Source organism: Motilimonas thetidivivens, from assembly GCF_046452435.1.
In the GTDB taxonomy this organism is placed as follows: Bacteria; Pseudomonadota; Gammaproteobacteria; order Enterobacterales; family CBDFNC01; genus Motilimonas.
Genome location: NZ_JBKFDK010000007.1, coordinates 1 through 115,343, shown reverse-complemented (window position 1 = coordinate 115,343; position 115,343 = coordinate 1). Strand labels below are relative to the sequence as shown.

The following is a 115,343-nucleotide window of genomic DNA, read 5'->3' as shown; positions in this document are numbered from 1 at the left end:
ATAAATAACCACATTTTTGGCCGCTTCTTTGGGCCTACCTATGGCTTCCCACTGAGCTCGCGTTAAAGAAACACCGGTGGCAAAGCCGCCTGCGACCCCTTCCACGCTGGCATTTTTAGCCTCTTCGGTCACATCTAAAAATCGTGGCAGCGCCGTCACAGCTAGAATACCCAGCACGACAACCACTATCACCAACTCGATAAGAGAAAAACCTGAATGTCGCCTCATTAGCACCTCAAGTTACAACCAAACTTAAATACAGCAGTGTATTATATCAGTAAAGTTTAATTTCTATAGTGTTTTATCCACCTGAACTAAACTTATTTGTCCCGTTTTGCTCCAGTATTCAAAACCACTTTGCTGGGCAAGGTAATACAGGCAGCCGCTATCGTGACCTAAATTATCACCCAGCACCTTCACCCTAACCTGTTGATTATTTAACAGCATATCCGCATCGAGCAGACCTTGCCATAATAATGCACAATTTAGCCCATTTTTGTTAGCTGTAACCGATTCTGGCCAACCATAGGGGTTTAGCATGACGGTTTTATTGCGCCACATCAGTTGTTTGGGCTTACCTTGGCGCAACCACAATAAGTGGATTTCACCACTGGACTGAGCAAATTGATTAGCACTTAAAGCCAAACTGGTGTCGCTGATCACGCCTTGTTGATTCTGATAAAGATAAACAAAGTAACCAAGTAAACAAACCACAATGATCAGCGCGATTTGTTTTAAACCAAAGCCACGTAAGGTTTGAGCTAACACTTCTTTATCTTTCATTAACCGCCTTTAAATGCGCGCATCATATCCCACATAGGCGTAAAGATACCTAGGGCTAATACCAACACCATACCCGCCACAATCGCGATTAGAATTGGTTCAATTTTGGCGGTTAGACTTTTTAAATCATAGTCGACTTCGCGCTCATAAAATTCCGCCGCCTCTTGCAACAATTCATCTACCTGACCGGTTTCTTCACCTACTGCTATCATTTGCAGCACTAATGGCGTAAACAAGCCGCTGGCATTGGATGTGCGCAACAAACTTTCACCGCGTTCAATACCCGCACGCATGCCCAATACCTGCTGCTCCATATAAGCATTATCGGTTGCCTTAGCAACAAAGCTTAATGCCGAGTTTAAGGGCACGCCAGCGGTAAGCATCATAGAAAAACTGCGGGCATACCTTGCCAACAAGGTGCGGTTGATAATGTCACCGATAATTGGCAGGCGTAATTTGTAACGATCCCAAGTTAACCGCCCCGAGGGGGTTTTGTACCAAGCTTTAATGGCAAAATAGCATGCGACCAAGGCAACCAGCATGTGCGGCCAATAATTGACGAAAAAAGCCGATGTTCCCATTAAGACCTTGGTTGACCAAGGCAAATCAACGCCAAATTTACCAAACATGCCGGCAAAGGTTGGGATCACAAAAATATTTAAGATCACCATGGCGGCGGCCAGTGCCATCAATACAAAACTGGGGTAGCGCATCGCGGCTTTTACCCGCTTTTGGGTTTCTTGCTCTAGCTCCATATACTCGGAAAGCTGTAAAAAAGCCTTATCGAGTTGGCCGGTATTTTCACCAACATTAACAATAGACAGAAACAACGAGTTGAACACCTTAGGATGCGCCTGCATGGCCACCGACATGGGCCGACCATTGCGCATTTGCTCAGAAATATCTTGTAAGGTTCGTTGCAATAACTTGCTATGAGTCGAATCCGCTAAGCCATTAATGGCACGAATAATCGGGATCCCCGCCTTGGTGAGTGAATACATTTGCCGAGTGAAGATCACCATTTGATCAAGGGGAATAGAGCGCTCAAGCCATAGGCTTAAATCAAAATCCGATTCGGCTTTGGCTGGGGTAATATTGATAGGCATCACGCCGCGGCGCAATAAGGTATCGGCCGCCGCCGACTCATCGGCCGCATCAAGGCGACCTTGCACCGCATTGCCTTGGGCATCACGGCCTTTGTATTCAAACCTTGCCATTAGGATTCACCTTGCCAAAGATCCACCTGCTCGACTAAACGCAGCACTTCGTCCAGTGAGGTAATACCTTGCATTGCATAATCAAGCGCCGAAAAAGCTAGCGGGCGATAATGTTTGCTTTGTTTCGCCGCTTGGGCAAAGCCTTCGGGATCGTCACGGCGCAGCGCTTCCATCATAGGCTCATCTAATTCAAGCATCTCAAACACACCGATTCGGCCTTTGTAACCGGTAAAGTTACAGTTTTGACAGCCCGAGCCCTGATAGAACTGGGTATCGGTTAATGATGTTTGGGAAAGGTTTTCCAGCCAGACGCGCTCTCTTGGCTCAACCTGATGAGGCTGCTTACAGTTAAAGCACAATTTTCGGATCAAACGCTGAGCCACGATGGCCCGCAATGAGCTGGCCACCAAGTACCCCGGCGCCCCCATATCAATCAAACGTAGCGCACTGGTAATGGCATCATTGGTGTGCAAGGTAGACAACACCAAGTGACCGGTTAAGGCGCCTCGTAAGCCTATTTCCACGGTTTCGTGGTCACGCATCTCCCCCACCAATAAGATGTCGGGGTCTTGTCGTAAAGTGGTGCGTAGTACGTTAGAAAAATCCAAGCCAATCTTAGGATTAACCTGAACTTGGTTGATCCGGGGTAAGCGATATTCGACCGGATCCTCTACCGTAATGATTTTTTTGCCCGGTGCATTTAACTCGGTCAAGGCGCCATACAAACTCGTGGTTTTACCGCTACCGGTTGGGCCTGTCACCAAAATCATACCGTGAGGGCGCTGTAGCTGACGGCGAAATCGTGGCAATAACTCGGCCGGCATCCCCGTTTCTTCAAGGGATAAAATACCCGCACTTTGATCTAATAAACGCATTACCACGGATTCACCGTATTGCACCGGCATGGTCGACACCCGCACATCTATGCTATGGCCACGAATAGACATATTAAAGCGGCCATCTTGGGGCAAGCGTTTTTCCGAAATATCCATGCCCGCCATCAGCTTTAAGCGCAATACTAACGCACCGACAATACTCACTTCGTTGAGTACGTTTTCTTGCAGCACACCATCAACCCGCTGGCGAATTCGCAGTAATTTTTCTTCCGGCTCGATATGAACGTCCGACGCGCCGACTTGCACCGCATCTTCAAATAAGGATTGCAGTAATTTGACCACGGTGGCTTCAGAGCCTTCCGCCTCCAGCCCAGACAAACCAAGATCTAGCTCGGCTGTTTCGCCGTGTTCTTCTTGTAGTTGCTCGGCAAAGGATGCGATTTCTTTGGTGCGACGATAAAGGCGATCAAACGATTCAATAAGCTGAGATTCACGGGCCACCGCCAGCTTGACGGTGCGATCCGACAATAGCCCGGTGATGGTATCTAAGGCGCGTAAATCGGCAGGATCAGACATGGCCACGGTGACGCTTTGGCCATCATCATGCACCACCAGGGCACGTAATCGACGGGCATGTACCTCAGGTAATTTCGCCACCACCTGTTCATTAATGCGCAGTTGGTTGATATCAACCAAGGGAATGCCCAGTTGGCGAGACAAGAAGCCCAGCATGTCATCTTCGCTGATAAAGCCCAAGCTTTGTAAGGTTGCCCCTAGTTTACGGCCATTTTTCCGTTGCTCGGCCAAGGCTTGCATTAGCTGATCTTCGGTGATGATGCCGTCTTCAACCAGCAAATCCCCTAAGCGTTTTTTTAATTTGGGTTGAGCCATAAAATTACCACTCCTGTATCAGCAGTTTTGCGGTTATTGCAACCCAGCGATACGGCCTTTGACATAATCCATCGAGGCTAACGACAAGCCTCCCACGAGTTCCGCTTGTTGATAGCTGCGCAGTGCTTGCTCTGTTTGGCCTAGTTTCTCTTGACTGATGGCCAAACCTAACCACCATTTACCTTGCTTGGGCTGCGTACGGGCAAGGGCAAGATAGGCAGCTAAGGCTTTTTCATCTTGATTTAATTGCTGCGCTAGTGCGGCCTTGGTTGCATAAAAATCTTGATTACTGCTGACATTGGGGGATATCGCATCTAACACTTGTAGCGCTTGTGACTGCTGTTTCCCCGCAAGATAAATGCGCGCTTGCATTAAGCGAAAGTCCGCATTACTCGGCACTAAGCTTACGCCTTGATCGAGCACCGCCATGGCCTGTGAATATTCACCGCGCCCGTAATGCAGCGCCGCTAATTCTTTGCGCACCTCAATATGACGAGGATCTATCGCTAATGCCTTTTGTAAACGACTTTGGGCACTGGCTAAATCCCCTTTAGACTTAGCTGCACGAGCTTGCTTTTGGTATAAGGCAATCAGCTCGGGGTCACTCAACTCAGAAGGCTTAATGGTTAAACTACTTGGCCCTGATGGGGTCGGTTTTACCTTAACTTGAACACTTTCCTGCTGCGCGGGGCTGGCACTTTCAGCACTATTCACGCTTGATTGCTCGGTTGGCTTGACCTTATTTACAGCAACAATAGCGATAGGCTCAGGCTCAGAAACTTGCTTAGTCTCAGTTAAGCCCGGCTCTTGCTCTGATGAAAGCTCGGGTGAAAGCTCGGGTGAAAGCTCGGCTGAAGCCTGCGTCTTAGATTCAGCTAGAGCGACTTTAGGGGCTTGCGTTAGCGCCGTTGATGGCTCAGATGACTCAGATGATGCAACGGTTGCTTTTGACTCAGCTGTTGGCTTAACTGTTGGTTCAGTTGTTGGCTCAACTGATGCTAGCGCGGCGATAAGCGCTTCATCTTGCTGTTTAGGCGACTCTGCAACTTGTTCTAAACTAACCGCTGTCACGGGCTCGTTACTGTCGGAAATAAACACGACTTTTGCATCAAGTACTTTAATCCGGCTGTCACTGCTTAGCGTCACTGCCGCTAGCATGGCTTGGGATTGCGCTTCTAAGGCTTGCTCCGATGTTTGAGCTTCACTAACCTGAGGTAATTCAACCGCTAAGTTATCTTGGGTTGGTATCGGCTTAGCTTTCGATATCGCTTTTGGCGATAGCTCGGCTTGCTCAACAGAAGTCACCTCCGGCTGCTGTTCTAATGCCGTACTTGTTGGCGCCTGCACCACAGCTGTCGGAGCCAATGGTTTAGCAAACCAAAGTAAATATCCACTCACTAAGGTCAAGCCCACCACCACCAAAACAGCAATGCTTTTATACAAGGCGGACGAATGCCACCAAGGCAGATTAGTCAACACCGGCGCGAGTTGCTTATCCGTGGCTGCATCGCGTCGCTTTAGATCGCGATTCATCTGATTTATCACGCTCATGGCTCACCTCGCAGCCAAGATACGATGATATAACACTCAAATATCACCAAAGGGATCAAGACTAATATCCAAGTAGGTACGCGAGGTAAACCGGAAACATTTTCGGTGTCGGCAATCGCATCTTTTACCGCACTGTCTGCAACTTTAAACCCGCCTTGGCCATAAGTAACAATCAAGGCTTTATGGCATAGAATATTCAGTAGCCGAGGGATCCCCCGGCTGGCACGCCAAATTAACTTGGCCGTACGGGCATCAAACAATGGCTCGCCTTGGTAACCCGAAATCTTCAAACGATGCTGAATATATAATTTAGCCTCCGCTAGGCTCAGCGCTCTGAGCTTGTAACTAAACACCACGCGCTGTTGGAATTGACGAAACTTGCCTTGCTTGAGGCGTAAATCCAACTCAGGCTGGCCAAATAACACCACTTGGATCAGCTTGTGTTGCTCGGTTTCAATATTGGTAAACAAACGAATCGCTTCTAGGGTCTCATCCGGCAGCGCCTGAGCCTCATCAATAAACAGCACCAATTTTTTGCCATTTTGATGCAGTAAGGCCAAACGGCGCTCGATGGCTGAAGTCAGATTGGCCGGATTGTCATGCTGGCGCAAATCGATTTTCAATCGAGAAGCAATGGCTTGACGTATTTCATGGGCGCTCACATAAGGATTAGGCAAAAATAAACGAACATAACGGTTATCGAGTTGCTTCATCACCCTACGGCACAATAGGGTTTTTCCGGTGCCTACTTCCCCAACCACCTTAATCAGACACTCGCCGCTATTGAGTGCCGCCATTAACACCTCAAGAGCTTCGGCATGAGGTGTTAGCTCATAAAAATAGTCCGTGTCTGGGGTTAAGGTAAAAGGCAAAGATGCCATACCAAAATGCTCTAAATACATATTATTGCGCTGGATACCACTTCTCTAACAAGGTTGAAGAGCGCTCTAATTCTTGCTCCCAAGTGCCGTCGATCACAACGGTCGGTTTTAGCAAGATCACCAATTCGGTTTTAAATGATTCTTTAGAGCGATTGGTAAACAGCTCACCCAGCCAAGGTATATCGCCCAACAGCGGCGTTTTTGAAACCAAGTCTTTGGTCAAGGTTTTCATTAACCCACCAATGACAATCACATCGTTAGATTGTGCTTTCACTATGGTATCGGATTCACGAACTTCACTTTTAGCAACAGGGATCACTAAGCCATCCTCTGAGCCAATGGAGGCATCTGTTGAGCCAGATGAACGAAAGCTGATTTTTTTCTGCTGCTCTTCAATGGTGATAATGGAAGGGTGGACGTGCAATAGCACACCGCCTTGCTCGTCAATCTGCGGCGTTACATCTAACGAAATCCCCGAGAAGAAAGGCGTTAGCTCAACATTCGGGGTCGATGTGGTGGCATTGCCCGTTACCGTTGTGGTTGAGACATCGGTGACAAAGTACTCATCATTACCAACTTTAATCACGGCTTTTTGGTTATTGGTGGCGGTGATCCTTGGTTTCGACAAAACATTTACATCACCTTGGGTTTCGAGCAGTGACACCACGGCTTTAAAGTCACCATTGCTGATGGTAAGCGCCCCGCCTCCACCTATGGTATTGCGGATCACGTTCTCTGCAATTTTCGAGGCGCTGTCATACAAGATATCGGTGGTTTGCGCTGTACCGCCAGCATTTTCCCACGAAATCCCTTGCTGATAGTTGTCATCAAGCACCACCTCAATGATTTGGGTTTCTAAAATAACCTGACGGTGTAAACGCGACTCCGCTTGCTTAATAAAGTCAGCCACCATTTTCAGCTCATCGGGATAGGCTTTTACTGTCACTAGGCCAGCCATGGGGTTGGTCACCACGGCGCGCCCGTCCCCTGTGCCTATCAATCCAATTAAGGCTTTTTCCAATGATTGCCAATAAGTCGTATTAGTGCGCGTGATAATGCGCGTACCATTAGTATTGCCATCTGAGCTTGATGAGCCGATTTCACTACCATTGTTATTACTGCTGTTATTGCTGCCGTTGTCAGAGCTAAAGTTATTGGAATTATTATTTTGATCGGCTAGATGGCCGGTGGCGACCGTCGTTCTCGTCGCACCATCGCGGTCCATCAACAAATAGTTCATGGTAAAGGTTTCAACCCGCAATCCTGAAGGATAGACATGGTAAATCCGTCCCTTGCGCTGCACATCATAGCCATACATATCTTTAGTCACGGCAAGCACTTCATCTAAGGTGACGTCTTTGAGATCTAAACTGATATAGCCTTCTACGCCGGGATGAATAGCCATGCTAAATGGCGTGCCTTGCACTAGAGAGCCGAAAAACTGCGTTGCTTCGACATTGTTAGCCGACACCTGAAAGCGCTTTTCATAAACACGCTGCTGATTGCTGGCAAAATCAGACTCAGGCAACAATTCATTTAGTACGGTTTCGGGAACGGGCACAGGTGCGACCGCAGCAACGGGCTGACGCTGGTTATTTTCAAGCGAATTTGCCAAAGCTTCTTTTTGTTCTTTGGCATCTAAGGTTTCGGTGGTTTTACACCCTACTAATACTAATACGCACAACAATAAAGCGGTATTTTTCATTATTTACTTCCCTGACCCAATACTCAGCTGCTACTTAATAAAGTCAGCATTGAATAGTGATAGCCTAATGGTTCCACCCTTGCCCTGCAGCAAGACATATTTAGCCGTAATTTGCGTGACACGATAGCCGTCGACTCGGTCGCCAACGCGCACATTTTGATTATTGATAACGGCACTGCGATGATCGTTTTGCACTAAAATACTTTGTAACTTAGGTTTGGCCACAACCACTTGTTTTCTTGACTCCAGCTTAGTGCTTTGTTCCTTTGGCGCGGTTGGATCATGCAAGGTTTGCGCACTTACCGTCGCCCCCACTAAGATGGCAAAAAAACAAACAAATACATTAACCACGAATAAAGTCCTTATTGGTACTTAAGGTATAAAGTTGCAATTCCACGGTGGCATTGGGATGCTGTTTAACTTGATAGCGCATCGATTGCCAATAAAACTTGTCCGGCAATTGTTCTAACTTAGCCAAAAAACTCTGCACCGCAAAATAGCTACCGCTGAAAGTTAAACTTAAACCGTGCTGGAACAAATTGATATCTTGAGTAAATTCACCTTCCACGGGTAATAATGGCACCGGCGCGATAGATTCAACACTGACCAAGGTCAACGCTTGGCTATTGGCTAACATGGTTTCCAATAAACCCGCCATTTTTTGCGCCGAAATCAGATCTAGCGTGCCAGCGGCCAATTGCCTATCAAGCTCAGCAACACTTTGCTGCAATACATCTATTTCCTGCTTCACTGCGGCGTCGGGATCGCGCGCCAACAAGATATTCGCTATTTCAACTTCGCCTTGAGCAAGCTTGAGCTGATGTAAATTCTGTTGATGTTGCTGCTCTGCAGCTTGCTTGCTTTGCCATAATGGGTCGAGTAAATAGCTATACGCCGGAAAACAAACTAGCACTAAACCTGTAATAAATATCATTGCCCGCTCACGCAATGACAAGGCCATTAATTTGCTATCAAGACGCTGCCAGCTTGTTGTTATGCTCATGGCTGCTCCTGTTTTTTAGCCGCGGCGACAAGTTCAAACGCCATTTCTTGCTTTTCATTGCGCACCACTTTAAGCACCGCAAATTCTTGACCGGCTAAGGTTTCACTGGTCTTAAAGGTTTTGATCCAACGCGGCACAGCATGATTGCTGTAAGTGATTCCAGACAAGCTAATTTGGCCAGATTCAACCCGAATGTCGGTTAAACGGATATCTTTATCGTTCAACCTTGCCAAATCCGTTAATACGCCAGCAAAGCCCGCATTTTTAAAGGTTTCATTTTGCCCGACTGCGGCCAACAATTTTTGCTTGACGCTGAATTCGGCTTGTAACTGATTTAGTTGACGCGCGAGGTTGGCCGATGCGACCCGTTGCTGCAATTTCGCCTGCAACACAGCCAAGGTTTGTTGTTGTTCGGCTAATGCCCGATTACTTTGCTGTAACTGAGCTTGGCTGAGTTTATGTTGGCCACTAAGCCAGAAGTTAGCAGCCAATACCATCACCAATGCCGCGCCCCACACAATACACATTTGACGCAGGGAAAACCAAACTCGCTTGGGAATGAATTCTTGAGTGTAGAGGTTAACGCGTGTTTTCATGACGAGGCCTCTGGGTTTAGACTGGCAAACAGATTCAATTCCGCCACCTTAGGTAAGGCGGCAATAGCGGGTAATACATCACAATCCTGTGGCTGCTCACTGAGACAAACCCCATGGATATGACGACCTAAGCTGTCACCAATTTGGCTGGCTATGGCAGTGATATTCTCACTCGGCAAAGCCAATTTAATCTGATTAACATCTGCAATTTTCAGTTGGGCGACCACGTAATCCAAAGAGCGTTGCAACTCTAACCCGAGCCCTTCCAATAAAAAGGTATCCATGACTTGGGTTTGCTGATAAAGCGATTGAAACCCTCGCAAGTGACGGGAAAAATACAATGAGCCATTACGCACCACGGAAATCAAAACATCATCCGCGCTGTGTTGGTAAATTAGCATTTGGGTTTCATCTTTCGCCGTCATCAAGTTGGCTAAGGTAAGCTCTTCAACACCGATGTGTTGCAACGTCAATCCCGCCTCGGTCACGGCGGTGACCACACGTTGAATAACGGATTTCGGGCTATAGATAACATTCAGTCGCTCTGCCATCATAGGTACAGAGGGCACATTAACATAGTCAAACACTAAATCGCGCAAAGGCTCTGAGACTAACTCTTTAATTGCAAAAGGTAAGCTGGCCAATAATTCATCATCGGGCACGTTAGGACGTTCGATTTGTACTTGTTGATAAAAATGCTGCGACAGCACAACAAAAGCAGGCCGCTTTTTGCAGCCATACTTAGCCACTAGCTCAGGTATGGCCTTGAGCCATTGTTCTGAAGACGAAACCGGCAAGGTAGCCAATTGTTTTATTTGAGTTTTATCAACAATAGCTAGAGCAACACTATCGGGACGTAGATAAACCCCCAATGCTTGACTTGATTGACGCCGCCAAAGTTGACTAAACATTATAACTACCTGTAATTAAAGGTTATCTATATGCTAGATGAAAGCACCATGATTAAAACTAAATTATGACTTCAATGGCTCAAAAATGTGACGGTCATTACAATCAAATCATCCAACATCACTTCAAACAACATGATCAGTCGAACTAGCGAAATGGCAGAGCTGAGTATTATATCACTTGCTTTGGTGGAGCAAAATAATATCCCTGCCCCGCATTAACACCTATTCGTTTGAGATAATCCCATTCAGCAGCATTTTCCACCCCAACTGCAATCAATTCCACCTCGCTGTCGGAATACCCCCCCATCAAACTGCGGATAGCAACTTGATTCATTTGTTGACTATCAATCTCACGCACTAAGCTTGGATGTAACTTCAAAATATCAATATCACAATCTTTGATGTATTGGGTGTTGACCACATTTTGTCCCGCGTGATCCACTGCAAGTTTACATCCCATCCCTTTGAGCGCCCGCAGTGCTGGCAGCAAGCGCTCTTGATGCTTGGCAATGTCTTCTTCGGGTAATTCCACCACTAATTTTTGCAGTAACTGCTTGGGCAATTGCATCAACTCAAACCTCAGCCATTGCCGAAAACTCTTATCGGTAATCGTATTGGCGCACAAATTGAGACTCAAAGGTGAACTTAATTCACCTCGTTGACGCAATAAACCTAAAGTTTTTTCTGTCATGGCTCGGTCGATGTCTAACGTCATCCCAACCTTTTCTGCCATAGGTAGAAACTCGCCTGCGTTAACGATGCGGCCTTTTTCATCACGTAGCCTAGCCATCACTTCATGGCCCACTTCACGGCCATCTACAGCACTGTATATTGGCTGTAAAAACAATAACAAACTTTTGTTTTGCAGTGTTTTTTCTAGGATTGCTCGCCAACGAACACTGCCTTTTGCGAGTTCCGGAGTAGGTTGTGAAGGCTCAAACATATACCAACCACTGTTGCCTTCTAACCTTGCGGCACGAACTGCTTTATCGACTTCATCCATCACCGCAGAAGACTTATTGCCAACCAGATAACTGCTTACCCCGACATAATAAAAGTCATCTTCATCAATATCGTGTGGTAAAGGTACCTTGTTAAGCACCTTACAAAGTTGGTTAGCGATATCTTGGGTTTCTTTTAGGGAGACCTGTGGAAACAGCAGCGCAAACTGCGCCCCCGCGTAACGTGAATAAAAAGCACCGGTATATTTTTGACCGAAGTTTTTAATCACATTGGCCACCTCGATTAACACATCATCGCCTTGGCTGGCGCCAATAATATGGTTAATTTCACTTAAGCCCGCCAACTCAACGAGCATCACCGCGCCAGTTGAGATACTGTCATCGCGCACCGCGGATTGTAAGCGGTTATCAAACGCTAAACGGTTAGAAAGGCCAGTTTTATCGTCAACAAAAGCATTGGCCCGAATATAGGTATCAAACCGGCTTCGCTCTTGTTGGGCATCATTTAAGCGCACCAAAAGAGAGTCGATAACCTTGGCCGCACTACTAGGCCATTCATCCAGATCACGGTGGGCATTGTTTTTCACCTCCCCTATCTCGATAAGTTTCGCTCGGCGCTCTAACTTTTCCGCTCCAGCAAATTGACGCTTTAACCAACGAATCGAAATGATGCAGCCAATCAGCACCATAAATAGCGCCAAGAAAAGGCCAAGATACGATGTAATACCATAATCCAATAAACGAAATGGCTGCTGTACCGAGATGGCGACGTAAAAGCGAGGGTGAGCCTGCAGATAATACTTGTAATAAATAAGATCGACCGGGCTGGCATCATGAACACTGTTAAAGCGGTAAACCACCCCTTCGTCATTGCCAACCTCAACTTTGGCAATTCCATGGGCTCGTAACAGATTCGGTAACCAAGCGGCAAATTCCGGCGTTCCTTGCCTTGAGCCCAGTTGCTTATCAATGACTTCAACAACGGCACCAATCTGAATTTGCTGGTGTTTGTAAACAATATCTCGAAAGCTGACTGCACCACCAATCACCACGCAAAGTGCCGACGCTGAAATACAAAAGCAGATAAAGAAGATGTATCGATTGGTAAACTTCATACGTCTTTGGTAACCGTCCTTGACAACCATTTACAAATGATTCGTCAGGCACATAAACGCCCCACGAATCTTCTCTAATGTACCACGCAACCAAGACAGGGCTGTTCACAAATATATAAAAAATGCGCTGCGGATCGAGAATCCCTCAAGCAAGCTAACTCATATCAAGCAATAAAACCCAAAGAGTCGTAGCACCAAATCACGCATAAGAAAAAGGGCGATGTTGTCACATCGCCCTTTGTCTAACGGTCATAGTGATCATCCATGGAAACTTAGCTCCTTGCGACTCCCTGACCCTTACCCTTATCCCTAAGGTAATTTGCTTAATAGCTTCGATATTTTTTAACTTTGCGAGTTAAGCTAATCGCATTAACCCCAAAAGCGAAAAGCCATTATAACGACCTAACTATACACTTGAATCGACATCAAAAAAATATAACAAAACAGAGATAGCAAAGGTTCGACTGTTACATCTTGATTACACACGCCTAGAATACTAGTAATACTAGCGTATTAGGATTTTTAAAATGTAAAGCATCAGTAAAAATACGATAAAAGCCATATTTACAATGGCAAATATCTCACAAAAACAAAAGCTAAAAACTTACAATTCAAGCATCAAATAGAGCCGTACTTAACCTCCATATTGCTCGTCTTGCATTTATAGCCTCGTCATCTTGCTGTCACATTGAGCCGACAATATAGGGTTATTTAGTTAAGCATAGGGATGAACATGGACAACCAATTTGGCTACATAGCCACTGAGTCTTTAGCCCCAAGTCAGACTAACCCATTTTCTGCGGCAAACATTATTTCTCATTTAGAGCCAAATCATAAAAAGTTTAACTACTTCGATTTACATGCCCATCAACTAATCGAGCCCTTAGATATTTTAACCGCGCCAGCGCATTAGCTTATATAACCTCAGTTCTGGTTAATGGAGCCAGCCAATAAATATCGTATAAATAAGTAGCAAAACTTCGTTTACAGGGATGAAAACGCAGAGCGTATAGGGACATATTCACCGCGTTTTTGCGGATTATTCATACGATATAGCTTATCCAAAACTCAGGTTATATACCCAATCAGTTTAACTAGCACGGTTAGTCACCAACAAGGCTTTAAACTGGCATGAAAAGCAGCTAATCTTGCGATTTAATAGGGGGAGGTTAGTATGATTTACCACGTGTTAGATAAGGCAGTGCTTGAGCTTAAATTAAATCATCCGGCACTGCGGATTGCCTTGCTGCAGGATTACTTAAGCCACGCCAACAGTGATTTAACCCTACTCCAAACAGCCTTTGAGCAGCAAGATGAGCAACGCCTGAAACAGCTGCTAATTACCTTGCAGGGAACCACCAGCTTAGTCTGTGCCAAACCATTAGAAATAGCGTTAAACACATTTAAACAACAACCCATTCAGCAGCACTGGGAGTCAGTGGCCACACTTCAAGCGCAGCTGATTGATGAGCTTGAGCATTACTTATCTGAACAAGCTTGAGCCAAACCAATAATAAAAGCGTATTCCATCGCAATATCATGATATTGCTGATAACGGCCGGATTTACCACCATGGCCCGCGGCGAGATCCGTATGCAATAGCAGCACTTGTTCGCCTATATGGTATTGTCGTAACTTAGCTATCCATTTTGCCGGTTCCCAATATTGCACCTGAGAATCATGTAACCCCGTCATCACCAGTAAGTTTGGATAAGCTTGTTGGCGAACCTGATCATACGGGCTATAAGATTTTATATACTCATAGTCGGGTTGCTGATTAGGGTTGCCCCACTCCTCATATTCACCCGTCGTCAAAGGCAATGACTCATCTAGCATAGTGGTTAATACATCAACGAAGGGCACCTGAGCCACTATGCCATGAAACAAACTGGGGGCTTGGTTCGCAATCACCCCCATCAACAGGCCACCCGCACTGCCGCCAACGGCATATACTCTTTGGCTATCGCCATAGCCCAACGCAATCAAGCCTCGCGTAACATCAATAAAGTCATTAAAGGTATTGTGCTTAGCTGCTAACTTACCCATTTCATACCAGTGTCGACCTAATTCTTCTCCGCCTCGAACATGGGCAATCACATAGATAAAGCCGCGATCCAGTAACGATAAAACATCGCTGCGAAACACGGCGTCTTCACTTAAACCATAAGCCCCATAGCCGCTAATAAGCATAGGCCGAGTAACCAGAGGTTGTCCTTGACGATAAACCAAAGACACGGGGACTTGAGTTCCATCACGCGCCGTTATCCACACCCGTTCACTATGATAATTCGCTATTTCAAAGTCGCCCAATACGGGTTGTTGTTTCAATAGCGTTTGTTGGCCATTGCTTAAATCAATCTGTATGGTACTGGTTGGGGTGGTTAAGCTCGAATAACCAAAGCGCATTAGCGTTGAGCTTGGCTCGGGGTTATGGCCAAGCCAAGCACTGTAGCAGGGATCATGAAAGTTCACTAAGCTAAAATGATTGTCATGCCAACCACGATAATTCAAATGCACCAAACCATTACTGCGCTGCTGCACCACTAAGTAGTCATCAAATAACTGGTAATCTTCTAGCAACACGTCCTCTTGTGCGGCGCACAATATCGACCAATCAGCAAAAGCTAATTCAGAGGACTCGCTCAAATTATCGGACGCCGCCAGTAAGCAAAAATTTTTACCTAAGGCGTTAGTTCTGACAAAAAACCGCCCAGCAAAATGGTCGAGATCATATTCGATACCTTGCTGTCGCGATTGCAACAACTTGGTATCGGCATTCACATCAGTCAGATCAACTAAGTGCGACTCACTCGTCGTACTGGCATAACAGCCAATAATCAAATAGTGCTCGGAGCGAGAAGCGTGAATACCAAGGTAGTAACTGTCGTCAGGCTCTTGGTAGATAAGCTTATCTGCACTGAAATCTTGGCCAACAAGATGACGCCATACCTGAAAAGGTACTAAGGTTTGCGGATGCTTTTTAACATAGTAATAATGCTGACTGTCTTTGCCCCATACCAGATCGCCAGACGTACCTTGCGGCCCCTGCTCTAACACCTGACCCGTGGCGATATCTTGTAGCCAAACTTGATACAAGCGCCCACCCAAAACGTCCTCACAAAATAGCAAACGCTGTTGATCTGGACTGACGCGAGCATCACCCAGCTCATAAAAATCATGACCTTGACTACGCTGGTTTAAATCCAGCAAACATTCTTGCTCAGCGTCAAGTGACTTGGCATAACGCACTAATTTGGGGTAGTCACACTCACTAACAAACAGCTGCTGATACCAATATCCGCGCTTAAAGTAAGGCACGCTAGCGTCATCGGGCTGCAGGCGAGCCGTCATTTCCTCAAACAAGGCCTGCTGCAGTGGCGCATGAGCCGCCATCTTGGCTTCACAATAGGCATTTTCGGCTTCTAAATAGGCCAGTACATCAAGGTCACTGCGGCTGTCATCGCGCAACCAATAGTAATCATCTTGGCGAATATCTTGATGATGTTTAATAAAAAAGGGGCGTTTTTCAGCCAGAGGAGGACGCATATATAAACCTTGTTTTATCAACTGAACCTACTGCTATCGTTACTTTGTTAGCAAGCCTTTTTATTGATTACAGGCATGCGCTCAACGAATCAAAAAACCTTAACTAACCCGAGCTTTGGATAAGCAAGCAAATAAAAAAGCCGATACTCGTAAATATCGGCTCTTCTCCATACACGATTATTTGCGAGCTATTTTTTAACCCACTTGCCGGCGCCGTTCATAATATATTGGCCCGAAGGCGTCTTTTGCAGCGCTTTTTCACCCGCTAAGATAGCAACTTGCTCCGTGGTCATACCGTTTTTCGCGGCAATTTTTTTATACGCATCTAAGCGCTGGGCATTAATGGATGCCACGATACTGTTAACTTCGGCCGATGCTTGCACCGCGCCAACCATACCATCAGGTCGCTCACCAATTAATCCTTGGTCTTTAGCAGACTGTAAGTCTAACGCCAATACGTTAAAGCTTAAGGCTGTTAGTAAAATCAGTAGCCATTTTTTCATCCTAAACTCCTTAAAATAATCCGCTTTCGTCACTGAAAATCTGTTCAAGATCTTTATCCACTTTAACGCGGATTTCATGATCTATTTTAACATTCAAATTGACAGTAATCGGCTTATCAGGCATCGCGACTTCCACCCTTGGCGTACAAGCGAGCAACGCAACGCTTAAACTCAAAGGCACTAGGATCCTTATCATAAATATTTGTCCTCAATTTTTCGTTCCAACTCATTGGAAAAACGCAAACTACGTAATAATTGTATCAGGTTTTCTTGATGGGAATAATTAAACTCTATCGGCCGCGTTTTACTGATATGCGGACTTTGTCCTTTGATTTTCGCCTCGATTTGCATTTCACCATTAGGCTGATAGTTTAACTTACCCACCAAGTCAGAATAGCGAAGGTCTTCAAGGATCTTAAAAATAAACTCTACGCCCATGTTGGTGCTAGCAATACTTTTAACCACGTCAGAATCGGGGATCGCGATATGGCCGCCTGGGGCACGCGCGGCAATTTCACCTTGGTAAATATGAAAGCCATCGGTCTCTTTGAGCAAAGGAATGTTGGCATCCAACACGCCAGTAGCTGTCGCGCCGGGTAATTGGCCATAAGCCAATAGACCCGCCAATTGCACTCCTTTGAGGCTCACATCGGTACGCCCTAATGCCAGAGGTTTAAAGCGTTTGATGCGCAGCTCGCCACCTAACACATATGCACTTAAATCCCTTATTTCAGGCTGGTTTATGTCGGCTTTAAAGTCCAAATTAATGGCGCTTAAAGGCACCCCGACATCGAGCATATCGATACTTAAATGATTGTCATCTAGCCTAGAGCGCCATTGCATTTGCTCTATATCATAGCCTTGGGCCAAATCTAGCTTTGCGTTTTGCACTACAACATCTTGCACCAAGCCACTGATATTGTCAGCGTTAATGGCTAGATCCACAGCACCAGTCTGACGTTTTAAATGATAATTCACGCGGCCCTGATAGCCTATTTGACCGCTATCAATCTGGGTCTTATCAAGCCAACGCAATCCGCTTGCCGCCTTGCTTGCCTCGGCTAGATTGAGCGCGCCAGGGGTTAGCTCAACACTCAATTGCGCCCTCGCTAACGTCAGTTTAGCTTCAACTAACTGATGTAAACTCGACAGGGAAATAGCCGCCTCCAAGCGCGAACGAGCGACTTGATAGCGGGTATCACTGCTCAGTCGAATATCGGGCAGATTGTGCTTACCCCATTTGGCTTTTTGTAACACCAGTTCAAGGTTAATGTTCGCTTGCGTTAAATCCACCACAGCGGGTTCAGCCAGCATTAATTGCCCTTTACTCACTTTTAATTGCTGCCAACGCAACATGGATAACAGATTAAATTCTGTTAACAACACGCGCTGTTTAGCCAAATCTAATTGTGCCTTGGCGTTTAATTGCCCTTGTTCTAGCCAAGGCATCATAGTTAAAGGCGAGGAAACCTGTAACCCTATCATTAATGGCTTAAGTAAATGACCACTGACTTTGATTTGCGGCTGCAGCTTAATGGGAACCGGTAATGGCAAATTGAGTTGTTCTAACAACGCTGCGCTTAAATTAGCGTCCAACTGCCATTGTGATGATGGCCTGTCTAAGCCCAAGGTGAATTGATTCGCTTTCTGCTGCAAACTGACATCGATCCGCTTAGGGCTAATTTTGGCTTGTAATTGCCAAGGCTCAAGCCAAGGTTTTTGTTCTTGATACAAGCGAATCCGCTTAACTTCTAGCCTTGCATTGGGTAATTGTGCAACTTGCCCCACTAGATCTAATTGGCTGAGTAAATCCGCTACATTGCTCAGCATTTGTTGCGGTGTCACTTGCGGACTCGGCTCATTGCTGCGTGCCTGCGGCTTATTAACCGATGTGCAAGTGAGCGACCAATGGACTTCATCAATGAAAATGACAGGATCTGCATTTAAGTCTTTGGCTATAACGATGCCTTGGGCATAACGTTTCGGACAGGCATCGGCTAGATTGATACGATTCAACTCCATCTCACCTGCAGCCAGCCAAGATAAATCCATGGCCGTGGCAAAAAAGGAGCACAAACAAATCCAGCACAATAGCCAATCACGCCAAGCTCGACGCAAAATACAGTAACAAGGCCAAAGAAAACCCTTGCGTTGGTTCATCAACAATACCTTATCGGCAGCGGCAAACAGCCAAGATCAAATAAATTGGACAAAGCAAGCATTCACCCTAGATAGAAACTGACAAAAATATGATGATTTTGTAGAATTCACCAGCAATCGCATTTTTGCATCCCATGTGTAATTTCAAGGACGAAGTACAAATACATGCCAAAAACCATCCCGATTAAATCCGCTGTGAAAAAACTGGATAACTCAGATCTTATAAAGACAGGGTTCTGGGTCGGTCAAGTCTTCATGTTAATCGCCACCATGCTAGGTGTCTACCTTGCCTCACAAGAAGGTATGTCGCAAGCCATGACCTTTAATGACATTAACAACTTAACCGATAATTATCATCTTAGACGCTCCCTCAAAGATGAGCTAAATGACAACCTAGTCAAACTAGACAGCACCATAGACTACTTACGCCAAGGCCATAGTTATCATGCCGAAAAAGACCGACCCAAGTTCGACACTTATATTTGGCAGGCCATGCGTTTCTCGCCGCGCACCATGGAAACACCCGCCCCGATACTCACCGGAGTTAGGCGCTTTCATAACGAGGTAGATGATCTCTTGATGCGATTAGATAAACGATATCTAGGACGCAACGTCATTATCGAGCGATTAGAAAACCTGTCTCAACAAACCAAGCAGCAAACCCTTGCTTATATGGAAGCCGATCTAGCACAGATCAAAAGCGTTTTGAGCCAGCATGATGTCAATGCTGATCAACTTTTGTCGTACCAAGCTAAATAAGAACAAGCCTTATGCATTATTCGAACAACTACAAATTATGTCCATGTTGCTATAAACAGCCGCTAAAACAAACCCAATACCAAAACCAAGAAGTCGACCTGTGCACCGAATGCGGCGGCTTATGGTTTGAAGGTGGCGAACTAGAAGCCAGCTATGCTCATCAGCAGCAACAACATAGTTTAAAGGACAATATTGGCGCCTATGTAAATACCAGTGACAAAGCCTGCCCGGATTGTTCGAAATCACTGGACACATTTAAAATCATTGACAATTTCGATGTTGAGATTGACTTGTGTACCAGCTGCAACGGGGTCTGGATCGATAAACACGAATTAGAGCAAGTTGAACACACTCCCAGCTTACGCCAAGCCATGTTGGCACTAAATAAAACCAACAACTTTGCTAGCTACATCTTTCAGTTTATTACCCAAATGCCAGTTGAGTACAATCTAAAACCGAAACATTTTCCGGTCGTCACCGTATCCCTTATCGTGATTAATTTTCTCGTCTTCATCCTCACCTTGACTGGCTTAGTACCTGAGCCCTTGCTGAGTCAGGCATTGGTGATGGATCCTATCTATTTCAGTAATGCACCATGGACACTATTAACCTACCAATTTTTGCATGGCAGCTGGTTACATATACTAGGCAATATGTACTTCCTCTACGTGATTGGCGACAACCTTGAGGATGCGCTAGGTAAGGTGCCTTATTTGCTCTTATATTTGGGCTTCGGTGTCATTGGAGGGCTTGCTTTCTATGGCGTCCACCTTGGTGAAATGGCTCCTATGGTTGGTGCCAGCGGTGCCGTGGCGGGGCTATTTGGCGCTTATATCGTACTCTTTAGAAAGGCCAAGCTCAGCTATATGTTTGTTATCTATCAAGCGCGTTTGCCGGCTTGGGCTTACTTTATGATTTGGCTTGGGCTCAATATTTATGGCTTTGTACAAAGCTCTGCCGGTGTTGCTTGGTCGGCGCACATTGGCGGCTTTATTGCTGGCCTTATCGCAGGCAAGCTTTATTACAATAAAGTGTTATCTCGCAACCCAGTTATAGCTTTTGTAAATAACAATGACATCAAGCTAGAAACGAGCAAATAGCTATCTCTAACACTAAGATCACAAAATACCAAATTATCCTTCACAGATAGCCACTTCAATCAGGTTAACCATCTGTTTTAGAAGTGGCTTTTCTAATATATTGCTAGCCTACAACAAATTCTAGAGATTTGCTTTGTCAAACTCGCTTTTGGAAGGTTCAGCCAATGAAAATTAAACAAAAAATGCTGATTAACACGCTACTCACAGGACTTGGACTGCTGGCGCTGTTGTTACTGCTGCTACAAGAATCAAACACCCTTAAAGAGCTTGGCGTTAAGGTGGGGCAAGCCGAACAACTTAATAACCATGTGTTAGTGTTGCGTAAACACGAGAAAGATTTTTTGGCGCGCTTAGACCTCAAATACCACGACAAATTTAACCAAGAAATCACTCGTACCCAAGAGAAAATAGCCCTGCTAAATGCCTTTTATTTATCGACAGGCAAGCAAAGTCCATTACTAAGCCAATTAGCTCATTCGGTTACCACCTATCAATCAGAATTCAATCAATTAGTGTCGCTGCAACAACAACTAGGTCTAGATCATAAATCGGGGCTACACGGCGAACTGCGCCAAGCGGCTCACCAATTAGAACAACATATTAAACAAAACAATAATGATAAGTTATTAGCCGATTACTTAATGATCAGACGCAACGAAAAAGATTTTATGCAGCGCCATGACCTGAAATACGCTGAGCGCCTTAATCAGCAAGTCAGCGCCATGTTGCCGCAGCTATCCAGTCAAGACCAGGAGGTACTTAAAACCTTCGATAGCGCATTCAATCAATACGTTAAAACCTTGTCTGAACTCGGATTAGACCATAATCTAGGTTTACTTGGACAAATGCGCACAACCATCAAGAACACTGAAGATGAGTTAACGCAAGTAGCCCAAGATCTGCAAAAACTCATCGATCAACGGATCGATGAAATGACCCAACAAGCGTTAATCCTGTTTGTGATTATTATCGTCACATTAATCGTAGTGAATATTTATATCAGCCGCATCGTCCTCAAACCTATTGATGCCTTGGTTAGTATTATCGAACGAGTTGAGCAACAAAACGATCTGAGTTTACGCGCCGATGCCCAAGGTAAAGATGAGCTAAGCCAGCTAGGACGCAGCTTCAATAATATGCTGATGAATTTCCAACACATCATTGATGATGTTAATAAGGTTGTCAGTCAACTATCCGCTTCATCTGAACAGCTATCTCTTAACGCCAACCGCAATAAATCCGAAATTAGTAAGCAACTAGATGAAACCGACCAAGTGGCTGCTGCGGTGACCGAAATGGGCTCTACTATCGAAGAAATTGCGCAAAACACCGAAAATGCAGCCCAAGTCGCTGAAGCCACCAATAACAGTGCTCTAGAGGGCAAACAAAGCGTTGAAGATACACTAGTTAAAATTACCCAACTTTCCCAAAAGTTACGCGAATCTTCGCAGGCTGTCGCCATACTCGAACAAGAAAGCCAAACCATAGATCAAGTGCTTGAAGTGATTAAGAGTATCGCCGAGCAAACCAATTTATTAGCCCTCAATGCAGCGATTGAGGCCGCTCGAGCGGGTGAACAAGGGCGAGGCTTTGCCGTTGTTGCAGACGAGGTAAGGAGCTTAGCCTTAAGAACTCAAGAGTCGACCCATAAGATCAGTGAAATCATCGAGTCACTACAACAACGCACACGAAGCATCGTTGGTTTAATTGCGGCCTGTGACCAACAAGGCAAAGAAAGCAGCCATCAAGCCGAACTGGCCGGCCAATTACTTAACGAAATAACCCAAAACGTCAGCCTTATTTCAGACATGAGCATCCAAGTTGCCGCCGCCATTGAAGAGCAGAGCTTGGTCTCTAACGAAGTGAATCGCAATATCGTCAACATTAAAGACAGTGCGCAAACTAGCCAACACACGGCAGATGCTAGCGTCACAGCCAGTGAAAAAGTACTTGAACAGGCCACCAAACTACATCAGGCGGTAAAAATATTTAAAATATAAATCAAACAAATAAACATCAATTCAAGGCTATTTTTTTAGCCTTGAATTCCCCCTCTTAAAAAATCCCGTCTAAACTTAACGCAAGCATAACTGACGCAATGGGACTTGCATGCTAATCAAACATAAGTTTATCGCCAACAGCGTGGTCATTACCGCGGGTCTATTACTGCTGTTTTTCTTGTTAATCGGCAAAACCAATGAACTCGAAAAACTGTCCAACACCCTACTCGTCGCAGAGTCTATTAAAACGGACATGCTGACCCTGCGCCGTAATGAAAAAGACTTCCTTACGCGAAATGAGCTTAAATATCAAGACCAATTTAATGAAACCATCGAGCTCGCCAACAAACATCTCGCCCAACTAAAATCTTTTTATATTGAAAATGACTTACCTATGGCCGACTTAGATCTGACCATCCAAGCCATGAAAGACTATCATCAACTCTTCAATCGGCTGGTCACCTTGCAAGTTGCGGCAGGCTTAGATCATGAAACAGGGCTAAACGGCGCCCTTAGGCAAAGTGCTCACGCCACCGAACAAGTGTATAAAGATAGCAGCGATTACAAAGCCTTGGCTGATTACTTGATGCTAAGACGCTTTGAAAAAGATTTTATGCTGCGCTTTGAAATTAAATACCTTGAGCGCTTTAACAAATTGATTGATGAGGTGATCAGCACCAATCAAGGTCAAACAAAAACAACGCTAACTAATTACAAACAGCGCTTTAATGATTATGTAAACAAAATGGTTGAAATTGGTCTCACCCCTGAAGAAGGCCTTATGGGCGAGCTAAGAAGCACCATCCAACAAACCGAATCGGCTTTAGACACGGTAGAAAGTCAAATTCGCACCATCATTGAAGACGCTAGCGCGAATGCCAAACTGCAAGGCATCATCATTTTCGCTGCCATTATTGGTGCCATCATTTTATTTAGCATCTTGCTTTCACGCAGCATTATCATCCCACTGAACCATATCACATCAACCATTAGAAAAATTAATTTGGACAAAGACCTAGGTAAAAGAGCAAATGTTATCGGCCACGATGAAATTGCCGATGTCGGGCAAAACTTTGATGAGATGCTAAGTACGTTCCAAGAGCTTATCAAGGATGTAAACCATGCTGTCGACACCTTATCCAGCGCATCCGAAGAGCTATCACTCAATGCAGCAGAAACCCAAAGAGGGATGAGAAGCCAGCTTGATGAAACCGACATGGTCGCAACCGCTGTCACCGAAATGGGCAGTACCATAGAAGAAATTTCTAATAACACTGAAGCCGCTGCCAGCCGGGCTGAAAACACCAACCAGAACGCCATAAAAGGGCGCCAGAGCGTTGAGCAAACCATCAAAAAAATTAATATCTTGGCAGACAGCTTAACCCGCTCATCGGGCGCAGTAGAAGAGCTAGAGCAAGAGAGTCAAACTATAGGTCAAGTACTAGAAGTTATTCGCGGCATCGCCGAACAAACCAACCTATTAGCCTTAAACGCGGCGATTGAAGCCGCCCGTGCTGGCGAACAAGGTCGTGGTTTTGCCGTGGTTGCCGATGAGGTCAGAAGCTTAGCACAGCGCACCCAAAACTCTACGCAAGAGATCAGCAATATCATTTCTTCCCTACAAGAAAAAACCGGCAGCATAGTGGCGCTGATCCGCGATTGCCATATTCAAGGGCAAGAGAGTACCGAGCAAGCCAAACTAGCAGGTGAGTTGCTCGAACAAATCACTCAAGATGTCACCGATATCTCCGAAACCAGCACCCAAATCGCAGCCGCAATCGAAGAACAAAGCACCGTAGCCGCCGAAGTGAACAAGAATATCGTTAACATACGCGATATTGCCGAAGCGTCTAATTTGGCTGCCACTCAAACCTCACAAGCCAGTGACGATATATTGCAACAAGCTAGCATACTGACTAAGTCGGTGCGCCGCTTTAAGTTGTAAGCTCGAACCAATAAAAATATCGAAAGGCGAAAAGCATAAGGCCGAACATCTAGTTCGGCCTTATGCTATTTGAAACACTAAAAAGCGTTATTGGCTCCACTCTAAAATACCGGTCACTTGCTGAGCTTCATCAACCACCACTAGCCACTTAATGTGCTTCTCGCGCATTAACTCTTCTGCTTGTGCCAACATACAAGACTGCTGAACCGTTCTGGGTGATCGCGTCATCATGTCTTGCGCTACACCGCTCGCTACTTGATGGCCGGCTAATAGATACCGACGTACATCGCCATCGGTTATCACTCCAGCCAACTCTCCGTCTTGCATCACGAGGGCTAACCCTGTGCGGGTTTCGGTCATTACCATAAGGGCATCGGTAATCGGCGTAGTGGGCGCAACTTTTGGCAAATTGTCGCTGCGCATCACGTCTTTGACGCGAGTTAATAGGCGTCGGCCTAAGCTGCCGCCGGGATGATATTTAGCAAAATCCATCGGACTAAATTGGGTTTCAAGGGCTAAGGTTGCAGCCAAGGCATCACCAATGGCCAAAGCAACCGTGGTTGAAGTCGTCGGCGCGAGGTTATTGGGGCAAGCCTCTTTTTCTATACTGGCATCGAGTACTATGTCGGCGTTGGTGGCAAGGCTGGAATTTAAGCCACCGGTTATGGCGATGATTTTATTACCAAAGTGCTTAATCGAAGGGATGATTTTAAGCACTTCATCGGTCTCTCCGCTATAAGATAACAGCAGCATCACATCATCAGGTTGCACCATGCCAAGATCGCCATGAAACGCTTCCCCAGGATGCAAGAAAAATGCGGGCTGACCTAATGAAGCAAAACTGGCAGCAATTTTTTTACCAATTAAGCCGGATTTTCCCATACCACAAACGATCAAACGTCCCTGACAATGTTTAATCAAGCGTATGGCTTCGATAAAGCTGGCATCCGCCGTAGTCGCAAGGCGCTTAAGGGCATCCGACTCTACCTGAAAAACCTCACGAACCGCTTCTAAAATACGTTGATCCGACAAATGTAACTGCGCAGACATATGTTTCGCCCTTGTTTAAAATATTTCGCCATTCTACTTAAAGCCAAGCAAGCTGTAAAAACAAACCCTAAAGGCCACGCAGCAACTGACGTAATGCCTCAATGCTTGCCTGCTTTTGTTGATCACTCAAAGGCGCATACTTTAAGGCATTATAAATATGCGCAAACTGCTGCAGATCGTTTCGTTTACGCTGCGCTTGTGCAGAGTCAAATTCTGCGTTTTCACTCAATCGCTGACAATAATCCGTCACAGTTTCACCTTGCTGGCGATCGCCAACGTCGGCCCTAAATCGTTTTTGTAATCGCAGTAAAAGCTTGTCTTCTTTACTTAAACGGGCACGTTGCCATGGTTTTAAATTCCATAACAACATCAATGTGATAGTGGCGACAAACAAACCGATGAACAGCCAAATCTGGCCAAAGAAATCCAACTCCCCAAACCAACGTTTGATCAACTCAAACTGCTTTTGGTTATCGTAATTTAACACCCAAACCGCCCACAAATAATCAAACTGAGCCATAGCCAGGTAAAGCTGGTTTAACATGGGGTTACTGCGAAGCTTTAGCAAGCTCAAGGTATCATCGGCTAAAAACTCGTTAGGTAAGGCGAGCTCAAGTCCTTGCTCTACACGCTCTGGAGCCACAAAAGCGGTCGGGTCAAATCGCTGCCAATGGCCATCGAGGTACACTTCGGCCCAAGCATGAGCATCGTATTGACGTACGGTGAGAAAGCCTCCTTCAGGATCCCATTCCCCGCCCTGATATCCAGTCACCATTCGTGCAGGCAATCCTAGCAATCGCATGATGTAAACAAAGCTGCCTGCATAATGAACACAAAAACCCGCTTGGGTATTAAACAAAAAATCATCCATCTGCTGCGCCCCTAGAGGCGGTGGCTTTAAGGTGTAGCTAAAACGTTCTCCTGCAAAGCGTTGCAAAACAAGATTGATTTTTTGCTGCGCCGAACTTGGCTGCGCCGCAAGCTGAGCGGCCCAAGCGCGGGTTTGCTCATTACCACTATCGGGCAACAGCGTGTTTTGCCGCGCCATGGTTAAATCCATGTAATGCATCTTGGTATCGGCAAACTGCAGCAGCCTTAACATGGTGCGTTGACTAATAGGGATTTCATTACGCAAGGTATAGTTAGCCATTAGGTTCGCCCGATTTGCACGCCCTTGGCTAACCGCCAAACTTGGCACCCAAGTTTGAAAACTGGGCTCAAGGATCAGTTCATATGACTGCATCGTTCCCATTAGCTCTACATTGAATTGACCGCCTCGTTGCGCTACATCGATGGCATTTTTGATTGAGTCACTTTGTGACCATTGGTTTGCTTGATACTGATCTAGGGTCATCACGCGCCAATATCTTTCATTTGGGGCGGGTACCTCCCCCTCAAAACTCACCCTAAATGCCAGCTCACTGGAGCGACTTAGCTCAGCAATATCGCCCGGATTAACCGTGTCAGAAAGCCCAGTAGTGGCTTGATTTTGCAAAGGCAACTTCCACATTGGCGGCAATCGAGGGAGCAGTAAAAACAGCAATAGGGCTAAAGGTAAACTCACCAACACCAAGCAGCCTATATATTTAGCTTGGCTTGTCTGGCTAAGGTGCGCGCCATATAAGCTGATTGCCAAGGCCAAATGAAACACCACTAACACTATGCCCCATAGGGCCATTAAAATAGACGTTTCAAAGACATAAAACACCGCCACCAATACCAAACCGGTGCAAATAAAGACGTTGATATCGCGCCGCGCACTGAGCTCCAAAAACTTCAAGGTATAGCCCAGCACAATCAGGTGCATCATGGCGCTGAATAACCCTTGGCTAAATACCACGCTCATCAACAAGGCCGCGCCTAAAACCGCAGCAAAGCGATTCACCAATACCGAAGGCGCTGCTAAGCGACCAAAATAAATGCCTAATCGCCAGCCGATACAAAATAAGGCCAGAACAAAGATAAGCCAATGAATTTGCGCCGATAAAGAAAAGGTCGTGGTGAAATAGCAAAGTAGAATCAACAGTAAATGATGGCGTTTAAGAAACTGCTCCATTAGTTAGCCCCAATTGTTGTTCGCGTCGAAAGGCCAAAAGTGGCTAAAGCAGCTAAGCATTGAAGTTTATGGCTTGGGCCTTGCGCTGGAACAATTTCTTGCCCAGCCAAACGTAACCCATACAGAGCATTTTGCTCATCGAGTTGTAACACTTGCGACGTTAATTGGCCTAGCTTGGTTTCTAAATCTCGCCCTGTTTGTTCATTTAAGGTTAGCCACACCGGTGCACCTTGCGCTTGCTCAAAAGCCTTACTGTGCCAACCCCGCCCTTGGGCTAATTGCTTCCATGCCACGGATTTAAGCGATTCGCCGACTTGATAGGTCTTTAATCCTGCAAACTCATCAAAGCCCGGCTTAGTTCGACTGCGTCCTAAATCCGCTTGCTGATCACCCGCGTCACTATCAAGTAACAATTTGGCGTCGATCGGCTTTGGGTAAACCAGCCCTTGCCAGCCTAAATCGACATGGCTCCAAACGCGAAATAGCCCCAGCGGAAACAAGCTGTAAACGGTCAATCGACCGGGCTCAAAATAGCCTCGCTGCGACGTTTGCGCATAAACCACCACCTGCTGCGACTTAATCACAGCATCGAGCACATGCACTTGTTTTTGAAAACTAAAATAGAACTGACCTTGCTCTGATCTGTGGCTAATTTTTACTGGAAAAGCCATCACCTGTTCGGAAAATTGCGGCTCGGGGTCGGCAGCATCTAAAACCAGCCCAGACATATTTTTGTGGCTTAGCAATAAACAACTAACAAACACGCTGGAGAGCAGAAAAGATAAAAACAGAATTAAGTTATTCTGGTAGTTAGTCCCCAGTAAAAATAAGGTAAAACATGTCACTAAATAAATCACACCGAACCAAGTCGGCAAGATAAACAAGTTTTTCCGACTAAGCACAATACGCGAGCTTGAAGGCACATTTTTCTTCAGCCATTTATCAAAGCGCGAGCTAACCCATTGATGAACCTGCAATGATTCCCCCTTAGACCAAAGGGTCCACCGCATGCAACAAGGTTTCACTTAACGCCGCCCCGCCGGCTTGAGGGCCGCCAAGCAGACCTAAACGGTGATCCGCCACTGCAGGAAACACAGCTTGGATATCATCGGGTAAGAGGTAATCGCGCCCCGCTACCCAAGCCTTTGCCTTAGCCGCTTGCAATAAGGTTTTACTGCAACGCGGTGATAATGGGTTAGGATAGGTGGCGTTATAGCGGCTATGACCAATCAAACGCAATAAATAATTGAGTACAGATTCACTGGCGGTCACCGCCTTCACTTGCTGTTGCATTTCAAGCAGCTGCGCCACATCAATCACCTTACTCACTTGACTAAACTGCTTACCTTGCAACATCGCCAGCTCGGCCTTGGCATCCGGAAAGCCAAGCTCAATCCGCATCATAAAGCGGTCTAGCTGTGACTCAGGCAAAGGAAAGGTCCCTGCTTGATCGAGGGGGTTTTGCGTGGCGATGACAAAAAATGGCGTGGGTAAAGGGTAGGTTTCACTGTCGATACTAATTTGCTGCTCGGCCATGGCCTCAAGCAGTGCGCTTTGAGTTTTTGGGCTAGCGCGGTTGATTTCATCGGCCAATAACACTTGGTTAAAGATAGGTCCTTTGTGAAAATGGAATGCTTGCTGTTGTGGGTCAAAGATAGAAACCCCCAAAATGTCCGCTGGCAGCATATCACTGGTAAACTGCACCCTGTGATAACTCAACCCCAAAGTGGTGGCCAAACCTTGCGCTAAGGTGGTTTTACCCATACCTGGCAAGTCTTCAATCAATAAATGTCCACCCGCTAAGATACACACCAAGGCTAATTCTACTTGCTGCTCTTTGCCTAGAACCACCTGATTTAACTGAGATAAAATGGGAGCTACGGTATTTCTCATAAACAATTATCCAAAACAAGGAGCATCAACCATAGCAATAGCGGCAAAAAAAGACACCTTTAAGCGCTAAGCTACTGGATCCAAAAGTACTATTTGTGACTTGTCGCAGCTAACAAGGTGCCAGCACCAATAAAAAGCCCACCAAAAATACGGTTTTGTAAGCGCATGTGCTTGTCGCTTTTTATCAACACAGTTAAGCGTGTCGCCAACAGTGCATATCCCAACATCACCCAAGTATCGATAACGACCGATGTGCTAGCTAAGATCAAAAACTGTGGCGCTTGGGGCTCATTTGGATTAATAAACTGGGGCAACAAAGCCAGCAAAAACACGATGCTTTTCGGGTTAGTAATGTTAACCAGCATGGCGTAGGTAAACATGCTGGTTAAGGACTTAGGTGCCACGGGCAGATTCGTTACATTAAGCGAGCCCTGCTCGCGAAACTTCATCACGCCTAAATAGATTAAATAGGCAACACCAGCCCACTTAATCAGGTTAAACGCTAAGGTAGATTGCGCCACCACCGCCCCTAAGCCAACCGCAACCAAGGCAAACAATAAGATAAGCCCTACCTGCAAGCCTAAAATTGACGCCAGCGCACGACGAAAGCCATGATTCATAGCATTGGCCATGGTATTAACCGCCCCAGCACCAGGGGAAATACTCAGCAGTAATCCAGCCACGGCATAGGTTAACCACGCATCAAATGTCATACCGACCTCAACACATTAATAAAGACTAAATTGCTTACTGACTTACTAGCTGACTGGCTGACGCTGACGTAAAGAAAGATAAATTCCAGAGCCGATGGCCATCGCCCCCATTAACTGAAACCAAGCTAATTGCTCGCCGATAAAAACCACCGCCAACACAGTGCCAAACACAGGCATAAGATGAATAAACTGACCCGCGGTACTCGCGCCCACTAATTTTACGCCCTGATTCCAACAAAAGTAAGCCACCAAGGAAGCAAAAACCGCGGTATAAACCACCGCGCTGCCATTTTGCCAGCTTAGCTGCCACGCGGGTTCATCGACCCAATTAAACCAGTAAATAGGGCTAAGCACTAAGCTTCCCACACTAATACTAAAGCCCAGAAAAGCCATGGCCGAAAGCTCGGCAGGTTTAACCTTTAAGCCAATAGAATAGATGGCCCACAACAAGGCCGCCAACAACACCCATAAATCCCCTGAGTTGATGGATAAATGATACAAGCGTTCAAGCTCGCCATGACAAACTAGAAAAATCACCCCAAGCAAAGAGATAAACACCCCAAGCCCTTGCAGCAAACGAATTTTGACTCCGAGCACTAACGAACACAGAATAATTAAAATCGGGATCATGGAATTAATTAACAAGCCATTGGTGGCCGTAGTGGTTTGCAACCCTAAGTAAACACAAGTATTAAAACCGGCAACGCCGACCGTTGATAGTAGACATAACTTAAGCCAATGGGTTTTAATCAACTGACGCTGACGCCAAATCGGCTTAATGGTAAAAGGTAAAATAAGACACATAGCCAAAGTCCAGCGCCAATAGGCTAACGAAATTGGCGGAATATCACTGGCAACATAGCGCGCAAAAACAAAATTACCTGACCAAAACAAGGCCGATAGCGCCGGTAACAAGTAAGCAGATTGTAGCAAAATAGCCCCCTAGTGGGATTTTGATCGGTAAAAAAGCAAAACTAACGTAAACTTAACATCATATTAGCGATGATGACACAGCAGAATAACGTGGCCTACAACAACAAATATCAATTAACACTTGAATCCGAATTACCGGAAAAATACGCCAGTCATATTGGTCCATTTTGGCGTCAGTTTAGCCGTCCCGCCGAGTTTATTGGCGTTGATGGCGTGCGTATTTGTTACACCCGTATTTGCCGCCCTGAGCACACTCGAGCCATTGTTATTTCACCCGGGCGGATTGAAAGCTACTTAAAATATCAAGAGCTCAGTTATGACTTAGCGCAGCAAGGTTTTGATATCTATATCATAGATCACCGTGGCCAAGGCCTTTCTGGGCGCATGACAGATAACCCACAACAAGGCCATGTGGTGCAGTTTTCAGACTATGTGACAGACTTTGCCTATTGGGTTGACCAAGAATTATCACTTGAGCGCTATCGGCATACCTACTTAGTTGGCCACTCCATGGGATGTGCCATCGCGGCCTTATATTTAATGAACCACCCTGCTCGCTTCGAGCGAGCCGCATTTTGTAGCCCGATGTTTGATATTAATCTCGGCCCCTTTAGTGCCAAAATGGCTCTATCCATTACCAACGCCGCGATTCGCTCCAACGCCATGATCCGCCGCCCGCCCCAATTTGCACCGGGGCAAGGTAACTATCAAAACATCCCATTTGACGACAATGAACTAACACAAAGTTCGGTGCGTTATCATTACTTTCGGCAAATTTACCAAGCACACCCCGAAATACAGCTCGGCGGAGTCACTCATCAATGGCTCAATCAGGCCATATTAGCGACGGAATATATCATTGCCAATGCAGCTGAAATCACCACTCCCTTGCTGGTATTGCAAGCTTCGGATGACACCATTGTTAATCCCGCAGGCCAAAATCAATTTTGTGCCAATTTAATGCAAGCGGGCCGTCCTTGCTATGATGAAGAGCCAATCATCATCGGCCATGCTAAACATGAATTATTAGTAGAACGAGATAAATACCGCGTACCCAGCATCAACTGGATATTAGATTTTTTCTTTCAGGACTGAAACTTGGCGATGCTTGGGAAATTTGCGACTCTTTGCTCTAGCGCACAAAAATAGCCCAAATTATGAAATTCGCTCCGTGCTGACTTTGTTACAATCAAGCAAATAATGTTTACAAATAAACCCAAACTACTTGAACTGACATGTAAGCACGAGTAAACGGATCCCCATTTGCATAAATCAACGTATCTGATTGGGATGCTTGCCTCGCTAGCACTGCCATAGCAAAAGTAGAAGGGGGATAAATGGATTGGCTAAAGGGACCTAAAATGAAATCTAACTCATTGCTCACTATGCTTTCGCTGCCCCTGCTTTGGTCGTGTGCCCAAGCACCTCAACCAGCACCCCAAGCCCCAATAAACACCGAATCGGAAACCTTAGCTCGAGTCCCTTTTAGTCAAGTGCTTGAGACTAATTTTCGCGGCCAACTTGCCTTAGGTGAAAACGAGGCATGGTTTACTCCTTGTGGATTTGATGATGCTTTCCCTCTCACCTTTGGCGATGATCTTAAATTAATTTATAACAAGATCTCACCTCGCGCTTTTGAACCCACCTATGTTGAGTTTGCCGGTGAGATTGTTCCCTCGGTTAACCAAACCGATGCATCGATCCGTGTTGACCGAGTCCACCATATGGCACTCAGTAAAACATCACCTCAATGCACTAAGGCGGTGACAGGGTTTCATTTTAAAGCCCACGGCGACAATCCATTTTGGAATGCCTTAGTGGCCGGCCAAAACCTAACTTTTACAACCCAGTCCAGTAGCCAAACTTACGATATCAATTTATCCAAATTTGAGACGACCCAACGTAACAATATTCGCGCAGTCGGAAAGAATGGCTTTGTGCTTCAGTTACGTATCAACCCGGGCCATTGTTACAGCGATAACGGCCAAGTTTACTGGGGTTATCAAGCCAAAGCAGATGCGGCATGGGGTAAATACCAAGGCTGCGCCGAGCCTGCTTGGCCGGATGTCGACACCAGCATTATCGGTAACTACATGGGTAATAAGCTACATTATGGCCAAACGACGATAGATCTGGCGTTAAACGAAGATTATTCAGCCACCTTAGTCACCCAAACGCAACAAGGTAAAAAAACCGAATCTGGGTTTTGGAAATCCAATAACCCAACCGAAGTGTCGCTATTTTTAACTCAGTCAGCAGGTAAACCCATCGCCAAAGAAATCATTTTCAAACGCGATGGTCTCGCACTCATGGCCAACCAAACCAATAATGCTGGCATAGTGACCCAATACCAAGGTGGCGTGTTCCAGCTAGACAAAATGTCCGGTGGAGAAGTGCTCACCCTTGCCCCGCAAGCACAGCCGAAACAACGTAGCTTTACCGCCGCGAACATTAATCCTACTGGATTAGATCGCCAAGTTCAGCAAGCGGTTGCCGACTATTTCCGTTATCACAGAACATCACCCGCCAACACCAAATTCAGTTCAGTAAAATATGATCTCAATGGTGACGGTATTGATGATGCCATCGTGTTGCTCAACTGGTGTAGCAAACAAAGCTGCGTGATGTTGGTGTTTGAAGGCACAGCCAAAGGCTACCAATTCCTCAGTCGCACCGAACACGTTGCATCGCCAATTTTGGTGGGGCAAAGCCAGCAACACAACTGGCAAACGCTTTACACCCAAGTTGCAGGCAGTTGGCGCAGTCTATATTACAATGGCGTTAGCTATCCGGGTGATAGCAGAAACCTAACTAGCACAACACCAGATAGAAGCACAGGTGTGGTCCTGTTTGCCAACGGCAAACCTCGCACTTGGCATGCCATTCGCTAGACGGTTTAACTTGGTTTAGCTCGGCTGATAACCACCGAGCTAAACCTATCCCCTAACGCAACCCTATCCTGTTTGATAACCGATATTGCCAAGCGAAGGTTCATTTTGGCTAAAATGATATAAGTAAATCGCATTAGATAGGCTACAATTTAACCAACAAGCTATTGTTGGGGGTCTTATGCAAATCGGTGCAACATCATCATTCCAATCTTCGAATATCATTTCACAACAGAAAAAGAAAGAAGAAGAGGAAAACGAAAAATTAGCCAGTGGCCGCCGCATTAACTCTGCAGCAGATGATGCCGCTGGTTTTTCAATAAGCCAGCGCCTCACATCGCAAGTTAATCAATCAGCACAGCTTAATGCGAATGAAACCTACAACCAGTCCATTGCCAATATTGAGAGCAGCGGCTTACAAAATTCATCCGACTCCGTTCAGCGGATCAATGAACTTGTGGTGGCCAGTGGCAACGGTCTCAATGGCGAACAAGAATTAGGTGCAATCCAAGCCGAAATAGATGAATTAGTCGCAGGTATTGATAACGCCAGTGATCTTGGCCTCGACACCATCAATGTGACCACGCAAAGCGTTGACGATAATCTGGCTGCAGGCCAAGCTGCTCAAGAGCAGCTACTATCGAACCAAACGGGCCTTGGCGCACAAATTAATGCGTCAGATTCTTACCAACGACAACTGAGTAACGCTTTTGAAAATCAAAGTGCCGCTCGCTCACGCATTGAAGACACAGATTATGCCCGAGCAACTTCCGATCAAAGTAAGGCAGAAACCTTATTGGAAGCGAGTGTAAGAGCACAGAAAGAAAAAGAAGAGAATGAGAAAAAAGCAGTCGGTAACATACTTGGTTAGCGAGTCAGGTTTGAATGAATCCAGAACAAGCGAGCTTCGGCTCGCTTTTTTATGCCACCTGCTTAACAGCGATAATTTCTGGCGACAGGGTTGGCACCGCGGCTTGCTGAGCAATCAACGCTTGCTGATATTCGGTAACAGCCGCTTCAATACAGGTTCCACACTGGGTCGCTAGCCCCAACTCACGCTTTAACATTTTAAATGTTTTACCGTCAGCGACCGCTTGGCGTATTGTTTTGTCGGTAATGCCTTTACAAATGCAGATATACACAATCAAACCTGTTTCAATAACTTGCCTAAAAACTGCGCAAATTATAAATCAAAATAAGAATGATTAGCAACAATAACAAGATCCAACGCCGAACAATTGACTTTAATTTGCTAACAACATGGCTTACAGCGGCATCAACCACCGCCTAAAACAACCTAAAATTTTGATTTAAAATAAAAATAATTATAACCACAATTACAGAGCACGCTAAGAACAGACTAAGAGCAAACTAAGGTCAAGTAACCTTGACCATATCCCAACACAGCTAATTCTATATCGAGCCGCTCTTGCGCTGGTTTATTAAACATTTTCTCCAATTTCGGCATCGATTTAGCAGCATAGTTAATACTTTGCAAAGACAAAAATTCGCCCGTTATCGGATCCAACAAGTTAGTGCCAAGCACCTTAAATACATCGTTTATTCTTGCCATCATGCCTTTAGGCATCGCTCTCTTTTTAATAATTTCATGTAATTGCTGATCCGCTATCCCCTCAATGCAAGCTCCTATAATGGCTAATCCGGCAAAATCAATCACGGCCACTGCGCGAACTTTCTTATTTGAGTCAGCAAACACGGCTAAAAAACAAGGTAGCCACCGGCTATGAAAAGGGCCAATCGGCACAGCCTCTAGCAACACTTCTTTAGCAGCAAAGGCATTAAATATAATCGCCAACGCTGAAATATTTGGTAAATGAATAAGCTCAGAGCGCGTCGCAGAGGCCGGTAATTGCTCCTCCTCATCTAATAGCGGTAACATCGCCTGATATAACGCCTCATCGGTAAAAGGTTTCGTTAGCACAAATCTGGCACCCGCTTGCTTGGCTTGTTGTAGCTTAACCGCTTCAGTTTCAGAGGTGACAAAGCCGATTTTCACTTCAAGTCGCTGCCGCTTAACCTCTTCCAATAGCTCAATACCGGTCATCTTGGGCATATACCAATCTGATAACACAATATCCGGATGCCATTGCTTAATAATGGCTAAGGCTTCTACACCGTCACAAGCTAACTGAATGTCGCAGCCACCATAACCACAAGCCTTTAGTGAACGCTTTACGATGGCTTGCATTGCCTTACTGTCATCTACGATCAATATCTTCATTATCCCTCTCCTAAGATCGAGCCGCCACCGCTGGGTAAAGCCGATTTTGTTGCCCTAGCAGCACATAAATTACAGATGAATCTAGCTGCAACGCACAAGCAAGGCTCTCATCCACCACCAAATTAAGCTGTTTAATTTGTTGGCGAGACAAAGCAATAGGCGACGCTATTGTGCCATGCAAAGCTTGCTCGGATTTAACATGCCCAGCAATCATATTGGCCATCTCGCCTAACGCATCCAGCATTTGCCCTTGTCCTAATTTCGCTATCGGGCAAGCAAACATCACACTGGCCAACTTAGCCGCCACAGGTTCATCGGTTAAGATCACTATGCCCTGCTTAGCTGGGTTCAACTCAACCAACACACCTTGCGTAAACAAACCATGTTGACGATGAAACTCCCCCAATACAAAGGGCCGAGGTTTGACTGCACAAAAATGTCGCCAACAACGAAACACTATCGCCTCAAAATCGGCTTGCGTGCTCATAAATCGCTATCCAGTCGACTGATTTTAAAATTATGCATTATGCTAAAAAGACCTAGGTTGGCTAATTATTCAAGAGTAGCACAATGCAAGACGACCACTTTATGACCATTTTTGTTATTGAAATGGCGCTTTTTTTTCTCATTGTGCTGGGAGGCGTTTATTACTGGCAAAGACAAGGGAAAAAAACCTTGTTACTTCAATTGCAACAGGCTGAGCTAACCATTGCCAAACTTAAACAAGGTATTCAACACAATAGTGCTAATCCGCCCCCCGCTGATTTACTCATCGCGTTAAAACAAAGCCAGCAAAAAAGCCAAAAACTCACCTTGGTTTACCAAGCGCAAATTAAGTTAATCAAACAAATCGCCGCTATCTCTGAGCTGCCAGCCGAGACAAAAGGCACTCACGACAATATCACCCAACATATTACCCAACTTAAGCAACAGGCTACCGAGTCAGGGGAGATCATTGACGAAATGACCGTCGCCTTAAACGAAAGCTATCTTAAGTTTGATAATTTCAGCAAGGAAGCCAATGAGCAGGAGGAGAAGTTAAAAAAACTATTGGAAGAGGCCGTTAACCAATCCACCACCAGCGCGGAAGAGCAAGCCCAAATGGAAGCCCACGCCGAAGCGGTCGGCGTCGAGAATCAGCAACTCAGTGAAAAACTACGCGCTGCTGAGCAAGATATTGAACAATATAAAATGAGCGTTTCCTCGCTAGAGCAAGAGTTAGAGCGGCTGCAACAGGAAGATAAAAGCACCGACGCAACCGCCCTCAAAGCGCAGTTGACTGAACTGCAAAATGAAATAAGCCGCGTTGTTCGGGAAAAAGATTTCATCGAGAAACAATTTCTGGAGCTGGTCGAAAAGGCCAGTGACTCAACCGATTTGGCAGCCGAATTAGCCAGAGCCAAAAATGAATATGCTTTACTCGAGCAAAAATTCATTGAAGCGGCCAGCGCCGAGCTCCAAACTCAAGTCCAAAAGCCTAACCCCAAACCATAATCACAGCGCCGTTATTTGACCACAAGCAAGGTTCAAGACTCGCCGATTGCGCCCTCCCCTTATCTCAAGAGCATTGCTTCACGACATCGTTATCAGCCACTTTTGAGCGACCTGAAATACTAATGATGACTCCTTTTTTGACTGTCTCGCTCTCATCACAATAATAAATGATGGCAGAGCTAGACAGATTACGCGTTAATCCATCTGCCCCAAAGCGAATGCTTGTTTGGGAAAAACTAACGGTATCTGACTCATGAAATGCCGACGCTGACTTCAAAATCGTATCACCCGTATCTAACGCATCATTTTCATTATGATCAATAAAAACATCCACCCCCATATGCCACTGATTTGTACACTGGGTTCCATTTGCAAGCGGACAAGCAACCACCGTATTCAAATGATTAACCGCCTGATTTCTTGCAAAAAGCAGATCACGAGTGCTCGAACTAACGCTCGCATAGGCCCTTGATTCTGCTGATAAGAAGGTAAAATTAGGTAAGGCGATCATTAAAATAATGCCAGCCAAAGCCACCACAGTAAGTAGCTCTGTCAACGTAAAACCCAAATACCGCCCCACCATATTTATTCTCCTAGTCATACTTCACCAACTCAATTCGCACCAAATGCTGCTCCAGCAATAAGCATGGGGTTATTGTGCAAATTGAGCCTCTATTTGTTGTGCATCTCGCTTTTGAAAATCATGCCGCTTGGCAATACACTCAACCCAATGCTTGATCGACAAAGTGGTGACGCCATCAATATCAAACACAGTTTCATTGGCGCGCGTCAGCACATCTTGCTCCATTTTCGACATAGATTCGTATTCCGACTCATAACTAAAATGAGCAATGAAAGGCTGATTATCGGTCAGCACCAAAGCGCATTTATATTCTTGCACCGCAGGGCCAGATTGAGCTATTGGAGAAAACAGCCAGCCAACGCTCACCATGCCAGTTAATCCAAATCGGATTAACGCCGCTGGTTTCACTGATAACTTACTGCCAACAATCATCATTGCTTGCTCCTTTTTGCTGTAAATAATTCAAACTAAACTGGGCACACTTACCATCATTAGCTTGACGATTGATGGCCGTCGCCAGCAAAGCAAAATCAACTGCGCGATTTACATTTGAAACACTAATTTTGTAATAACCACTGCTACTTTCAATGCTGGCAGACGCGTACCCAAGCTGAGTTAAGTCATTGGCATACTGGTTATGATCCAGAAAATACTGTTCTTGCTTGTTGGCTATTTCGGTCAATGCAATCTTCGCTTCACTGCGGTTGCTCACATAGATATATTGCATGTAACTGGGATAGGCGATGCCAGCCATTATCAACCAAATCAAGGTTATTCTCTAATGCCAACTTTTGCTCAATCGGCGTCACTTCAGGTTATGTTGGTGTAAGGGCTGAGAAAACAGTGAGCAATAGGTGAATATTTTTGAGCGACAAATGCTCTTTTTTTAGACGATCATCTGCCACAAGGAAGCAGAATTACAGGGGGGGATGATGTCAGGATATTCCATCATTGGTGCTCACAACTGAGGGCTTAAGCAATAGGCCCCCCCTTGCTCTACCCTAACGTCACCTAGCACGGAATCACTTAATGTAAGAATCAAGCACTTTTAATACAACGTCCAAATCCTTCTGCCGCTTAGCCAAATCCTGCTCTAGAGCGATATGTTCTAATAAATGCCCTTTAATCACTTCGCGCATTAAACCGTTTACGGCACCACGAACCGCAGCAATCTGCTGTAAGACATCTTGGCATTGATGTTCTTGTTCCAGCATATTAGTTAAGCCATTGAGTTGCCCTTGTATTTTTCTTACCCGTGCCTTTAATTTATTTTGTTCACGTGTTGTATGTGCCATAGCCGCTCTTATCCATTATTCAATCAGCAAACAATGTAGCACCGATAGATACTGGGGGGTAGTATTCTATACTCAGGGGGAGTATAGTCAGCAAGATTCTGCTAAGCTGACTAACAACTTGTCTGATTGTCGCCATAAGCCGCGTCAAACTGTTCAAGCTATCAAAACCAAGGAAGGTAATATGTTGTGGCTAGTGACCAAATACGCTTTAACCGCGGGAGTCGTGGTGCTTATTTCCGAAGTCGCAAAAAAAAGTGATAAGATAGGCGCGCTCATTGCAGCCCTACCTACTGTCACTATATTGGCTCTCATTTGGATGTATATCGAAGGCCAAGATCAACAAAAGCTGGCAAACCATGCTTATTACACCTTTTGGTATGTGCTACCAACCCTCCCTATGTTTTTGATTTTCCCTTTTTTATTAAGCCGGTACTCGTTTTGGCTGTCGCTAGGAATTTGCGCCCTAAGCTCAGTGATATGCTTTTTTATGGTCGCCTTTACCATGAAAAAATTCGGCCTTGACCTAATGTAATGGTCAAGGGATTGCAATTAGAAAGACGTTATATTATAACAACGTCAACTGATAGCTTGTGCACTTTTACGGCAAATATGTTTAACCAAGTCATGTCAAAATACTTAAGCATTACTTTGCTATTTATCCTTGTATTAGGCACCAGCAGCTCCGCTTTGGGTGAAGCTCGCTCTCACGGCTTTTCATCCCACGCCCATACATCAGAGCATCACAGTCATCAGCATAACCATGACGAATCATTCCACCATGATGCCAGTAGTCATAATCACAATTATGATGCAGGGAATATCAAGTCTCTTAGCCAAGTCTCCTTTGCCCAATTAAGTCAATCTCGTTTTATTAGGCAAAACCAAGGTATCCCCATTCGTAAGCCATTTAAGATAGAGCGCCCTCCAAAGCATCCTTAATTCGTGTTATGCCCAAACTGTTTAAGTTGCGCCCAGTTGCTAGGCTACGTTTCCTCATCAGCATAAATGCACTATGTGGTGGGTGAGCGTTTTAGTCCACAGTGCGACAACTTCAAATAGCAGGGGGAATCTGCCATTTTGGCAGTCATTAGCTAATACAAATTATGGAGTTTACATGAACTTATTCGCATCTCGCGAAGCTGCCTTATCGCCTATTGATTGGCCAAAGGCTCTTCGCCTGGGGATGATCTATCTCATTCTCGCGCTAGCAAGCTTGCTAAGCACGGATGCCTTTGCCCATGCGGTTGCACAAGGTGACAAGGGTTATATTCAAGAAATATCAGGCACTAATATCATTGCATTCATATACTTGGGTGCAAAACACATGGTCACAGGTTACGACCATATTTTGTTCCTTTTTGGGGTGATATTTTTCCTCTACAAAATGAAGCACATAGCCCTCTATGTGAGCATTTTCGCCATTGGCCATTCAACCACCATGTTGCTTGGGGTGTATTTCAATATCGGCATCAATAGTTTCATCATTGATGCCATTATCGGCTTATCTGTCGTTTATAAAGCCTTAGATAATCTAGGTGCGTTTCGGCGTTGGTTCGGGGTGCAACCCGATACTAAGCTTGTCACCTTACTGTTCGGCTTTTGTCATGGTTTTGGCTTATCGTCCAAAATTATTGAATATGACATTTCCCCCGACGGCCTCGTTCCCAATCTATTAGCGTTTAATGTCGGTGTCGAAATTGGCCAACTGATTGCGCTTAGCGTTATTTTGATCCTAATGGGATTTTGGCGACGCCATAACCGCTTTTTCCGTCAAGCCTACACCGCCAATGTCGTCATGATGAGCTTAGGTTTTATGCTTATTGGCTATCAGTTAACAGGCTACTTTGTCGCTTAATCTAATTTAAAGGAATATTTTATGTACAACACAGATATGCCAACTCGTGCCGAGTTGCCCACCACCAAGCAGCTAATTCGTTCTACCATCATAGCTATTGCCGCAGCACTGGCGATACTTGTCAGTGTCATTTTACCTGCCGAATATGCCATTGATCCGATTGGCGTTGGCAAGATATTAGGGCTAACCGAAATGGGCGAAATCAAGACTCAATTAGCCCAAGAAGCCGCCGAAGATGAAGCCAAGGCAAAAGCCACACAACAAGTAAACGCGATAACCACCACCAACCAAACCGTTAACGCGACGGTGCCAGCAGCGACCCAGCCGCAGCAAGCCAAGGTTGAAACCGCACCAGCGGCAACCGTTGTCGCGATAGCCAAAGTGGAAGAAATCACGCCAGCGGAAGAAGCGGCACCAACTAACGCGGATGCACAATCAGAGACACCAACCCAACAACAATGGAAAGACAGCATTATGATTTCCCTCGAGCCGGGACAAGGCGCCGAGGTGAAGCTCGTGATGGAGCAAGGCCAAGTAGCGCAATTTACTTGGACATCCAATGGCGGTGGCGTGAATTTCGATACCCATGGCGACGGTTTTGGCCGCTCCATTAGCTACGAAAAAGGCCGAGGGGTAGCTAAAGATGAAGGGGAATTAACCGCAGCTTTTACCGGTGATCATGGTTGGTTTTTCCGCAATCGCAATGACAACAAAGTCATGGTTATTCTAAAAACCCATGGCGACTACAGTAAGATGAAGCGCGTGCTTTAATCTCAACCAAGCCGTTATGACGAGCAACACATAACGGCTTTATTCGTTTGGCTAAGTGAAGCTAGACTAACTTATTTGCGCTTTAGCAGCCCTAAGCTAGCGGCAATATTGCGCGAAGTAAGTTCGATATTTTGTTTTGCTTCGGCCAAGGCCGTTGGCAAGTCCACCGAACGATTAACCACGGCAAATACCGCATCAATCGCATGCTCATGATCATGCACTACACCGCAATCATCGGCTAAACAACCCGCAATACCGATAACAGGCAAGTTGAATTGCTTGGCGGCACGCGCAACACCAATAGGCGTTTTACCGTGTATCGTTTGGCTATCGATACGACCTTCACCAGTGATCACTAAATCCGCATCACGAACCAGCTCGGTTAAATTCACCGCATCCATCACAATATCAATACCTGGACGCAGCTGCGCACCCAATATGCCCAGTAACGCAGCACCTAAGCCACCTGCAGCACCAGCACCGGCCATCGGCTTAACCTCTACGCCTAACTGTTGGTGAATAATATCGCCATAATGGCTCAAATTGGCATCCAACTGCGCCACCATTTCAGGTGTCGCCCCTTTTTGTGGCCCAAATACATGAGAAGCGCCCTTGGGTCCGCATAGCGGGTTATCAACATCACAAGCAACCTCAAGGTGCACGCCTTGCAATCGAGTATCTAAAGCCGAGGTATCTATGGTAACTAGCTTGCTTAACTCACCGCCGCCAAAGCCTAGTTCATCGCCATTGGCATCCAGCAAACGAACGCCTAGCGCTTGTGCCATGCCGATACCGCCATCATTAGTCGCACTGCCACCAATACCGATAATGATATGCTTAACGCCCTTATCGAGTACCGCTTTAATTAGCTCACCCGTACCAAAGGTAGTTGTGACCAGAGGGTTACGTTGCTCAGGAGTCACAAGATGCAAGCCCGATGCCGCCGCCATTTCAATAATGGCCGTGTTACCGTCACCCATCAAGCCATAAAAAGCTTCTACAGGCTCACCTAGTGGGCCACTTACTTGACAGTTAACGATATCACCTTGAGTGGCATCTACTAATGACTGTACCGTGCCCTCGCCGCCGTCAGCCATTGGCAACTTAATATACTCGGCATTAGGTAATACTTGTTTGAATCCATTCTCGATGGCATTGGCAACTTCCATGGCCGTTAAGCTTTCTTTAAAAGAATCTGGAGCAATAATAATTTTCATAACCGTTACCTTTTACTTAAACGAACAGGCCAAACACACCAAACATCATGGTAGAAACAAACGCTATCATCAGACCTACCGCTGTTTCATAAGGAATTACTTTTAGACGCTCACGAATGTCCATGTTTAAAGCACCACCTGTAGCATGGAAGAAGCTACCGTGAGGCATATGGTCTAGCACCGTTGCACCCGAGTGAATCATTGCCGCGCCGGCTAATGCAGGAACGCCTAACTCTAAAATGGTGGTACTAAATACATTCGCCGCTACCGCTGTGCCCGCCGTAGTAGACGCAGTGGCAAGGGACATCATGGCACCCGAAATAGGCGCAAGCAGATAAGATGGCAAGCCTGAGCTGGTTAGCAAATCAATCAAACCATCTTTAAGGCCTGAGTTTGCAATAATGCCAGCTAGCGTACCTGTACCTAACAACATCACCGCCACCGGTGCCATTCGGCCTAAACCAGACACTGCGAAGTTATTGGTATCTTTAAAGCGACCCATTGCAACCGCACCCATTAAACCACCTAAAGGTAAAGCAATGAGTGGGTCAACGCTGATACCCGCAATTGGGCGTAGCGCCAGTAATGCAATCGCCACAAGTGGAGCAACAATAGCCGCACCAAAGCGAGGTAATTTACTGCTGTCAATCGAAACAACTTCGTGGTCAGCAACTTTAGAGCCTTTATTTTTCAGCTTCTTAGCGATGAAATAGGCTAAGGTCATGCCACAGATACCAGGGATGATACCCGCTGCCATCACTGACGTTAATGGCACGTTAAACGCATCTGCAGCAGCAATTGCATTGGGATTTGGTGACATCACGTTACCGGCTTTACCGCCGCCAACCATGGCGAGCAAAATGGCCATTTTTGATAGATCAGCACGCTGAGCAATCGCTAACGCAATCGGTGCAACGGTAATCACCGCAACATCAACAAACACACCCACTGAAGTTAATATCATGGTTGCCAGTGCCAAGGCTAACAAGGCACGGGTTTCACCCACTTTCTTAACGATGGTTTCGGCAATTGAAGTGGCAGCGCCAGATTCAATTAACACCCCTGCGAGCACACCCGCAGCAAGAATACGTAGTACCGCCGTGGTAATGCCTTGGGCACCACCTATCATCAGCGACACGGTATCGGTTAGGGATACACCACCTACCACACCACCGACTAACGCGCCAATAATCATGCCGTATGCGGGAGGCACTTTTTTGAGGATCAACGCGATGGCGACAACCAGTGCCGACAACGCGCCTAACGTTGAAACTTCTATCATAGCTTTTTGCCTCTTTAGTCATAGAGATTGGAATAAGCTCAATATATGAAATGCAAATAAACTAATCTTTAGAAGTTATGACAAATATACTCTCACCCTTAGCCCCAATTTTTGTGCAAATGCACAAAAACCAACTATTTCTTAGTTCGAAAAAAACAGTCTAACGGCTAGATAAAGATGTAATTTATCAGATATCTTATTGATATCTAAGGATGTAATAGACTCAACCTTGTCAATTCGATAACGTAAGGTGTTGCGGTGAATATGCAGCTTTTCACAAGTGTGAGTAAAGTCGCAATTATATTCAAAAAACGCCACTAGGGTTTTAAGTAATGTCTGTTTGGGATCATGTTGACACAAAAGATCATAAGGTTGACGCAGCTGCTGCGCCTTCCATGGCTCGGCAAGTATGGTACTCATAATCACAGGCAGCTTATGATCTTGGTAATAGAAAACCCCGCCCTTATTGTTACCTAAGGCGTCCATGGTTAACCTAGCCGTTTCAAATGATTGCGCCAAGCCTCGCGGCCCGGGGAAATACTCCCCCAGAACCATATTTATGGTAAATTTGCCTAGCTTATTAATGCGCTTTAACAACTGGTCGATACGCTTGTTTTCACTTTCACGCAACCAACCGTTAGCTGATACAGAAATTGGCTTAAGCACCACCACTTCATTATTGGAAACCGATAAGATCCCCACTAGATTATCCCGTTCAGGGTATTCGAGCAGTTGCACCAACTGCTGTAAATGCTCCAACGAAAACGCCGTATTTTGATCCGGAATCACTTTAAAGATGGTCGCAACGCGGGGCTTTTCTAAATCAATCTGCAACCGCTGCGCAACGGAATAAGTTTGGTCTAAATTGATAGGGGCTGGGTCTATCAGCTGTAACACCAACTCTTCACGATGGCGCTTATTCCATTGCACCTGAGACATCAAATCGGCTTGTTCAACAATCAGCTCAGCGGTCATTTTCACCAGCTCAGCATATTGCCTCACTTGGGATGGCTCACCCGAAACACCAATCACACCAATCACTTTATCCAGGTAAATGATAGGTAGATTTATGCCGGGTTTAACGCCTTTTAGGTTGGCAGCCGTAGCATGATCAATTTCCACCATGCGCTGCTCGGTAATGGCAAGCTTTGCCCCCTCATGTTTTTGCTGTAAACGCGCAGGATCGCCAGAGCCAATAATATAGCCCCGTTCATCCATGACATTAACCGAATAGGGAATAATCTTCATGGTACGCGCCACAATTTGACGCGCGGTAAAGGCATTGATTTCCATGATTTACTCCTACTTAGTCAACCACATTCAGTATTACAGTCCCATCACAAACTCTATCTTACCCGGTTTGATCATTATCTCTTTGCCTACCTTTTTGATCAGTGCTTCGGTGCTATCTTGCTCATTCAGCACGTATATAGGCTGAGTTTGTAAAAACACCTGTAGCGCCTGAGAAACCTGAGGGATCAATTTAGCAATTTCATTACCAAAATCCGCTGGCTCAGTCTTAACTTGCTGTAGCGTAACCTCTTTTAAGTAGACCGCACCTTCTTTTTCGCTGTACCAAGGTTTAGCACTAAAATCCACGGTCACTGAGCCTTCAAAGGGGCGCAGAGGATTTTGTAATTCAAGCTTTGACGTGCCTGACACTTGGATCGCTTCACTGTTATTGCGTCCTAAACTGACTTGCACCTGACCCAGCTCGGCTTTCACATACAAGATCCCCGGGATCCCTTCCTCATGCTTATAGCCCACCTTGTCATTGATATAGCCCGCCACTTCTTGTTCGGACAGCGAATAAGTTTGGCTACAACCCGCTAGCCAACCAATTAAAGTTAATAACAGCAGGGGCTTTAGTAAGTGACGCTTCATCTTAGTTCCTTAATATTGAATATAAATTAGCGCTAGTTTACACCAGTGAGCGGATAACCTTAGCAGGACTCCCCCCAACCATGCTATCGGCAGGGACATCTTGGGTCACTACCGAGCCTGCGGCAATCACCGCACGCGCGCCCACTGTAACACCTTGGCAAATAACCACATTCCCGCCAATCCACACATCATCTTCCACCACTATGGGCTTGCAGCTAAACCCCCAAGCTCGTCGTGCTTGGTAATCAAGTGGATGTGAAGCGGTATAAAACTGACAAGCAGGCCCGATAAGGACATGGTTACCTATCGTAATGGGGGCATTATCTAGCATAGTCACGCCCATATTAATAAAGCAGTTATCACCTATGCTGATAGTTTTACCAAACTCACAAAGAAATGGCGGTGTCAGCACGGATCTTGCCCCAAAGTCCTTAAGCAGCTTCTTAGCTAGTTTGCGGCCTTTATCGGACAGGGTACGGTTAAACTGCTGCAACAGCGTAAAAGTGGTTTGACGAAGGGCTTGGATTTCTTGGTCGCAAGGGTCAAAGGCTTGCCCTTGCTGCATTTTTTCTAGCTCAGTCATGCTTACCTCAAATCTGAATCTAGGCGCATGATAACTTATCTTTAACCGTTTGGATTCATCATTTTAGTGAGGCATAAATTGGTCTGCTGCACAAAGTGCTGAAATGCCACATACGAGGTTTCCTCTAATGGGATCAGGCCTGATTTACGGTCCGCATACACCAGCCCGATACTGCGTTTATCGACCGCTAATGGCGCAATGTAAAAACCGTTATCTGGAGTCAGTTTGGTTAATTTAGCGGTGATAAACCGCTGCCATTGACTGACACTGGGATCAAACCAAATTGGCTCAAAACTCTTTAAGCAATGGCTAAATAGATTCTGCTCCCCAGCAATCGGGATCTCAAAATCTTCTTTAAAATGCATGGCATCTTTACCCGAGACAAAGCGGGCTTTTAAGCTACGGCGGTCGCGCGTTAGCATAAAGATCAACACAGTATCCATGCCAATTCCGCGGTAGATGCCTTCTAAAGCAGAATGCATCACCATATTGATATCCACTTTTTCCACCGCCATATTGGTCAGCTCGTGCAAAATTTTCAATTGCAGCGCTTCATTGCTCACAGCAACGTCTTCGGTCGGTTTGGTATTCTTGCCCTTAACATTGATAAACTGCACTAACTTATGCGCGCCATAGGAATTCATTAGCTCAATGGTATCTTGCTGACCATCAGCAATTTCTTTGGCTACGGTTTGCGGACCAACACCTAACATTTGGCCCATTTTTCCTTCCAATTGTTGCTTTCGTTCTTCATCGGGTTGTAAGGATATCAACTCGGCACTGAGCTCATCGGCAAGTACTAAGGCGCGCATTAAACTAGTTGACGGCGGTTCATCAGCCACCGATGATTCGACCACTTCACCTAAATGCCAACTAGCAGCCAAACCTTGGCTCATGCGCTCAAATGAAGTGCCTAACAGCTCTTTAACCAACTCTTTTTGCTGAGTTTTTGATTGCCTATGCTGCTCAGCAAAAGTGAGCTTTTGATCCAATAAAATGGCCACATCACTGTTAGTTCGCCAAAATGCAGCCTCCCCTAAGCGACGCATTAAGGCTGCCAAGAAATACTCTTCTTGAATATCATTATGTTGATCATGAAGTAACTTCTTTACCAACATACCGGCCAATAAAGAGCGGGCAATAAGAATAACAAGCCGTTGGTAAACATGATTGTCTACCTTTTGTTCAGCCAACAGAGAATCAAGTAATTGTGCGGTAATACAAACTTGTTTAATGGCGCCAAAACCCAGCATCACCACCGCTCGGCTTACGGTAGTCACCTGATGACGCCCACGCTTGTAGCAGGCACTGTTCGCGATACGTAAAATGCGCGCGGTTAAACCATGATCATGGAGGATTTCTTGACCCAACTGAGACAAAGAAGCGGTATCATCTTTGACCATTTGATCAAGCTTAGTGACCGTATCTCGTAGCACAGGCATCTCGTGCTCACTGATATAGCGAACCCATGCATCTTTGCCAAACAGACCTTTACAACTCATTACTCGCAACCAGAATCAAGACATAATTGATTAGCTAAGTGTAGATAATTCTCTGAACAAAGGCAGAATACAAACCGAGAGCTGTGAAATAGCGCAGATAAAATAGAGAGTTAGGAAAAACAGGTCGAGGAAAAGTGCGGCTACAGCAGAGCCGCACTAAAATAAAAGTCGCTTAAACCGCGCTATTGAGCTGCACTACCACTTTGCCGAAGTTTTCACCTTTGAGCATACCAATAAAGGCTGGCACAACGGCATCTAAACCTTGGTATAAATGCTCTTTGTACTTCACTTGCTTTGATTTCAACCATTGGTCCATCACAGGCACAAAAGCATCATAACAATGGCCATAATCTTCAAAAATAATAAAGCCTTTCACCGTTAAGCGTTTCACTAAAACAGTCGCCATTAGCTGAGATAAACGATCAGGCCCTGCCGGTAACTCGGTCGCATTATATTGTGACACTAAACCGCAAACAGGCACGCGTGCCCCGGTATTAAGTAATGGCAACACCGCATCAAACACCTTGCCACCGACATTTTCGAAATAAATATCAATACCTTTATCACAGGCTTTAGCCAGTTGCTCAGCAAAATCGTCACTGCGATGATCTAAGCATGCGTCAAAGCCAAGCTCGTCTTTGGCATAGGCACATTTATCGGCACCGCCGGCAATGCCCACTACCTTACAGCCTTGCAACTTAGCAATTTGGCCTACGGTCGCGCCCACTGGGCCTGTCGCTGCCGCCACCACTAAGGTGTCACCCGCCTTGGGTTTACCTATGTCCATCAAGCCCATATAAGCGGTAAAGCCCGGCATGCCTAAAATACCTAAGGCATAAGATGGGTTATGCGGATTTTTACCTAGGTTAAATAAACCTTCGCCGTTTGAAACCGCGTAGTCCTGCCAGCCACTGTAACTGAGCACCCAGTCGCCCAGCTCAAAGTTAGGGTTATTAGTGCGAACCACTTGCGACATGGTCGCCCCCACCATCACCTCTTTCAGGCCAACAGGCGGTGCATAAGACTCGGTGTCGTTCATGCGCCCACGCATGTAAGGATCAAGAGAAAGGTAAATAGTACGAAGTAGAATTTCACCTTCTTTAGGCTCTGGAATAGCGGTTTCATTAACCACAAAGTTGTCGGCAGTGGGCTCACCAACAGGACGAGAGTTTAATAAAATCTGACGGTTATAAGAATGTGCTTGGCTCATATGATCTTCCTTAATCAAAAACAACCTGCCACGGCAAGTCACGTACAGAGGCAGCAATATCGCATGCTGTTGAGCCAGTGTCTACGCGCGAAACCATTAAACCGATCTGCGTAGCATTTCAGTTAATTTTTATTACGCCAACATTGAGAAGATACGGTGATGACCAAAGGAGAAGTGCGGCACCCCTATAAAAGCGGTTTTTGTTGGATCTGTCTTGCTCAGTGAATAAGTGAGATTCGCTGAGCAAGCTCTTTACCTACTTGATTACTTAATCAAGCGAAGCGCAAATGGCACTCTAAACTGTTCACCCTTAGAAGCACCGATGGCCCCCATGATGCAGAAAATTAGGTTACAAAGCGCGATGACCGGAATCAACAAGGCACCAATCAAAATCAGTGACAGCACAAAAGCAACCGCATAAGCAATAACGGTGGTAATTGACCAGTTTAACGCCTCAATCGCCTGATCTTTGATATAAGCATCATCAGCCTTTAGGAGATAAAGCAGGAGACTTGGAATGAAACCAAAGAAAATGGTCGCAATCCAACCGATCAAGGCAATATTTTTAGCATCTTGATTCGGTGTTCCTGCCGTATTTACAACTTCGTTACTCATAGTAAACCCTTGTTCAATAAAGTAATTAAAACTGCTAACTAGTATATTGTTAAGTCTGCAGCAATTCTGTGAACCTAAGTTGAAAACCTGATGATAGCTTGACTAATATTTTACACAACTGATTGAAATACTGTTTTTTCGCGGTTTAAAAACCGCTCCTACCACAAACCGATCACACGAGTAGGAGTAATATATATAACAACGCAAAAAAACCTATAACAATATGAAATATTGGATTTTTTCGCGGTTTAAAAACCGCTCCTATTAAGATAATTTTATAACGACCTAACATGCTATTTTGATAGCCAAAGCCTATTGATTACTTCGAAACAATCCACTAACCCTTTTCTGAAAAAGGTGTAAACTGAAACTAACTAATCAAATCATTGATTGAAAAGTAAAATGATGAATGCTTAAGGAGGCTCTATGCCAACATTCCTAGTAAAAGATTATATGAATAAACAGGTGGTAAGCTTTAGCGCTAATACTGTTATTGCCGTAGCCGTTGAGCGTTTGATCAAGTCTTCACAAATTGGCGCACCGATTGTGGATGATAACAAGCAAGTAATAGGTTGGGTGTCTGAGCAAGATTGTCTCGATAAAATGCTTAAATCTAGCTATCACTGTGACGGCGCTGCGCTACTGGCCGATATAATGAAACCTGACGTATTAAGTGTGTCGCCACAAGACAACGTGCTTGATTTAGCCAGCCAAATGCTCGGCCAAAAACCCAAAAGCTACCCTGTGGTAGAAAATGGCAAACTAGTCGGCATCATCACTCGTCGTGATGTGCTTAAAGCCGTTAATCAACACCTTAACAGCTGTTACACTCGCCAGCCCGCTTAATCATCCTCTTCGCTAGCCCAAATCGGGCTAGCCCTACTTTCCTTTTAACATTTGCGTTACTTTTTAACCGTTTTAAGGTTTCCGAACCCCAAAGAACTTTGTTAAAATCGCCGAAAATTAAAGGAGAGTAACACCATGCCAATGTACGTAGTGGGTCATAAGATCCCTGATTCAGATTCAATCTGTGGCGCAATTGCCCTAGCTTATTTAAAAAACCAAATCGGTGAAGCAGCCGTTGCAACTCGCCTTGGTGAAGTATCACCAGAAACCGCATTTATCCTAGATAAATTTGGTTTTGAAGCGCCAGAGTTTAAAGCAAGCTACGCGGGTGAAGAAGTTTACATTGTTGACCATTCAGAGCTAACTCAAGCCCCAGATGATATCGCGCAAGCGACCATAGTGGGTATTGTTGACCACCACAAACTAGGCGATTTAACGACATCTACCCCACTTGAATGTTGGATCCGTCCTGTTGGCTGTAGCAACACAGTGATCAAGATGATGTACGACTTCTACAAGGTAGAAATCCCAGCCAACATCGCAGGCATCATGATGTGTGCAATTTTGAGCGACACCGTCATCTTCAAATCACCCACTTGTACCACTGCTGACATCAAGTGTGTTGAAGCCCTAGCAGAAATTGCTGGCGTAGAAGATTTCAAAGCATTAGGCATGGAAATGTTTAAAGTGAAATCAGCGGTAGAAGGCACACCTGTACGTGACCTTGTAATGCGTGATTTTAAAGACTTCAATATGAACGGTAACCTAGTGGGCATCGGTCAGTTAGAAGTAATTGATCTGTCTGTATTTGACCAAATCAAAGCCGATCTAGAAGCCGATATCGCAGCACTTAAAGAAGAAGGTCAACGTCACAGCGTGATGTTACTGCTAACCGACATTATGAAGGAAGGCTCTGAGCTATTAGTTGTCAGTGACGACGTTAGCAAGGTTGAAGCCGCTTATGGTAAAGCAACCGAAAATGGCCGTGTTTGGTTAGATGGTGTACTAAGCCGCAAGAAACAAGTCGTGCCACCACTGCAAGACGCTTTCGCTTAATCGCATACCAAAATAAACAAATCAAACCGGCTTACATCAGCCGGTTTTTTTATGCCTTAGCGTTGCCCTCTGTGTCGCTGCATTTATTAATCGAAACAGCGTGTTAAGGCAGCTTATTCGCGATTTGAAAATCGCTCCTACTGGATTTTCTTATCGGTAAGACTGCTCGCTGAGCAAGCTCAGGTCCCACAGCTGTTCGATCGCAAACAATCCGCTTCTACCAACACTCTTTAGGCAAATAATCGGGCTTTAGCGTCGAATTACGGCAATCCCACACTAGCTTCTCGCCGAGCATTTCAACTTGATAAATCAACGACCCTTCCACCTTAGACGAAGGCGTAAATTCCACTCTAATACGGCCGTTGTACACATCTAATATGGCAATCACTGGGCTATCTGGGTATCTATCAACCCCAAGCGCTTCATTGTCTTTGGGTAAGTTATGATGCTTAACCACATACGTCGCCACTTGCTGCTGTACCAACTGGGCCTGACTATGGCCCATCGCCGCATTGGCTTTAATGGTATAACTTTGATAAGCAGGCAAGGCAATCGCAGCCAATACACCGATTACTGGTGAAGCCATCAGCGGTAGCAATAACACCGCCACTAATACGCCACCGCTTTCATCGCCGAGCTGGCGGCCTTGATTGTATTTGTCATTCCATTGTTGCTGCCCCGTGAATAAGAACACCAAGCCTTCAATAAAACCAACAATGGCAGGGATCAAGGTCCAGCAAAATAACAAATAAAATACGCCCCACCATTGGCCGAGAAAAAATCTGTGCAGACCAAAGCTGCCACCCATTATCGCTAATAGCGCCCCCGCTACTCGGCTTTTGTACTTCACGTTACCCGTTTCCAACGTTTTACCCCTTTATATTTACCAAGCCCTATTTTGACAAAAAATTCACCATTGAGAACAAAAAAAGCCTAAAACCGGTATTGGCTTTAGGCTTTTGTGAGAGAGTACAAACTCCCTGATAATTTATTTGTAATAAGGCAAACGTGATGCTTCAACCACTTGCAATGCGGCTTCAAGCGCCTCTTGACGTGACGCTAAAAACTGCGAAGCGGGCACCATCTCAGACACAGACAAGCGATCTAACTGAGCTTGGGTATCTTGGTGCGGACAAATCACAAAGACCTGACAGCGCGCTTCCACCGCATCCTTAATCGCGTTTTCCAACGCCAAGGCCACGGTCACATCTATCATAGGCACGTCGCTTAAGTCCAAAATCATGGCTTGGTACTTACTGATACTGCTGTGCTGGCGCGTAATTGCCTTCGAAACACTAAAAATCATCGGGCCAGATAAGTAGAAAAACAGCACCTTACCATTGGTTTGATCCAGCAGATCACGCTCCTGCGGTGTCAAAGGCACATCTTCTTCGGCATCACTAATGGCTTTTACTTGCTTAGCTTGCTCACGGCTTAAACGCTCAATAATAATGATATTAGAAATAAATACCCCTAAGCCCACCGCCACAATCAAGTCGACAAACACCGTCAATAGCATCACACCATACATAATAAAGGTGCTTTGCATGCTCACTTTATGGGCGCGTTGTAAAAAACTCCAATCGAGAATATTAAAGCCAACATACACCGCAATCCCCGCCAACACCGACATCGGAATAGGCTCGGTTAAGCCACCGGCAACCAGCACCACTAGCGCCAGCACTAGCGCACGGATCACGCCCGATAACGGCGAGCGCGCCCCCACTTGAATATTCACCACAGTGCCCATGGTCGCGCCAGCGCCCGGCAAAGCACCAAACAGACCAGAAATCATATTAGCAATACCTTGACCGCGCAGCTCTTTGTCTGAGTCATGCTCTTTACGAGTTAGCGAGTCACCAATTACCGCAGTTAATAAGGTATCGATACAACCTAAGGTGCCCAGCACCAAGGCATCGATCACCATGGTCGTCAGTAGCTCAGGCGTAAAAGTTGGGATAACAATACTCGGTAAGCCGCTTGGGATTTCACCAATGCGGCGAATACTGTCGGTATCAAACAAGATCACCGAAAGCAACGTCACCGCCACCAAAGCCACTAACTGAGCGGGTACATACTTACGGTAAGCCTTAGGCATCAAGAACAAAATAGCTAAGGTTAAGCCACCTAAAAACAGCTCACTTAACTGCAAATTACGCAACGTATCAGGCAGCGCCATCAAGGTACCCGACACCCCGCCCGCTGGGGCAGGTTGGCCCATTAACGGGGCTAATTGCAGAATAATTAAGATCACGCCAATACCCGACATAAAGCCAGATATCACGCTATAGGGCATCAAGGTAATGTATTTGCCCATTTTTAATGAGCCGAGAATAATTTGGAACAAGCCCGCCATCATCACCACGGTAAAACTCATGGCGACCCCCGCTTCGGGGTATTTAGCCACCATGGCGGTCAGTACCGCGGTCATGATCACCGTCATCGGACCGGTTGGCTCAGAAATAAGAGAAGAAGATCCGCCGAATAAGGCAGCGAACAGGCCGACTAAAATCGCGCCCCATAAACCAGCTTCTGCGCCAGCGCCAGAGGCGACACCAAACGCAAGGGCAAGCGGTAGAGATACAATGGCCGTGGTCACACCACCAAACATATCCCCTTTTAAATTAATTTCTTTAAACCTTTGAAGAGACAAAACTGAATTCCGTGTTAGTTTAAATTTCGAGGATTCTACCATTTACATCACAGATGAATAGCATTTTTTATGTTAGCGCCTTGCCTGTAACCCTGCCAAACCTAAGCCAAAAAGATACAATCGACATAATTATCAAAATAAAGTAAAAAAATAATTGACATAATATGTCTAGAGCTACTAACCTTTTATCCATACTTTCATCCCGCTACGCCTTGGAGCCAAGCATGAGACTTTACCATTCACTGTGTTTTGCACTTATTGCACTGTTATACAGTTTGCCAACCCTTGCCACCCCCCTAAAACCCGACCCCAATTGGCAAATTCATCAGCTCGACAACGGCTTTCAATACCGCCTGTATTCGGTAGATGAAACCAGCGATCGCGTGCAAATTTACCTATGGGTTAAATCCGGCTCCATTGATGAAACACAGGAACAAAAAGGCGGAGCTCACTTACTTGAGCACATGGCGTTTAACGGCACCAAGCATTTTCCGGGGCATAAAATCGAGCAGCTATTTAAGCAAGCCGGACTGAATTTCGGCCAAGATCTTAACGCTTTTACTAATTATAAAGACACGGTTTATACCCTAAGCATTCCAGAAAATAATCAAGAATTGTTAAATGAGGTGCTACTGTACTTATCCGATGTGGCACAAAGCATCACTTTAGATGAAACCGAAGTAGCCAAAGAAATTGGCGTGGTGCAAGGTGAATACTACACCCGCGCCGGCAATGAGTTAGAGCCAGATATCGCCTATATGCAAGCCATGTCAACTGGCAGCCAATACGGTTACTACGGCGTGATTGGCACGCTGGAGCAAATCGAACGCTTGAATGCCAAGGCCTTACAAGATTACTACCACGCTTGGTATCGCCCCGACAACATGGAATTACTGGTGGTGGGTAACATAGATAAACAGCAAGTGGCCACGGCAATTGAAAAGCAATTCAAACGATTATACGGCAAGGCGCAAAGCAAAAACCGCCCCGCCGAGCCCGAGTTTAAGCACGCTACGCAAACCTTTCAAAGTGAAAAGGTTATGCGTAACAACATTAGCTTGAATTATATCTTGCCAAAAGCGATCGTACAGACAGTGGCCGATAGCGAGCGCAACAGCCTGATCCATTTCACCCACGCCTTGATCAATATGCGCCTAGCGCGTGCCCATGAACTCAGTCAAAATCCCTTTGCTGGTGTGAACAGCTACATAGGGCAGCCCCTTTTTGTCGGCGATAATTGGCTTTATTCCCTAGGAATTGACTATGAACTCAGTCAAGATCACGCCGCTATCGATTGGCTAGGCGCTGAAATTGCCAAGATCAACCAGTTTGGTTTTAGCCAAGCCGAATTTGATCAACTTGAGCAAATGTATTTCGCCCATCTGTTTAATTTTGAACAAACCTATCAAAACCGCACGTCGCAAGTCATCATCAATGAATACTTACACGCGCAGCAGCAACAACAAGTATCGGTTGATAAAGCGACCACCTTGTCCTTATTTGAAGGGTTTCTGGACCAACTCACGCTAGCCAAGGTAAACCAATTTGCCAAGCAAACCTTAGTGAACCCGCAAATCTATCAAATTGCGCCAAGTGCAGATACCACTTCGCCTCTGAATGCTGGCGCCATTAAGCCCCATCAACAACTTGAAACTTGGGTCGCCGCGGCGCTTAAGCAAACCGTTACACCTTACCCGAGTGAACAGTTGGTAGCCAACTACACCCGTAGCCAAGAACAAGGCCAAACAGGCAAGCTGATCGCCGAGCAAAGCCATAAAGCATTGGGCATAGAGCAACTGACCTACGCCAATGGCCTAAGCGTGCTATTACAGCCCGATAACACTAACAAAGGCATGGTGTATTTTCAGTTTTCGGCGTTAGGCGGCATCACCACTTTAGATGCCAACTACCGCGCCGCCGCCACTATGCTAATTGATGCTCAAGTTGCCAGCGGCTTAGAAAATCAATCGGCGCAGCAAGTCAGCCAAGCACTAGCAAGCCATATCACCACCATCAACCCCTTTATCAACAATACTCAGCGTGGCTTTGATGGCTCGATGCCAACCAACCAGCTGGAATTTGGCCTGGACTATTTAAGCCGTGCTTATCGCAGCACTAAGGTAGACGAAGCCGCCTTTAAACAAGTAAAAACCAATTTTTCCAGCAACGTAAAAAACTACATCAACAGTAAACAAGGGCAAGTTGATAGCCGCTACTTCCAAACTCTATATGGCAATAACCCCTATGAAGGGCTGCTATCCCTGACACAAATACAGCAAACCACCCCAGCCGATATCCAATATGTTAAACAACAGCTGTTTGGCTCGGCGGCGGATTTTAAGCTCACCCTAGTGGGAGATTTTGAGCCAGAGCAGGCTAAGCAGTTGATCAACCAATACCTAGCGACCTTGCCCAAGGGCGAGAAGCATGCAGCTCAAAAAGTGCAATTAAATGCGCTAGAAAGTAAAGCTAGTCTGAATGAAAGACTCAACGAAAACGATCGCGCCGATCTGGTATTTCAATTTGTTTACCAAGGCGTCGAGCCCAGCGTGAAGCAAATCTACGCCGCAGACTTACTTGCTCGCCTGCTGCAAGACCAACTGATGACAACCGTGCGCGAAGAACTGTCTTTAGCCTACTCCCCCTATGCTGGCTGCGATCCTGCGATCGTTAACCTTAACTATAGCCACTGTCGCATCGCGCTCATCACTGCCCCCAAAGATGCCACCAAGGCCAAGCAAGCGATAGAGAAAATCTTAACGAATTTCTATCAAAACGGCGCTGATGAAACCGCCCTCGCACAACATAAAAAGGTGTTAGAAACCGCCATGCTCGATACCTTTAAAGATCCACAAAGCCGCGCTTGGTTTATCCACCGCGACTGGGTTTTGGGCTATGACGTAGGCAGCGTGCTCGAGGCTGACGCCATTTTAGCCAGCATCGACAAGCCATACATAGATGGTTTAATTAAACAAATGCTGCAACAGGCAGGGCAAGTTACTCTGATTAACACACCATAAAATCAATAGATTAACCAAGAGTTAAATTACAACAGAGAAAACAATGAGACGACAATCTCATTTAATCGGCTCACAGATATTGCGACTTATTGGCACTCTTATCTGTGCCCAGCCATTATGTGACAGGAGCTAAGTATGATTATTGAAGACAATTTTAAAGTGAGTAACACGACTTTTACGTTTAAAAAAGACGAGTATCCTTTGTCGAAAATTAAAAGGGTAAGAGTTAAAACTAACAGTTTTCAAGATCACGTATTCAGAATAGTCGGTATCGGTTTGGTCGTTGCAAGCATAGTATGGATGATTTACCCACAGCCTTTTGGATTGGTTACCGCTCCTGTAGCTCTAATAATTGGCCTGTTTTACGCTCTATTTTCAATCAAAAAATACGAGTTACAAGTAGAGTTTCAGCATACCGATGAAACTGGCTTGCAATGGGTGTCAGTATCTAAGACGAATAGCAAGGCTGTTAAAAAACTATTTGAAAAACAGGTGAGCAAACTAACGGATGCGGCCACAAGAAACCGAATAAGTCGAGATGACGCTCATCATTTCACCAACGCACTAACACCTTAAAAACAGGTAGCGCCGGTCAAATAATCAGCTCGCAACATTTTTATCGCCTTGGGCTATTTAAAGTAAACCTTGCTCAAGGCGAAAGCCAACTCAGGTCAACTCGCTTTACGCTCGGCTACCTAAGCCTTGTCTTTGGTAAATCAAAGGCTGAGCCAGAAGCTGGAGTCGAGTTGTGCTAAATCCATCTACAGTTCCTTTTTGGACAAACCGCCTAGCGCTCACGCACCCAAGGGGCATTCACTTCAACTCCTCCCGCCTTCACCTGTTGCCACATTTGCTTAAATTCGGGTCGACATTCCAATTCATCTAGCCGCTCACGCAAATAACGCACGGCATTGGCGCGCGGGGTATCGCCCTCTTGGTCAAGGTCGAAATGATAAATGCGATACAGGGCCTTTTGATAGGTTTCAACGCCAATAGAGTTTTGAATATATTGAATAAAGCTTTTGTCATAAGGCAAAGAGGCTAAACATAGATCCAGTACCTCTGGATATTGAAATAGACTGTAGCGACAAAATGGCGAGGTGTTAGCCTTGAGCAACCAAAAACCAATAAGCATAAAGCTGATGTACCCATTGTACCTAAAAACGCCAGCAACAGATTCAAGATAGTGGCGCTCAAAACGAAAGCGGGGCTTAAGTTGCGCCTTGATATAGTCATGGTCTTGGTACATTACCCGAAATAAGGTGATGTTCTTTTCCCCCACATAGGGATGGAGGGCGGCGTAGGCCTCAAGGTCATCATCGAAATCCCGACTAAAATAACTAAGCTCGGTTGTCATAAATTCGCCAAAACCACTTGGAATATCCTTAGGGTGAATCAGTTTCGATTCCATATAAGCATGATACGCCTTACTCAGCACGGCAAAGTCTTCACTGGGGTGTAGCCATAAAAACAAAAAGAGATTCAGTGGCCGAGGCGACTTATGCCAGTCTTTATACTTGTTCCAGTTTGGTTGCTTGCCGCGCAAAAAGTACTGCTTGATGGCATTCACTTCGGTTTTTTTACGTCGAATGAGTAGCATGGGCTCCAACTGCTCCCACTTGGCTTTACGCTCTGCCACCCAAGCCTTGTCTTTGGTGAGCCAGTAGCTGGTGTCGAGTTGTTGTAAATCCATTAACGCTTTCCTTAATGGCAATGGTTCGCTTCGGCACGCTGCGCACCGAGCTGCCATGCTTGGGCAATGTCAGCTTGGCGTGCGATATATTGCTGCGCAACCTCTAAGGCTTGCCCGCTTAAATTGCCAAGGGCTAATTCTTCTTCAACCAGCTCGAGTGTGTTGGCCAACCACTTTTCCATATGCTCTCGTTCATCAAGTTCAGTCACAAAAGACAAAGCAGACAAGAAGTAGTTATAACACTTCTGAACTGGGATCCATGTTATCTTCTCTTCTAACAATAACTCGATGCCATATAAAAAGCCGGTGCACCAATCGTATGGTAAGGGAGAAATCCTCTTTACTTGATTAACACGAGTTTGGGATTTGATAAGCTGATAGCCGCCACTAAAAAAGGCCGAGATAATAATGTCGCAATGGCTGCGATACCAAGGCAGCTCTAACTCTCCTTTTCGGCAACTAAAAACAAAGCTGCCTATTACCCTTCCTCTCTCTTCATCATCAAGCAGCGGCGAGTTAAACAGCGCTAAAAACTCGTCTTTGTTGGTAAAAGGGGTCAATAAAACCAAAACAATATCGCCAATATAGCCAAGCTTTTCGCCATACATGAAATACTGCTGATAAAGCTTGCGATCCGCTTTGGGGATATCATCAAAACGCACTTTAGCGAGCAGCTGCCAATCACGCTCGCGCTGAGCTAACCACTCGGGGTCATCCAAGTGCCAAAAGCCCAATGCTGCGATGGCTTGCTCCCTCACCTCTGGTCCCGTTCTGCGATCGGGGTTGATCCAAGTTTCTGTGGGCGCTAAATTTTCCAGTGTCATACTGACTCCCTATTCAACTACTCGGCTTCTTCAAGCGTGATCAAAAACGGAAAATCAGCTTGAATGGTCTCAGGTATCACAGCTAGCCACTGCTGCATTTGGCTATCATCGACCATATCGCCTTCTTCGCTGTCAAAATCCGCCTCGGGGCCGCCAGCAAAAAATGCCACTCGCTCACCTTGAGGGTTTTGGGCAAAATAATACTCACCACCGTATTCGTCTCTAGCGCGCAGGTATAAGCCAATCCCTTTGGCGGTTTTGGCTAACCGCTTAACGGTGGCGACCCAATAGGTCCGTGAAAAGTGAAACAAGCCGCTGTCCCCTTTTATCTCTAACTCATCAAAAAAGACATCGCAGTCATCATTAATACCTTGGTCGGCTCCGGCAAAGGCCACTAATTGCGCTAATCCGGTATCGCGGTGCTGGTTAAAGCTGGCTAATACTTCAGCACTTGCTTGTACCACTACACATCCATAAACATCTGTCATTGGTATTCCTTAATTTTTCGCCTTTATTACTCACAGGGTGATGACTGGTTAGCCAAGGCTGCAACTCTTTGCGCACCGAGCTGCCATGCTTGGGCAATGTCATCTTGGCGTGCGATATATTGCTGCGCAACCTCTAAGGCTTGCCCGGTTAAATTGCCCAATGCTAATTCTTCTTCAATCAGTTCAAGTGCGCTGGCTAACCACTTATCCACACGCTCTCGTTCATCAACTTCAGTAACAAAAGATAAAGCAGACAAGAAGTACTCATAACATGTCAGTACAGGAATCCACTTTTTTTTCCCTTGCAAAAAAAACCTGATAGAACTTACAAATCTGACACACCAACCGTGTGGCTCGGGAGAAATAACTTTAACTCTATCAGAATAGGTTTGCGATTTGATGAGCTGATAGCCGCCACTAAAAAAGACCGAGATAATAATGTCGCAATGGCTGCGATACCAAGGTAGCTCTACCTCACCATTTCGACAATCAAAAATAAAGTGCCCGGCAACCTTTCCTCTCATGTTATCATCGAGTAGCGGCGAGTTAAACAACGCTAAAAACTCGTCGTTGTTGGAAAAAGGAGTCAACAAAGTCAAGGTGATAGGATCAATATAACCAAGCTTTTCACCATACATAAAATACTGCTGATAAAGCTTGCGCTCCGCTTTGGGGATATCATCAAAACGCACTTTAGCGAGCAGCTGCCAATCTAGCTCACGCTGGGCTAACCACTCGGAGTCATCCAAGTGCCAAAAGCCAAATGCTGCGATGGCTTGTGCCCACACCTCTGGCCCTGTTCTGCGATCGGGGTTGATCCAAGTTTCTGGGGGCACTAAATTTTCCAGTGTCATACTGACTCCCTATCAAGATGTCAAAGCTAGGTTGAACGTTTACTTGGCCTGCGTGTTGTTAGCGATTAAGGCCAAGCCAAGGTCATAAAGTGATTAATAATAAAGAAGTTTAACGGTTTAGCGCAGGCCAAATTCAGATAAAGTTGACCTTGGTCACTCAGCAAACGCCACTGTACTCATCATCACGCTACAAGACCAAGCTAATCACCCTCACTGCTCAGTTTGCATTCCATGTTACTCACCGGACAGCTTTGTAACCAAGGGACAAAATGTTTAATTAACTGCTGTGCTATGCCCGCCCCCGTGACAATAGTGAGCGAGCATTGCTGCCCGTCCACCTCATAGGCTGCAATATCAAACGCATCGCTGCCATAATATAGCTGCTGCCATACCTCTTCTAAGGCATCGGCTGCCGTTAGGCTAATAGGATCAATGGCGTCTTGTAATTGCCAGCCACGCCGCTCTTGTTGCAATAGTTCAAAACTGGTTTGCCAATGGGGGCTGTGCTCAGGTTGGCAAACAAAACGTATCGTTAACGTCACTTCACTCACGCTTGCATCCCGCTAAGCCGTGCTCGGCCACTTGTTGCGCTAAGGCGTGATATTGTCCCAACTCACCATCATAACTATCAAATAACGCCTTGATCACCTTGGCACACTGGATCCGCCCTAAGGTTTCGTCATCGGCTTGTGCTTCAACAAGGGCTGCATAATAAAAGGTAAAATTAAGAATATGCCATGTGTAATTGGCAACTTTATCGTTTGTTACATCTGGCTCTGTTAGACCATAAGCTGACAAAGGGATAAATGGAATAAGACTACTAATATAGTTACCTAAATACTGGGGATAGGCTTCTACCTTTTCTCCTAGAAAGTAACCCCATAAATCCACAACAAGACTAATATAGATTTCATCCGACGTGAACGCTATTTGGCGTAAACTTTGCTCTCCCGGCAGTCGTAGCGGGAACAATCGCTGCTCCTCATACACATCGCCGTAAATTTGGCGAAAGATCCACGCCCTATCTTCGGGATGAAAATGGTAGCTAGAAAGCAAGCCAAGAAATGCACGCTGGATATCTTTAAACAAAGTTTCATTAACATCGAAGTCGCTATTATAGCCGTCCCATTCGTCAGGTTTGGCGATAAAAGACTGGTCAAGTACATGCTGCCACGATTCAATCGACTGCACGGGATGAAGGAATAATAAAGTTCTTAAATTATCAAATTTGCCTTCGATTTCCCCAGTTAAAAAATAGTGTTGCCACTGTTTTAATACGCTGCGTGAAAAACTACGTGTATTGATAAAAGCCAACCACTGCTGCTCACGGTTGGTTTTATTGGGGTAAGGCTCGGTGCTCATAGAATGAGCTGAATGCGTTACGTCAGTTACGTCCATTTATCCATTCCTGTGTTGTTTGTGTGGGGTGCTCATACTTGCCTGTTACGCCACCTATGCTGCATTGCCAATGGGCATTAGCTAATTATTATCACTATATGGCAGAGCCTTAGCATTAATAGATAAGAGGACGGTAGCTGTTATCCCATCGATTACCGTTTCGTATCAACTTCAGGTTGTAGGTTTGTTTTTTCTCGTTATAAACTGGGGCGTCACGCAGTTTAAATTCCGCCTGAAAGTGGGCGAACATTTGCAGCAGCATTTGATGTTGGTTGTCGTCCCAATCTTGCCCTGAACAATCTAAACTTATCTTACCGCTAAAACGCCGACCATCGAGGGGTGGTAATTGTTCTTCATACCAAGATAGTTGCCTTTCATACCAATGATGAATTAACTCATATAGATAAGCGGTGAGGTGGCGTAGTTGGTCGGTAAAACTCGCTAGTGCCAGCGATAACTGCAGATCGTAACTGCTTTTTAAGAGATGAGGGTGCACTTGCACATAACTTGCCTCCACATCGTTGTAGTTCAATTCACCCGAGGCTAACTCATCAAGGCTAAAACTAATTAGACGGGCGCTAACTTCACCTTGGCAGCGGATCAAACTAAAAATATGTCCTTGGGCATAACCCCAAATGAACGCAAAATCTAAGCTAGGATCGCAAAATCTCGCCTTACCCAATAATAGGCCAGAAGGCACTTGATAAAGCCTGACCCAGCCCTCCCCCTTGCCGATTTCCTCAAAGACCAATAACAAACGAGCATCGTCAAATACGCCTTGATGATAACGAACGCCAGTCGGCGCATAGGCATCAATGTAAAACTCAATTTTGGTGCCCGTGGCCAGATCCAAAATACACTGTCGGCCATCCTTATCCCAAGAATGACGATAACGGTGTTGCCAAAGCCCAGAAGTTTGCATTTCAGCTAAGATGGCTTCATCGCCAAGGCTTCCCGTTGAAATGTCTACTGACGTTATCCTACGAGCATCTTTCGATTCAAGATACAATTTCTGCTCTAGTGCGCAATATTTTGAATAACAAGCTCCTAACTCCAAGCTCCAAATCACAGCGCCATCCGTGAGCGAGAGCCTAGCGAGTGAATAACCTTGTCCTAGGCTTCGCTCTACTATGACACTATCATCCAGCGCAGCAACAAAATAGATTTCGCCCCATGCAAATTCACGACACATATCATGGCTGAGAATAAAGGTTGGCCCTTCGCCTTTTTCGGTGATAACTAAGGTGTCGTTAACAATCAGTATGTACTTAGGCGTGATATGTACGGGCAAGTTACGCTCGCAGCGCTGCTGCTTGGCTTTATCCCACCACGACACACTGTGGTTGATTTGATCGTAAATAACCTCGTCAATTAAGGCGTGATAACTATCCATGACCACTTTATCAAGCATGACTGGACGAACTCGTTGCAAATCTAAATCCGGTAAGCTGTATTCGGCCGTAAAGTCGACTAGGTCCCCAGTAATAATAGATGCGTCATAACATACTATTTGTTTTTTCATGTTTGTTTCCTGTTAACGCCCTTAATTCCAGAGTTCACTCATCCCTGAGTTTGCTATCAAAGCAAAAGCTAAGGCCAATTGACGCTAACCCTAGCTTTTTGCTTGTTTTTACTGCAATTATTTTAACTTGGTAAATTTAACCGTTTTGGTTGCCACCGCGCCAGTATCATCTTCATAGGCATATAGGTTGAAGCTATATTCACCCGCGGGCCAATGTTTAGGCACATAAAAACTGGCCAATCCGCCGATGCCTTCCTGATACAAGTTAAGCCTTCTTGTCCCTGTATTGCTATAAACAAAACCATTTGGCCAAGTAATATTTTCACCATAACGGATATAAAATGGCTCGGTTGGCATAGGGTAACTAGGCGGTTCAACAAACCACACATCGCGGAAAAAGCTTATCTTGCCACCTTTAGCGGGCACAATTAAGTTGGTTTCGGGCGAATTGAGATCGGCGTTGATTAACACCTTAGTCACAGGGCTGATAAAATCCGATTGGTCCACTAGGTTGACGACCTTTAAGCCACCCGCCATGGTGTGAATACGCACATGAATATCGGGGGTTTGCAAGGATGGTAAGCTAGTGGGTACGCTCAGGTCGGCTGCTAACGCAGGGTTGGGCAAATAAACATCTAACACAAAATCTTGTAACTCTGGCGCAGGATTACCAAATTGATCAGTCCCTTGAAGTGGGTAGCCGTAGTAAAAGTGGTAGCCCAATAATAAGCCTTGCTGATTACGGTGCACACCTACCTTAAGCATGTCGTAGTCTAGGCTAGGATCGATTTGATAACTGTATTGACCTACTTTGAAGGTGATTTCAGGCGTGTGGTCCTCATACTCGGCGTCGGTGTCACTGCCATAGACCTTGGGCAATTGGGTTTCCCAAGTGATGGTGCCGCTGGCAATTTGCTGCTCACTCAGTGGCGGCTGGTTAGCAAATTCAACTATTGCTTCAAAGCCATAACTCACCTTGTCTTTACTATTTTGTTGCTCGCTGCCAACTTGGCTAAGCTCAGCAAAGTTATTGGTTTGTCGGTCTGGAAAATAAAGCTCCGCCCAATCATAACCCGGCTGATGACGATTTGGCCCAGTGACAGGATTAAGGCTAATGACACTGGGTAAGTCCTGCCCCTGCTGGGCACCATCGGCATCTGAAATAATGATATCCATGGCTTGAATACTGGTGCCATTAGCGCTGTAAAGGCGCTGGTTAGGCAAGATCACCAAATCACGGCGGCCATCGCCCATACCCCAGTGCAGATCTAGGTTAAATGGCAGATTAGCGGATGCGTTAACACGGTAGGTTTGCCCCGCTAAGGTGACTTCAACGTAGCTCTGTGGCGAGCTATCGATAAAATTACCGCTGTATTCGTTGGCAAACTGTTTTGGCGCAGCATCGTCATAAGACAATACCCCTTGCACAGGCTCACCGTTGGGGAATGCGCCAGAAAATGGCACTGTTACTTGTTTTGCTTGCACCGATGCGACCATGACTGCGGCAGCGATTAATGCGAATGATTGATGCACTGATTTATGCATTGTGATTCCCTTTGCTAATTCAATTATTGTGTTGGATTACCGTATGCCGTGTTACCTACTCCTCGTCACCTCGACATACTTGGGTGATAACCCTAAAAAATCAAAATGTGGTCAAACATAAACGAAAAAATTAATACTTAAGTTAAAGGGTATGGCAAATAGATACTGTATGAATAAGTAGCAAAACTTCGTTTTCAGGGATGAAAACGCAGAGCGAATAGGGACGTATGCACCGCGTTTTTGCGGATTATTCATACAATATGGCTTATCCAAAGCTCAGGTTACTTGAAAAACTGACGTTTAATTGGCTCATCTAAGGTGCGTAACCCAAAGGAGTACAACAGGTGATTGGGAAACCCCGGTGATATTTGTTTGAAGTGATAACCCATGCCACCACGTTGCCACTGGGTAGAGGGCTTATGCTTTCGGATCACGGCGATAACTAAGGGCGGATAACCAGCAAGCGGGCCCGCATTAAAAGTAAACGTAACCGTATCCTTGCCGTGTTGCGCCGTTACATAGTTAGGCAAAGCATCACTGGTTCGTAACGGAGTCAGATCAAGTGGCCATATTGGCTCCTCTTGGCCAACTTTTTGATGCTTAACTATGTATTGTAAACGAGCTTGCTGTAATGCCTTGTATAGAGAGCCGATGTAAGCTCCCACCGCATTGGCAGATTCTACATCTTGATAGCGCACTGTGCCTTGGCCAAGGTATTTAGTTAAACTCGTGAAAACCTGATCCCCCGGCTGGTAACCACTGCGAAACGCCAACATTTTGCCAAATACTTGCTGCTGCCATTGATCTATTTGCTTAGCAGCTAGCACAAAATGCGCTGAGGTTGGCAGGCTAACACCTTGCTGCTGTAAGTATTTTTGGTAGTTAATCCAAGTAAAAAAGTGATCTATTTCTTCACCTATCGCCGTTAACATGGCGGCTTGATAATTTGGCCTGAGTTCTTGTTCGGCTATGTAGTAAAAGCCTTGGTCGATGAATTCATTTAGCTCTTGCCACTCCGCCTGATAGGTAGCGACCAACTTGTCTTGCTCCGGGCTGGGGTATTGATGGCGACCTAGCTGCAGCTGCCGACTAATTTCAATGTATTGCTCTTGATATAAGTAGTTACCCAACAATTGATAACCCGTGACAGCACCAAACAATAAACAGAACACGGCAAATAAGGTTGAGCTTTGCCACAGCCGACGCGGGATCGCATCAGCAGCAAAATCACTGCGGTTAGGCAACAATAAACAAGTACCTAGACCAAACAGTCCAGATAACCCAAGCAGACTAAGGTAACCACTGTAGCCCTTTAACTTTACAAAGTGATACAACCCCTTGGTCATAACAAACACGGCTAGCAAGTAAGGTAGATAGCCAAAGTCTAGGTTTTCCATATCGAGCAAATGTGAGCCTAGCAAGGTGTCGTCAATAATGTAGGTAAACAGCAGTAAGCTTGTTGCCAGTGATAAATAACGCTGGGCTTTAAGGCCATCTTGGTTGGCTTGCTGCGGCGGGTTATCCAATTCTTGTTGGGTAACAAGCGTCGACTTTAATCCCAAATCGGCGAAGGTAGCTTGCCAAGTATCCGCTTCAATTTCGCTAAGTCCTTGGCGACAGAATACCTGTTGCTGGCTCAGCCAAGCATCACACTCGTGCTCACTTAGCTGCCATTCATTACGCAACTTAAGCCGCACATCTTCAGGCATAATACCGGGTAAACACTCCCCGCTGGCCAGAACACATAGTAAGCTGGAGGGCTCATTCATGCGACTTTTCCTGCCATCATCACCTGCATAAACAGCACGTTATCTAGCTCGGCTTGATTATGACAGCCCGCACTGATCGCGACATGGTTGCCTTCTACTTGCCACTGGCCTAGGGCAATCCCCTGCATATCGCGAACCACCCAAGCCGAGGTGGCATCATCTTGCTCGGTGACCTTAATCCCCACTATGCGCAGCAGTCGGCGTCCCAACGCGCCCAAGTGGGCAAAATAGTCAAAATCCATTAACTCATCACGCATTTCAGCAGCGAGCTCTGTGGCTTTTTCTTCCACTCCCCATTCAAACTCACAGCGATAAAGGGCAATGCCCGATTCATCGACAAAGTGCCAAATTTTGCCACCGCGCCAATGTCGCAGTTGCCCCAGTAGGTGCCCTTGTTGGTCATACACTTGGTAAACCTGTTGCAACGGCGATTGCAACCATAAACTGCGACACCATAAGCGCTGAGATAAGGGCAAGGAATAAACTTGGTTAGCGTTGAATAAACTATTTAATAGCAGCATCAAGCCAAATAAAATAAATAACCCGATAGCCGTCGCCAAACCAGCTGGCAAAGCACTAAACAAGTGCGTTTTCATGGCGTGCTGCATCACGTAATAGCTGGCTAGCATTGCCAATAAGGCGGCACCTGCTTCACTAAAGCCTGATGTTTTGCGGCTTAAACTAAACGCTTGGTTATTTTGGCTGTCGATCAATTTGTAATCTGCCGAACGGTTAAAAATCAGCGCTTTGATATCACCGTATTCCAGCCTAAGTTCAGCCTGATAAATACTGCGCAACATGGCGTCTTCGAGGCCTAATTGTTGACGAAAAAACGGCTGGATCAACTTATCCTTTGGGCTGTAAATAATGTCACTGTGCAAACCAAGTTGCTGTAACTTTTGCTGAGTGGCGACTAATTTTGCCTGTTCAGCACTACGTCGGAGCACCTTGCGCTGCGGCGCGAGTAGTGCGCTGGCTTTTGACTCGCTGATGCTAAGCTCATCCACCAGCGCAAATTTTACCTCAGCTAATTCGCGCCCTTTTACCAAGCGACCATGGCTAATCAGTAAGTATTCACAATCCATCTACTTATTGCTCATGCTGCTCAAGACGGTGTTGAATCACCAGCAAAGCGATTACCGCCACTATGATGCAGGCTAAGGGCCAAACGGGCGCTTGGTCTAACGCCGTGAGATAGACTGAGCCAATACAGTTCGCTACACCAAACGCTAAAAAGCCATAACTTATCCAAGTGACGATTCTTAGGCGTTTTTTGTACTTTATAAAGACCATCTCACTCATGCAAACTCACCCTACATCCCCGTTAAACGGCTAGCATAAGCACAATAAATAAAATCTTCGGGATCTTTTAAATCAGCCAAACAATCAATACCGATACGACTGCCACCGCCCTTGGTATAGCTGTCAACGCAACTCGTTTTCGCTTTATTGATCTTATTCACCGCATCTTGGTATTTAGCCTCAAACTCATTTTCTTTCATACCTTTACGCATATGAGCTTCTTTAGCGCGCTGCTTATAAGCGGCCAAACCTGCGGTCATATTTTTAATTGCGCTGTAGCATTGCGTTGCCGGATCTTTACCGCGAGAGGGCTTTTCTGTTTCGGACTGACTTAAGCTGGTGTAGGTCGGTTTTTTCGCCACACCGCGATAATTTCCAGAAGGGAGGTCTTCGGTCACCGACACTTGGTTTACATTATGTTTGTCATTTACGACGCTGGCCGGAGTGCTATCGCTGTAGTGGGTGACACCATTTTCATCAACCCATTTATATACTTTTTTAGCCATACTTGGTGCACTGATTAGCACTGACAGCACCACTAAACCTGCCCACTTTTGCCATCTGTTCATGGTCAACATCCTTATCTTTTCCTAGCCCACACCCTGACTTGGCGCTAGGGAATCGCAAAATCGGTTATATTATTGGTAAAAAAAAGCTCAAAGTACAATCATGTTTTAAGAAGTTTGACTGAGTCCGCGCCTAGCGACTATAAACCCAATAGGACATGAGAAGGGTTAATTAAAATTTGTGCTCTACAACATATTGAATGGCATATAAATTCGGATATTGAAATGGATTATTGCAGCCTATTGGCATTAGGCTGCGATAAATTCATTAAAGCGGCGTGAGATCATCGGCTAACAATTTATCAAGCAACAGCTCTCCCTTGCCATTAACCCGAAACTCACCGTATTTGGCTGCTTCATAGCGCTCGCCATGCCCTTCTTGGAAAAAATATGCGTTGGTAGCGAGTTTGACTTTATGGCCGCGAATTCGCACTTGTAACAACAGCTCTCCATTCGCGGGATCTCGCTTTTGATACTCTGGCACCAGCTCGATAAAACGACCGATGCTTTGTTGGTTAAGCTTCACTCGAACATAGGCATTTAGGTTTTCGGCATCGGCGCTGGCGCGGATCTCCCTTAAGATCTGATAGTTCAGCGTCATATAATCGCCTTGCATTAACGAGCGAGGATCAACGGGCGCGAGTTCCAAACGCACGATATCGCCTTGCGCCAGCCATTTTTCTCGCTGCACTATATCCCAGTTAACGAATGCCAGCAGCGCTATGGTTAGGCCGATGACGATGGCGATACTGCGGCTTGCTTGCGGTTTTGCTTTCATTTCGCCTCCATCATTGGCGACTCATCTCGCTTAGTTAAATGCTGGCTAAATAGCTTGCTCACCGCCCAGCGCACTAAGAGTAAGAAAATCCCTAACGCCGTTAACAGCAGCGACTTTTCAAGTAAGCTCACACTTAACGAATAGTAATAACTAGCAATAAACAGCGGTATGCTGACGATTGCTAATGCCGATAGCACTTTATCTTGACGCTGTAGTCCCAACAGTAAGAATAGCGCAGCACTGCTTAGTCCAGCTAAGGGAATCGACATTAACCCAAGCAGTAACACACTGCCCATGGCAACCATACCCACCTTAGATGATAGGGCTTGTTGCTGCTCGGATAAGATTTGTCGCACTACTAATAGACTCGCTAACACGCTTAATGACCAAGGCAGCAGTGATGACCAAAGGGAAAACTGGGCTAAGGTAGTGGCGAAAAAATCGAGCTCGTTCAAGCCCAGACTTAACAAGCATTGAGCCAATAAAGTCCAGCTAGCAAAGGCGTAAACCAAGGTAGTTAGACGGCCATAATGCGCCCCCAGCTTGCCGAGGTTAAGGCTAAGTAACAAGGCGAGAAACAAAATCACCAGTGGCATAAGGCTCAGCCAATGCCATTGATATAAAATGCCGCTAATACAAGCCGCAATCCCCACCCCATTTAAAAATATGTTTAAACGATTATTAATAAAGTAGGTATGGGTCATCAGCAGCACGGCAAACAGGGTAAACCAAATCAATTCATGGCGATAATCTAATAACGCCGCTAAGCCCCAACCAATACCCAGTAAGCCGCTTAAACCAAATACCATGGCAAACTGAGCCACGAACACTTTTTGTACCTTGGCATTGCGATCTAACACTACCCCGAAAACAACAAATATCGACGCAAAGACTATAATGCCATGCTCTAGGGCATCGCTAACCAGCAGCGCCAAAAAACTGCCCATAAAGCCCAATAAAAACAAGGCCGCTACCCAACCAGCAAAACCCTGCAAAATACCTAAATACCAAGGCGGCATAGCAAGTTCAGCGGGCATTGCAGTGTCTTTATTCACACACTCAGCTTGTTGTAGCTTTTGCCATAAGGAAGCAGCATTAGACTCCATTAGCTTCTCCTTCCTCATCGTCTTCCTTGGGCTGCAACGGCAACCACTGAGCTCGGATCTTAGTTAACCATACCGATACCGCCGCGGTGGCCATAACGATATACATGGCAATAAAAAAGAACACCCCAAACTCATCAAATGAGTCCAGCATATTCACCCCCAGCCAAACGGTACTCACCGCAATCGCGCTAAAACATACTAAAGCGAGCGGCAACAATTGATGCAATACCCAGCGCGCTAAGGCAAATACAGCACAGGCATAAACAAAATAGTAAACAAACGAAGATGAGGCGCTTATTTCGAGCGCTTGCCAACAGCCGTAAACCGTCAGTGTTACCATCGCCACCAAAATACTCAGCGACTGACAAATTGGGGCATGCAAGCGTTGCCACTGATAGTGCTGCGCCGCTAACAAGCCAATATATAGCAAACCGTTAAAGGCGCTGATAAACACTAAGGTAAAGACATCAGCGTCAAACCAGCCCCAAGCTTGCGGCCAAGTATGAAAGTACAAAGCCATCGATAAATTAACCAGCGCTAACAGCTTTAGCCACAACAGATCAAAGCCACCTAATAATGCCAATGGCACTAAACACAGGGACCAAATAGCAAATAATTGCCAAGGATCGGCGCCCGTCTGATAGGTTTGCCCCACTAAGGCCAATAGGGCACCGATCATCAAACTTAACCCCAATAAACAGGCATTGGCCTTGGAAGGCCCCATCCCCGCAGGGTTTTGCTCACGCTCGCGCCAACGCAGCCCAGCGTAAGCCAACATGCAGGCCAGCAATAGCGCCTGAACCAAAGCAAACTTGCCAAACTTATCGAGATCTTGCCAGTTAAAAGCGAAAAAGATGATTACGCCAGCGCCTATGAATAATACGCCAAGCCAAAGTAATAATTGTTCGATGGTTTCACGCCAAGCCACAGCTGGCTCAGCCTCTGCCGCCAGCGCTAACGCCTTAGGCATCTGCTCGGGTTTAAGCTCACCTTGTTGATACCAAGTCCATACTTGATCTCGTAACTTACTCATTTCCTTGCCTTCTCTGACCAACACAGCCAGTTTCATCATAGTCTTTATTAGGCTATTTTGTAACAAGTCTCTCGAGTAGATTTGGATAAAATGGTTTGCCCCTTTGAGGCTAATGGTAAGTTGAGTAAAGCTAGATTGGCTAGCCCTACTCAATCACTCAACATTATGACGCTAGAGGGCACAATCTGCTGGCGAGCTGTTATCCCTTGGCCAGCGCGCGGTTGGGTTGGTTAAATCAAGAGTGATAAAGTCGAGCCCCTCACTCATGTTCGCAGGCGGCAAGTCGGTTTCCAGCACATACATGCCGGGCGTCACATTACCTTGACTAGCATTGCTGGCCGCTTGATTGGCGGCAAGGTCGCTATAGCGTAAACCAAACATATCAAAATAGCCTTGCCAGTTGCGCGCGGTTATATAACTGAGCGCCACCAGCATAAAGTCGTTGCCGGGAATTTGCGACACATTACGCCCGCCGTAAATGGCATCGCCGCTGTAAGCAAACTGGCTAAACCCTAGGCTGGCTTTTTGTGCATCCCATGTGGCTTGATCACGCGCGGCATCGGCAAAAATACGGCTGTATTGATACATCAAAGTAAACAAATGAAAGCCGTTGTCTAACTGGCTGCCATCGCGCAATACCGCCTTGTGATTTTGCAGTGCCAGTTGAATATAAAATGCCATGCGATAGCCATTGTGGGTGGCATAGGCATTGCTGGCCCATGGCCCTTCATAGCGGTCGCCAGAGTCTAACGCACGACAGCTACTACTTAACACCACGCGTTGATTTTGACTATCGGTTAACGCCAAGGCGTCTGACATAAACACATAAAACAAATCCTTATGGTTCATATGGCCATCGGTCAATGTGGTGGTTTGTAAATCACGCAGGTAATGGGCCCGCCACTTCACATAATATGGAAAGATGTTATTCGAGTTCTCCCCTGCTCTAGAGCCGTATTGGCTCCAGTCATTGTGTCCAGAAGCGGGGACATATTGCACATTAAGCCTGTTGGTTTGCAGGTTATGACCCAGTTCATGGTTGTCACCCCACCCGGTTGGCGAAATATTCCAGGCTGCATCCCAAGGGTTACCACTGCAGCCTGCGCCGCAATGGGCGTTTTGGTCATAGTTGGCATGTTGGATCAATTGTCTTGTGTGCAGCTGAGGGTCGATACAAGCTTGATTGCCAAATAACCCAGTACACGCCGCTAACACATCTGCGGGCAAAGACTCGGTTAAGGTTTTGCCTTGCACTTTAAGCCCAGCCAAGGTGTAAACCGCGCCTATGTGATCGTCTCGCACCGAGGTTAATAACGCCGCAACATCAGCAATGGCACCGCCGATTGCACCGGTAAATTTGTCGCGGCGCATGTGTTGCTCTGCCCCTTCACTGCGTAGATCCACATGGGGCAATTCGGTATTACTTAATAACTGCTCAAAGCGGCTAATTTGCGCCTGATCACTGGCATCTAAAATCGCAGGATGCTCGGCGATACCTTGGGCTTGTACTTGCACTCGATAAGGCGCTTCGCCACCTTGAATATAAAGGTATATCGGCCCACCATAGGGGCTACTAAAGGTGACGGTATTACCCGCTGTTAACGATAAGCGCGATTGCTCAAGCTCGAGTGGCGAATAGTAATTAGCACCATTAAACACTCGGTTGGTGTTAGCGCGGTGATAGTTTAGTTTTACTTTTACCGTGGCGCTGTTGCTATCGAGTCGTTGCAACTTAATGGTTTGACCCGGCAAGGCATACCAACCAGTTGTGGTCCATTGGCCTTGATAAGGCACTTCAACCCACTGGCTTTGTGTGGTGGTAGCCGGATAAGAGTAATGACTGGCTTGCCCTTTTTGCACCAAGCTTTTATCTACCACATATTGGCCCAAATCGGGTTGCGCCAGATTGTTGGCGCGCCCATAGCTCACCACCCAATCGGCGAACAAAGCCTGCGCAAATGCTTGAGGCTCGGCCAAGGTGATGGGGTAATCGATTTGCCCACGGTATTTATCGGCCAATAACAATGCGGTTTTGAGTAATCGATATTGGCTCGAAGTGGCATCTTTAAATACATCTATGCCCCAGCTATCCACCGCCATTGCTCCCCCCCGAAACCAATCGGCCGCGGCTTTGAAGGCGTTGCTAAAGTCACTATCAGAACAATTGATGTAGTTAGTCGCACAACCTGCCACTGTGTCCACCGCCACGCTGCCTTGCTGATAGTGAGCCAGTAAATCCGCAATCTTGATTAAGTCTTGATCGGCCACCAGCAGCTCATTGGGCTGTGCATTAACAACCTGATGTTTAGAGCAGTAATTACCGTAGGTTTGCAGCGCCATGTAGCGATACAAATCTTGGTTCATGGCGCTGGCTTGTCGGCGATAATTAATCACTAATAACGGAATTTGATTTTGCTTGGCAAACTCGATGGCGCTGGCGATCGGCTGATTGCCTCGGCCCTCGCGGTCAATATCACTGACGATGATCAGATCGGGCTGCTGGGCATCAATACAGCCCAGCAAGGCTTCGTAATCACAGCTATTTGCGGCATTGATTTGATGGCTATCTGGATAATGCAGTTGCAACCAATCGCGGATCCGTTCGTTATGGGGGAAATACCAGCTATCGGCGTTAGATGAAACGTGAGTTGTGATTATTTTTAGCGCCGGCTTGGCAGTGCTTCGTGGCGTAGCGCTGCCTTGGGTTAACCAGCCTAGTAAGTTAGTTAACACTTGATCGGTTTCGGCACTAGTATTAACCGAAAATAAATTGGCGGCCATGGCGCTGTAGCGGTGGCCATTTTGCTCACCTAAGGCAATCAAGCCCGCTTGTGAAGCAGCGCCGCTGCCAGTTTGATTAGCTCGCAACACAATGGTGCTTTGGCTGGGATCAACCACACTAAAGGTAATACTGTCATGGCTAGGATACCAAGTTAAGGGCGTGGTAACACCTTGATAAATAGCGCTACTGCGTGACTGCTGCGTTTGTTGTAATTGACTGATTTGTTGCTGAGCAAAGGTCAGTATTTCGGCCTCGGTTGCCAGCGTATGATCACCTCGGTTTAAAGCCAGTTCAGCATTAGCGATAAATTCAGCGTTAATGACACAAGCCAGCTCGGCCTCAACCTGATATTGATTACCACTCAACTGACCAGCGCAACCCGTTACCTGAGCAAGTTGGTAACCCGCGTTAGCTTGGAGATCAAAGGTGGCTACACTGCCTTGAGCAATATCTATTTGAGTCGGTGAAATTTGTCCACCTTGGTTGACTTGAGTGCTAATCGTGACCACAGGCAAAGGCTCTGTGCTTGGCGTAACACTGGGCTCTATACTGGGACTAATACTAGGTGCAATACTTGGAAGTATTTCATTCCCTCCCTGATTCTCATTACCTGAATCATTACTGCCAGAGCCTCCGCCGCAAGCTGTTAGCCCCAACAATGCGATAGAGCAAGCCCCTACCTTTAGCAAATGATTCAATCCCACAACAGCCACCTAATACTTTTGCATTAAAGTTGGCGACTATAAGTGATCGGCCATAATTTTGTCAGTGAGTATTTAAAAAGCTGCAAGGTAACTCACACAGCGAAACAAGGAGACGGTTTAGGGCGTTATTATTTCAGCCGACAACGTGATCCTTGGCTAAAGGCTCATGCTATGTCCAAACGCGCGATCAGCCCCATTTCAAACCATGCCTGTAGCGCTGATAACACTTGTTGCGGCGCAACTTCGCCGTCAAAATAATCGAGCATTAATTCACATTGCTCAGCAAAGTTTTGGCCTTGAATAAAGCCTAATAACAGCGCGTGTTGATAGGGCGCAAGGGAAATAAACTCGGTTAATCGCGTGGCTCCGCGCCACAATAGCCAATGGCGCGTTGAGCTATAATCTGGCGCATCAGGGGCTTGCTCGACTTTAATGCTTTGCCACGCATCTACCGCATTACTTTGGCAGCTAAACAATTGCGATTGCCATCGCGTTTGAGCATAACTTGTGATCAAAAATCTAAGCAGTGCACAACAAAAAAATCAAATAATTGACAAAAATATAAAAAGAATAAAAAATAACTTCTTTAATTTACACTAAAGGAGTAGTCATGGTTCTAATGTTTTTTATGAAGGGATTTACCTTCATTAGTATTATTGTTGGCTTAGCTTTCTGTCTTATTCCAGCCTATATGGCTGAAAATCGAATGCGCAGTGGCCCAACGTGGTTCTTTTTAGCTTTGGTTTTCAGCCCTTTAATATGCATTATTATATTGGCTACCCTAGATACCAACTCCCCAGATCCAGAAGCTGCTGAAAAATATTCTCAAATCGGAAAGCTAAAAGCAGAGTTTATTCAACTGTATAATGCAAATGAATCCATTTTATCCAGCCATGACTATTTCAAAGATATTTGGCAAGGAGCAACAGGCATTAGAGCTTTTAATTATGAGCAACTCGATTCCGCGCTCAGAACAGCTAAAGAAGTGATCAGCGAAGCAAAAAGCAATCAATCCCCAGAGCAAGCTTAATAAGCCGTATTTGAGTAACTCACCACTAGGCTGAGACGAGCTCTAAACGCGCGATCAGCCCCATTTCAAACCATGCCTGTAGCGCTGATAACACTTGTTGCGGCGCAACTTCGCCGTCAAAATAATCGAGCATTAATTCACATTGCTCGGCAAAGTTTTGGCCTTGAATAAAGCCTAATAACAGCGCGTGTTGATAGGGCGCAAGGGAAATAAACTCGGTTAATCGCGTAGCTCCGCGCCACAATAGCCAGTGGCGCATTGAGCTATAATCTGGCGCGGCAGGGGCTTGCTCGGCTTTAATGCTTTGCCACGCTTCTACCGCATTACTTTGGCAACTAAATAATTGTAAGCTCGGATGAAATCGCAGCTGGCAAGCAGGCCATTTGGCTGCGGGAAGTTGCTGCAAATCGGCAAAGCTTAACCTTGGTGCATCGGGCGCATCAAAGGCATTTAATAAACGACGCTCAAAAGCGGCGATATCGGCAATGATAGGGTACTGAGCAAAAGGCGCTTGTTGAGTTAAAAACAATGGCAAATCATCGCAGTAATCGCGCAGAGATACCACCTTAGACGGATGTTGCTCGATATAAGCTGTCACCATTTGCTCAAATAGCTCATCGCCTAAGTAGCTCCCCAATGTTTCATGATCGGTTTCTATGGTTTCTCGCAGCCGCACCCGATAAGCATTGTGATAAATGGCCATGCGCGTATCCAGCGTTATCGCGCCTTGATCGACGATGTGAGGAGCCAATGCTGACGCCTCGCCGCTGTTGAGGTAATCCATAAAAGCAGATTGTAGTTGGCGTAAGGCGCGACTCATTAGCTCACCTTTGCGGGAGTGTTAAGCAAACGAGTTGTCAACTGCGGAAACTGTTTGAGCGCGATACTTGCTGCTTGTTGCAGCTCTTGCGCTAAAGCGGGGAACTCTGGAATATTGCCATCGCGCTCGATCATAGTGCTAACCAAGCCAAATCGCTGTAGTGCTTGCTGATACAAGTGCCACACTGGCTCGACGACATCTTGATCATGGGTATCAATCACATAGTCGCCATAATCACTGTGACCTGCGAGATGAAATTGCTGCACACGCTTGGGGTTAATTTTGTTTAAGTAAGCTAAAGGCTCAAAACCATGATTGCGCGCGCTAACATAAATATTGTTAATGTCGAGTAAGATTAAGCAGTCGGCTTGCTCTGCCACCGCATTTAAAAAATCCCATTCATCCATGCTTGAATCTTGATAAGACAAATAACTTGAAACATTTTCTAACAAGATCCTCCGGCCCAAAAAATCTTGCACTTGAGTGACGCGCTGAGCTACATGGTCAACCGTCTCTTGGGTATAAGGCAAGGGCAGTAAATCATGGCTGTTTTGACCGTGAACCGAAGTCCAACATAAATGATCTGAGATCCATTTAGGTTGCACCTCATTCGCCAACTTCTTCAGGGCTTTTAAGTAATCCATATTAAGCGGGTCTGTGCCGCCAATAGACATAGACACGCCGTGCATCACCAAAGGATATTGCTCGGCAATGGCATCAAGATAGTACTTTGGCTTGCCACCCGCGACCATGAAGTTTTCCGATAACACCTCAAACCAATCGACTTGAGGCTGATGCTGCAATACATGCTCAAAATGTGCGGTGCGTAAACCTAAACCAAAACCTAAAAAATCGCCTGTTAGCTGATGATTAGCCATGTTGTTCCTTTGCAATCAAAGTTAGCTTGCCTACACGAACTTCCGGCAGGCAAGCAAATCAGTGTAAGCTGACTAGGCTTTGGTTTTTCCGCCAATATCACTACACGATTTAGCTGATGTATTTACAAAACCATGACCTTTACAGCTAGCATGACCGGCGCAAGCATTGTCTGCGGTTTTACAATCATTATGGCCTTTACACATATTCACGCCATAACACTGCACTAATTCCGCCTTGTTAACTTGGCCTTGCCAATCATCTTTCACTTCACCGCCCACATCACCGCAAGCCTTACTGGGCATAGCAACAAAACCTTGGCCTTTACAGCTTGCCTTACCGGCACACGCATTATCCGCGGTTTTACAATCGTTATGCCCGCCGCAGCTATTTACCCCGTAGCAATGCACTAAATCCGTGCTATTGGCGCTGGCTTTGTCGGTACTACCTGCATGGGCCATTTGCGACATTCCCGCCATCGCCATGGCTAGTGCCGCTCCCGTGAATACATTCTGTGCTGTTTTATTCATGCTATTTTCCTTACTAGCTGTACCTGATATGCAATACAGCCTTAATGGATGATTCAAAAAGGCTGCTCTCTTCTACCCTACAACTAACAAAGAGAACTTAACCTTAACAATCCCGCAACAAGCAGGTAACCAAGTAGACCTGTGCGCAGACAAATTAATTTCGTCTTGGGGCAGAAATTTTTAGTGCAGCGCTTGGATAAGCTAAAGTTAACGATAAGGTAAGTGTGAGGTAAGGTTGCTTATAATGACTTAGTTGTTGTTAATATGAGTTTAAATAACCATAACGCCGCGAATAAGCAAGACACAAAATAGAGGTTAATCATGGCTGTAAATCTGAGTACAAAAGAAAAGCGCGTGTTATCGGAGCTGATTATTCCTGCAAGACCCGATACCTTGGTAAAGCTACTAGAAGAAGCAGATAAACCTGAGCCAAACCTAACTGAAATAGCGAAACTAATTGCATCGGATTTGGCTATTTCAAGCGTTATCCTACAGTTAGTTAACTCGGCAGAAGCCATGCTGTGCAATAAAGTCACCTCGGTGCAAAAAGCCGTTCTGATCCTAGGCCTAGCGCGAACCCTGCCGCTTGTTAAAGCCATTGCCTTGCAAAATGCGTTTGAACAAAGCCCTGCCTTGGTCAGTTTTTGGCAACAAATTAATCAACTGAGTTTGACTTGTATTCGCATAGCTAAGCAATTAAATAAGCCACAATTAGCAGAAACCGCTTACATGCTGGGGATGTTTCATATGGCAGGCATACCTATGATGATCATCTCATTCGATAACTACGAAAAAGACATGTTACCGCAAGCAAAAAAAGCGGGCTGGCAAAGTTTATTGACTCATGAAAAAGACTATTATGGCTCAACTCACCCCACAGTCGCTGCGATGCTGGCACAGCGCTGGCAGTTGCCGCGTCAGTTAATTGAAATGATTTTCCATCAATATGATTTAGCCAGTCTCGCCCAGTCAAAGTACATAAATGCCACGGGCTTAGACCTAATATCGATCATCAAGCTTGCCCGCTATGCTTGCTTACCCGAAGGTGAAGCCGAACGGCAAGCCAGTGAGGCTTTCGTTTGTAACCATTTACAGCTCTCAGCCGAAGAGTTGGAGCAGTTACTTAATCCTTAAGCTAGATCCCCAAATCGGCCAACCAACGCTGATGATAACCTTGCAACTTTAAGTGGCGCTTGGACGTTAAATGTTCGCGCTGCTCTTGCTCTGAGTGAAATGGGCCAGCTTGACACAAATAGCAAGTATTTAAGCTATCGTCACGCTGTTGCGGCGGCGTTAGCTGCTTAGCCAGCTCGGCGGGTAATGGCCTTGTGTCCGCTTTATTGCGCCAAATATAAGTATAACTGGCGGTATCTTTGACAAATTTATCCCGGTCGACATTGCGCATTTGATAACCCGGAAAGTCAGCGAAAGAAAATGGCACCTTGCCTAAGCAAGCTAATTCTGTGTTTAAATGCAAGCTATGCTCTATATCCCACTCACTATAAGGTTTGACATCTTTTGAGCTGATGTAAATGAGACCCGCCCCTTTTGGATCCAGACCATAGCGCTGGGCGTGTTGTAAAAAGTTATGTAATAAACGGCGGTTTCGCAAATTGCTGTCTATCTTGCCATTGGCTTCAAACTCGGCTTTGCTGGTGTAACCCGGCACTAAAGGGAATTGAAAGATAATCAAATCAAAATGGTTGAGGAACTGCCCTTGATCTTGCCCTAGCTTCAACCAACTTTGTGGCTGGGTCACATCAAACAGCTCTGCCACAGTGATAGCAGCACGCTGCGCCATGGTGTGCAGCTTTTGCCAAAAATCATCACCGTATTTTTCTGCTAGCTCAGCGTGACTGTCATAGATACTGGCAAAGAGTTGGCGTGGTTGATACTGCGCAGCCAAAGCCGCAGAAAAGGACAAGTCGCCATCGCCAACGACCATAATGCGCCAATCTGGATCGATAAACATACACTTCTCGAGCAATCAAAAAGTGCATGGTACAAACTGATGCTGAGTGCATCAAGTAAACTCTGCTGCTAACTAAAAGTGATAGCTATACCCGATAGTCTTGGCCTAGCTGATTGATGGTACTCACTATGGTACCTGGAATATCTGACAAAGGAGCAATTCGAGCGACGCCACCAGCTTGGATCGCTGCTTTAGGCATACCAAAAATGACGCAGCTTGCTTCATCTTGAGCTAGGGTGATCCCACCTGCATGGGCCACATCTAGCATACCAATCGCGCCATCTTTACCCATTCCAGTCAAAATAACCGCTAAGGCATTTTGCCCAACAGCTTGGGCAACCGAGCGAAACATCACATCGACCGATGGCTTATGCCCTGTGACGCGCTCTCCATCACTGAGTTTTACACGATAATCCGCACCACTTCTCACTACCAATAAGTGCCGATCACCCGGTGCTATGTAAGCACAGCCGGGAAGCAAGCGCTCACCTTCTTCTGCTTCTTTAACCCGGATCGGACAATTTGCATCTAAGCGATTGGCAAAGGTTTTAGTAAATCCTGGCGGCATATGTTGAGTAATCACCATCGCAGGGGTATCCACCGGCAAACTTGATAGCACCGACATCAGTGCCTCTGTACCACCTGTACTGGCACCGATGGCAATAATTTTTTCTGACGTTTTAAATTTAAAGCTATAACTTGGCGAGGCCGCTTTGCGCTGCTTACGCTCTTGTATTTTAGCCTTTGCAACCTGCTTGATTTTAGCGACAATCTCATCGCGATATTGCTCGATACCGCTAGCAATATCTAACTTAGGCTTAGGAAAGTAATCTATCGCCCCCAACTCTAATGCCTTTAAGGTAACCTCAGCGCCCTGCTCGGTCAGGCTCGACACCATCAACACAGGAGTGGGTCTAGCCTTCATTAATCGGTCAAGAAAGGTCAAACCATCCACCTTAGGCATTTCAACATCTAAGGTGATCACATCTGGCCTGTAACTGTTCACCATGTCTTTGGCTACATAGGCATCAGGCGCAGCCCCTACTAGCATCAGCTCAGGATCTTGATTAATAATTTCACTGAGCAAACTGCGAATAAGCGCTGAGTCATCCACTACTAAAACTTTGATTCTATTAGTCATCAAATAACTCCACATCGCCCGCTTCTGGCTTCGCTTTTAGTTTCATTCGGTATTCGCTCTCACGATCCATAATGGTGCTGTTATGAATATTTTTAATTTTTCTGACCATAACCCTGCCCGAATCGGGAAAGAAATAAACCTTGCGCGGATACACATCAAGTAAATCACTGGCCAAAATGGGAATATGCTCGGTTTGTAAGTAGTCTTGTACAAACTCCGCATTACGCTCACCGACATTCACGGTCATGAATCCTTTCAACACATTACCACCACCAAAAACCTTAGCCTCTAGCCTATCGCGATGAGCGCCCAGCTTCAGTAAGTGGTTAATTAGGATTTCCATGGCATACACGCCATAACGACCGGATGCCGAGAATAAGTCATTCGGTTGGCTGTTATCTTGTGGTAACAAAAAATGATTCATGCCAGCAATGTTAAGAACGGGATCGCGTAAACACACTGACACACAAGATCCTAATACCGTCACGATTAAAGTATTTTGTTTGGTCGCAAAGTATTCTCCCGGCAAAATTTTCACCGCATCGCAACCAAAGTGGCGATCATAGTAACGATTTGGCGCCAAATGAGGGTTGTTAAGTTCAAACTCCATTGCTTAGCCCTCCCATCATATTTGGTCGGTACGTGGTTTTCCCTGCGGGCTTAACCAAATGGCTCGCGTGAGAAAAATTTTCCGAATGACCCGCTATATATAGACCGTTGTTCGGCAACAACTTAATCATCCGCTCCAAGATGGTTAATTGAGTCGGACGGTCAAAATAAATCATCACGTTACGACAGAAGATAATATTGATTGGCGCCTTTACCGACCAATTTGGCGACAGTAAGTTAAGTTGCCTAAACTCCACCATTGCACGCAGTTCGGGCACAACTTTGACATAACCAGCTCGGGGCCCCTTACCCTTAAAGAAAAATTGCTTACATCTTTGCTCTGGCAACCCCTTTATTCGATCAATCTGGTATATGCCCTGCTCTGCATGCCTGAGCACATTGCTGTCTATATCTGTGGCAATGATTTTAATTGGCGTATCAAAACGGCCAAAATGCTCGGCCACTACCATGGCGATGGAATAGGGCTCCTCGCCGGTGCTGCTGGCCGCGCACCAAATCTGCCGAGTTTCTGGGTGATGAGCGAGATATTGTTGCAACACGTCAAAATGATGCGGCTCACGAAAAAACGATGTCAGGTTTGTCGTTAGCGCATTGATAAATAGCTCTTCTTCAGCCGAATGCCGATTAAGGTAAGCCAGATAATCAGGAAAGGTGGTTAACCTTAGCGCTCTCAGTCTTCGAGCCAAACGACTGTAGACCATAGAGTCTTTACTATCAGCTAAACGGATCCCCGTCAGCTGATAGAGTAAAGATCTCACCGCCTCAAAGTCTGGTTTGCCATAATGAAACTCACGCTGATCCCCGCCTTCCCTGTTGCCCATCTAGTGCCCCTATTTGGCTAAAAGCTTTCCCATTCATCATCATCGGATTGAGCTGGTTTAATAGGCTTAATTGGCTGTTTAACCACGGTTTTAACCTCGTTAACAGGTGACTTTAATGCTGCCACTACCGGTTGCACCGCCGTCATACTTTGGTGAGAGTCATCCAACTTAAACTTGGTCACATTGCGCGCCATTTGCGCCGCTTGTGACAATAAGCTTTCGGCAGCGGCAGCCGCTTCCTCTACTAGGGCGGCATTTTGTTGAGTCATCTCATCCATTTGGTTAACGGCTTTACCTACTTCATCTAGCCCAGATGCTTGCTCGGCAGATGCAGCTGCAATTTCAGCCATGATATCGTTGACCCGTTTAATTGAGGTCACTATCTCTTTCATGGTATCGCCAGATTTACCTACTAGCTCGTTACCGTTATTGATTTTATTTACCGAGTCTGAAATCAGTGACTTGATGTCCTTCGCCGCATTGGCTGAGCGCTGCGCTAAGGTGCGTACCTCAGATGCCACCACGGCAAAACCTCGACCTTGCTCGCCAGCTCGGGCCGCTTCCACGGCGGCGTTGAGTGCCAAAATATTGGTTTGGAAGGCGATACCGTCTATCACCCCAATAATGTCGGAGATTTTTTGCGATGATTCATTAATCGAAGCCATGGTTGCCACTACCTGCTCAATTAGCTCTCCGCCATTGCCTGCCACTTCTGAGGCTTTTGCTGACAAGGTATTAGCCTGTTTCGCATTATCCGCATTTTGGCGTACGGTTCCGGTTAACTCTTCCATACTTGACGCAGTTTCTTCCAAACTGGAAGCTTGCTGCTCGGTCCGGCTTGATAAATCCGTATTCCCTTGTGAAATCTCACTGGCCGCAGTATTGATTGTTTCAGCGGCCAAGCGAATTTCACCGAGCATCTCGGCTAAATTTGCAGCCGTTTGATTACAGCCATCTTTAAGCTCTTCAAATGAACCTTGATATTGTGCGTCAACTCGCTCGGTTAAATCCCCTTGAGCAATGGCCTTTAAGACTCGGCTAATATCATTTAAACCACTTTCCGTGGTGCGCAGTAATGAATTAAGGCCTTCGGAAAGTTTAAGGAAGAAACCTTCTTTATTGTCTGTATCAATGTAGCCAGTAAAATCCCCTTGTGCAGCAGCGGTGACCACCGAGCTCACTTCGCTTTCAATCATCACTTCTTGGGTTCTGTCTAACCACTCCACTACCGAGCCAAGACGAGAGCCATCTTTGGCAAAAATAGGATTGGCCACCAGCCTGAAGTGACGCTTGCCAACCACAATATTACCGGTGTAGGCCTTGGTTAGTTTTGCTAGCAAGTCCATCTGGTGAGAGGGGTTTTTATGAAACACATCCATATTACTGCCGATAATTTTGTCGACGGAAAAATGCGGTAATACCGCACGTAAATCGGCTTCGGCTTCTCTCAGCATATTTTCAACCGACTTATTCATATAGATAATGTTTCGCTCTGAATCCGCTATCATGACATTGGTCGTTGTCGTATCAAGCGCCCCCAAAATACGGCTAAGCTCTTGCTCTGCAGCCACTTCTTTAGTTCGGTCAAGCCACTCAACCACTGAGCCTAGGCGCTCACCTTGGTCATCAAAAATCGGGTTGGCCAGTAACCGAAAGCTTCTACCGGCCACCACAATGTTACCAACATAGGTTTTTTCCAACGTAGCCAATAGTTTTCGTTGATGAGAGGGGTCTTTATGGAAGATATCCATATTACTGCCAATCAGTTGGTCAACATCAAAATGGGGCAACTCTTTACGTAAATCAGATTGAGCCTCGCGCAGCATGGCTTCAACCGCCTTATTCATAAAGATGATATTGCGATCCACATCGGCCACCATTACATTAGACGAAGTGGCGTCTAGGGCAGAGGTTAATCTTAAAGAAAGCAATTCATGGCGCTTAATTTCGGTTAAATCATGCCATTCGACCGATGTGCCAAGTGACTCTCCGCGCTCATCTTTTAATGGGTTCAAAACAAGCTTAAAACAGCGCCCCCCCACTTTAATTTCGGCGCGATGGGTATCGCTTAACTGGCTTAAGATACCTTTTTGGTGCTGCGGCTGACGATGAAAAATATCGATATTGCTGCCTAGCAAGGTCGCCACCGAGAACTGTGGCAAGTCTTTACGAATGTCCTCTTGCGCATCGGATAACATATTGATGACGGCTTTATTGGCGTACACTATGTTGCGCATCGCGTCGGCAATCATAAAGCAAGTTGAACTGTTATCTAAAGCCAAGCTAGCACGCTGTAACGCCAGTTGTTGTTGCGAGTTACCAAACCAAGTTGCAATTCCCATTGTTATCCCTCCGACGCCATTGCGGTCTCATCAAATAAGCCCAGCTCATGGCTGGATATTAATTTTTCTATATTGAGTAATATGATCATGTCGTCATTAACCGGCGCTAAACCAAACAAGTACTCACTATCAAACGCCACACCAAATTCTGGTGGGGGTTTAATGTCTGAGGCTTTCATGTTGATAACGTCTGACACGGCATCCACCACAATCCCCACGATTCGCTCGTTGATATGAAGCATGATGACGATGGTAAATTCGTTATAGCTGGCTTCACCGACATTGAACTTAATTCGCAAATCAACGATAGGCACAATATCACCACGCAGATTAAGAACCCCTTTAATGAAAGGTGGCGCATTGGCGATTTTTGTCACAGGCTCATACCCTCTGATCTCTCGCACTTTCATGATGTCTAAGCCATAATGCTCATCACCTAAGGTGAAGGTTAAGTACTCTAAGCTAGTGCCATCTTGACTATCGACTTCTATTTGATGTGAATGACTCATCCCATCTCCTTGTTTACGAAAGACTCATCAACTCTTAGCGCAAGTGATTCCGCATCAATGATCAACGCAACGCTGCCATCACCCATGATGGTTGCGCCTGCCACTCCCGGCACTCGGCGATAATGTTGTTCTAAGCTCTTGATCACCACTTGTTGTTGACCAATAAGATCATCAACTAACAAAGCAAAACGCGTTTTGCTGGTTTCAATTAACACCAATATTCCTTCACTCGAGTGGGTTGATTGTGGCTCGACTTCCATCACTTTATACAGCTTGACGATCGGCCAATAAGCATCTCTTAGCTCCAACACTTGCTGATTACTGATCTGCTTCAGTTGGCTTTCACTGGGTTGAACCGATTCGATGATATTAACCAGAGGAATAATGAACATTTGATCGCCAACCGCAATCGACATGCCATCCAAAATGGCCAGTGTTAATGGCAAGCGAATTTCAAAGGTGGAGCCAACGCCGGCTTGGGACTCAATCTCTAATCTGCCGCCCATTGACTCTATGTTGCGCTTGACCACATCCATGCCCACTCCGCGCCCCGAAACATCGGTAATTTCGGCTGCGGTAGAAAAACCAGCCGACATGATCAATTGCCATACCTGTTGGTCCGATGGATTTTCTGGCACATCGATGCCATTTTCATATGCCTTAGCCAAGATACGATCACGATTCAAGCCGCCACCGTCATCACTGACCGAAATAAGAATATTGCCGCCTTTTTGCTCTGCTTTTAGGGTTAACTTACCCGTCTCGTCTTTGCCTGCTGCAAGGCGCACTTCAGGCTTTTCAATGCCGTGATCTAAACTGTTGCGCACTAAATGGGTTAAGGGGTCGACTAAACGTTCAATCAACCCCTTATCGATTTCGGTTTGTCCGCCCTCAATCACTAAATCAATTTTCTTATTGAGCTTTTTCGATAAATCTCTTACTACGCGAGGAAAGCGGTTAAAAACAAACGACATCGGCAACATGCGAATCGACATAATGCCTTCTTGCAGCTCACGGGTATTACGCTCTAATTCAGATAAGGCAGAATGTAAGCGCTCCGCCGTAGGTCCGTGCATTTCATCACCAATCAGATTTAGCATAGATTGAGTGATCACCAACTCTCCCACTAGGTTAACTAAACTATCTATTTTGGTAATGTCGACGCGGATACTGCTAGCTTCGGCACTTTCTACCTTAGGGGTTTCTTTTTTATTAGAAACCGGGCTAGCAGGCACAATGGGTTTTGCAGGAGGGGGGCTATTTGGCTGCGCGACTTGATTGGTTGGAGCCGACTGTGGATGACTAGGAGCGCTAGGCGCAGGCTCTGAGGCACTGGTCAAGGGCTCAAAAAAGCCAAAGCCATCTTCATCTTGAGTTGGCTCCGTTTTATTTTCAGGCTCTGAGCCTAAGGGAGCAAAAAAACCAAAACCCTCTTCTTCTTGAGTCGGCTCCGTTTTATTTTCAAGCTCTGAGCCTAATGGAGCGAAAAAGCCAAATCCCTGCTCATCATCTGACGCATCATCCGACTCGTCATCCGACACGTCACTGGCAGCCGAGCTTGATTCACTTGGTAACGGCTCGAAAAACCCAAAAGCGGCCTCGTCTTCTGTTTCGGAGGCTGAAGCAGGGTCTTGTCCATCATGTTGATTTTGTTGTTGCCCGTTTAACGGCTGAAAAAAACCATAACCTTGCTCGGGAGGATCTTCACTTTGGCTTGCTTCAGGATTAAGAATGGCTTCCAGATCTGCCGTCGTTGAATTAACCAACGCCCAATCAGGCTCAGTACCATCGGTATAGCTTTGCAACAAATTACGCAGTGCGTCCACCGCAACCAATAACCCATCAATCGCTTGTGCGTGTAAATTAAACTTACCTTGGCGAGCTTTATCAAACAGGTTTTCCATCACATGGGTTACTGTGATCAAGGCATCAAACGCAAACATACCACTGCCGCCTTTAATCGAATGGGCAGCGCGGAAAATACTATTTAACTCTTCAAGATCAGGGGAGCTAGGATCAAGCGCCAATAAGAGATGCTCCATCTCATCTAGGTGTTCATGACTTTCTTCGATAAACACGCCATGAAACTGGCTCATATCCATTGACATAGAGGTCTTCCCTATCCGTTAACCAAGAACCTTAGCTGCAACCTGTAGCAGTTTTGCGGGATCAAATGGCTTCACCATCCAACCCGTAGCCCCTGCAGCTCGCCCTTTTGCTTTCATTTCTTCACTGGCTTCGGTAGTTAATACCACAATAGGTTTAGTGCGATAGCTCGCTAAACCACGCAGTGATTTGATAAGGGTCAGGCCATCCATGCGGGGCATATTTTGATCCGTCAGCACAAAATCAAAATTATTGGTTTTACAAAGGTCAAACGCTTCCTGACCATCTTTAGCTAAGGTTACTTGATAGCTAGCCGATTTTAGGGTCGCTTCTACCATCTGTCTGATTGACGCTGAGTCATCAACAATAAGTACGTTTTTGCTCATATTATTCAGTTCCACCTAAGACCACCCGGACGGCATTACCTGGGGCTATTATTTCAAGGGAATCAGCAAGATGCTCAATTAAGGTTAAGCCTCTGCCATAACTTTTTGATAAATCGACGGGTTCAACATTGCCATGGAAAAATCCACGCCCGCTGTCTTTGATATAAATCTCCAAGCATTGTGAGTGACTTTGCCATTGCACTTTTAAGACAATCTTGTCTTTACCGCTCAGGCGTTTGATGCGTTGCTCCTTTTGCTCATAAAACGTAAGAAATCCATTCTCTTGCTCTTTAATGTCACTGCTTAGTTCAAGTACGCCATGTTCAAAAGCATTCATGTAAAGCTCGGTGAGTATGGTGAAGGTTTTCTGCACTAGCGGCAGGGGCAGTTGCTTGCCAAGCAATTCAGAAAAATGAGCCGGAATATCTAATAGATCAAGCGCAGCCCCATGCAGTGTGTGCTCAATCAAAAAGGCGCTTTCGCCAGTCATGCTCGTGCCATTATTGCTCGGCTGCACATTCGCAAGGAGCTGATTGGTATCTATCTGCACGATGGAAATATCATCTCCAGCCGGAGGGCAATCCACATTAAAATATTTCTTTACACCAGCAAGAGGCTCTTCAGTGTCGAGCAGTGTCACTAACTGTTCTGTATTTAGCATGTCGTTAGTATGAGAAGGGCTTTCAATCACGCCATCGCTAAACATCACCACCTTTTGGTTAGGCTCGAGGGGTAATCTTACCGGATGCACGCTAAATAAGGTGTCGGGTAAAATACCCAGAGCCATATTACCCGACTCAACTTGGTTGACGACTTGTTGCTGCTGGTCAATGACTAAAACCGGAGGCATCGCGCCATTCCAGACATCAATGACACCTCTGCTTGGCTGAATATGCAGCAAAATGATGGCGACAAAACGATCCTCTGGCAGCATGTGTGTGAGTTTATTGTTAAGCTCAAAAACAATATTGGAAATAGGCAATGCCTTTTCCGACATGGCTTTGAATATTTGCACTAATGGCATCAAAGAAACTGCCGCTGCTAAACCATGCCCCATCGCATCGGCCAGTAAAACATAATCACTGCCATCTATCCCATTACAATGGATCACACTGTCGCCACTAAACTGCGATGAAGGTTTCACCCAATGATGAATACCTTGATGCTCGGTATGGATTTTTGCAAACATGGCACCCAGCAAGTGTTTCGCTAGCGCTTGCTCTTGAAGCTCTGCATCTCGCCACTGATTGAGCGCTTCACGCTGCTCGTTATTCAGCTTTTCTAGTCGACGTTGATGCACCGATTTCTTCATTTTCAGCCAAAGCAGGTCCATATTGACAGGCTTTAATGCATAGTCATCAATACCTTGGCTAAAAGCTTTGAGAAAAAAGTCGGCATCGTCATTCGCGCTGACCATGATCACCGCAGCCATTTTCAGCTTTTCTTTTATCAAAGGAAGTAGAGTAACGCCCTGACCATCGGTTAAATGGTTATCGAGTAAGACAACATCGAAATGGGAATGCTGCTCTATCGCCTGCCGAGCTGATTCCAACGATGGGCAGATGGTTGTCAGCACACCTTTTTCATTAAAAAAATGTTGGTATAACAGTGTAAACACTGTGCTGTCTTCCACCACTAACACTGAATAGGGTGGGCTGATATGATTTGAAGTCTCAGTAAAAGGCATATAATTTCGCCATATTGGCCATTTCTAAAATATCCAGCGCACTGCCTTGCGCCCCTTTTATTGCCAGCTTAGCTTGATGGTTCTTTTCGTTTTTTTTAGACAGTAACACCAACATACCAAGGGCTGAGCTATCGAGATAAAGCACTTGTGAAAAATCCAGCTCTATCGACTCCACGTTAGCAGCAGCCATAATTTTTTCTATTTCTTGGTTAAACGTCTTGTGGTGATGAAAATCAAATCGATTAGGTAATCGAATAATGTGTTGCGCCACATCGCCTCCTAAACGTGAATAATCACGGCAGATTAAAACAGATCTACTTCGCCGCTGGCCATTGAGCTCGCTGAAACAGGGTTGGAGCGAGTCGCTTTAAATTCCTTTATATTTTCAATATAGTTCTTCAACTTATGAGGGTTGGTTAAATTTTCTAATTCTGTTATCTCGCGCAGCTGATGTTGTAATAGCGCTAGTTGTGAGGCCATATAATTGAGGTGCTGATGGTTGATATCGCCAAACTGCAAGCCACGCATCGCATCATATAAGGATTGTTGTAGTAACTGGTTATGTTCATCTAACGCATTAGCATGCTCTTTGTTGAGGCTAGCGTTACTCATTAGTAACTTAATGGCATTGTGCACATTTTTTTTCGCTTCCATCACATAGGTCACGTCTTGAGATGCAACTTCACCGATATCTGCGGTCAAGGATTCAATTTGCTGCGCCATGTGTTTGAGCTTATCTTGTATTTGATTGCTGAATCCGGCGGAGCGTGTCGATAGCGAGCGCACTTCATCGGCAACAACGGCAAATCCTCTTCCCGCCTCTCCCGCTCTAGCCGCCTCAATGGCTGCATTCAATGCCAGTAAGTTAGTTTGCGAGGCTATTTGATCTATGTCCTTCATCGCTTGAATCACATCAGGAACCAAGGCATTAATCTTGTTTACCTTTTCCACTAAATCCATCGATGCGGCAGACATATGTACCGTGGTTTCAACAAATTGCTCTAAAGTTCCACTGGTTTCTTTAGCAAATTTGGCCATCCATGAATCGCCACTTTCATTCAGCTCCGACGCCAACAAGTGCGCCACTCGGTCGCGCTGAAGTTCAGCCAATTCTTTAAGTTGAGAGAATGCACCCGCCAATGTTGTGACTGCATCAGATTGGGTGCTATTCACATCATCAATTCCTAGCTTACAATCTTCGATAATTTCCTTGGCTTGCAATAAAATTTGTTGTTGTAGTCGCTGGGTTTCATCATTAACACAAGGAAGATCCTGTTCCCCCTTTGACACCATATTGACCTGCTGCATGGCATACCAGCAAAAAGCGGCGCAAATAATGACGCAAAGAATAATGACAGCCAACGCAGGCAATATAGGCTCTAGTGTTAAACCACACAGTAATGCAACCACTATTCCCGCTAATAATAGCCTGCTCGGTTTCTGCATATCCCTCTCCCCTACATATTCAATTTTGCTTTCGTGCTATCAGCGTATACAAGCCTGATAAACCAAACGAAAAGTATCAAATCTAAGCCAAGCTTGAGACAACCACTGGCGTGTACTGCTCTGTTATTTAGTCTAGACACGATTTATTGATATGATGATTAATTCATAAATTATTTTGTTTGTCTTATCGCATTTCTTTACTTAATCTTGAGTTAAGCTTATTCATTCGATGATACTCATCTTTCACTGCATTCATGGAGCGGGATATTGGTTTCATGTTGTTAGGTCTTTGAGATTGAACATTGCCCGGCTACTTAGTTTTCGCTAACACAGCACGGCTAGAAAACCGAGCAAAATACTCTTTCATTGAGCGTCCAACATGTTGCTCCGAGAAAGGAAGAACAAACATGCACACGGTAATTGACCAAAGCCTGTTTCATGCCATGTTCAATGACGTGGCGCAGCCATGGTCGCTTCAACTAAAAAAGCAACGATTTATTTGTAGCGAAGAGCTGGCCAGAAGCTTGGGGCTAAACTCGGTCAGTATTTCGCTCTCTGCATTTTTTTCAGTGTTGGATGAAAGCGGTGTTTTACTGTGTAAACAAGCTATTAAACAAGCTTGTGAGAGCGGTCAAGCACAACACAACAAACTCATCGCTGTGGTACAAAAAACTCGCTATTTAATTGATTTCAAGATTAACGCTGGCCGCATTGGCGACTCAGAATTGCACGGCACAGCGCAATTATTATTGCAATTTTTAAGCCCGACGCAGGAGCTATTCCTACTCAGAAAAATATTCAACGAGTCAAAAAATGGCTTAATGGTGGCCGATACCAATCATTATGTGCTACTTGCTAACAAGGAGTTCTGCCATGAGACCGAATACTCACCCAATGAGTTAATTGGAGCCCATGCCAGCGCAATAAAAAGTGAGCATTATAATGAAGCGTTTCATCACAAGCTTTGGAACAGTATTAACAAACACGGTTACTGGGAAGGTGAGATCCTAGCCAAGACTAAATCAGGGCAAGATTATGCTCATGAAGCCTTAATCAAATGTGTTGAAATTGATGGCAATAAGTTTTACACCACCACTACCCGTAAGCTTGATGCTTCGCTAGCCACGTTAACCCAGCAACAAGAATATCCTCCCACCATAACACTCCCAAACAAAGCTGAGTTTGAAACCCAACTCGATCAGCTGTACCACAGTTTACGCAGCGACAAAACTATCGTCTGTATGGCGTTTAACGCAAGCATGAGTGGCTCGATTAGCAGCGAATTAAAAGCGTGGCTCATTTCACAGCGCTTTGACTCGATGAATTTTGATGGCTATCTTGGCCAACTCAGCAGTGCCATGTTTGGTTTATTTTGGCAGTGTGATAAGAAGGTAGACCGAATTAATGGCGATCTTTGGTCAATCATTCGCAGGCTGACCGGCACCCGCAAAGATGATGCCATCAAACTTGCCCCCGTACTCACGGTAGGATGCTCGGTATTAGCCATCGATGCAACTAGCCCAAAACAGTTACTGGCTCACGCTATTCAAGCCCTTATCGCCAATCAACAACAACGCAGCTCAACGCTATACTATTTTGATCGTCGCCTTGCTCATCGGTTTGATCGGATAACCAAGTTAACTAAATTACTCGATGATGCATTGCAAGCAGAAAAAATTGAAGTTTATTATCAACCTATAGTGAGCTTACCCGATCTTAGGATCAGCAAATTTGAGGCCCTATTTCGCACTAAGTTAGACACAGACCTAGAGTACAGCACCCAAGAGTTAATCCAAATTGCGGAAAAAAATGCATGGATAGATCGCATCGATGCCACCGTTGCACACCAAGCGATCCATGATCTCCCTCTATTGCAGCAGCACTTTAACGATAAGCAGATTGGCATATCCATAAATCGCTCGCTGCAAAGTGACTTACTCAATCTAAGCTGCCTAGAAGAAACCGTACAAATATTAAGTCACTCTAACGTAAACCTTGAGCAAGTGACGCTGGAGTTAACGGAATCCGCCTTCTTCCAAGATTTATCAAGACAAAAAATATGGATAGACAAGCTACGCAGCATTGGCGTAGAGCTGGCCATTGATGATTTCGGCACCGGTTATTCTTCGTTTTCGTATTTACTGAACTTACCTGTTAGCGTGATCAAAATCGATAAGCTGTTCATTGATAACTTAACCGCTGACAGTGCTGAATTCGCAATGATCGATATGCTGACCACCCTAAGCCATAAAATTGGCGGCAAGGTTATCGTTGAGGGAGTTGAATCCGTCTCTCAGCTGCACATTTTAAGCCAGCTGAAGGTTGATATGTTGCAAGGGTATTTATTTAGTAAACCGAAAAGCCTTGCACAGATAACCAGTGATAAAGATAGCTTTAATTTTAATCATTTAGCTCCCCATATCTACCAAGCTCCTGTCCTAACTGCGGCTGAGATTATGACAACAGATTATGTCAGCATCGGTCTTGATGACAGACTTATCCGAGCGAAGGCTTTGTTTGATAAGCATAATATTGACCATCTCGTCGTTATCGAAAACAGTCAATGCCAAGGCACAATAAGCCGGACTCAGTTAATGGCTGAATTAAGCCCTTATTTAGGCACAAAAAGTGAGCAACAAAGAGATAAAGTAACACTCAACAAGCGAGTACATCAGGTGATGGACAAAAACATCAAAACCTTACCTGAAGCAAGCTTGGCTCAAGAGTGTCAGCAGTGGCTAAGCCAACATAGCAATAGCATTATCATAGTGCACGGTAGCGTAAATGTGTGTATTGGCGTGATCACTGCAAAAGAAATCATGTCACGCTGCCTTAGCCAAAGCAGCAAGTAAAAAAATAGCCACCCTAAGGTGGCTATTGCTACAAGACGTTGTTGGTTAGCATTACTTCCCTTCGGGAATCACTTCACCAAATTCATCGGTTGCGCGGACATTGAAAATGTCTTCTACACAGATTTCGTAATCACCTTTACCCCAAGCGCTGTAAGCAGTTTGGTAGCCTGCTAGTTTACACTTGAAGCTATGATTACCCGGTGTATTGGCATCCCAACCCCAATCTTTATCCCAGTACACTTGTAGCGCACCAGAGCCATTAGTATCAAATGCCTTCATGTCGGCACAGTCTAATTTCTCACCTGTGATATCCAGGCTTAGGTAGTTGGCAATTTCTTTGTAGTAAGCAATACGTGCTTTAGCTTGGTTGGTGGTTGAACCTTTACCACATTCAAATGCACCGTTGATGATTTGAATAGTTGAACCAAAGCCATGCTCAATACCATTGGCTTTGTCGGCCGCATTTGGCTGCCAAGTGCCGTCAATCACATGTAACATGCTTGGCTTAGGCGGTTGTGGGTAAACATAGAAGAACACAGCCGAAGCTAAGTTTAACCAAGTATCGGCCACCAGCTCAGGGTTCTTCAGCAGTACCATCTTATCGCCGAACATGGCTTCAGAGAATGGACCGTAGTTGTAGTTCCAGCTTAACTGCTTAGCACCACGCCCAAAGTAGCTCTTGTTTTGACAAGGCCAACGCTCACCAGCCCAGCCAGTACACTTGTTGTAAGGACCTGTGGTGTCGGTTTCAGATTTGTACATTTCACGCACATAGTACAAACCTTGACGCCATTCTGGATTACCTTTAGCGCCTTCCCAGTTCGGTGCATGAGCACCCGTTTCTTGCACAAAGTGAGCAAACATAGTCACTAACGAACGCTTACAGATTTCGTCAGAGTTACGACCATCTTCATAAGTGCGACAGAACGCAGGGAACTTAGCAATGGCTTGCAAGAAGCGCTGGTAAGTGTAGTTTTCGTGACGAATTGGGAATAAGAACTCCCAGTCAGCTTCGCTGACAATGGCTTCAGCGCGGCGCACGTTATCTGGGTTTTCAGCGCGTAGTGGTACGACGGCTTCAACCGCAGCATTATCTAGAGTTTGCGTATCAGCGCGTACTAAATCGAATAGTTCAGACGAGGTTAACGCCGTTTCACGGGCTTCTAGCTGACTACGTGGAATTAAGTAACCACCTTGACCGTCTTCAGTTACCGTTAGCTCGTTTGGATCCACCGGAGCTGGCGTAGGTGTTGGCTCAGTGGTTGGTGGCGGCGTTGGCTCTGCGCTTGGTTCAACTGTCGGTTCGATTGTTGGTTGCGGCGTTGGCAGCGGTAAGTTGTATTTTTGTGCTGCCCATAGCTCAACATCGTAAGCCGACTGAGAGTTGTTTAAGGTTTCTAAATCTTGACCATTGTCGATACAAGCTTGGGCACCTAATACGGTACTACATAACTTAGCTTCATTCGCTGGACCACAGTAAGCAAAATGGTAACCGTGGTACCAGTTGTCGGCACAGATATCAGGCTCGCCTGTCGGCTCAGATGTTGGCGGTACGGTCGGCTCAGCCGTTGGCTCTTGAGTAATGACTGGCGCATCAGGACAGCTCACCTCATCCCAGAACCAGCTACCACTGCGTGGGCTTTCCCACGTACCTGGGCTGTTTTTCGCTACATAACAACTTTGGTTAAAGCTAACCATGTCGCCGTTGCTTACCTTAGTAGTACCCGGCACCCAAGGAGTCACATTGCTCGGAGGAAGACTTGGATCGGGCGTCACTTCAGGCGTTGGCTCTAAAGTCGGTACTGGAGTAGGCGTCGGTTTTGGCGTTGGCGCAGGTGTTGGCTCCAAAGTTGGCTCTGAAGTTGGAAGAGTTACATCACCACAGCTTGCCGCTGTCCAGAACCAGGTTGAAGAGCTTGATGGGGTTTCCCAGCTACCTGGATTATTCTTGGCAACGTAACAGGCATCTTTGTAGATAACTAGGTCACCGTTGCTCACTTTGGTTTTACCTGGCTCCCAGGTAATAGGTGCAGCGGCATTGGCCTGGGCAGACACACCCATAACCAGCGCTGCAATCAGGCTGAGTTTCACGTTCATTGCAATCATCCTTGAACAAGTTAAGTGGTAAAGGCAAAAACTATTGCCATTGCAAATAGTAGCAATTGCTAACGCAAGATAGTTTGAACTAGCTCTAGTTATCCTCACAAAGCATGTGTGATTAGTACTATTTACTTAGTCAGATTAAACACTTACAAGAAAACAATTAACATAATTGAAACACGAAAATTACATATTTATTTTTAACTTCTTAAGAGTTTCTTAAGTTTTATCCATTACTTTCAAAACTAAGCCGTTGTTAGTCTTTTGTTGGCTTCTTGATAGTACTAAATGGTAGGTAACGCTTATGGAACATAATCACCCTGAAATTGGTCACTTCAGCTTACACATCATCGAGCCAAGTAGCGATCTTTGGCAACGAGTCACCAACCATGTGGCATTGCGCTACAAAGCGGCTTTTGCCGCAGAGCTAACCAGCTTTATGCCCGCTTACTTAACCTTATGCCAAGGTGAACAAATTGTGTGTGTATGTGGTTTTCGTATTGCGTCAAACGAGCCGCTATTTCTTGAACAATATTTACCTCAGGAAGCTCAGCTGCTGATAACCAAAGCATTTCATTGCGACGTTAAACGCTCACATTTAATTGAATTTGGTCACCTCGCCTCATTTGCTACAGGCATGTCATCGCTGCATTTCTACCTGATGGCACAAATGTTGGTGGATTTAGGCTATGAGTGGTGCATTTTTACCGCCACCGATCCGCTCCATGCCATGATGCGCAGACTCGGTTTACAGCCACACCTGATTGCTCAAGCAGAGCAAAGCAAAATCCCAAATGCGACCACGATTTGGGGCTCATATTATGAGTACCAGCCAAAGGTAATGGCAGGCAGCTTAGGAAAAGGCTTAGCTCAGCTGCGCGCTATTCACGCCAATAAAATCAAACGGGCTTAGTTAAAGATGAACAACTTATTAAAAGCCATTAAGCACTGGGCAACGGTTGCACCACAAAATATTGCGTTTTGCGGCCAAGATCAGCAGCAACAAGACATCACGCTAAACTACGGCGCGCTGCAAAATGAAATAGAGCTGATTGCTGCACAGTTACTGAGTTACGAGGTAAAGGTGTTGGCCTTTCGTGCCAGCAACAGTGTTAATTGGGCTCTTATCGATCTCGCCGCGATGGCTGCGAACATCATCTTAGTGCCTATTCCCACCTTTTTTTCTGCCACACAAGTTGAGCACACCTTAACCCAATCCGGTGCCGATAGCTTGATCGGCGAGTGGCAAGACTTAAGCGATAGTAACTCCAGTTGGCTAGCCTCTTATCAAGAGACGGGACACAGCTTAGCGGGATATTCTCTGAAACAGCACAACAGCCCGCCTCTCATCAAGCATATTGACCAAACAGCAAAGATCACGTTTACCTCGGGCTCCACCGGCCAGCCCAAGGGCGTCTGCTTAAGCCAATCTCATCTGGTGAATGTCGCAGAGTCCCTAGCAACCGAAGTGAAATCGCTTAGTCGCGTCCATATGGTGCTACTGCCGCTGTCTACCTTGTTAGAAAACATTACAGGTGTGTATGTCCCCTTGCTGCTTGGCGCGACCAGCGTCATTCTCTCGGGTCAGCAAACGGGGCTAACAGGCTCAAGTCACTTTGATGGTCAGATTTTTGCGAATGCATTAACTAAGATCCAGCCCCATAGTCTAGTGCTAACACCCGCCTTATTGGCGGCGCTGATCCAAGTTGTCAAACGACAACCTAGCCTTAGCCAATCATTACGATTTGTTGCCGTAGGCGGTGCGCGCGTAGGTGAGCAATTGATTAAGGCTGCACATGCGTTGACCATTCCTGCCTATGAAGGTTATGGTTTATCTGAGTGTGGCTCTGTGGTGTGCCTCAACTCCCCAACTAACAATAAACCGGGCAGCTGTGGCAAAACCATAGGTAACATTGAACTGCGCATTGCCAGTGATGGTGAGATTTGGGTACGTAACAGTCTTGCTCTTGGCTATATTGATCAGCCATTTACATCCCAATGGTTAGCAACTGGCGATCTAGGTCAAATCGACGAACTTGGCTATGTCACGCTATCTGGCCGAAAAAAGAATCTGATTATTACCGCCTATGGGCGCAATATATCACCAGAATGGATCGAATCAGAAGCCTTTGCGCTATTGCCCAATTTGCCCTTTATTGTCATGGGTGACGGTGAGCAAGGCTTAATCGCGATCACAGGAAAAGCACCCAATTTAGTCGCTCAGGTACTTAAGCTGAACCAAAGCTTACCCGACTATGCCCAAATTCAAACCTTGTTTGTGATGGCGGATCCTCGCTCGAATGTCGCTTGGTACACCAGTAACGGCAAACTCAAACGCGAGCAACTCATCAGCAGTATCACCCCTTTGCTGACTCAACCCCAAAGCTATTTCAGCGTAGCAGGACAAGACGTAAACAAGATAGATCTCAATTTAACCCCCAATAAGATTGCCCTATAAGGAGACAGGTTATGTCATTATTTTTTGCGCAACTACAGCAACAAACCTCGGCCGCACAACAAACCATGTTGAGCGCGCCCATTATCGCTGACGTGCACCAAGGCAAGGTGTCAAAAGACATGTATCTTTCTTTTCTCACCCAAGCCTTTCATCACGTAAAACACACGGTGCCGCTACTGATGGCTTGCGGTGGCCGCCTTGGTCTTGAATATGAATGGGTAAGAGCCGCCTTAGCCGAATACATAGACGAAGAAAAAGGCCACCACGAATGGATCCTCAATGATATCCACGCCTGTGGGGGTGATGCCGATGCCGTACGTAACAATATCGGCATCGGCCAAGTTGGCCCCGCTATTGAGCTGATGACGGCTTATCTTTACCACCAGATCGATCGCCGCAATCCATTAGCTTTATTTGGCATGGTATGGGTATTGGAAGGCACAAGTGTCGGTATCGGCGCCACTATGGCTGAAAAAATTCAAACCAGTTTGCAACTACCTTCCTCAGCCATGAGTTATCTGGTTTCCCATAGCGAGCTAGACAAATCTCACCTGCAATTTTTTGCTTGTTTGATGGATCAAATCACTAAACCAGAAGACCAACGCGCCATTATCGAATCCGCCAACATGGTATTTGAACTCTATAGCCAAATGCTTAGATCTTTGCCTCGAATCACTAATCAACAAGCAGCATGAGGTGAGTTATGGAGATTAAACAGAGCAAAATTATGCTCACAGGTGCCACTGGGGGTATCGGACACAGCATAGCGCAACAGCTAGCCAATGAAGGTGCCCAGTTGATCTTGGTTGGCCGGAGTCAAGCCAAACTGCGCAGTTTGCTCGCCACTTTGGCCAATCCTGAGCAACATCAAATTGTGGTGGCCGATATCACCACGGTGCAAGGCCTGCGGCAAATCAACCACTTCGCTATGCAATCACCGCGAATCAACGCTTTGATAAATAATGCGGGTTGCAATCAATTTAAGTTACTTAGTCAGAAGACCGATGCCGAACTTGAGCAAGAAATCCAGGTAAATCTGTTAGCCCCGATCCAACTGTGTCAATCGGCACTGAGTTGGCTAACACAGCCCGGCGTGATGCTAAACATAGGATCCACTTTTGGATCTATCGGGTATCCGGGTTATAGCGTTTATTGCGCCGCTAAAGCAGGGCTGCATCGCTTTAGTGAAGCTTTGGATCGTGAACTGGAAGGCTCTGGCTTAAGAGTGCTCTACTTGGCCCCTCGAGCAACGGATACCGAGTTAAATAACGCGGCAGTGAAACAAATGAATCAGCAACTCGGCAACAAGATCGATACCCCAGATGTCGTCGCCAACCATGTTGTCGCCATGCTTAAGCAAGAAACCTCGGCTAAGTGGATTGGCTGGCCAGAGAAACTGTTTGCTCGCATCAATCAAATTTTGCCCAGTGTGGTTGCCAGCGCCATCCATAAACAGCAAGCCACCCTACAGCACTTTCTTCATCCATCGGTAAAGCCATCGGTTCAACCCTCGGTACAACCGTTGAGCCAACCAATAGATCACAAGTAAGGAATAATGCCATGAAATCTAAATTACTCTTTTGCTCACTTAGTCTTTGCAGCGCCTTAGCCACCAGCTCGGTATTGGCAGAAACAACACCATTGCAACAGATCCAAGCACAATGGGCACAATGCCAATACAACACCAAAGAGGGTGATGAAAAAACCTTCTGCTTTAGCAAAAACATTGCAACTAATCAGCGTTATTTAACCAGTGCGCCTAATGATCCTGAACTGACAGTTTGGCTAGCAATCAATAAAGCCTCACTCGCGGGAGCCAGAGGTGGATTAGGAGCCCTATCCCTTGCTGAAGAAGCCAAAGCCTTGTTAGAACAAGTGATAGCGAGTGCCCCTAGCACCCTAGAAGGTTCAGCCTATACCAGTTTAGGCTCGTTGTATTACAAGGTACCGGGCTGGCCAATCGGTTTTGGGGATGATGACAAAGCAGAGCAAATGTTAAAGCACGCCTTGCAGATTAATCCAACGGGCATTGACGCCAATTATTTTTATGGCGACTATCTAGTAGAAGAAGGGCGTACCAGCGAGGCCAAGGTATATTTAACCCGAGCACTGCAAGCGCCCGCACGACCAAATCGCGCCTTAGCCGACCAAGGCCGAAAACAAGAAATTCAAGCCACCTTAGGAAAGATAAAATAACCCATGCGCTTATTACTGGTAGAAGATGACAAATTGCTGGGGCAATCCATAGTCACGTCATTAACGCGCCATGGTTATACCGTGGATTGGCTCGAACTCGGCTTAGGTGTCACTGCGGCATTGAAAACCGAAACCTTTGCTGCGGTGATCTTAGATCTCACCCTACCCGATACAGACGGACTAGAGGTATTAAGGCAGATCCGAAAAAATCGATTTCAGCTACCAGTGATGATATTAACGGCCCGCGATGATATTCAAGATAGGGTGCAAGGCCTAGACAGTGGTGCCGATGATTACCTAGGTAAACCTTTTGCACTTGAAGAATTATTGGCTCGGCTCAGGGTGATTATTCGACGCCAATCAGGCAGTGCCGATGAAATCATCGAGCTAGGTCCGTTAACCTTATCTTTAGCTGAGCAAAAGATTGCTTATCAGCAAACGCCATTAAGACTTACCCGTAATGAGCTAAAGATCTTAATTGATCTGATGACACACGCTGGTCGCGTGCGCAGTAAAGAACAATTACAGCAATCCATTCATGGCTGGGATGAAGGCGCCAGTGATAATGCCATCGAAGTTCATATTCACAATATTCGTAAAAAAGCCGCTGGGCTGGAAATAAAAAATATCCGCGGCGTGGGCTATTACCTTGAAAAATAAACCACCTTATTCAATAAAACGTCAACTGACTTGGTCGGTTGGCATTATCGTTAGCCTGTTATTACTAATTTCCCTTTACGGCAGTATTGAATTTGCCAAGCATGAAATTGGCGAAGTCTATGATGCTCGACTTGGTCAATCTGCAAAATTGATGCTTGTGACTGCCGCTTCCTTGACCAAACATAGTTCCCTCGAAGAACAGCGCCAATTGTTTACTCAATGGATGCAGCATATAAAACTGCTAGCGGGTGACGAAGATGACACCGCCACCCAATTTGGTCACCCCTACGAACAACATTTAATTTTTCAGTTGTATCAGAATGGGCAGCTCTTGTGGAGCTCTCTACCACAGCTATCCGCCTTATCTTTAAGTAAAGAAAGCCATGGCTATCACAATATTGAGCGAGCAGATGGCGCTTGGCGCACCTTTCAGCTCGCTCTCCCTGAGGAATCGGCCAGCTCTTATTACATAGTGGTAGCAGAAAAACAAAATGTGCGACAAGAATTAATTGATGAGATTGCTTTTTCTACCTCAATCGAACTGTTGCTACTGCTGCCTACTTTAGTATTGGTTCTATTTTGGCTCATTGATAAATACTTTCGCCCCATTGATGAGCTTCGAGTAGCCATCAAGCAACGCAGCGCCAATCGCTTAGAGCGTATATATGTGAAAGACAGCACGACAGAGCTAGAGCCTCTGGTGCAGGCGCTTAATAACTTACTAGAAAAACTTGAAATGGCATGGCAGAGGGAAAAACGCTTCACCCGCGCTGCGGCTCATGAGCTAAAAACGCCTTTAACTATCTTACGTTTAGATATTGAAAATGCGCTACAAAGTGCCATTGAGGGCCATTCTCCAGAGCAGCTGCGCAGCGATCTAACCCATTCACTAAAAGGCATAGAGCGCACCAACCGGCTGATCAATCAACTGCTGACGCTCGCCAAAGTGGAAGGGGTTAACGAACATCATTTTGCCAAAGTAGAGCTTGCCCCTTTACTGCAATCCGTAATCGCCGATTTAGTACCGTTAGCCTTGAAACAAAAGCAAGAAATCAGCCTTAACGCGCAAGATGCTAGCATTCAGGGCAACAAAATGCTGCTTGAGGTGCTATTTAGAAATTTAATTGATAACGCGATCCGTTACTCTGGAATCGGAAGCGAGATACAAATATCGCTGGAGCCACAACACAATCAAGTGCAGATTCAATTTTGTGATTCGGGCTCAGAGATCCCGGCAGCAACTCGCGAACGTATGTTTGAACCCTTTTATCGCGGCCACACGGAGACAGGCGATGGCGCGGGGCTCGGGATGTCAATCTGTCAGGATATAGTAACAATACATGGCGGCACCCTAAGGTTAAAAACGAGAACGAACAATACCAATATATTTGTCGTGATCTTGCCTTGTGCCTAAGCAGATAAACGAGCGGCAGCAGGGCTAGCGCTCGCTACAGGAATTGCCTTGATGGCCCAGAAATAAGGCAACCATTGTTCTCTATTACAAACTTTCACTCGTTCCACAAGCCACGGCAGAAGCCCACGCCCACTGGAAATTAAAGCCGCCGAGCCAACCGGTCACGTCCATCACCTCGCCAATAAAAAAGAGACCGGGCACTTTTTTCGCCGACATGTCTTTGGAGGATAATTCATTGGTATCGACCCCGCCTAAAGTCACCTCAGCGGTGCGATAGCCTTCGGTGCCATTCATCACTAACGGCCAACAGCATAAGCCTTGAATTAATCGCCCCCATTCACTGTGGCTAATTTGATTCAGCGGGCAATCTTGAAACTTTTGGTGAGTCAGCCAAGCTTCAACAAAACGTTTGACCAGCAAGCGACTGAGTGCATTTTTCAAGCTTAATTTCGGCTGCTGCTCGCGCAAGGTATTCAATGCTTGCTCTACGTCTAGCTCAGGTAGCAAATTGATATAAATAGGCTCACCGGGTTGCCAATAAGATGAAATTTGCAGCATCACGGGACCCGATAAACCACGATGAGTCAGTAGCATGTCTTCTTTAAATTCTGCCCCCGATACCGAGCGCACAGCCACAGGCATACTGATTCCCGACAATGGCTCAAATAAGTTCTTTTCCGTTTGATGCCAAGTAAACGGCACAAGACCTGCGCAAGTTGGCAGTACGTTAAGGCCGAACTGCTTAGCAATTTGGTAACCAAACGGAGTTGCCCCAAGCTTGGGCATAGACAAGCCGCCCGTGGCGACGACTAATGAATCACAGTGTAATGTGCCGGAACTGGTTTGCAGTACAAAGCCTGTTTCGGCCTTTTCGATGGCGTTGATTTCGGTTTTTAATCGAATCTCCACCCCGGCCCAATCACATTCGGTTAACAGCACATCCAAAATATCTTTAGCCGAATTGAGGGCAAAGAGCTGACCGTGCTTACGCTCTTCGTAATCAACACCGTGACGTTCAATCAATTCAATAAATTGCTGTGAGGGATAGCGCGCTAAGGCCGATTTAACAAAATGAGGATTTTGACAAAGGTAATGACGCGGCTCGACTTTAAGATTAGTAAAATTGCATTTACCGCCACCACTGATCAGGATCTTACGGCCAGCTTTTTTTGCATTATCTAGCACCAGTACTTGTTTGCCGCGATAGCCCGCCGTGGCAGCGCACATTAGCCCTGCGGCACCCGCACCGATAATAATCACATCTACTTTTTGCACGTTAACCCCGTTACCCATTATGCTCAGCCGTACCTAATTACGCTAAGCTTTAAACTGGCGTAATTTTACTTGGCTTAGCAACAGAGTGCGAGGGCTAACTCACTTAGCCCAAGGTTGGATTTGGTCTATCAGGTTAATGATTTGCTGCGCCATGTGCTGATGATCTTTTAAATCGGGATGCCATTGGCATCCTGTCAGTCCCAGTTCGCCCCAATCTAAATAATGTACACGCTGATTGCCTTGCTGTTGCAACTTGGCCACTAGCGCTTGTGCTAACGGCCTTGTTTCATCTTGATATCTAGTGAATTACTTATCTTCTGGTGGACTTAGTGCTTTGATCGCTTCACGGATCAAGCCGACCCCCTCTTTTATAATGATCGCGCCTAACGCCACTAGTTTTACACAGGCATAGATAAACACCACCACGACCACCACTTTTATACAAGCTTGGAAGATCTGATAAAACTCGATGTTGATCTGATTAGATAACTGCTCCGAGCCCGCCATTAGCCAATTGAACATCTCATTCATAAATGGCACTTTCGCTGGCATCGAAATGATGGCAAGGGCACTGGGTAACACATAAAAGATAATAAGGGCGCCTAGGGCAATTAACACAGCTCCAACAGCTGTACTTAACATCAACCCCAGTTTCTGATTATTTGTTTGCATAACGAACTCGAAAAATCTCATTTTTTTAAAAAAGTGAGGTCAAAGTATCCACATCGGGACAGGAATTAAAAGCAGCAAAAAGCAAAAATCAGATCGCCATGTCGGCAATGGCTAATTTTCATACTTGTGCTCTACAAATAACGAGGCCAAAAACAGCGAGAAGTACACTTATTAAGCAGAAAATCAACCCCGTTCGAGGAAATTTTACGCCGTAAATAGCACACTAAGTTTTTAATTAATGGTTGAAAAAAACGATAACAGCATGATATTCATGAATATCGCTACTATAATACTAAATGCGTCTAGCATTAAACTGATGCATTGTGAGCAAGGTAACAATATTTTTTTCAAAAATACGAAAAAAAACTTGCTGAATGTCTAAATTTAATTAATTATTGCAACAACTTAAATCAGTTATGCCATAATGTGTATGCTGTATTTTAAGCCACCCCCTTATTTTGGAGATATACAATGAAACGCAATCTAATGATCCTTGCTGGTGCTGCTATGACTTTAACTCTAGCTGGCTGTTCTAACACTGCTCTAGAGCAAAACGTTGCTGAACTAAGCAGCAAAGTTGACCAACTAACAACTGAAGTTAGCTCACTAAAAGATCAACAAATGTCGCTAGCAAACGACGTTGCTGACGCGAAAGCAGCTGCAATGGACGCAAGCAGCGAAGCTATGCGTGCAAACGATCGTATCGACAACATCGCGAATACTTACAAGAAGTAATCGTTTTGTTACCAGCTAGCACCTCGGTGCTAGCTGATATCCTCTCTAGAAGTTCAATCCCCTCTCAATAACACCTTTATCTAACCAACTTGTCCCATTTATTGGCCGTTTTACGCCTTAACTGTATGCCGTATTTTTTACTCATTCCTTTATTGGAACAAAAAAGGCACAGCGCGTAGCACTATGCCTTTTGGAATAACGGAAATACCGCCAACCGGTTACAGCTCGAAATCCACGACCTCTTCAGCGGGTTGCTCCCAAGCTCGTCCGACTAAATTAGGTAAGCCATTCATGGTATTGAAAATATGCGTTAAGGTATTCAAATCGCCATTATTGTCGATAACAAACTGGCGAACCGAATCTGTGATAGTTAATTTAGGCGCTGGCTGATCTTCATATTTGGAGAGTGGAGAGTGAACCTCAACCATGACGTCGCCATTGGGCTCAACCGACTGTTTAATCGGCTCGTTTATTATGCGAACTTGTTCGCCTTGCTCAACTTGATGAAACAACCATTCGATATTTGCCGGCTCTAAACGAATACAGCCCGCACTCACTCGCATGCCAATACCGAAGTCTTTGTTAGTGCCATGAATCAAATACTCGCCGTTACCATAGGCCAAGCGCATGGCGTACTCACCCAAGGGATTTTCTGGCCCCGCAGGGACGACAACAGGTAAAGGCTCGCCACGTGCTGCATATTCCGCTCTGGTTTTTGGCGTTGGAGTCCAAGTTGGATTTGCTCGTTTACTGGATACCTTAGTTGTCATAATAGGCGTTTCACGGCCAACACGACCAATGCCGATTGGAAATACGGTAACTTCCTTACCATTTGGGTGGAAGAAGTATAAGCGCAATTCAGGCAAGTTAATGACTATCCCTTTGTACTCCACTTCGGGTAATAACATTAAGGTTGGGATGATCAATTTCATGCCTGGGGTGGGAACAAAAGGATCCGCGGTCGGGTTGGCATCCAATAATTCCAATAAGCCAACGCCATAGAGCAAACCAATTCTATGTAGGTTTTCACCTTTGACCACGGTATGGGTTTGTAATTGCCCTATTAAGCGCCCGCCATCAGTGGGTAACTGATAAATATTGGCCCACAAGGATGCACTGAATAGAGATAAAAAAAGCAAAGTAAACAGAGATTTCATAACTAACCAACTAAAACGAACGAATGGCTATTATAGCCATAGCAAAATATTAACTCGATGCTTTTATGCACACGATTGACACGAAATAGCCAGCAAGGCACTTGCACCCCGCGGGTACACCTTCTATCATCGCGCAACCAAAAAGAGGAAGCTAAATTATGTCTGTGTTATCGGTGTTACAATCTGAAATGGTCGTTGCAGTACTTGAACGAGTTCTGTCTGAGCGCACGGCAACAGATCGTGTTTATGCCCAAGTATTTGCAAAAACACCGTTAACTACCGAGCAAAAAGCCAATGTAACTTTGGCTGTTGGGGATATTTTACGCCGACTTAATTTGTATTGTTTTTTAGCCGATGTCGAGTTGACGCAAGCGGCTCATCACGCAACCCAACTGTTATGTGCTTGGCATTTACTGGATAACAATCCTCAACCAATCTTGCATAAAGACGCCATATTAGATGAAGCAAACTTTGCTCGGCGAGTCGCTGATGCCAAAGCCTCTCCTCTACTTTGGCAAGGCTGCCCAACTTGGTTAGATGCACTTTGTGATGAAGCCCTTGGGGCGCAATGGCCAAATGAGCGGGCGGCTTTAAGTCAGCGTGCAGAGCGCTTTATTCGAGTGAATACTCTGAAAACCAACCGAGATGAATTACTCACCCACTTATCACAACAAGGCATTAAGGCCGAAGCGGTGAGTGAAGTCGAAAGCGCCATTCGCATTAAAAATAATGCAGCGCTATTTAATACCGATGCATTTCGTTTAGGTTGGTTTGAACAACAAGATGCTGGCTCACAAAGTATTGCTCCGATGTTAGATGTAGAGCCCGGCATGACAGTATTTGATACCTGCGCAGGAACCGGCGGTAAGACTTTACAGCTGGCCGCCTTAATGAAAGGTAAAGGTCGCCTAGTTGCCATGGATGTTGAACAATGGAAACTGGATAAGTTACAGCTAAGAGCCAAACGTGCCGGTGCCTTTAATATTGAAACTCGCTTGATTGAAAGCTCAAAGACCATTAAACGTCGTAAACTCAGCGCCGATCGCTTACTGCTGGATGTTCCTTGCTCAGGTATAGGTGTACTAAAACGCAAGCCTATGGCCAAATGGCACGACACCGCAGAGCGCCTTACCCACCTCACGGCCCTACAACAAGACATTTTGCAGCGTTATAGCCAATTACTTAAAGTCAGTGGCATTATGATCTACGCAACGTGCTCAATCTTACCGCAGGAGAACGCACAGCAAGTGGCCCGTTTTATAGCCAATAATCCGCAATTTTTATTACTCGAAGAGCAAACAATTAGCCCTTCCGAGTCAGGATTTGACGGCTTTTACTGGGCTAAATTAGTGCGTACCGATATCTAGTGGTTACTATTTCTCTTAGCCTATTAGAATGACTCCTGATAAACTAGTTAGCTATTCCCTCTAGCTATTACACCATGAACCAAGACGAATCACTTATTGAAACCCGAAAAGGGATATTTTTCGCCCTATCGGCTTATACCTTTTGGGGCGTTGCGCCGATTTACTTTAAAGCGCTGGATTCGGTTCCTGCGTATGAAATTCTGAGCCATCGCGTAATCTGGTCGAGCATCTTGCTGTTGTTTATCGTGCTATTGTTTGGCTATGGCAGGCGCTTTATTAGTGCTCTAAGCTCACCAAAAACCTTACTCTATTTAACATTAAGTGCCATTTTAATCGGTATTAATTGGTTTGTTTTTATTTGGTCCGTAGGCCAAGAGCGTATGTTAGAAGCCAGTCTAGGCTACTTTATCAATCCTCTTGTGAATGTATTTTTAGGCATGCTGTTTCTGCAAGAGCGGTTACGGAAGAATCAATATATTGCTGTATTGTTAGCGTTTATTGCTGTGTTGGTTCAATTGTTCCATTTTGGCTCTCTGCCTTGGATAGCATTAGTGCTGGCATTTAGCTTTGGCTGTTATGGACTGATCCGAAAAAAGGTTAAAGTAGACGCTATCACGGGGTTACTACTAGAAACCTTGGTCTTGTTACCCATTGCCTTTGCCTATTTGTTTTTCTTTGCGAATTCGGCTAGCTCAGAGTTTTCAAATAATAGCTTTACCCTCAATATATTATTGCTTTCTGCGGGTGCTATCACCACGATCCCGTTATTGTTTTTTGCGGGGGCTGCAACTCGACTAAAACTATCAACACTGGGCTTTTTCCAATACATAGGCCCTTCATTAATGTTTGCTCTTGCGGTCATCGTTTATAAAGAGCCTTTAAGTACCCCATCATTAATCACGTTTGGTTTTATTTGGGCTGCTTTGATAGTGTTTAGCTGGGATGGCTTAAAGCAACATCAAGACGGTAAAAAAAGAAAGATCGATCTAGTTCAATAGTGCTTACTTGGCTTGATTAGCTAACCAAATCAAGCCAGCCAATTTCTCTTCCTCAGTTACCTGAGCAAGCCAAGCTTTCACTAAGCTTGGTGCTTGTTCCTGACTGATAAACTGCAATAAAGCCATCGCATTTTCCGAGGTAATTGCTGAGCTGGCAGCGGTTAAGTCTGTGGCGGTTTGAGCCAGTGAAATAGCTGGATATTCGCCAAGCTCGTCAAACCACGGCTGTACCAGCTCAGGATTTGCTTTATGGTGGCGATAAAGAACTTGTGCAACCTGCATCATCACACTTTGCTCACTTAATGCGATTTGCTCGTTTAACCAAATATCCATGATTTCATGGAAGCCAAGCTGACCTTGCAATTTTTCTTTATTCTGATGAAAAGACGCAATAATTTGAGGCAAACGAGTCAAGTGCTCCACGTTTGGCTTAAGTCTATCTTGCGCATTTAACTCAAGCGCCTGATACCTCACTTTATCCATCGGCGCTTTAATTCTTGAACGTAATCCCGCAGCAAAATCCAATTCATTTTGACTAAATAAAAACGTAATTAGCTGCATTAATAGGGCCTTCCCCTGCTCATCCCCTTCTAGGTTTACCAGACTTATCCCTACGTTCAATAAGGCTTGCTCTTTACGCTGTACTTGAGCTAATGAAGGCCATTGTTTAGTTAGCAATAGCAACTCCATTTCCGCTTGCTGCAAAGGTTTTGCTAAGGCTTGTTGTTGCTTTTTCGCCAAGCTATAAAAGCCATTTTCAATTAAGGCTTTTGTGTAATAGAGCTGAAGTTGCTCGAGAGGAATTTGCCAGCCTTGGGAAAGCGCCTGCAAATCGGGTAAGTAACTCATTTGGCTAGCAACATCAAAATAAGCCGCCATGCAGGTTTGCTGTAACTGCTGATTAGCAGACTGGCTGAGCACCTGACTCACCGCTGCTAAGTGCTGATGTTTAGCTTCTGAGCTATTGCTTGCTGCAAGTAACTGATAGGCTTGGCATTGTAAATTTATATCTGAGCTTTCATCTAACCCTTGTTGTAATCGTGCAATAAAGTCATGGCTCAGTGTTGAGTTTCTTTTTATCGCCGGTGCCAAGGCTATCATAGGAGCCAGTTGCGCATAATCAGGAAGGGTTTCGATCAAGGACAAGGCTTGGCTAAGATAACTTGGCTCAGCTACCTGCCAAGGGCGCTCTGACAAACGATTATATTGCGCTTGAATAAGTCCTAAGTTGAGTTCATCAGCGACAAAAATACGCTGATAAACCTCTGTCCCCACAAACTGGCGTTTCAATTTGGATAGTTCGCTAAGTGCTTGACCATAATAATACGCCTGCTGCGAGTTATCTTGGCTCAACTCGGCCTGCTCAAGATTGACCATAGCTTGCGCTAAACGCTGGCTAGCGAAGTACTCAGGATCCAGAATTTTGATGGTAATAAAGATGGCGAATAAAAAAATCCCCCAACCAATTAGATACTTACCCATTATTAATCATTATTAGTCGGCGTAAATTTTACTGACTTTTGCGGCAAGCTAAAATCATCAGGTAATCCAGGAAAATATACCTTCAGCTCATCGACATTCTTCAAGGCGTTATTGTCAATAAATAGCCAGTCTTGATTTGGCTCTTTAAGGGCAAGTAAAAAACTTTGTGTATTAACCTTACCCTGCTCACTAGTTAACTCAAGTTGAGCATTGAGCACCACCAATTGCTTGGTATCAGATGTAAGGTAGTTGATTGGCTCTCCGACTGTAAGATTAGCAATCCGCACACCGCGTTCATTCAATAAACGAACCGCCTCATAAGCTATTTTGGCCGCCATGCTCGGGCCACCAATTTTAGCAATAATGGGCGGATAAGTGAGTGCGATGACGCCATCATAATCCTCACTCAAGGTCGCTTTCACCAGTTTGTCAGCTTGGTTTTTTACCTGCTCGCTCACGCTAGCAGGAATGTCCACAGACTTAACTTGCTCACTGGGTAAGCGACTCGCTTCTGCCTGAACATGGCTGAACACCGATAAAGTGACTAAAACAAGTAACATCACGGTTTTAAGCATTAAGTTCATCCTTTAACTTCAATATTTTTAAATGCGGTGCTGCTCAGCAGTCATGTATTGTATCAGTGGCATCAGCACTAAACGCCATGCTAATTCCACATCAGGATCACATTTAGGATCAAAAGCTCGTACCGTGCTAATTAGCGTTTCTAACCAAATATCATATAAATGCAGCGGTATGCCATGGCCTCGAGCACCATGAACTTCGGCATATTTTTTGATAGTTTCAGTTTCTATTCGCGAACTAGCAAAGTCCATGGCCATATAAAGTGAACGTTGCATCATCAATTTTTGCCGAGTCAGATCCACCTTAGCCAGAATTTGTTGTACCTCTGGCGATGAGCCGCTAAAAGATTGATAGAATTGGCTAAAGAAGGCATCACCCTGATCGCCGCGATACATGATCCGTTCATAACTATCATTGAAAATCTGATCATAGTTTTTCATTGCAACGACTCCACATAATACCTAATCATAAATTACTTCAATTACATACTAGCAAAACACTTAGCTATGCTAAAGCTTCCCAGCACTAGCTTGATGACTATTAACTTACTACTTCTTTATAAAATGGTAACCAGGGGAAGAGGTAGACCAAACCAGTTGCTCTTTATCTGTATATCCTGCAACTTGCTGGAAAAACTGGTTGATGCCAATTGCATAAGAAATTTTCAGATGGCTTGCCCCGCGAAAATCCAGCTCACACTCATGGGTTTCAGTGATACCAATAAATTGGTCTAAATTAGCAATGTAATTAAACACGATATCACAGCCTTGTTGCATCGTGAGCTGTTGCAAGGTAAGTGCTTTTAATAGCTTGGGCTGATAGTAAGCGCCGGTAAAATCAATTGGCTGAGGTGTGGTGTAGGTGTGCATACGGATAGAGCCATTAGGCTGGTCTATAAACTGTAAAATACGTTGTTGATATGGCAATACCCCCTTTTGGTTTTTTATCTGCTCGGTATAAAACCAACTGCCGTCCCCCCTTTGATGCCAAAAACGGCGCGCCAAATATTGTAGTGATTCAAAGTTGGGATCCGATTCGGCTTGATTAAGGTTCGTATATTCCCCCTCAAACCAAAGGCTCAATTTTTCGAGTTCACTAGAAAGAGCCCAAGCATAGTTGGGGAGCAGGATTAAAATGAAACCGACATTTTTAAGCATTTATCTTCCTTGGCAGTGTACAGCGTAAGACCTTGATTGAGGATCATTGAACTACTTTATCTGCCTGTAAAGCAGCTGTTCTTGAGGTACAATAGCGACAATATTAACGAATGGATAAACTATGGAAAAGGTATATTTAGGCTGGATTTTCATTGCCATAGGATTAATTGCACTTATTCCTGTTATGTACTTCATGTTCATTGCCATGAAGAGCAAACACTGGCCGAAGCGAATGGCGATGATCACATACAATAGCTTAGCGGTAAAGAAAGCCGGTTATTGGGAAGGGCGATCCTTAATTGGGGGCGACCTGCTCAAATATCGCTACAATATCGAGCGCGTTGATTATGAAAATAATCAAATCACAGCCGCAGATATGATTATGAAATTAATGGTGGCCAGTGATGAGCTACTAGCTCAATTTCCCGAAAAAGAAATGCTCGAGATCAGTTATAACCCGAACAAGCCTCAGCAATCGCTTCTCATTCCGGGCTTCACTAAATGGAACTTTATGCCACTTGTTACCATCAGCATTTTTATTGCGGTGGGCTATGCACTTATCACGGGTCTTATCTAGGAGAATAATTAATGGATGATATGAAGAGCTTTATTCCGGGTTACGGAAGTCAGTCAAATGTAGCCCGGCTACTCATGTTGATGTCACTATTTTTAGTCATAGTACCCGGCATTATCATCGCCAAAACAGCTCGCATACACTTTGGCGGCGAGGTCACTATGGCCAATGTGATCGAAGTGAATCAGGTAACGTTTGTCGATGAAGCCACGCAAGAATCATTTGTCGATAACATCCCCAAGGTTGAATTCACTGCTGCTAATGGCAAGCAATATCAAGTCGACCTGTTGCCTTACCTCGTGCCTCCTAAGGTTGGAGAACAGGTAGAAATTATTTATATCCCCTCAGATCCAAACATAGCATTGCCCAATGCCTTTGACCGCGGCCCACTCTACCTAAGCCTATTTTTCATCGCCATCGGTTTAGTCTTATTCTTACGCTCAGCAAAAATGATGAAACAGCGTTATTAATAGCTAAGCTTCAAACTAGCGGCAGTCGTCGCTAGTTTCTTCTAAAGATCCCTCTTCAATTCAACACCTCTTTCAGATAAGTTTCCCCCCATATACTTGAACAAAACAGAACTCGAAAGAAGCCTAGTGTCGGTTTGAACAGAAAGCTGCGCTCATTGTAGGACCAGAGCTTGCTAACATATCCGGTTATTCTGAAGGCGTAAAAAAACCTTACATTGCAATAAGGGCTTCTTCGATTGGGAGCATGATGAAGGTCGCTGTCTTAGATATGTTCGAGCAGCACAAGGCTCTCATTGTAGAACCGGAGCTTGCTCCGGGAATATGTTTGGGTTTTTCTGAAGATGTAAAAAAGCCCTTACATTGCTGTAAGGGCCTCTTCGAATGGGAGCATGATGAAAGTCGGTGTCCTTTGCTTTGTCTTCGGACGTA

At 45.6% G+C, this 115,343-nt stretch carries 111 protein-coding genes and 2 pseudogenes (1 of these 113 running past the window's edge); 34 read left to right on the top strand and 79 right to left on the bottom strand.

Features of this window, described 5'->3' with window-relative positions; translation table 11 throughout:
• From ACK8OT_RS07540 to ACK8OT_RS07485, 12 genes are all read right to left on the bottom strand, one after another.
• Positions 1-228, bottom strand: the start of a protein-coding gene (locus ACK8OT_RS07540; RefSeq protein ID WP_410195887.1) for a prepilin-type N-terminal cleavage/methylation domain-containing protein. The gene continues 390 nt to the left of window position 1, outside the view; 228 of the gene's 618 nt are visible here — the first part of the coding sequence; the start codon lies at positions 226-228; the stop codon falls past the left edge of the window.
• 63 nt (positions 229-291) lie between these two features.
• On the bottom strand, positions 292-783 hold the full coding sequence (locus ACK8OT_RS07535) for a hypothetical protein (protein ID WP_410195886.1): 492 nt from the start codon (positions 781-783) through the stop codon (positions 292-294).
• Positions 783-2,000: a type II secretion system F family protein gene (locus tag ACK8OT_RS07530; protein WP_410195885.1), complete on the bottom strand. Its 1,218-nt coding sequence runs from the start codon at positions 1,998-2,000 to the stop codon at positions 783-785. Before ACK8OT_RS07530 ends, ACK8OT_RS07535 begins: the two co-directional genes overlap by 1 nt.
• A complete protein-coding gene (locus ACK8OT_RS07525) occupies positions 2,000-3,727 on the bottom strand; it encodes a GspE/PulE family protein (protein ID WP_410195884.1) in 1,728 nt (575 codons plus the stop codon). The genes ACK8OT_RS07530 and ACK8OT_RS07525 overlap by 1 nt, the downstream gene beginning before the upstream one ends.
• Before the next feature lie 33 nt (positions 3,728-3,760).
• On the bottom strand, positions 3,761-5,278 hold the full coding sequence (locus ACK8OT_RS07520) for a tetratricopeptide repeat protein (RefSeq protein WP_410195883.1): 1,518 nt from the start codon (positions 5,276-5,278) through the stop codon (positions 3,761-3,763).
• Positions 5,275-6,159 carry an ExeA family protein gene (locus tag ACK8OT_RS07515; RefSeq protein ID WP_410195882.1) on the bottom strand — a complete coding sequence of 295 codons (885 nt, stop codon included), beginning with the start codon at positions 6,157-6,159 and terminating at the stop codon, positions 5,275-5,277. Before ACK8OT_RS07515 ends, ACK8OT_RS07520 begins: the two co-directional genes overlap by 4 nt.
• A gap of 22 nt (positions 6,160-6,181) precedes the next feature.
• Complete coding sequence (gene mshL, locus ACK8OT_RS07510; protein ID WP_410195881.1) at positions 6,182-7,864, bottom strand: pilus (MSHA type) biogenesis protein MshL; 1,683 nt, start codon at positions 7,862-7,864, stop codon at positions 6,182-6,184.
• 30 nt (positions 7,865-7,894) lie between these two features.
• Positions 7,895-8,215: a hypothetical protein gene (locus ACK8OT_RS07505; protein ID WP_410195880.1), complete on the bottom strand. Its 321-nt coding sequence runs from the start codon at positions 8,213-8,215 to the stop codon at positions 7,895-7,897.
• Entirely contained in the window at positions 8,208-8,867 is a 660-nt protein-coding gene (locus ACK8OT_RS07500; protein ID WP_410195879.1) for a hypothetical protein, read from the bottom strand. Before ACK8OT_RS07500 ends, ACK8OT_RS07505 begins: the two co-directional genes overlap by 8 nt.
• A complete protein-coding gene (locus ACK8OT_RS07495) occupies positions 8,864-9,463 on the bottom strand; it encodes a PilN domain-containing protein (RefSeq protein ID WP_410195878.1) in 600 nt (199 codons plus the stop codon). The genes ACK8OT_RS07500 and ACK8OT_RS07495 overlap by 4 nt, the downstream gene beginning before the upstream one ends.
• On the bottom strand, positions 9,460-10,374 hold the full coding sequence (locus ACK8OT_RS07490; RefSeq protein ID WP_410195877.1) for a hypothetical protein: 915 nt from the start codon (positions 10,372-10,374) through the stop codon (positions 9,460-9,462). Before ACK8OT_RS07490 ends, ACK8OT_RS07495 begins: the two co-directional genes overlap by 4 nt.
• Before the next feature lie 169 nt (positions 10,375-10,543).
• A complete protein-coding gene (locus ACK8OT_RS07485; protein WP_410195876.1) occupies positions 10,544-12,451 on the bottom strand; it encodes an EAL domain-containing protein in 1,908 nt (635 codons plus the stop codon).
• A gap of 733 nt (positions 12,452-13,184) precedes the next feature.
• On the opposite strand from ACK8OT_RS07485, the gene ACK8OT_RS07480 reads away from it, so the two are divergent.
• A complete protein-coding gene (locus ACK8OT_RS07480; protein ID WP_410195875.1) occupies positions 13,185-13,364 on the top strand; it encodes a hypothetical protein in 180 nt (59 codons plus the stop codon).
• Between the two features lie 261 nt (positions 13,365-13,625).
• Positions 13,626-13,952, top strand: coding sequence for a hypothetical protein (locus ACK8OT_RS07475; protein ID WP_410195874.1), 327 nt, complete (start codon positions 13,626-13,628; stop codon positions 13,950-13,952).
• On the opposite strand, the gene ACK8OT_RS07470 is transcribed toward ACK8OT_RS07475, so the two are convergent.
• The 4 genes from ACK8OT_RS07470 to ACK8OT_RS07455 all read right to left on the bottom strand — a co-directional run bounded on the left by ACK8OT_RS07470 (position 13,931) and on the right by ACK8OT_RS07455 (position 18,660).
• Positions 13,931-15,997, bottom strand: coding sequence for a S9 family peptidase (locus ACK8OT_RS07470; protein WP_410195873.1), 2,067 nt, complete (start codon positions 15,995-15,997; stop codon positions 13,931-13,933). The two genes, ACK8OT_RS07475 and ACK8OT_RS07470, sit on opposite strands and share 22 nt — an antisense overlap.
• A gap of 188 nt (positions 15,998-16,185) precedes the next feature.
• Positions 16,186-16,500 carry a YdbL family probable chaperone protein gene (locus ACK8OT_RS07465; protein WP_410195872.1) on the bottom strand — a complete coding sequence of 105 codons (315 nt, stop codon included), beginning with the start codon at positions 16,498-16,500 and terminating at the stop codon, positions 16,186-16,188.
• 10 nt (positions 16,501-16,510) lie between these two features.
• On the bottom strand, positions 16,511-16,696 hold the full coding sequence (locus ACK8OT_RS07460) for a YnbE family lipoprotein (RefSeq protein ID WP_410195871.1): 186 nt from the start codon (positions 16,694-16,696) through the stop codon (positions 16,511-16,513).
• Positions 16,693-18,660, bottom strand: a complete 1,968-nt coding sequence (locus ACK8OT_RS07455) for an intermembrane phospholipid transport YdbH family protein (RefSeq protein ID WP_410195870.1) — start codon at positions 18,658-18,660, stop codon at positions 16,693-16,695. The genes ACK8OT_RS07460 and ACK8OT_RS07455 overlap by 4 nt, the downstream gene beginning before the upstream one ends.
• Before the next feature lie 165 nt (positions 18,661-18,825).
• On the opposite strand from ACK8OT_RS07455, the gene ACK8OT_RS07450 reads away from it, so the two are divergent.
• From ACK8OT_RS07450 to ACK8OT_RS07435, 4 genes are all read left to right on the top strand, one after another.
• The gene (locus ACK8OT_RS07450) at positions 18,826-19,419 is read left to right on the top strand and encodes a hypothetical protein (protein WP_410195869.1); all 594 of its coding nucleotides are present in this window, start codon (positions 18,826-18,828) and stop codon (positions 19,417-19,419) included.
• 11 nt (positions 19,420-19,430) lie between these two features.
• Complete coding sequence (locus ACK8OT_RS07445; RefSeq protein WP_410195868.1) at positions 19,431-20,519, top strand: rhomboid family intramembrane serine protease; 1,089 nt, start codon at positions 19,431-19,433, stop codon at positions 20,517-20,519.
• Positions 20,520-20,683: 164 nt separating this feature from the next.
• Positions 20,684-22,519: a methyl-accepting chemotaxis protein gene (locus ACK8OT_RS07440; RefSeq protein WP_410195867.1), complete on the top strand. Its 1,836-nt coding sequence runs from the start codon at positions 20,684-20,686 to the stop codon at positions 22,517-22,519.
• Between the two features lie 109 nt (positions 22,520-22,628).
• Positions 22,629-24,464: a methyl-accepting chemotaxis protein gene (locus ACK8OT_RS07435; protein WP_410195866.1), complete on the top strand. Its 1,836-nt coding sequence runs from the start codon at positions 22,629-22,631 to the stop codon at positions 24,462-24,464.
• A gap of 87 nt (positions 24,465-24,551) precedes the next feature.
• Here the strand turns inward: ACK8OT_RS07435 and ACK8OT_RS07430 are convergent, their stop codons facing one another.
• The 6 genes from ACK8OT_RS07430 to ACK8OT_RS07405 form a co-directional block, all read right to left on the bottom strand.
• Positions 24,552-25,514 carry a KpsF/GutQ family sugar-phosphate isomerase gene (locus ACK8OT_RS07430; protein WP_410195865.1) on the bottom strand — a complete coding sequence of 321 codons (963 nt, stop codon included), beginning with the start codon at positions 25,512-25,514 and terminating at the stop codon, positions 24,552-24,554.
• Positions 25,515-25,581: 67 nt separating this feature from the next.
• A complete protein-coding gene (locus ACK8OT_RS07425; RefSeq protein ID WP_410195864.1) occupies positions 25,582-27,570 on the bottom strand; it encodes a transglutaminase TgpA family protein in 1,989 nt (662 codons plus the stop codon).
• Entirely contained in the window at positions 27,570-28,547 is a 978-nt protein-coding gene (locus ACK8OT_RS07420) for a DUF58 domain-containing protein (RefSeq protein WP_410195863.1), read from the bottom strand. Before ACK8OT_RS07420 ends, ACK8OT_RS07425 begins: the two co-directional genes overlap by 1 nt.
• A 10-nt stretch (positions 28,548-28,557) precedes the next feature.
• Positions 28,558-29,463 carry an AAA family ATPase gene (locus ACK8OT_RS07415; protein ID WP_410195862.1) on the bottom strand — a complete coding sequence of 302 codons (906 nt, stop codon included), beginning with the start codon at positions 29,461-29,463 and terminating at the stop codon, positions 28,558-28,560.
• An 89-nt stretch (positions 29,464-29,552) separates the two neighbouring features.
• The gene (rhtB, locus tag ACK8OT_RS07410; RefSeq protein WP_410195861.1) at positions 29,553-30,176 is read right to left on the bottom strand and encodes a homoserine/homoserine lactone efflux protein; all 624 of its coding nucleotides are present in this window, start codon (positions 30,174-30,176) and stop codon (positions 29,553-29,555) included.
• A gap of 45 nt (positions 30,177-30,221) precedes the next feature.
• Entirely contained in the window at positions 30,222-31,109 is an 888-nt protein-coding gene (locus tag ACK8OT_RS07405; protein WP_410195860.1) for a DMT family transporter, read from the bottom strand.
• Positions 31,110-31,199: 90 nt separating this feature from the next.
• On the opposite strand from ACK8OT_RS07405, the gene ACK8OT_RS07400 reads away from it, so the two are divergent.
• The 4 genes and pseudogenes from ACK8OT_RS07400 to ACK8OT_RS19395 all read left to right on the top strand — a co-directional run bounded on the left by ACK8OT_RS07400 (position 31,200) and on the right by ACK8OT_RS19395 (position 34,868).
• A complete protein-coding gene (locus tag ACK8OT_RS07400) occupies positions 31,200-32,204 on the top strand; it encodes an alpha/beta fold hydrolase (RefSeq protein ID WP_410195859.1) in 1,005 nt (334 codons plus the stop codon).
• A 266-nt stretch (positions 32,205-32,470) separates the two neighbouring features.
• Positions 32,471-34,000, top strand: coding sequence for a hypothetical protein (locus ACK8OT_RS07395; protein WP_410195858.1), 1,530 nt, complete (start codon positions 32,471-32,473; stop codon positions 33,998-34,000).
• 259 nt (positions 34,001-34,259) lie between these two features.
• A pseudogene (locus ACK8OT_RS19400) lies at positions 34,260-34,487 on the top strand (flagellin N-terminal helical domain-containing protein); the annotation flags it as partial.
• Positions 34,488-34,574: 87 nt separating this feature from the next.
• Positions 34,575-34,868, top strand: coding sequence for a flagellin (locus ACK8OT_RS19395; RefSeq protein WP_486348276.1), 294 nt, complete (start codon positions 34,575-34,577; stop codon positions 34,866-34,868).
• Between the two features lie 49 nt (positions 34,869-34,917).
• Here ACK8OT_RS19395 and ACK8OT_RS07385 read toward each other — a convergent pair whose 3' ends face one another.
• The 3 genes from ACK8OT_RS07385 to ACK8OT_RS07375 all read right to left on the bottom strand — a co-directional run bounded on the left by ACK8OT_RS07385 (position 34,918) and on the right by ACK8OT_RS07375 (position 36,726).
• Complete coding sequence (locus ACK8OT_RS07385) at positions 34,918-35,139, bottom strand: (2Fe-2S)-binding protein (RefSeq protein ID WP_410195856.1); 222 nt, start codon at positions 35,137-35,139, stop codon at positions 34,918-34,920.
• 218 nt (positions 35,140-35,357) lie between these two features.
• Entirely contained in the window at positions 35,358-36,239 is an 882-nt protein-coding gene (locus tag ACK8OT_RS07380) for a response regulator (RefSeq protein WP_410195855.1), read from the bottom strand.
• A 10-nt stretch (positions 36,240-36,249) separates the two neighbouring features.
• A complete protein-coding gene (locus ACK8OT_RS07375) occupies positions 36,250-36,726 on the bottom strand; it encodes a chemotaxis protein CheX (RefSeq protein ID WP_410195854.1) in 477 nt (158 codons plus the stop codon).
• 83 nt (positions 36,727-36,809) lie between these two features.
• Between ACK8OT_RS07375 and ACK8OT_RS07370 the strand changes: the two genes are divergently transcribed.
• Positions 36,810-37,733, top strand: coding sequence for a hypothetical protein (locus ACK8OT_RS07370; protein WP_410195853.1), 924 nt, complete (start codon positions 36,810-36,812; stop codon positions 37,731-37,733).
• Positions 37,734-37,797: 64 nt separating this feature from the next.
• On the opposite strand, the gene ACK8OT_RS07365 is transcribed toward ACK8OT_RS07370, so the two are convergent.
• The 4 genes from ACK8OT_RS07365 to rcnR all read right to left on the bottom strand — a co-directional run bounded on the left by ACK8OT_RS07365 (position 37,798) and on the right by rcnR (position 39,611).
• Positions 37,798-38,316, bottom strand: a complete 519-nt coding sequence (locus ACK8OT_RS07365) for a GspH/FimT family pseudopilin (protein WP_410195852.1) — start codon at positions 38,314-38,316, stop codon at positions 37,798-37,800.
• 69 nt (positions 38,317-38,385) lie between these two features.
• Positions 38,386-38,751, bottom strand: a complete 366-nt coding sequence (locus ACK8OT_RS07360) for a hypothetical protein (RefSeq protein ID WP_410195851.1) — start codon at positions 38,749-38,751, stop codon at positions 38,386-38,388.
• The gene (locus ACK8OT_RS07355; RefSeq protein ID WP_410195850.1) at positions 38,732-39,070 is read right to left on the bottom strand and encodes a type IV pilin protein; all 339 of its coding nucleotides are present in this window, start codon (positions 39,068-39,070) and stop codon (positions 38,732-38,734) included. The genes ACK8OT_RS07360 and ACK8OT_RS07355 overlap by 20 nt, the downstream gene beginning before the upstream one ends.
• A gap of 268 nt (positions 39,071-39,338) precedes the next feature.
• Entirely contained in the window at positions 39,339-39,611 is a 273-nt protein-coding gene (gene rcnR / locus ACK8OT_RS07350; protein ID WP_410195849.1) for a Ni(II)/Co(II)-binding transcriptional repressor RcnR, read from the bottom strand.
• Positions 39,612-39,792: 181 nt separating this feature from the next.
• On the opposite strand from rcnR, the gene ACK8OT_RS07345 reads away from it, so the two are divergent.
• The 4 genes from ACK8OT_RS07345 (at position 39,793) to ACK8OT_RS07330 (ending at position 42,237) form a co-directional block, all read left to right on the top strand.
• Complete coding sequence (locus ACK8OT_RS07345; RefSeq protein WP_410195848.1) at positions 39,793-40,143, top strand: DUF3147 family protein; 351 nt, start codon at positions 39,793-39,795, stop codon at positions 40,141-40,143.
• A gap of 92 nt (positions 40,144-40,235) precedes the next feature.
• On the top strand, positions 40,236-40,550 hold the full coding sequence (locus tag ACK8OT_RS07340; RefSeq protein WP_410195847.1) for a hypothetical protein: 315 nt from the start codon (positions 40,236-40,238) through the stop codon (positions 40,548-40,550).
• A gap of 175 nt (positions 40,551-40,725) precedes the next feature.
• Positions 40,726-41,466 (top strand): HupE/UreJ family protein, encoded by a 741-nt coding sequence (locus tag ACK8OT_RS07335; protein ID WP_486348275.1) that lies wholly within the window; start codon positions 40,726-40,728, stop codon positions 41,464-41,466.
• Between the two features lie 21 nt (positions 41,467-41,487).
• On the top strand, positions 41,488-42,237 hold the full coding sequence (locus ACK8OT_RS07330) for a transmembrane anchor protein (RefSeq protein WP_410195846.1): 750 nt from the start codon (positions 41,488-41,490) through the stop codon (positions 42,235-42,237).
• A 71-nt stretch (positions 42,238-42,308) separates the two neighbouring features.
• Here ACK8OT_RS07330 and ACK8OT_RS07325 read toward each other — a convergent pair whose 3' ends face one another.
• From ACK8OT_RS07325 to ACK8OT_RS07290, 8 genes are all read right to left on the bottom strand, one after another.
• Positions 42,309-43,454, bottom strand: a complete 1,146-nt coding sequence (locus ACK8OT_RS07325; protein ID WP_410195845.1) for a glycerate kinase — start codon at positions 43,452-43,454, stop codon at positions 42,309-42,311.
• Positions 43,455-43,470: 16 nt separating this feature from the next.
• Complete coding sequence (locus ACK8OT_RS07320) at positions 43,471-44,736, bottom strand: GntP family permease (RefSeq protein WP_410195844.1); 1,266 nt, start codon at positions 44,734-44,736, stop codon at positions 43,471-43,473.
• A 141-nt stretch (positions 44,737-44,877) separates the two neighbouring features.
• Positions 44,878-46,029 carry a sugar diacid recognition domain-containing protein gene (locus ACK8OT_RS07315; protein ID WP_410195843.1) on the bottom strand — a complete coding sequence of 384 codons (1,152 nt, stop codon included), beginning with the start codon at positions 46,027-46,029 and terminating at the stop codon, positions 44,878-44,880.
• Positions 46,030-46,062: 33 nt separating this feature from the next.
• Positions 46,063-46,620 (bottom strand): YceB family lipoprotein, encoded by a 558-nt coding sequence (locus tag ACK8OT_RS07310; protein WP_410195842.1) that lies wholly within the window; start codon positions 46,618-46,620, stop codon positions 46,063-46,065.
• Between the two features lie 37 nt (positions 46,621-46,657).
• On the bottom strand, positions 46,658-47,203 hold the full coding sequence (locus ACK8OT_RS07305) for a sugar O-acetyltransferase (protein ID WP_410195841.1): 546 nt from the start codon (positions 47,201-47,203) through the stop codon (positions 46,658-46,660).
• Positions 47,204-47,244: 41 nt separating this feature from the next.
• Positions 47,245-48,705: an HDOD domain-containing protein gene (locus ACK8OT_RS07300; protein WP_410195840.1), complete on the bottom strand. Its 1,461-nt coding sequence runs from the start codon at positions 48,703-48,705 to the stop codon at positions 47,245-47,247.
• Between the two features lie 172 nt (positions 48,706-48,877).
• Positions 48,878-49,915: an NADP-dependent oxidoreductase gene (locus ACK8OT_RS07295; RefSeq protein ID WP_410195839.1), complete on the bottom strand. Its 1,038-nt coding sequence runs from the start codon at positions 49,913-49,915 to the stop codon at positions 48,878-48,880.
• Between the two features lie 264 nt (positions 49,916-50,179).
• The gene (locus ACK8OT_RS07290) at positions 50,180-50,530 is read right to left on the bottom strand and encodes a DUF4870 domain-containing protein (RefSeq protein WP_410195838.1); all 351 of its coding nucleotides are present in this window, start codon (positions 50,528-50,530) and stop codon (positions 50,180-50,182) included.
• 426 nt (positions 50,531-50,956) lie between these two features.
• Between ACK8OT_RS07290 and ACK8OT_RS07285 the strand changes: the two genes are divergently transcribed.
• Both ACK8OT_RS07285 and ACK8OT_RS07280 read left to right on the top strand, forming a co-directional pair.
• On the top strand, positions 50,957-51,376 hold the full coding sequence (locus ACK8OT_RS07285; protein WP_410195837.1) for a CBS domain-containing protein: 420 nt from the start codon (positions 50,957-50,959) through the stop codon (positions 51,374-51,376).
• Between the two features lie 135 nt (positions 51,377-51,511).
• A complete protein-coding gene (locus tag ACK8OT_RS07280) occupies positions 51,512-52,432 on the top strand; it encodes a manganese-dependent inorganic pyrophosphatase (protein WP_410195836.1) in 921 nt (306 codons plus the stop codon).
• A 217-nt stretch (positions 52,433-52,649) separates the two neighbouring features.
• Here the strand turns inward: ACK8OT_RS07280 and ACK8OT_RS07275 are convergent, their stop codons facing one another.
• Positions 52,650-53,297 (bottom strand): NINE protein, encoded by a 648-nt coding sequence (locus tag ACK8OT_RS07275; protein WP_410195835.1) that lies wholly within the window; start codon positions 53,295-53,297, stop codon positions 52,650-52,652.
• Between the two features lie 123 nt (positions 53,298-53,420).
• The gene (locus ACK8OT_RS07270) at positions 53,421-55,127 is read right to left on the bottom strand and encodes a SulP family inorganic anion transporter (RefSeq protein ID WP_410195834.1); all 1,707 of its coding nucleotides are present in this window, start codon (positions 55,125-55,127) and stop codon (positions 53,421-53,423) included.
• 182 nt (positions 55,128-55,309) lie between these two features.
• Here ACK8OT_RS07270 and ACK8OT_RS07265 point away from each other — a divergent pair, with 182 nt between their 5' ends.
• Both ACK8OT_RS07265 and ACK8OT_RS07260 read left to right on the top strand, forming a co-directional pair.
• Positions 55,310-58,105 (top strand): M16 family metallopeptidase, encoded by a 2,796-nt coding sequence (locus ACK8OT_RS07265; RefSeq protein WP_410195833.1) that lies wholly within the window; start codon positions 55,310-55,312, stop codon positions 58,103-58,105.
• Positions 58,106-58,240: 135 nt separating this feature from the next.
• A complete protein-coding gene (locus tag ACK8OT_RS07260) occupies positions 58,241-58,681 on the top strand; it encodes a DUF6232 family protein (protein ID WP_410195832.1) in 441 nt (146 codons plus the stop codon).
• Between the two features lie 211 nt (positions 58,682-58,892).
• On the opposite strand, the gene ACK8OT_RS07255 is transcribed toward ACK8OT_RS07260, so the two are convergent.
• The 17 genes from ACK8OT_RS07255 to ACK8OT_RS07175 all read right to left on the bottom strand — a co-directional run bounded on the left by ACK8OT_RS07255 (position 58,893) and on the right by ACK8OT_RS07175 (position 76,945).
• Positions 58,893-59,798, bottom strand: coding sequence for a hypothetical protein (locus ACK8OT_RS07255; protein ID WP_410195831.1), 906 nt, complete (start codon positions 59,796-59,798; stop codon positions 58,893-58,895).
• A gap of 11 nt (positions 59,799-59,809) precedes the next feature.
• Positions 59,810-60,622, bottom strand: coding sequence for a hypothetical protein (locus tag ACK8OT_RS07250; protein ID WP_410195830.1), 813 nt, complete (start codon positions 60,620-60,622; stop codon positions 59,810-59,812).
• A 17-nt stretch (positions 60,623-60,639) separates the two neighbouring features.
• A complete protein-coding gene (locus ACK8OT_RS07245) occupies positions 60,640-61,110 on the bottom strand; it encodes a hypothetical protein (protein ID WP_410195829.1) in 471 nt (156 codons plus the stop codon).
• 26 nt (positions 61,111-61,136) lie between these two features.
• Positions 61,137-61,964: a hypothetical protein gene (locus tag ACK8OT_RS07240; RefSeq protein WP_410195828.1), complete on the bottom strand. Its 828-nt coding sequence runs from the start codon at positions 61,962-61,964 to the stop codon at positions 61,137-61,139.
• A 200-nt stretch (positions 61,965-62,164) separates the two neighbouring features.
• Positions 62,165-62,515 (bottom strand): hypothetical protein, encoded by a 351-nt coding sequence (locus ACK8OT_RS07235; RefSeq protein ID WP_410195827.1) that lies wholly within the window; start codon positions 62,513-62,515, stop codon positions 62,165-62,167.
• Entirely contained in the window at positions 62,508-63,362 is an 855-nt protein-coding gene (locus tag ACK8OT_RS07230; protein ID WP_410195826.1) for a hypothetical protein, read from the bottom strand. Before ACK8OT_RS07230 ends, ACK8OT_RS07235 begins: the two co-directional genes overlap by 8 nt.
• Positions 63,363-63,477: 115 nt before the next feature.
• Entirely contained in the window at positions 63,478-64,884 is a 1,407-nt protein-coding gene (locus ACK8OT_RS07225) for a hypothetical protein (protein WP_410195825.1), read from the bottom strand.
• Positions 64,885-65,001: 117 nt separating this feature from the next.
• Positions 65,002-66,429, bottom strand: a complete 1,428-nt coding sequence (locus ACK8OT_RS07220; RefSeq protein WP_410195824.1) for a hypothetical protein — start codon at positions 66,427-66,429, stop codon at positions 65,002-65,004.
• A gap of 281 nt (positions 66,430-66,710) precedes the next feature.
• Positions 66,711-68,198: a hypothetical protein gene (locus ACK8OT_RS07215; RefSeq protein WP_410195823.1), complete on the bottom strand. Its 1,488-nt coding sequence runs from the start codon at positions 68,196-68,198 to the stop codon at positions 66,711-66,713.
• Complete coding sequence (locus tag ACK8OT_RS07210) at positions 68,195-69,283, bottom strand: hypothetical protein (protein WP_410195822.1); 1,089 nt, start codon at positions 69,281-69,283, stop codon at positions 68,195-68,197. The genes ACK8OT_RS07215 and ACK8OT_RS07210 overlap by 4 nt, the downstream gene beginning before the upstream one ends.
• Before the next feature lie 4 nt (positions 69,284-69,287).
• The gene (locus tag ACK8OT_RS07205; RefSeq protein WP_410195821.1) at positions 69,288-69,500 is read right to left on the bottom strand and encodes a hypothetical protein; all 213 of its coding nucleotides are present in this window, start codon (positions 69,498-69,500) and stop codon (positions 69,288-69,290) included.
• An 11-nt stretch (positions 69,501-69,511) separates the two neighbouring features.
• Entirely contained in the window at positions 69,512-70,069 is a 558-nt protein-coding gene (locus ACK8OT_RS07200) for a DUF4124 domain-containing protein (protein ID WP_410195820.1), read from the bottom strand.
• Positions 70,070-70,334: 265 nt separating this feature from the next.
• Entirely contained in the window at positions 70,335-70,844 is a 510-nt protein-coding gene (locus tag ACK8OT_RS07195; protein ID WP_410195819.1) for a GDYXXLXY domain-containing protein, read from the bottom strand.
• Entirely contained in the window at positions 70,841-71,950 is a 1,110-nt protein-coding gene (locus tag ACK8OT_RS07190) for a DUF4401 domain-containing protein (protein WP_410195818.1), read from the bottom strand. Before ACK8OT_RS07190 ends, ACK8OT_RS07195 begins: the two co-directional genes overlap by 4 nt.
• Positions 71,940-72,983: a DUF2157 domain-containing protein gene (locus tag ACK8OT_RS07185; RefSeq protein WP_410195817.1), complete on the bottom strand. Its 1,044-nt coding sequence runs from the start codon at positions 72,981-72,983 to the stop codon at positions 71,940-71,942. Before ACK8OT_RS07185 ends, ACK8OT_RS07190 begins: the two co-directional genes overlap by 11 nt.
• 171 nt (positions 72,984-73,154) lie before the next feature.
• A complete protein-coding gene (locus ACK8OT_RS07180; protein ID WP_410195816.1) occupies positions 73,155-76,469 on the bottom strand; it encodes an ImpA family metalloprotease in 3,315 nt (1,104 codons plus the stop codon).
• Between the two features lie 164 nt (positions 76,470-76,633).
• Positions 76,634-76,945 carry a hypothetical protein gene (locus ACK8OT_RS07175; RefSeq protein WP_410195815.1) on the bottom strand — a complete coding sequence of 104 codons (312 nt, stop codon included), beginning with the start codon at positions 76,943-76,945 and terminating at the stop codon, positions 76,634-76,636.
• Positions 76,946-77,079: 134 nt separating this feature from the next.
• Between ACK8OT_RS07175 and ACK8OT_RS07170 the strand changes: the two genes are divergently transcribed.
• On the top strand, positions 77,080-77,499 hold the full coding sequence (locus tag ACK8OT_RS07170; RefSeq protein ID WP_410195814.1) for a hypothetical protein: 420 nt from the start codon (positions 77,080-77,082) through the stop codon (positions 77,497-77,499).
• Positions 77,500-77,524: 25 nt separating this feature from the next.
• Here the strand turns inward: ACK8OT_RS07170 and ACK8OT_RS07165 are convergent, their stop codons facing one another.
• The 3 genes from ACK8OT_RS07165 to bufA2 form a co-directional block, all read right to left on the bottom strand.
• Complete coding sequence (locus tag ACK8OT_RS07165; protein WP_410195813.1) at positions 77,525-78,319, bottom strand: HvfC/BufC family peptide modification chaperone; 795 nt, start codon at positions 78,317-78,319, stop codon at positions 77,525-77,527.
• Positions 78,319-79,197 carry an MNIO family bufferin maturase gene (gene bufB, locus ACK8OT_RS07160; protein WP_410195812.1) on the bottom strand — a complete coding sequence of 293 codons (879 nt, stop codon included), beginning with the start codon at positions 79,195-79,197 and terminating at the stop codon, positions 78,319-78,321. The genes ACK8OT_RS07165 and bufB overlap by 1 nt, the downstream gene beginning before the upstream one ends.
• Positions 79,198-79,269: 72 nt before the next feature.
• Entirely contained in the window at positions 79,270-79,725 is a 456-nt protein-coding gene (bufA2, locus tag ACK8OT_RS07155) for a BufA2 family periplasmic bufferin-type metallophore (protein ID WP_410195811.1), read from the bottom strand.
• Between the two features lie 321 nt (positions 79,726-80,046).
• On the opposite strand from bufA2, the gene ACK8OT_RS07150 reads away from it, so the two are divergent.
• Positions 80,047-80,859, top strand: a complete 813-nt coding sequence (locus tag ACK8OT_RS07150) for an HDOD domain-containing protein (RefSeq protein ID WP_410195810.1) — start codon at positions 80,047-80,049, stop codon at positions 80,857-80,859.
• A 1-nt stretch (position 80,860) separates the two neighbouring features.
• On the opposite strand, the gene ACK8OT_RS07145 is transcribed toward ACK8OT_RS07150, so the two are convergent.
• From ACK8OT_RS07145 to ACK8OT_RS07095, 11 genes and pseudogenes are all read right to left on the bottom strand, one after another.
• Positions 80,861-81,697: a class I SAM-dependent methyltransferase gene (locus ACK8OT_RS07145; protein ID WP_410195809.1), complete on the bottom strand. Its 837-nt coding sequence runs from the start codon at positions 81,695-81,697 to the stop codon at positions 80,861-80,863.
• 85 nt (positions 81,698-81,782) lie between these two features.
• Positions 81,783-82,838, bottom strand: a complete 1,056-nt coding sequence (locus tag ACK8OT_RS07140; RefSeq protein WP_410195808.1) for a protein-glutamate methylesterase/protein-glutamine glutaminase — start codon at positions 82,836-82,838, stop codon at positions 81,783-81,785.
• Positions 82,831-83,448, bottom strand: coding sequence for a chemoreceptor glutamine deamidase CheD (gene cheD / locus ACK8OT_RS07135; RefSeq protein ID WP_410195807.1), 618 nt, complete (start codon positions 83,446-83,448; stop codon positions 82,831-82,833). Before cheD ends, ACK8OT_RS07140 begins: the two co-directional genes overlap by 8 nt.
• A complete protein-coding gene (locus ACK8OT_RS07130; RefSeq protein ID WP_410195806.1) occupies positions 83,438-84,289 on the bottom strand; it encodes a CheR family methyltransferase in 852 nt (283 codons plus the stop codon). The genes cheD and ACK8OT_RS07130 overlap by 11 nt, the downstream gene beginning before the upstream one ends.
• Before the next feature lie 17 nt (positions 84,290-84,306).
• Positions 84,307-86,631, bottom strand: a complete 2,325-nt coding sequence (locus ACK8OT_RS07125; protein ID WP_410195805.1) for a methyl-accepting chemotaxis protein — start codon at positions 86,629-86,631, stop codon at positions 84,307-84,309.
• A gap of 2 nt (positions 86,632-86,633) precedes the next feature.
• A complete protein-coding gene (locus ACK8OT_RS07120; protein ID WP_410195804.1) occupies positions 86,634-87,140 on the bottom strand; it encodes a chemotaxis protein CheW in 507 nt (168 codons plus the stop codon).
• Complete coding sequence (locus ACK8OT_RS07115) at positions 87,137-89,248, bottom strand: chemotaxis protein CheA (protein ID WP_410195803.1); 2,112 nt, start codon at positions 89,246-89,248, stop codon at positions 87,137-87,139. Before ACK8OT_RS07115 ends, ACK8OT_RS07120 begins: the two co-directional genes overlap by 4 nt.
• A gap of 18 nt (positions 89,249-89,266) precedes the next feature.
• Positions 89,267-89,632: a response regulator gene (locus ACK8OT_RS07110; RefSeq protein WP_410195802.1), complete on the bottom strand. Its 366-nt coding sequence runs from the start codon at positions 89,630-89,632 to the stop codon at positions 89,267-89,269.
• Between the two features lies 1 nt (position 89,633).
• Positions 89,634-91,319, bottom strand: a complete 1,686-nt coding sequence (locus tag ACK8OT_RS07105) for a SpoIIE family protein phosphatase (RefSeq protein WP_410195801.1) — start codon at positions 91,317-91,319, stop codon at positions 89,634-89,636.
• Positions 91,306-91,590, bottom strand: coding sequence for an STAS domain-containing protein (locus tag ACK8OT_RS07100; protein WP_410195800.1), 285 nt, complete (start codon positions 91,588-91,590; stop codon positions 91,306-91,308). Before ACK8OT_RS07100 ends, ACK8OT_RS07105 begins: the two co-directional genes overlap by 14 nt.
• A gap of 398 nt (positions 91,591-91,988) precedes the next feature.
• Positions 91,989-92,216 (bottom strand): annotated as a pseudogene (locus ACK8OT_RS07095) (methyl-accepting chemotaxis protein); the annotation flags it as partial.
• A 956-nt stretch (positions 92,217-93,172) separates the two neighbouring features.
• Between ACK8OT_RS07095 and ACK8OT_RS07090 the strand changes: the two are divergent.
• Positions 93,173-95,617, top strand: coding sequence for an EAL domain-containing protein (locus tag ACK8OT_RS07090; protein ID WP_410195799.1), 2,445 nt, complete (start codon positions 93,173-93,175; stop codon positions 95,615-95,617).
• A 51-nt stretch (positions 95,618-95,668) separates the two neighbouring features.
• Here ACK8OT_RS07090 and ACK8OT_RS07085 read toward each other — a convergent pair whose 3' ends face one another.
• Positions 95,669-97,714 (bottom strand): glycoside hydrolase family 19 protein, encoded by a 2,046-nt coding sequence (locus tag ACK8OT_RS07085; RefSeq protein WP_410195798.1) that lies wholly within the window; start codon positions 97,712-97,714, stop codon positions 95,669-95,671.
• Positions 97,715-98,021: 307 nt separating this feature from the next.
• On the opposite strand from ACK8OT_RS07085, the gene ACK8OT_RS07080 reads away from it, so the two are divergent.
• Genes ACK8OT_RS07080 through ACK8OT_RS07050 form a run of 7 tightly spaced genes read left to right on the top strand, consistent with a single transcriptional unit; the run spans position 98,022 to position 104,445 of the window.
• The gene (locus ACK8OT_RS07080) at positions 98,022-98,630 is read left to right on the top strand and encodes a thermostable hemolysin (protein WP_410195797.1); all 609 of its coding nucleotides are present in this window, start codon (positions 98,022-98,024) and stop codon (positions 98,628-98,630) included.
• Between the two features lie 6 nt (positions 98,631-98,636).
• Positions 98,637-100,175: an AMP-binding protein gene (locus ACK8OT_RS07075; protein ID WP_410195796.1), complete on the top strand. Its 1,539-nt coding sequence runs from the start codon at positions 98,637-98,639 to the stop codon at positions 100,173-100,175.
• A gap of 11 nt (positions 100,176-100,186) precedes the next feature.
• A complete protein-coding gene (locus ACK8OT_RS07070; RefSeq protein WP_410195795.1) occupies positions 100,187-100,870 on the top strand; it encodes an iron-containing redox enzyme family protein in 684 nt (227 codons plus the stop codon).
• 8 nt (positions 100,871-100,878) lie between these two features.
• Positions 100,879-101,724, top strand: coding sequence for an SDR family oxidoreductase (locus tag ACK8OT_RS07065; RefSeq protein WP_410195794.1), 846 nt, complete (start codon positions 100,879-100,881; stop codon positions 101,722-101,724).
• Between the two features lie 11 nt (positions 101,725-101,735).
• Positions 101,736-102,371: a tetratricopeptide repeat protein gene (locus tag ACK8OT_RS07060; RefSeq protein ID WP_410195793.1), complete on the top strand. Its 636-nt coding sequence runs from the start codon at positions 101,736-101,738 to the stop codon at positions 102,369-102,371.
• A 3-nt stretch (positions 102,372-102,374) separates the two neighbouring features.
• Entirely contained in the window at positions 102,375-103,031 is a 657-nt protein-coding gene (locus tag ACK8OT_RS07055; RefSeq protein WP_410195792.1) for a response regulator, read from the top strand.
• The gene (locus ACK8OT_RS07050; protein WP_410195791.1) at positions 103,021-104,445 is read left to right on the top strand and encodes a sensor histidine kinase; all 1,425 of its coding nucleotides are present in this window, start codon (positions 103,021-103,023) and stop codon (positions 104,443-104,445) included. Before ACK8OT_RS07055 ends, ACK8OT_RS07050 begins: the two co-directional genes overlap by 11 nt.
• Positions 104,446-104,529: 84 nt before the next feature.
• Here the strand turns inward: ACK8OT_RS07050 and ACK8OT_RS07045 are convergent, their stop codons facing one another.
• The 3 genes from ACK8OT_RS07045 to ACK8OT_RS07035 form a co-directional block, all read right to left on the bottom strand.
• Positions 104,530-105,720 carry a BaiN/RdsA family NAD(P)/FAD-dependent oxidoreductase gene (locus tag ACK8OT_RS07045; RefSeq protein WP_410195790.1) on the bottom strand — a complete coding sequence of 397 codons (1,191 nt, stop codon included), beginning with the start codon at positions 105,718-105,720 and terminating at the stop codon, positions 104,530-104,532.
• Positions 105,721-105,819: 99 nt separating this feature from the next.
• Positions 105,820-105,981: an SGNH/GDSL hydrolase family protein gene (locus ACK8OT_RS07040; RefSeq protein WP_410195789.1), complete on the bottom strand. Its 162-nt coding sequence runs from the start codon at positions 105,979-105,981 to the stop codon at positions 105,820-105,822.
• Between the two features lie 45 nt (positions 105,982-106,026).
• Complete coding sequence (locus ACK8OT_RS07035) at positions 106,027-106,392, bottom strand: hypothetical protein (protein ID WP_410195788.1); 366 nt, start codon at positions 106,390-106,392, stop codon at positions 106,027-106,029.
• Positions 106,393-106,863: 471 nt separating this feature from the next.
• Between ACK8OT_RS07035 and ACK8OT_RS07030 the strand changes: the two genes are divergently transcribed.
• Positions 106,864-107,127, top strand: a complete 264-nt coding sequence (locus ACK8OT_RS07030) for an Lpp/OprI family alanine-zipper lipoprotein (RefSeq protein WP_233072794.1) — start codon at positions 106,864-106,866, stop codon at positions 107,125-107,127.
• Positions 107,128-107,345: 218 nt separating this feature from the next.
• On the opposite strand, the gene ACK8OT_RS07025 is transcribed toward ACK8OT_RS07030, so the two are convergent.
• On the bottom strand, positions 107,346-108,284 hold the full coding sequence (locus ACK8OT_RS07025) for a L,D-transpeptidase family protein (RefSeq protein ID WP_410195787.1): 939 nt from the start codon (positions 108,282-108,284) through the stop codon (positions 107,346-107,348).
• A 158-nt stretch (positions 108,285-108,442) separates the two neighbouring features.
• On the opposite strand from ACK8OT_RS07025, the gene ACK8OT_RS07020 reads away from it, so the two are divergent.
• Positions 108,443-109,651, top strand: a complete 1,209-nt coding sequence (locus ACK8OT_RS07020) for an RsmB/NOP family class I SAM-dependent RNA methyltransferase (protein WP_410195786.1) — start codon at positions 108,443-108,445, stop codon at positions 109,649-109,651.
• Between the two features lie 74 nt (positions 109,652-109,725).
• Positions 109,726-110,649 (top strand): EamA family transporter RarD, encoded by a 924-nt coding sequence (rarD, locus tag ACK8OT_RS07015; protein ID WP_410195785.1) that lies wholly within the window; start codon positions 109,726-109,728, stop codon positions 110,647-110,649.
• A 3-nt stretch (positions 110,650-110,652) separates the two neighbouring features.
• On the opposite strand, the gene ACK8OT_RS07010 is transcribed toward rarD, so the two are convergent.
• The 4 genes from ACK8OT_RS07010 to ACK8OT_RS06995 all read right to left on the bottom strand — a co-directional run bounded on the left by ACK8OT_RS07010 (position 110,653) and on the right by ACK8OT_RS06995 (position 113,870).
• On the bottom strand, positions 110,653-112,131 hold the full coding sequence (locus tag ACK8OT_RS07010; RefSeq protein WP_410195784.1) for a hypothetical protein: 1,479 nt from the start codon (positions 112,129-112,131) through the stop codon (positions 110,653-110,655).
• A 2-nt stretch (positions 112,132-112,133) separates the two neighbouring features.
• A complete protein-coding gene (locus ACK8OT_RS07005) occupies positions 112,134-112,706 on the bottom strand; it encodes a hypothetical protein (protein WP_410195783.1) in 573 nt (190 codons plus the stop codon).
• A gap of 27 nt (positions 112,707-112,733) precedes the next feature.
• Positions 112,734-113,153 carry a globin family protein gene (locus ACK8OT_RS07000; RefSeq protein WP_410195782.1) on the bottom strand — a complete coding sequence of 140 codons (420 nt, stop codon included), beginning with the start codon at positions 113,151-113,153 and terminating at the stop codon, positions 112,734-112,736.
• A gap of 108 nt (positions 113,154-113,261) precedes the next feature.
• Entirely contained in the window at positions 113,262-113,870 is a 609-nt protein-coding gene (locus tag ACK8OT_RS06995; RefSeq protein ID WP_410195781.1) for a chromophore lyase CpcT/CpeT, read from the bottom strand.
• 121 nt (positions 113,871-113,991) lie between these two features.
• Here ACK8OT_RS06995 and ACK8OT_RS06990 point away from each other — a divergent pair, with 121 nt between their 5' ends.
• Both ACK8OT_RS06990 and ACK8OT_RS06985 read left to right on the top strand, forming a co-directional pair.
• Positions 113,992-114,447, top strand: coding sequence for a DUF3592 domain-containing protein (locus ACK8OT_RS06990; RefSeq protein ID WP_410195780.1), 456 nt, complete (start codon positions 113,992-113,994; stop codon positions 114,445-114,447).
• Positions 114,448-114,458: 11 nt separating this feature from the next.
• Positions 114,459-114,914 carry a DUF3592 domain-containing protein gene (locus tag ACK8OT_RS06985; protein ID WP_410195779.1) on the top strand — a complete coding sequence of 152 codons (456 nt, stop codon included), beginning with the start codon at positions 114,459-114,461 and terminating at the stop codon, positions 114,912-114,914.
• Positions 114,915-115,343: the final 429 nt, after the last annotated feature.

Excerpts from the sequence above, each read along its gene's own strand:
- ACK8OT_RS07535 (WP_410195886.1), bottom strand. The coding sequence starts at position 783 with ATGAAAGATAAAGAAGTGTTAGCTCAAACCTTACGTGGCTTTGGTTTA.
- ACK8OT_RS07530 (WP_410195885.1), bottom strand. The coding sequence starts at position 2,000 with ATGGCAAGGTTTGAATACAAAGGCCGTGATGCCCAAGGCAATGCGGTG.
- ACK8OT_RS07525 (WP_410195884.1), bottom strand. The coding sequence starts at position 3,727 with ATGGCTCAACCCAAATTAAAAAAACGCTTAGGGGATTTGCTGGTTGAA.
- ACK8OT_RS07520 (WP_410195883.1), bottom strand. The coding sequence starts at position 5,278 with ATGAGCGTGATAAATCAGATGAATCGCGATCTAAAGCGACGCGATGCA.
- ACK8OT_RS07515 (WP_410195882.1), bottom strand. The coding sequence starts at position 6,159 with ATGGCATCTTTGCCTTTTACCTTAACCCCAGACACGGACTATTTTTAT.
- mshL (WP_410195881.1), bottom strand. The coding sequence starts at position 7,864 with ATGAAAAATACCGCTTTATTGTTGTGCGTATTAGTATTAGTAGGGTGT.
- ACK8OT_RS07500 (WP_410195879.1), bottom strand. The coding sequence starts at position 8,867 with ATGAGCATAACAACAAGCTGGCAGCGTCTTGATAGCAAATTAATGGCC.
- ACK8OT_RS07495 (WP_410195878.1), bottom strand. The coding sequence starts at position 9,463 with ATGAAAACACGCGTTAACCTCTACACTCAAGAATTCATTCCCAAGCGA.
- ACK8OT_RS07490 (WP_410195877.1), bottom strand. The coding sequence starts at position 10,374 with ATGTTTAGTCAACTTTGGCGGCGTCAATCAAGTCAAGCATTGGGGGTT.
- ACK8OT_RS07485 (WP_410195876.1), bottom strand. The coding sequence starts at position 12,451 with ATGAAGTTTACCAATCGATACATCTTCTTTATCTGCTTTTGTATTTCA.
- ACK8OT_RS07480 (WP_410195875.1), top strand. The coding sequence starts at position 13,185 with ATGGACAACCAATTTGGCTACATAGCCACTGAGTCTTTAGCCCCAAGT.
- ACK8OT_RS07475 (WP_410195874.1), top strand. The coding sequence starts at position 13,626 with ATGATTTACCACGTGTTAGATAAGGCAGTGCTTGAGCTTAAATTAAAT.
- ACK8OT_RS07470 (WP_410195873.1), bottom strand. The coding sequence starts at position 15,997 with ATGCGTCCTCCTCTGGCTGAAAAACGCCCCTTTTTTATTAAACATCAT.
- ACK8OT_RS07465 (WP_410195872.1), bottom strand. The coding sequence starts at position 16,500 with ATGAAAAAATGGCTACTGATTTTACTAACAGCCTTAAGCTTTAACGTA.
- ACK8OT_RS07460 (WP_410195871.1), bottom strand. The coding sequence starts at position 16,696 with ATGATAAGGATCCTAGTGCCTTTGAGTTTAAGCGTTGCGTTGCTCGCT.
- ACK8OT_RS07455 (WP_410195870.1), bottom strand. The coding sequence starts at position 18,660 with ATGAACCAACGCAAGGGTTTTCTTTGGCCTTGTTACTGTATTTTGCGT.
- ACK8OT_RS07450 (WP_410195869.1), top strand. The coding sequence starts at position 18,826 with ATGCCAAAAACCATCCCGATTAAATCCGCTGTGAAAAAACTGGATAAC.
- ACK8OT_RS07445 (WP_410195868.1), top strand. The coding sequence starts at position 19,431 with ATGCATTATTCGAACAACTACAAATTATGTCCATGTTGCTATAAACAG.
- ACK8OT_RS07440 (WP_410195867.1), top strand. The coding sequence starts at position 20,684 with ATGAAAATTAAACAAAAAATGCTGATTAACACGCTACTCACAGGACTT.
- ACK8OT_RS07435 (WP_410195866.1), top strand. The coding sequence starts at position 22,629 with ATGCTAATCAAACATAAGTTTATCGCCAACAGCGTGGTCATTACCGCG.
- ACK8OT_RS07430 (WP_410195865.1), bottom strand. The coding sequence starts at position 25,514 with ATGTCTGCGCAGTTACATTTGTCGGATCAACGTATTTTAGAAGCGGTT.
- ACK8OT_RS07425 (WP_410195864.1), bottom strand. The coding sequence starts at position 27,570 with ATGGAGCAGTTTCTTAAACGCCATCATTTACTGTTGATTCTACTTTGC.
- ACK8OT_RS07415 (WP_410195862.1), bottom strand. The coding sequence starts at position 29,463 with ATGAGAAATACCGTAGCTCCCATTTTATCTCAGTTAAATCAGGTGGTT.
- rhtB (WP_410195861.1), bottom strand. The coding sequence starts at position 30,176 with ATGACATTTGATGCGTGGTTAACCTATGCCGTGGCTGGATTACTGCTG.
- ACK8OT_RS07395 (WP_410195858.1), top strand. The coding sequence starts at position 32,471 with ATGAAATCTAACTCATTGCTCACTATGCTTTCGCTGCCCCTGCTTTGG.
- ACK8OT_RS07380 (WP_410195855.1), bottom strand. The coding sequence starts at position 36,239 with ATGAAGATATTGATCGTAGATGACAGTAAGGCAATGCAAGCCATCGTA.
- ACK8OT_RS07375 (WP_410195854.1), bottom strand. The coding sequence starts at position 36,726 with ATGAGCACGCAAGCCGATTTTGAGGCGATAGTGTTTCGTTGTTGGCGA.
- ACK8OT_RS07370 (WP_410195853.1), top strand. The coding sequence starts at position 36,810 with ATGCAAGACGACCACTTTATGACCATTTTTGTTATTGAAATGGCGCTT.
- ACK8OT_RS07365 (WP_410195852.1), bottom strand. The coding sequence starts at position 38,316 with ATGGTGGGGCGGTATTTGGGTTTTACGTTGACAGAGCTACTTACTGTG.
- ACK8OT_RS07360 (WP_410195851.1), bottom strand. The coding sequence starts at position 38,751 with ATGATGATTGTTGGCAGTAAGTTATCAGTGAAACCAGCGGCGTTAATC.
- ACK8OT_RS07355 (WP_410195850.1), bottom strand. The coding sequence starts at position 39,070 with ATGGCTGGCATCGCCTATCCCAGTTACATGCAATATATCTATGTGAGC.
- rcnR (WP_410195849.1), bottom strand. The coding sequence starts at position 39,611 with ATGGCACATACAACACGTGAACAAAATAAATTAAAGGCACGGGTAAGA.
- ACK8OT_RS07345 (WP_410195848.1), top strand. The coding sequence starts at position 39,793 with ATGTTGTGGCTAGTGACCAAATACGCTTTAACCGCGGGAGTCGTGGTG.
- ACK8OT_RS07340 (WP_410195847.1), top strand. The coding sequence starts at position 40,236 with ATGTCAAAATACTTAAGCATTACTTTGCTATTTATCCTTGTATTAGGC.
- ACK8OT_RS07335 (WP_486348275.1), top strand. The coding sequence starts at position 40,726 with ATGAACTTATTCGCATCTCGCGAAGCTGCCTTATCGCCTATTGATTGG.
- ACK8OT_RS07330 (WP_410195846.1), top strand. The coding sequence starts at position 41,488 with ATGTACAACACAGATATGCCAACTCGTGCCGAGTTGCCCACCACCAAG.
- ACK8OT_RS07325 (WP_410195845.1), bottom strand. The coding sequence starts at position 43,454 with ATGAAAATTATTATTGCTCCAGATTCTTTTAAAGAAAGCTTAACGGCC.
- ACK8OT_RS07320 (WP_410195844.1), bottom strand. The coding sequence starts at position 44,736 with ATGATAGAAGTTTCAACGTTAGGCGCGTTGTCGGCACTGGTTGTCGCC.
- ACK8OT_RS07315 (WP_410195843.1), bottom strand. The coding sequence starts at position 46,029 with ATGGAAATCAATGCCTTTACCGCGCGTCAAATTGTGGCGCGTACCATG.
- ACK8OT_RS07310 (WP_410195842.1), bottom strand. The coding sequence starts at position 46,620 with ATGAAGCGTCACTTACTAAAGCCCCTGCTGTTATTAACTTTAATTGGT.
- ACK8OT_RS07305 (WP_410195841.1), bottom strand. The coding sequence starts at position 47,203 with ATGACTGAGCTAGAAAAAATGCAGCAAGGGCAAGCCTTTGACCCTTGC.
- ACK8OT_RS07300 (WP_410195840.1), bottom strand. The coding sequence starts at position 48,705 with ATGAGTTGTAAAGGTCTGTTTGGCAAAGATGCATGGGTTCGCTATATC.
- ACK8OT_RS07295 (WP_410195839.1), bottom strand. The coding sequence starts at position 49,915 with ATGAGCCAAGCACATTCTTATAACCGTCAGATTTTATTAAACTCTCGT.
- ACK8OT_RS07290 (WP_410195838.1), bottom strand. The coding sequence starts at position 50,530 with ATGAGTAACGAAGTTGTAAATACGGCAGGAACACCGAATCAAGATGCT.
- ACK8OT_RS07285 (WP_410195837.1), top strand. The coding sequence starts at position 50,957 with ATGCCAACATTCCTAGTAAAAGATTATATGAATAAACAGGTGGTAAGC.
- ACK8OT_RS07280 (WP_410195836.1), top strand. The coding sequence starts at position 51,512 with ATGCCAATGTACGTAGTGGGTCATAAGATCCCTGATTCAGATTCAATC.
- ACK8OT_RS07270 (WP_410195834.1), bottom strand. The coding sequence starts at position 55,127 with ATGGTAGAATCCTCGAAATTTAAACTAACACGGAATTCAGTTTTGTCT.
- ACK8OT_RS07265 (WP_410195833.1), top strand. The coding sequence starts at position 55,310 with ATGAGACTTTACCATTCACTGTGTTTTGCACTTATTGCACTGTTATAC.
- ACK8OT_RS07260 (WP_410195832.1), top strand. The coding sequence starts at position 58,241 with ATGATTATTGAAGACAATTTTAAAGTGAGTAACACGACTTTTACGTTT.
- ACK8OT_RS07255 (WP_410195831.1), bottom strand. The coding sequence starts at position 59,798 with ATGGATTTACAACAACTCGACACCAGCTACTGGCTCACCAAAGACAAG.
- ACK8OT_RS07250 (WP_410195830.1), bottom strand. The coding sequence starts at position 60,622 with ATGACACTGGAAAATTTAGCGCCCACAGAAACTTGGATCAACCCCGAT.
- ACK8OT_RS07245 (WP_410195829.1), bottom strand. The coding sequence starts at position 61,110 with ATGACAGATGTTTATGGATGTGTAGTGGTACAAGCAAGTGCTGAAGTA.
- ACK8OT_RS07240 (WP_410195828.1), bottom strand. The coding sequence starts at position 61,964 with ATGACACTGGAAAATTTAGTGCCCCCAGAAACTTGGATCAACCCCGAT.
- ACK8OT_RS07230 (WP_410195826.1), bottom strand. The coding sequence starts at position 63,362 with ATGGACGTAACTGACGTAACGCATTCAGCTCATTCTATGAGCACCGAG.
- ACK8OT_RS07225 (WP_410195825.1), bottom strand. The coding sequence starts at position 64,884 with ATGAAAAAACAAATAGTATGTTATGACGCATCTATTATTACTGGGGAC.
- ACK8OT_RS07220 (WP_410195824.1), bottom strand. The coding sequence starts at position 66,429 with ATGCATAAATCAGTGCATCAATCATTCGCATTAATCGCTGCCGCAGTC.
- ACK8OT_RS07215 (WP_410195823.1), bottom strand. The coding sequence starts at position 68,198 with ATGAATGAGCCCTCCAGCTTACTATGTGTTCTGGCCAGCGGGGAGTGT.
- ACK8OT_RS07210 (WP_410195822.1), bottom strand. The coding sequence starts at position 69,283 with ATGGATTGTGAATACTTACTGATTAGCCATGGTCGCTTGGTAAAAGGG.
- ACK8OT_RS07205 (WP_410195821.1), bottom strand. The coding sequence starts at position 69,500 with ATGAGTGAGATGGTCTTTATAAAGTACAAAAAACGCCTAAGAATCGTC.
- ACK8OT_RS07200 (WP_410195820.1), bottom strand. The coding sequence starts at position 70,069 with ATGAACAGATGGCAAAAGTGGGCAGGTTTAGTGGTGCTGTCAGTGCTA.
- ACK8OT_RS07195 (WP_410195819.1), bottom strand. The coding sequence starts at position 70,844 with ATGAAAGCAAAACCGCAAGCAAGCCGCAGTATCGCCATCGTCATCGGC.
- ACK8OT_RS07190 (WP_410195818.1), bottom strand. The coding sequence starts at position 71,950 with ATGGAGTCTAATGCTGCTTCCTTATGGCAAAAGCTACAACAAGCTGAG.
- ACK8OT_RS07185 (WP_410195817.1), bottom strand. The coding sequence starts at position 72,983 with ATGAGTAAGTTACGAGATCAAGTATGGACTTGGTATCAACAAGGTGAG.
- ACK8OT_RS07170 (WP_410195814.1), top strand. The coding sequence starts at position 77,080 with ATGGTTCTAATGTTTTTTATGAAGGGATTTACCTTCATTAGTATTATT.
- ACK8OT_RS07165 (WP_410195813.1), bottom strand. The coding sequence starts at position 78,319 with ATGAGTCGCGCCTTACGCCAACTACAATCTGCTTTTATGGATTACCTC.
- bufB (WP_410195812.1), bottom strand. The coding sequence starts at position 79,197 with ATGGCTAATCATCAGCTAACAGGCGATTTTTTAGGTTTTGGTTTAGGT.
- bufA2 (WP_410195811.1), bottom strand. The coding sequence starts at position 79,725 with ATGAATAAAACAGCACAGAATGTATTCACGGGAGCGGCACTAGCCATG.
- ACK8OT_RS07150 (WP_410195810.1), top strand. The coding sequence starts at position 80,047 with ATGGCTGTAAATCTGAGTACAAAAGAAAAGCGCGTGTTATCGGAGCTG.
- ACK8OT_RS07145 (WP_410195809.1), bottom strand. The coding sequence starts at position 81,697 with ATGTTTATCGATCCAGATTGGCGCATTATGGTCGTTGGCGATGGCGAC.
- ACK8OT_RS07140 (WP_410195808.1), bottom strand. The coding sequence starts at position 82,838 with ATGACTAATAGAATCAAAGTTTTAGTAGTGGATGACTCAGCGCTTATT.
- cheD (WP_410195807.1), bottom strand. The coding sequence starts at position 83,448 with ATGGAGTTTGAACTTAACAACCCTCATTTGGCGCCAAATCGTTACTAT.
- ACK8OT_RS07130 (WP_410195806.1), bottom strand. The coding sequence starts at position 84,289 with ATGGGCAACAGGGAAGGCGGGGATCAGCGTGAGTTTCATTATGGCAAA.
- ACK8OT_RS07125 (WP_410195805.1), bottom strand. The coding sequence starts at position 86,631 with ATGGGAATTGCAACTTGGTTTGGTAACTCGCAACAACAACTGGCGTTA.
- ACK8OT_RS07120 (WP_410195804.1), bottom strand. The coding sequence starts at position 87,140 with ATGAGTCATTCACATCAAATAGAAGTCGATAGTCAAGATGGCACTAGC.
- ACK8OT_RS07115 (WP_410195803.1), bottom strand. The coding sequence starts at position 89,248 with ATGTCAATGGATATGAGCCAGTTTCATGGCGTGTTTATCGAAGAAAGT.
- ACK8OT_RS07110 (WP_410195802.1), bottom strand. The coding sequence starts at position 89,632 with ATGAGCAAAAACGTACTTATTGTTGATGACTCAGCGTCAATCAGACAG.
- ACK8OT_RS07105 (WP_410195801.1), bottom strand. The coding sequence starts at position 91,319 with ATGCCTTTTACTGAGACTTCAAATCATATCAGCCCACCCTATTCAGTG.
- ACK8OT_RS07090 (WP_410195799.1), top strand. The coding sequence starts at position 93,173 with ATGCACACGGTAATTGACCAAAGCCTGTTTCATGCCATGTTCAATGAC.
- ACK8OT_RS07085 (WP_410195798.1), bottom strand. The coding sequence starts at position 97,714 with ATGAACGTGAAACTCAGCCTGATTGCAGCGCTGGTTATGGGTGTGTCT.
- ACK8OT_RS07080 (WP_410195797.1), top strand. The coding sequence starts at position 98,022 with ATGGAACATAATCACCCTGAAATTGGTCACTTCAGCTTACACATCATC.
- ACK8OT_RS07075 (WP_410195796.1), top strand. The coding sequence starts at position 98,637 with ATGAACAACTTATTAAAAGCCATTAAGCACTGGGCAACGGTTGCACCA.
- ACK8OT_RS07070 (WP_410195795.1), top strand. The coding sequence starts at position 100,187 with ATGTCATTATTTTTTGCGCAACTACAGCAACAAACCTCGGCCGCACAA.
- ACK8OT_RS07065 (WP_410195794.1), top strand. The coding sequence starts at position 100,879 with ATGGAGATTAAACAGAGCAAAATTATGCTCACAGGTGCCACTGGGGGT.
- ACK8OT_RS07060 (WP_410195793.1), top strand. The coding sequence starts at position 101,736 with ATGAAATCTAAATTACTCTTTTGCTCACTTAGTCTTTGCAGCGCCTTA.
- ACK8OT_RS07055 (WP_410195792.1), top strand. The coding sequence starts at position 102,375 with ATGCGCTTATTACTGGTAGAAGATGACAAATTGCTGGGGCAATCCATA.
- ACK8OT_RS07035 (WP_410195788.1), bottom strand. The coding sequence starts at position 106,392 with ATGCAAACAAATAATCAGAAACTGGGGTTGATGTTAAGTACAGCTGTT.
- ACK8OT_RS07030 (WP_233072794.1), top strand. The coding sequence starts at position 106,864 with ATGAAACGCAATCTAATGATCCTTGCTGGTGCTGCTATGACTTTAACT.
- ACK8OT_RS07025 (WP_410195787.1), bottom strand. The coding sequence starts at position 108,284 with ATGAAATCTCTGTTTACTTTGCTTTTTTTATCTCTATTCAGTGCATCC.
- ACK8OT_RS07020 (WP_410195786.1), top strand. The coding sequence starts at position 108,443 with ATGTCTGTGTTATCGGTGTTACAATCTGAAATGGTCGTTGCAGTACTT.
- rarD (WP_410195785.1), top strand. The coding sequence starts at position 109,726 with ATGAACCAAGACGAATCACTTATTGAAACCCGAAAAGGGATATTTTTC.
- ACK8OT_RS07010 (WP_410195784.1), bottom strand. The coding sequence starts at position 112,131 with ATGGGTAAGTATCTAATTGGTTGGGGGATTTTTTTATTCGCCATCTTT.
- ACK8OT_RS07005 (WP_410195783.1), bottom strand. The coding sequence starts at position 112,706 with ATGCTTAAAACCGTGATGTTACTTGTTTTAGTCACTTTATCGGTGTTC.
- ACK8OT_RS07000 (WP_410195782.1), bottom strand. The coding sequence starts at position 113,153 with ATGAAAAACTATGATCAGATTTTCAATGATAGTTATGAACGGATCATG.
- ACK8OT_RS06995 (WP_410195781.1), bottom strand. The coding sequence starts at position 113,870 with ATGCTTAAAAATGTCGGTTTCATTTTAATCCTGCTCCCCAACTATGCT.
- ACK8OT_RS06990 (WP_410195780.1), top strand. The coding sequence starts at position 113,992 with ATGGAAAAGGTATATTTAGGCTGGATTTTCATTGCCATAGGATTAATT.
- ACK8OT_RS06985 (WP_410195779.1), top strand. The coding sequence starts at position 114,459 with ATGGATGATATGAAGAGCTTTATTCCGGGTTACGGAAGTCAGTCAAAT.